This is a genomic window from Pseudomonas sp. PMCC200344 (genome assembly GCF_030053095.1).
In the GTDB taxonomy this organism is placed as follows: Bacteria; Pseudomonadota; Gammaproteobacteria; order Pseudomonadales; family Pseudomonadaceae; genus Aquipseudomonas; species Aquipseudomonas svalbardensis.
The window spans coordinates 4,131,726-4,244,139 of sequence record NZ_CP125618.1; the positions used below are offsets into that span (position 1 = coordinate 4,131,726).

General features: G+C 54.0%; 107 protein-coding genes and 8 pseudogenes (2 of these 115 only partly in view). 57 read left to right on the plus strand and 58 right to left on the minus strand.

The features are described from left to right. Positions 1-135, plus strand: the 3' portion of a protein-coding gene (locus QFW87_RS18880; protein WP_283188522.1) for a transcription elongation factor GreAB. The gene continues 348 nt to the left of window position 1, outside the view; the window shows 135 of its 483 coding nt (coding positions 349-483); its start codon lies off the left edge, out of view; the stop codon is at positions 133-135. 9 nt (positions 136-144) lie between these two features. Here QFW87_RS18880 and cysB read toward each other — a convergent pair whose 3' ends face one another. From cysB to QFW87_RS18905, 5 genes are all read right to left on the minus strand, one after another. Continuing rightward, a complete protein-coding gene (gene cysB, locus QFW87_RS18885) occupies positions 145-1,119 on the minus strand; it encodes an HTH-type transcriptional regulator CysB (RefSeq protein ID WP_109633635.1) in 975 nt (324 codons plus the stop codon). A 149-nt stretch (positions 1,120-1,268) separates the two neighbouring features. Continuing rightward, positions 1,269-1,772, minus strand: a complete 504-nt coding sequence (locus tag QFW87_RS18890) for a universal stress protein (RefSeq protein WP_283180929.1) — start codon at positions 1,770-1,772, stop codon at positions 1,269-1,271. A 94-nt stretch (positions 1,773-1,866) separates the two neighbouring features. Next, positions 1,867-2,772 carry a 5'-nucleotidase gene (locus QFW87_RS18895; RefSeq protein ID WP_095128924.1) on the minus strand — a complete coding sequence of 302 codons (906 nt, stop codon included), beginning with the start codon at positions 2,770-2,772 and terminating at the stop codon, positions 1,867-1,869. A gap of 25 nt (positions 2,773-2,797) precedes the next feature. Continuing rightward, complete coding sequence (locus QFW87_RS18900; RefSeq protein WP_283180930.1) at positions 2,798-3,754, minus strand: putative 2-dehydropantoate 2-reductase; 957 nt, start codon at positions 3,752-3,754, stop codon at positions 2,798-2,800. After that, the gene (locus QFW87_RS18905) at positions 3,751-4,137 is read right to left on the minus strand and encodes a thioredoxin family protein (protein ID WP_283180931.1); all 387 of its coding nucleotides are present in this window, start codon (positions 4,135-4,137) and stop codon (positions 3,751-3,753) included. The genes QFW87_RS18900 and QFW87_RS18905 overlap by 4 nt, the downstream gene beginning before the upstream one ends. Between QFW87_RS18905 and QFW87_RS18910 the strand changes: the two genes are divergently transcribed. Together QFW87_RS18910 and QFW87_RS18915 are read left to right on the plus strand one after the other, a co-directional pair. After that, positions 4,136-4,579, plus strand: coding sequence for a PilZ domain-containing protein (locus tag QFW87_RS18910; RefSeq protein ID WP_129436984.1), 444 nt, complete (start codon positions 4,136-4,138; stop codon positions 4,577-4,579). The two genes, QFW87_RS18905 and QFW87_RS18910, sit on opposite strands and share 2 nt — an antisense overlap. A gap of 182 nt (positions 4,580-4,761) precedes the next feature. Beyond that, a complete protein-coding gene (locus QFW87_RS18915) occupies positions 4,762-5,838 on the plus strand; it encodes a 3-deoxy-7-phosphoheptulonate synthase (RefSeq protein ID WP_054052004.1) in 1,077 nt (358 codons plus the stop codon). Positions 5,839-5,908: 70 nt separating this feature from the next. Here QFW87_RS18915 and QFW87_RS18920 read toward each other — a convergent pair whose 3' ends face one another. Continuing rightward, positions 5,909-6,196 carry a GNAT family N-acetyltransferase gene (locus tag QFW87_RS18920; protein ID WP_008057026.1) on the minus strand — a complete coding sequence of 96 codons (288 nt, stop codon included), beginning with the start codon at positions 6,194-6,196 and terminating at the stop codon, positions 5,909-5,911. 639 nt (positions 6,197-6,835) lie between these two features. On the opposite strand from QFW87_RS18920, the gene oprI reads away from it, so the two are divergent. Next, on the plus strand, positions 6,836-7,087 hold the full coding sequence (gene oprI, locus QFW87_RS18925) for an outer membrane lipoprotei OprI (protein WP_002553018.1): 252 nt from the start codon (positions 6,836-6,838) through the stop codon (positions 7,085-7,087). Positions 7,088-7,211: 124 nt separating this feature from the next. Here the strand turns inward: oprI and QFW87_RS18930 are convergent, their stop codons facing one another. The 3 genes from QFW87_RS18930 to QFW87_RS18940 all read right to left on the minus strand — a co-directional run bounded on the left by QFW87_RS18930 (position 7,212) and on the right by QFW87_RS18940 (position 9,240). Then, entirely contained in the window at positions 7,212-8,183 is a 972-nt protein-coding gene (locus QFW87_RS18930; protein ID WP_283180932.1) for a L,D-transpeptidase family protein, read from the minus strand. Positions 8,184-8,284: 101 nt separating this feature from the next. Beyond that, a complete protein-coding gene (locus QFW87_RS18935) occupies positions 8,285-8,578 on the minus strand; it encodes a hypothetical protein (protein WP_003226812.1) in 294 nt (97 codons plus the stop codon). A gap of 56 nt (positions 8,579-8,634) precedes the next feature. Further along, on the minus strand, positions 8,635-9,240 hold the full coding sequence (locus QFW87_RS18940) for an arylesterase (protein WP_283188523.1): 606 nt from the start codon (positions 9,238-9,240) through the stop codon (positions 8,635-8,637). A gap of 10 nt (positions 9,241-9,250) precedes the next feature. On the opposite strand from QFW87_RS18940, the gene QFW87_RS18945 reads away from it, so the two are divergent. The 3 genes and pseudogenes from QFW87_RS18945 to QFW87_RS18955 all read left to right on the plus strand — a co-directional run. Continuing rightward, complete coding sequence (locus tag QFW87_RS18945; protein ID WP_008148510.1) at positions 9,251-9,934, plus strand: ABC transporter ATP-binding protein; 684 nt, start codon at positions 9,251-9,253, stop codon at positions 9,932-9,934. Continuing rightward, positions 9,934-12,438, plus strand: coding sequence for an ABC transporter permease (locus QFW87_RS18950; protein WP_283188524.1), 2,505 nt, complete (start codon positions 9,934-9,936; stop codon positions 12,436-12,438). The genes QFW87_RS18945 and QFW87_RS18950 overlap by 1 nt, the downstream gene beginning before the upstream one ends. A 34-nt stretch (positions 12,439-12,472) precedes the next feature. Then, positions 12,473-12,643 (plus strand): annotated as a pseudogene (locus tag QFW87_RS18955) (transcription elongation factor GreB); the annotation flags it as partial. Positions 12,644-12,731: 88 nt separating this feature from the next. On the opposite strand, the gene greB reads toward QFW87_RS18955, so the two are convergent. After that, positions 12,732-13,205, minus strand: a complete 474-nt coding sequence (gene greB / locus QFW87_RS18960) for a transcription elongation factor GreB (protein ID WP_283188525.1) — start codon at positions 13,203-13,205, stop codon at positions 12,732-12,734. Between the two features lie 469 nt (positions 13,206-13,674). On the opposite strand from greB, the gene QFW87_RS18965 reads away from it, so the two are divergent. The 7 genes from QFW87_RS18965 to QFW87_RS18995 all read left to right on the plus strand — a co-directional run bounded on the left by QFW87_RS18965 (position 13,675) and on the right by QFW87_RS18995 (position 18,946). Beyond that, complete coding sequence (locus QFW87_RS18965; protein ID WP_283188526.1) at positions 13,675-14,277, plus strand: DUF262 domain-containing protein; 603 nt, start codon at positions 13,675-13,677, stop codon at positions 14,275-14,277. 412 nt (positions 14,278-14,689) lie between these two features. Continuing rightward, positions 14,690-15,391, plus strand: a complete 702-nt coding sequence (locus QFW87_RS18970; protein ID WP_283188527.1) for a hypothetical protein — start codon at positions 14,690-14,692, stop codon at positions 15,389-15,391. A gap of 90 nt (positions 15,392-15,481) precedes the next feature. Beyond that, the gene (locus QFW87_RS18975; protein WP_283188528.1) at positions 15,482-16,069 is read left to right on the plus strand and encodes a hypothetical protein; all 588 of its coding nucleotides are present in this window, start codon (positions 15,482-15,484) and stop codon (positions 16,067-16,069) included. A gap of 236 nt (positions 16,070-16,305) precedes the next feature. After that, on the plus strand, positions 16,306-16,776 hold the full coding sequence (locus QFW87_RS18980; protein ID WP_283188529.1) for a hypothetical protein: 471 nt from the start codon (positions 16,306-16,308) through the stop codon (positions 16,774-16,776). Positions 16,777-16,973: 197 nt separating this feature from the next. Next, positions 16,974-17,480: a hypothetical protein gene (locus tag QFW87_RS18985; protein WP_283188530.1), complete on the plus strand. Its 507-nt coding sequence runs from the start codon at positions 16,974-16,976 to the stop codon at positions 17,478-17,480. A gap of 97 nt (positions 17,481-17,577) precedes the next feature. Next, positions 17,578-18,267, plus strand: coding sequence for a hypothetical protein (locus QFW87_RS18990; protein WP_283188531.1), 690 nt, complete (start codon positions 17,578-17,580; stop codon positions 18,265-18,267). Between the two features lie 313 nt (positions 18,268-18,580). Further along, positions 18,581-18,946 carry an MbcA/ParS/Xre antitoxin family protein gene (locus tag QFW87_RS18995; RefSeq protein ID WP_283188532.1) on the plus strand — a complete coding sequence of 122 codons (366 nt, stop codon included), beginning with the start codon at positions 18,581-18,583 and terminating at the stop codon, positions 18,944-18,946. A gap of 1,190 nt (positions 18,947-20,136) precedes the next feature. Here the strand turns inward: QFW87_RS18995 and QFW87_RS19000 are convergent. Continuing rightward, complete coding sequence (locus QFW87_RS19000) at positions 20,137-22,725, minus strand: hypothetical protein (RefSeq protein WP_283188533.1); 2,589 nt, start codon at positions 22,723-22,725, stop codon at positions 20,137-20,139. Positions 22,726-22,918: 193 nt separating this feature from the next. Here QFW87_RS19000 and QFW87_RS19005 point away from each other — a divergent pair, with 193 nt between their 5' ends. The 3 genes from QFW87_RS19005 to QFW87_RS19015 all read left to right on the plus strand — a co-directional run bounded on the left by QFW87_RS19005 (position 22,919) and on the right by QFW87_RS19015 (position 26,724). Beyond that, entirely contained in the window at positions 22,919-23,350 is a 432-nt protein-coding gene (locus tag QFW87_RS19005; RefSeq protein ID WP_283188534.1) for a pyrophosphatase, read from the plus strand. 54 nt (positions 23,351-23,404) lie between these two features. After that, complete coding sequence (locus QFW87_RS19010) at positions 23,405-24,517, plus strand: hypothetical protein (RefSeq protein WP_283188535.1); 1,113 nt, start codon at positions 23,405-23,407, stop codon at positions 24,515-24,517. A 236-nt stretch (positions 24,518-24,753) separates the two neighbouring features. Further along, the gene (locus tag QFW87_RS19015) at positions 24,754-26,724 is read left to right on the plus strand and encodes a hypothetical protein (RefSeq protein ID WP_283188536.1); all 1,971 of its coding nucleotides are present in this window, start codon (positions 24,754-24,756) and stop codon (positions 26,722-26,724) included. 229 nt (positions 26,725-26,953) lie between these two features. Here QFW87_RS19015 and QFW87_RS19020 read toward each other — a convergent pair whose 3' ends face one another. Beyond that, the gene (locus QFW87_RS19020; protein ID WP_283188537.1) at positions 26,954-27,727 is read right to left on the minus strand and encodes a hypothetical protein; all 774 of its coding nucleotides are present in this window, start codon (positions 27,725-27,727) and stop codon (positions 26,954-26,956) included. A gap of 89 nt (positions 27,728-27,816) precedes the next feature. Between QFW87_RS19020 and QFW87_RS19025 the strand changes: the two genes are divergently transcribed. Next, on the plus strand, positions 27,817-28,767 hold the full coding sequence (locus QFW87_RS19025; RefSeq protein WP_283188538.1) for an IS481 family transposase: 951 nt from the start codon (positions 27,817-27,819) through the stop codon (positions 28,765-28,767). Here the strand turns inward: QFW87_RS19025 and QFW87_RS19030 are convergent. The 3 genes from QFW87_RS19030 to QFW87_RS19040 all read right to left on the minus strand — a co-directional run bounded on the left by QFW87_RS19030 (position 28,721) and on the right by QFW87_RS19040 (position 32,228). After that, positions 28,721-30,181 carry a DEAD/DEAH box helicase gene (locus tag QFW87_RS19030; RefSeq protein ID WP_283188539.1) on the minus strand — a complete coding sequence of 487 codons (1,461 nt, stop codon included), beginning with the start codon at positions 30,179-30,181 and terminating at the stop codon, positions 28,721-28,723. The genes QFW87_RS19025 and QFW87_RS19030 overlap by 47 nt on opposite strands. Next, a complete protein-coding gene (locus QFW87_RS19035; RefSeq protein ID WP_283188540.1) occupies positions 30,178-31,797 on the minus strand; it encodes a dsDNA nuclease domain-containing protein in 1,620 nt (539 codons plus the stop codon). The genes QFW87_RS19030 and QFW87_RS19035 overlap by 4 nt, the downstream gene beginning before the upstream one ends. A gap of 215 nt (positions 31,798-32,012) precedes the next feature. Further along, the gene (locus QFW87_RS19040) at positions 32,013-32,228 is read right to left on the minus strand and encodes a hypothetical protein (protein WP_283188541.1); all 216 of its coding nucleotides are present in this window, start codon (positions 32,226-32,228) and stop codon (positions 32,013-32,015) included. Positions 32,229-32,613: 385 nt separating this feature from the next. Here QFW87_RS19040 and QFW87_RS19045 point away from each other — a divergent pair, with 385 nt between their 5' ends. Both QFW87_RS19045 and QFW87_RS19050 read left to right on the plus strand, forming a co-directional pair. Beyond that, positions 32,614-32,895: a hypothetical protein gene (locus QFW87_RS19045; protein ID WP_283188542.1), complete on the plus strand. Its 282-nt coding sequence runs from the start codon at positions 32,614-32,616 to the stop codon at positions 32,893-32,895. Positions 32,896-32,960: 65 nt separating this feature from the next. Continuing rightward, on the plus strand, positions 32,961-33,203 hold the full coding sequence (locus QFW87_RS19050) for an AbrB/MazE/SpoVT family DNA-binding domain-containing protein (protein ID WP_283188543.1): 243 nt from the start codon (positions 32,961-32,963) through the stop codon (positions 33,201-33,203). Positions 33,204-33,782: 579 nt separating this feature from the next. On the opposite strand, the gene QFW87_RS19055 is transcribed toward QFW87_RS19050, so the two are convergent. Further along, complete coding sequence (locus QFW87_RS19055; RefSeq protein ID WP_283188544.1) at positions 33,783-36,239, minus strand: DUF2309 domain-containing protein; 2,457 nt, start codon at positions 36,237-36,239, stop codon at positions 33,783-33,785. Further along, the gene (locus tag QFW87_RS19060) at positions 36,236-37,771 is read right to left on the minus strand and encodes an NADH-quinone oxidoreductase subunit L (protein ID WP_283188545.1); all 1,536 of its coding nucleotides are present in this window, start codon (positions 37,769-37,771) and stop codon (positions 36,236-36,238) included. Before QFW87_RS19060 ends, QFW87_RS19055 begins: the two co-directional genes overlap by 4 nt. Before the next feature lie 104 nt (positions 37,772-37,875). On the opposite strand from QFW87_RS19060, the gene QFW87_RS19065 reads away from it, so the two are divergent. After that, positions 37,876-38,748, plus strand: a complete 873-nt coding sequence (locus QFW87_RS19065) for a LysR family transcriptional regulator (protein ID WP_221106514.1) — start codon at positions 37,876-37,878, stop codon at positions 38,746-38,748. A gap of 983 nt (positions 38,749-39,731) precedes the next feature. On the opposite strand, the gene QFW87_RS19070 is transcribed toward QFW87_RS19065, so the two are convergent. Together QFW87_RS19070 and QFW87_RS19075 are read right to left on the minus strand one after the other, a co-directional pair. Further along, the gene (locus QFW87_RS19070; protein WP_283188546.1) at positions 39,732-41,051 is read right to left on the minus strand and encodes an AarF/ABC1/UbiB kinase family protein; all 1,320 of its coding nucleotides are present in this window, start codon (positions 41,049-41,051) and stop codon (positions 39,732-39,734) included. Continuing rightward, on the minus strand, positions 41,048-41,512 hold the full coding sequence (locus QFW87_RS19075; RefSeq protein WP_283188547.1) for a DUF3429 domain-containing protein: 465 nt from the start codon (positions 41,510-41,512) through the stop codon (positions 41,048-41,050). The genes QFW87_RS19070 and QFW87_RS19075 overlap by 4 nt, the downstream gene beginning before the upstream one ends. Positions 41,513-42,610: 1,098 nt before the next feature. Between QFW87_RS19075 and QFW87_RS19080 the strand changes: the two genes are divergently transcribed. The 3 genes from QFW87_RS19080 to QFW87_RS19090 all read left to right on the plus strand — a co-directional run bounded on the left by QFW87_RS19080 (position 42,611) and on the right by QFW87_RS19090 (position 45,387). Next, entirely contained in the window at positions 42,611-42,820 is a 210-nt protein-coding gene (locus QFW87_RS19080) for a hypothetical protein (RefSeq protein WP_283188548.1), read from the plus strand. 89 nt (positions 42,821-42,909) lie between these two features. Next, a complete protein-coding gene (locus QFW87_RS19085) occupies positions 42,910-43,350 on the plus strand; it encodes a type II toxin-antitoxin system HicB family antitoxin (RefSeq protein ID WP_283188549.1) in 441 nt (146 codons plus the stop codon). A 909-nt stretch (positions 43,351-44,259) separates the two neighbouring features. Then, complete coding sequence (locus tag QFW87_RS19090; protein WP_283188550.1) at positions 44,260-45,387, plus strand: HAMP domain-containing sensor histidine kinase; 1,128 nt, start codon at positions 44,260-44,262, stop codon at positions 45,385-45,387. An 85-nt stretch (positions 45,388-45,472) separates the two neighbouring features. On the opposite strand, the pseudogene QFW87_RS19095 reads toward QFW87_RS19090, so the two are convergent. From QFW87_RS19095 to QFW87_RS19125, 6 genes and pseudogenes are all read right to left on the minus strand, one after another. Beyond that, positions 45,473-46,364, minus strand: a pseudogene (locus QFW87_RS19095) (IS3 family transposase); the annotation flags it as partial. Positions 46,365-46,773: 409 nt separating this feature from the next. Further along, entirely contained in the window at positions 46,774-47,124 is a 351-nt protein-coding gene (locus QFW87_RS19105; RefSeq protein ID WP_283188551.1) for a copper-binding protein, read from the minus strand. Next, the gene (locus QFW87_RS19110) at positions 47,121-50,279 is read right to left on the minus strand and encodes an efflux RND transporter permease subunit (protein ID WP_283188552.1); all 3,159 of its coding nucleotides are present in this window, start codon (positions 50,277-50,279) and stop codon (positions 47,121-47,123) included. The genes QFW87_RS19105 and QFW87_RS19110 overlap by 4 nt, the downstream gene beginning before the upstream one ends. Further along, a complete protein-coding gene (locus QFW87_RS19115; protein WP_283188553.1) occupies positions 50,276-51,760 on the minus strand; it encodes an efflux RND transporter periplasmic adaptor subunit in 1,485 nt (494 codons plus the stop codon). Before QFW87_RS19115 ends, QFW87_RS19110 begins: the two co-directional genes overlap by 4 nt. Then, the gene (locus QFW87_RS19120; protein ID WP_283188554.1) at positions 51,757-53,013 is read right to left on the minus strand and encodes a TolC family protein; all 1,257 of its coding nucleotides are present in this window, start codon (positions 53,011-53,013) and stop codon (positions 51,757-51,759) included. Before QFW87_RS19120 ends, QFW87_RS19115 begins: the two co-directional genes overlap by 4 nt. Positions 53,014-53,112: 99 nt before the next feature. After that, positions 53,113-53,454, minus strand: a complete 342-nt coding sequence (locus QFW87_RS19125) for a hypothetical protein (RefSeq protein ID WP_283188555.1) — start codon at positions 53,452-53,454, stop codon at positions 53,113-53,115. 416 nt (positions 53,455-53,870) lie between these two features. On the opposite strand from QFW87_RS19125, the gene QFW87_RS19130 reads away from it, so the two are divergent. Then, a complete protein-coding gene (locus tag QFW87_RS19130; protein ID WP_283188556.1) occupies positions 53,871-55,340 on the plus strand; it encodes a HAMP domain-containing sensor histidine kinase in 1,470 nt (489 codons plus the stop codon). On the opposite strand, the gene QFW87_RS19135 is transcribed toward QFW87_RS19130, so the two are convergent. From QFW87_RS19135 to QFW87_RS19155, 5 genes are all read right to left on the minus strand, one after another. Further along, on the minus strand, positions 55,337-55,678 hold the full coding sequence (locus tag QFW87_RS19135; RefSeq protein WP_283188557.1) for a DUF3703 domain-containing protein: 342 nt from the start codon (positions 55,676-55,678) through the stop codon (positions 55,337-55,339). The genes QFW87_RS19130 and QFW87_RS19135 overlap by 4 nt on opposite strands. Before the next feature lie 103 nt (positions 55,679-55,781). Further along, positions 55,782-56,918: a nickel/cobalt efflux protein RcnA gene (locus QFW87_RS19140; protein ID WP_283188558.1), complete on the minus strand. Its 1,137-nt coding sequence runs from the start codon at positions 56,916-56,918 to the stop codon at positions 55,782-55,784. A gap of 7 nt (positions 56,919-56,925) precedes the next feature. Beyond that, positions 56,926-57,225, minus strand: coding sequence for a metal-sensing transcriptional repressor (locus QFW87_RS19145; RefSeq protein ID WP_283188559.1), 300 nt, complete (start codon positions 57,223-57,225; stop codon positions 56,926-56,928). A 191-nt stretch (positions 57,226-57,416) separates the two neighbouring features. Further along, the gene (locus QFW87_RS19150; RefSeq protein ID WP_283188560.1) at positions 57,417-58,805 is read right to left on the minus strand and encodes a heavy metal sensor histidine kinase; all 1,389 of its coding nucleotides are present in this window, start codon (positions 58,803-58,805) and stop codon (positions 57,417-57,419) included. Next, positions 58,802-59,485: a heavy metal response regulator transcription factor gene (locus QFW87_RS19155; protein ID WP_283188561.1), complete on the minus strand. Its 684-nt coding sequence runs from the start codon at positions 59,483-59,485 to the stop codon at positions 58,802-58,804. The genes QFW87_RS19150 and QFW87_RS19155 overlap by 4 nt, the downstream gene beginning before the upstream one ends. A 284-nt stretch (positions 59,486-59,769) precedes the next feature. Between QFW87_RS19155 and QFW87_RS19160 the strand changes: the two genes are divergently transcribed. Further along, positions 59,770-60,216: a DUF411 domain-containing protein gene (locus tag QFW87_RS19160; protein WP_283188562.1), complete on the plus strand. Its 447-nt coding sequence runs from the start codon at positions 59,770-59,772 to the stop codon at positions 60,214-60,216. A gap of 51 nt (positions 60,217-60,267) precedes the next feature. Here QFW87_RS19160 and copD read toward each other — a convergent pair whose 3' ends face one another. The 5 genes from copD to QFW87_RS19185 form a co-directional block, all read right to left on the minus strand. Beyond that, complete coding sequence (gene copD, locus QFW87_RS19165) at positions 60,268-61,203, minus strand: copper homeostasis membrane protein CopD (RefSeq protein ID WP_172791736.1); 936 nt, start codon at positions 61,201-61,203, stop codon at positions 60,268-60,270. A gap of 2 nt (positions 61,204-61,205) precedes the next feature. After that, positions 61,206-61,592 carry a copper homeostasis periplasmic binding protein CopC gene (gene copC / locus QFW87_RS19170; RefSeq protein WP_033039136.1) on the minus strand — a complete coding sequence of 129 codons (387 nt, stop codon included), beginning with the start codon at positions 61,590-61,592 and terminating at the stop codon, positions 61,206-61,208. Between the two features lie 69 nt (positions 61,593-61,661). Continuing rightward, positions 61,662-62,534 (minus strand): copper resistance protein B, encoded by an 873-nt coding sequence (locus QFW87_RS19175; protein WP_283190936.1) that lies wholly within the window; start codon positions 62,532-62,534, stop codon positions 61,662-61,664. Between the two features lie 127 nt (positions 62,535-62,661). Then, the gene (locus QFW87_RS19180) at positions 62,662-64,527 is read right to left on the minus strand and encodes a copper resistance system multicopper oxidase (RefSeq protein ID WP_283188563.1); all 1,866 of its coding nucleotides are present in this window, start codon (positions 64,525-64,527) and stop codon (positions 62,662-62,664) included. Between the two features lie 150 nt (positions 64,528-64,677). Then, entirely contained in the window at positions 64,678-64,911 is a 234-nt protein-coding gene (locus tag QFW87_RS19185; RefSeq protein WP_283188564.1) for a co-regulatory protein PtrA N-terminal domain-containing protein, read from the minus strand. Between the two features lie 941 nt (positions 64,912-65,852). Here QFW87_RS19185 and QFW87_RS19190 point away from each other — a divergent pair. From QFW87_RS19190 to QFW87_RS19220, 7 genes and pseudogenes are all read left to right on the plus strand, one after another. Further along, complete coding sequence (locus tag QFW87_RS19190; RefSeq protein ID WP_283188565.1) at positions 65,853-67,307, plus strand: TrkH family potassium uptake protein; 1,455 nt, start codon at positions 65,853-65,855, stop codon at positions 67,305-67,307. A gap of 511 nt (positions 67,308-67,818) precedes the next feature. After that, the gene (locus QFW87_RS19195) at positions 67,819-68,214 is read left to right on the plus strand and encodes a hypothetical protein (protein WP_283188566.1); all 396 of its coding nucleotides are present in this window, start codon (positions 67,819-67,821) and stop codon (positions 68,212-68,214) included. 99 nt (positions 68,215-68,313) lie between these two features. Then, positions 68,314-68,715, plus strand: coding sequence for a hypothetical protein (locus tag QFW87_RS19200; protein ID WP_172791741.1), 402 nt, complete (start codon positions 68,314-68,316; stop codon positions 68,713-68,715). A 125-nt stretch (positions 68,716-68,840) separates the two neighbouring features. Beyond that, positions 68,841-69,092: a DUF2933 domain-containing protein gene (locus QFW87_RS19205; protein WP_172791742.1), complete on the plus strand. Its 252-nt coding sequence runs from the start codon at positions 68,841-68,843 to the stop codon at positions 69,090-69,092. A gap of 3 nt (positions 69,093-69,095) precedes the next feature. Next, on the plus strand, positions 69,096-71,453 hold the full coding sequence (locus tag QFW87_RS19210; RefSeq protein ID WP_283188567.1) for a heavy metal translocating P-type ATPase: 2,358 nt from the start codon (positions 69,096-69,098) through the stop codon (positions 71,451-71,453). A 114-nt stretch (positions 71,454-71,567) separates the two neighbouring features. Continuing rightward, positions 71,568-71,840 (plus strand): heavy-metal-associated domain-containing protein, encoded by a 273-nt coding sequence (locus QFW87_RS19215; protein ID WP_283188568.1) that lies wholly within the window; start codon positions 71,568-71,570, stop codon positions 71,838-71,840. Between the two features lie 154 nt (positions 71,841-71,994). After that, positions 71,995-72,150, plus strand: a pseudogene (locus QFW87_RS19220) (PAS domain-containing protein); the annotation flags it as partial. A 251-nt stretch (positions 72,151-72,401) separates the two neighbouring features. On the opposite strand, the pseudogene QFW87_RS19225 reads toward QFW87_RS19220, so the two are convergent. Further along, positions 72,402-72,543: pseudogene (locus QFW87_RS19225) on the minus strand (IS3 family transposase); the annotation flags it as partial. Positions 72,544-72,761: 218 nt separating this feature from the next. Here QFW87_RS19225 and QFW87_RS19230 point away from each other — a divergent pair. The 8 genes and pseudogenes from QFW87_RS19230 (at position 72,762) to QFW87_RS19265 (ending at position 79,635) form a co-directional block, all read left to right on the plus strand. Then, complete coding sequence (locus QFW87_RS19230; protein ID WP_283188569.1) at positions 72,762-74,402, plus strand: methyl-accepting chemotaxis protein; 1,641 nt, start codon at positions 72,762-72,764, stop codon at positions 74,400-74,402. Between the two features lie 67 nt (positions 74,403-74,469). After that, the gene (locus QFW87_RS19235) at positions 74,470-74,934 is read left to right on the plus strand and encodes a DUF393 domain-containing protein (RefSeq protein WP_283188570.1); all 465 of its coding nucleotides are present in this window, start codon (positions 74,470-74,472) and stop codon (positions 74,932-74,934) included. Between the two features lie 145 nt (positions 74,935-75,079). After that, entirely contained in the window at positions 75,080-75,640 is a 561-nt protein-coding gene (gene folE / locus QFW87_RS19240; protein ID WP_283188571.1) for a GTP cyclohydrolase I FolE, read from the plus strand. A 35-nt stretch (positions 75,641-75,675) separates the two neighbouring features. Beyond that, entirely contained in the window at positions 75,676-76,386 is a 711-nt protein-coding gene (locus QFW87_RS19245) for an SDR family NAD(P)-dependent oxidoreductase (protein ID WP_283188572.1), read from the plus strand. Between the two features lie 14 nt (positions 76,387-76,400). Beyond that, entirely contained in the window at positions 76,401-76,706 is a 306-nt protein-coding gene (locus QFW87_RS19250; RefSeq protein ID WP_283188573.1) for a DUF6482 family protein, read from the plus strand. Positions 76,707-76,730: 24 nt separating this feature from the next. Then, positions 76,731-78,269, plus strand: coding sequence for a cryptochrome/photolyase family protein (locus QFW87_RS19255; RefSeq protein WP_283188574.1), 1,539 nt, complete (start codon positions 76,731-76,733; stop codon positions 78,267-78,269). Continuing rightward, on the plus strand, positions 78,266-78,406 hold the full coding sequence (locus QFW87_RS19260; RefSeq protein WP_283188575.1) for a DUF2256 domain-containing protein: 141 nt from the start codon (positions 78,266-78,268) through the stop codon (positions 78,404-78,406). Before QFW87_RS19255 ends, QFW87_RS19260 begins: the two co-directional genes overlap by 4 nt. A gap of 765 nt (positions 78,407-79,171) precedes the next feature. After that, positions 79,172-79,635 (plus strand): annotated as a pseudogene (locus QFW87_RS19265) (hemerythrin domain-containing protein). Between the two features lie 104 nt (positions 79,636-79,739). On the opposite strand, the gene QFW87_RS19270 reads toward QFW87_RS19265, so the two are convergent. Continuing rightward, on the minus strand, positions 79,740-79,976 hold the full coding sequence (locus QFW87_RS19270) for a hypothetical protein (RefSeq protein WP_283188576.1): 237 nt from the start codon (positions 79,974-79,976) through the stop codon (positions 79,740-79,742). A gap of 444 nt (positions 79,977-80,420) precedes the next feature. Between QFW87_RS19270 and QFW87_RS19275 the strand changes: the two genes are divergently transcribed. Both QFW87_RS19275 and QFW87_RS19280 read left to right on the plus strand, forming a co-directional pair. Further along, entirely contained in the window at positions 80,421-80,993 is a 573-nt protein-coding gene (locus tag QFW87_RS19275) for a TetR/AcrR family transcriptional regulator (RefSeq protein ID WP_283188577.1), read from the plus strand. Then, positions 80,990-81,967 (plus strand): DMT family transporter, encoded by a 978-nt coding sequence (locus QFW87_RS19280; protein WP_283188578.1) that lies wholly within the window; start codon positions 80,990-80,992, stop codon positions 81,965-81,967. Before QFW87_RS19275 ends, QFW87_RS19280 begins: the two co-directional genes overlap by 4 nt. 217 nt (positions 81,968-82,184) lie before the next feature. Here the strand turns inward: QFW87_RS19280 and QFW87_RS19285 are convergent. The 3 genes and pseudogenes from QFW87_RS19285 to QFW87_RS19295 form a co-directional block, all read right to left on the minus strand. Further along, a pseudogene (locus QFW87_RS19285) lies at positions 82,185-82,674 on the minus strand (lactoylglutathione lyase family protein); the annotation flags it as partial. Further along, positions 82,668-82,836 (minus strand): annotated as a pseudogene (locus QFW87_RS19290) (IS630 family transposase); the annotation flags it as partial. The pseudogenes QFW87_RS19290 and QFW87_RS19285, both read right to left, overlap by 7 nt. A gap of 273 nt (positions 82,837-83,109) precedes the next feature. Beyond that, complete coding sequence (locus tag QFW87_RS19295) at positions 83,110-84,102, minus strand: TerC family protein (RefSeq protein WP_283188580.1); 993 nt, start codon at positions 84,100-84,102, stop codon at positions 83,110-83,112. A 562-nt stretch (positions 84,103-84,664) separates the two neighbouring features. Here QFW87_RS19295 and QFW87_RS19300 point away from each other — a divergent pair. After that, entirely contained in the window at positions 84,665-85,117 is a 453-nt protein-coding gene (locus QFW87_RS19300; RefSeq protein ID WP_283188581.1) for a PAS domain-containing protein, read from the plus strand. A gap of 449 nt (positions 85,118-85,566) precedes the next feature. On the opposite strand, the gene QFW87_RS19305 is transcribed toward QFW87_RS19300, so the two are convergent. Continuing rightward, positions 85,567-86,346 carry an SDR family NAD(P)-dependent oxidoreductase gene (locus QFW87_RS19305; RefSeq protein WP_283188582.1) on the minus strand — a complete coding sequence of 260 codons (780 nt, stop codon included), beginning with the start codon at positions 86,344-86,346 and terminating at the stop codon, positions 85,567-85,569. Positions 86,347-86,429: 83 nt separating this feature from the next. Here QFW87_RS19305 and QFW87_RS19310 point away from each other — a divergent pair. Beyond that, a pseudogene (locus QFW87_RS19310) lies at positions 86,430-86,702 on the plus strand (TspO/MBR family protein); the annotation flags it as partial. 170 nt (positions 86,703-86,872) lie between these two features. On the opposite strand, the gene QFW87_RS19315 reads toward QFW87_RS19310, so the two are convergent. The 5 genes from QFW87_RS19315 to QFW87_RS19335 form a co-directional block, all read right to left on the minus strand. Then, on the minus strand, positions 86,873-87,058 hold the full coding sequence (locus tag QFW87_RS19315) for a DUF3606 domain-containing protein (RefSeq protein WP_283188583.1): 186 nt from the start codon (positions 87,056-87,058) through the stop codon (positions 86,873-86,875). A gap of 178 nt (positions 87,059-87,236) precedes the next feature. Then, positions 87,237-88,637, minus strand: coding sequence for an ATP-binding protein (locus QFW87_RS19320; protein WP_283188584.1), 1,401 nt, complete (start codon positions 88,635-88,637; stop codon positions 87,237-87,239). Beyond that, on the minus strand, positions 88,613-89,278 hold the full coding sequence (locus tag QFW87_RS19325) for a response regulator (RefSeq protein WP_283188585.1): 666 nt from the start codon (positions 89,276-89,278) through the stop codon (positions 88,613-88,615). Before QFW87_RS19325 ends, QFW87_RS19320 begins: the two co-directional genes overlap by 25 nt. Before the next feature lie 109 nt (positions 89,279-89,387). Next, entirely contained in the window at positions 89,388-89,825 is a 438-nt protein-coding gene (locus QFW87_RS19330) for a hypothetical protein (RefSeq protein ID WP_283188586.1), read from the minus strand. A gap of 29 nt (positions 89,826-89,854) precedes the next feature. Further along, entirely contained in the window at positions 89,855-90,619 is a 765-nt protein-coding gene (locus QFW87_RS19335) for a hypothetical protein (RefSeq protein WP_283188587.1), read from the minus strand. A 669-nt stretch (positions 90,620-91,288) separates the two neighbouring features. Between QFW87_RS19335 and QFW87_RS19340 the strand changes: the two genes are divergently transcribed. Further along, positions 91,289-93,331: a bifunctional DedA family/phosphatase PAP2 family protein gene (locus QFW87_RS19340; protein WP_283188588.1), complete on the plus strand. Its 2,043-nt coding sequence runs from the start codon at positions 91,289-91,291 to the stop codon at positions 93,329-93,331. A 65-nt stretch (positions 93,332-93,396) separates the two neighbouring features. Here QFW87_RS19340 and QFW87_RS19345 read toward each other — a convergent pair whose 3' ends face one another. Together QFW87_RS19345 and QFW87_RS19350 are read right to left on the minus strand one after the other, a co-directional pair. Next, on the minus strand, positions 93,397-94,587 hold the full coding sequence (locus QFW87_RS19345) for an MFS transporter (RefSeq protein WP_283188589.1): 1,191 nt from the start codon (positions 94,585-94,587) through the stop codon (positions 93,397-93,399). 230 nt (positions 94,588-94,817) lie between these two features. Further along, positions 94,818-95,591 carry a ParA family protein gene (locus QFW87_RS19350; protein ID WP_283188590.1) on the minus strand — a complete coding sequence of 258 codons (774 nt, stop codon included), beginning with the start codon at positions 95,589-95,591 and terminating at the stop codon, positions 94,818-94,820. A gap of 266 nt (positions 95,592-95,857) precedes the next feature. Between QFW87_RS19350 and QFW87_RS19355 the strand changes: the two genes are divergently transcribed. Both QFW87_RS19355 and QFW87_RS19360 read left to right on the plus strand, forming a co-directional pair. Next, entirely contained in the window at positions 95,858-96,070 is a 213-nt protein-coding gene (locus QFW87_RS19355; RefSeq protein ID WP_283188591.1) for a hypothetical protein, read from the plus strand. A gap of 115 nt (positions 96,071-96,185) precedes the next feature. Further along, entirely contained in the window at positions 96,186-96,368 is a 183-nt protein-coding gene (locus QFW87_RS19360) for a hypothetical protein (protein ID WP_283188592.1), read from the plus strand. Between the two features lie 80 nt (positions 96,369-96,448). Here the strand turns inward: QFW87_RS19360 and QFW87_RS19365 are convergent, their stop codons facing one another. After that, a complete protein-coding gene (locus QFW87_RS19365) occupies positions 96,449-97,252 on the minus strand; it encodes a CHAD domain-containing protein (RefSeq protein WP_283188593.1) in 804 nt (267 codons plus the stop codon). A 360-nt stretch (positions 97,253-97,612) separates the two neighbouring features. Between QFW87_RS19365 and QFW87_RS19370 the strand changes: the two genes are divergently transcribed. Continuing rightward, positions 97,613-97,846: a hypothetical protein gene (locus QFW87_RS19370; protein WP_283188594.1), complete on the plus strand. Its 234-nt coding sequence runs from the start codon at positions 97,613-97,615 to the stop codon at positions 97,844-97,846. Between the two features lie 504 nt (positions 97,847-98,350). On the opposite strand, the gene QFW87_RS19375 is transcribed toward QFW87_RS19370, so the two are convergent. From QFW87_RS19375 to QFW87_RS19385, 3 genes are all read right to left on the minus strand, one after another. Beyond that, complete coding sequence (locus QFW87_RS19375) at positions 98,351-98,716, minus strand: histone-like nucleoid-structuring protein, MvaT/MvaU family (RefSeq protein ID WP_283188595.1); 366 nt, start codon at positions 98,714-98,716, stop codon at positions 98,351-98,353. A 112-nt stretch (positions 98,717-98,828) separates the two neighbouring features. Continuing rightward, positions 98,829-99,470, minus strand: a complete 642-nt coding sequence (locus QFW87_RS19380; RefSeq protein WP_283188596.1) for a DUF1109 domain-containing protein — start codon at positions 99,468-99,470, stop codon at positions 98,829-98,831. After that, positions 99,467-100,039: a sigma-70 family RNA polymerase sigma factor gene (locus tag QFW87_RS19385; protein WP_283188597.1), complete on the minus strand. Its 573-nt coding sequence runs from the start codon at positions 100,037-100,039 to the stop codon at positions 99,467-99,469. The genes QFW87_RS19380 and QFW87_RS19385 overlap by 4 nt, the downstream gene beginning before the upstream one ends. A gap of 262 nt (positions 100,040-100,301) precedes the next feature. Here QFW87_RS19385 and QFW87_RS19390 point away from each other — a divergent pair, with 262 nt between their 5' ends. The 5 genes from QFW87_RS19390 to QFW87_RS19410 all read left to right on the plus strand — a co-directional run bounded on the left by QFW87_RS19390 (position 100,302) and on the right by QFW87_RS19410 (position 103,643). Continuing rightward, positions 100,302-100,592, plus strand: a complete 291-nt coding sequence (locus QFW87_RS19390) for a DUF2282 domain-containing protein (protein ID WP_208668277.1) — start codon at positions 100,302-100,304, stop codon at positions 100,590-100,592. Positions 100,593-100,620: 28 nt separating this feature from the next. Next, a complete protein-coding gene (locus QFW87_RS19395) occupies positions 100,621-101,475 on the plus strand; it encodes a DUF692 domain-containing protein (RefSeq protein ID WP_283188598.1) in 855 nt (284 codons plus the stop codon). After that, positions 101,472-102,236 carry a DNA-binding domain-containing protein gene (locus tag QFW87_RS19400; protein ID WP_283188599.1) on the plus strand — a complete coding sequence of 255 codons (765 nt, stop codon included), beginning with the start codon at positions 101,472-101,474 and terminating at the stop codon, positions 102,234-102,236. The genes QFW87_RS19395 and QFW87_RS19400 overlap by 4 nt, the downstream gene beginning before the upstream one ends. Positions 102,237-102,271: 35 nt before the next feature. After that, entirely contained in the window at positions 102,272-102,745 is a 474-nt protein-coding gene (locus tag QFW87_RS19405; RefSeq protein WP_094468396.1) for a DoxX family protein, read from the plus strand. Positions 102,746-102,896: 151 nt separating this feature from the next. Next, on the plus strand, positions 102,897-103,643 hold the full coding sequence (locus tag QFW87_RS19410; RefSeq protein ID WP_283188600.1) for a YkgJ family cysteine cluster protein: 747 nt from the start codon (positions 102,897-102,899) through the stop codon (positions 103,641-103,643). Between the two features lie 57 nt (positions 103,644-103,700). Here the strand turns inward: QFW87_RS19410 and QFW87_RS19415 are convergent, their stop codons facing one another. From QFW87_RS19415 to QFW87_RS19430, 4 genes are all read right to left on the minus strand, one after another. Continuing rightward, complete coding sequence (locus tag QFW87_RS19415; protein ID WP_283188601.1) at positions 103,701-104,399, minus strand: glutathione S-transferase N-terminal domain-containing protein; 699 nt, start codon at positions 104,397-104,399, stop codon at positions 103,701-103,703. 12 nt (positions 104,400-104,411) lie between these two features. After that, positions 104,412-105,089, minus strand: a complete 678-nt coding sequence (locus QFW87_RS19420; RefSeq protein WP_283188602.1) for a glutathione S-transferase family protein — start codon at positions 105,087-105,089, stop codon at positions 104,412-104,414. Positions 105,090-105,110: 21 nt separating this feature from the next. Continuing rightward, the gene (locus QFW87_RS19425; RefSeq protein WP_166589622.1) at positions 105,111-105,722 is read right to left on the minus strand and encodes a TetR/AcrR family transcriptional regulator; all 612 of its coding nucleotides are present in this window, start codon (positions 105,720-105,722) and stop codon (positions 105,111-105,113) included. Between the two features lie 574 nt (positions 105,723-106,296). Further along, complete coding sequence (locus QFW87_RS19430) at positions 106,297-106,662, minus strand: histone-like nucleoid-structuring protein, MvaT/MvaU family (RefSeq protein WP_283188603.1); 366 nt, start codon at positions 106,660-106,662, stop codon at positions 106,297-106,299. A gap of 936 nt (positions 106,663-107,598) precedes the next feature. On the opposite strand from QFW87_RS19430, the gene QFW87_RS19435 reads away from it, so the two are divergent. From QFW87_RS19435 to QFW87_RS19445, 3 genes are all read left to right on the plus strand, one after another. After that, entirely contained in the window at positions 107,599-108,372 is a 774-nt protein-coding gene (locus QFW87_RS19435) for an EAL domain-containing protein (protein WP_283188604.1), read from the plus strand. 230 nt (positions 108,373-108,602) lie between these two features. Continuing rightward, positions 108,603-108,962 carry a PAS domain-containing protein gene (locus tag QFW87_RS19440; protein WP_283188605.1) on the plus strand — a complete coding sequence of 120 codons (360 nt, stop codon included), beginning with the start codon at positions 108,603-108,605 and terminating at the stop codon, positions 108,960-108,962. A gap of 2 nt (positions 108,963-108,964) precedes the next feature. Continuing rightward, complete coding sequence (locus QFW87_RS19445) at positions 108,965-110,257, plus strand: sensor domain-containing diguanylate cyclase (protein ID WP_283188606.1); 1,293 nt, start codon at positions 108,965-108,967, stop codon at positions 110,255-110,257. Positions 110,258-110,780: 523 nt separating this feature from the next. Here QFW87_RS19445 and QFW87_RS19455 read toward each other — a convergent pair. Both QFW87_RS19455 and umuC read right to left on the minus strand, forming a co-directional pair. Then, on the minus strand, positions 110,781-111,143 hold the full coding sequence (locus tag QFW87_RS19455; protein WP_283188607.1) for a VOC family protein: 363 nt from the start codon (positions 111,141-111,143) through the stop codon (positions 110,781-110,783). A gap of 205 nt (positions 111,144-111,348) precedes the next feature. Continuing rightward, a protein-coding gene (gene umuC, locus QFW87_RS19460) for a translesion error-prone DNA polymerase V subunit UmuC (RefSeq protein ID WP_283190937.1) crosses the window boundary here: on the minus strand, positions 111,349-112,414 show its 3' portion. It continues 215 nt past the right edge of the window; the window shows 1,066 of its 1,281 coding nt (coding positions 216-1,281); its start codon lies beyond the right edge, outside the window — the gene reads right to left on this strand; the stop codon is at positions 111,349-111,351.

Below are 112,414 nucleotides of genomic sequence, written 5' to 3' on the forward strand. Positions count from 1 at the left end.
GTGGGGCAATGGATTACCGTCATCACCCCTCGCTCACCGCTGGGCAAAAGCCTGCTGGGCAAGTTCGAAGGGGATGAGGTGGAGATTCTGGTGGCGGGTGCTCGGCAACAGTTTTCTGTTACCGAGGTGGTTTAACGCGAGAGATTAATGCACAGGCAGTTCGACGCCGTCGAACAGCTCTTCCAGCTCCTGCTTGTTGTGGCACTGGATGGCCTTGGCCATGACCTCGCGGGTCAGGTGCGGGGCGAACTTCTCGATGAAGTCGCACATGAAGCCACGCAGGAACGTACCGCGACGGAAACCGATTTTAGTAATGCTGGATTCGAACAAGTCGCTGGCATCAAGCATGACCAGGTCGCTGTCGAGTTTGGCATCGACCGCCATTTTCGCCACGATGCCCACGCCCAGCCCCAGGCGAACATAAGTCTTGATCACGTCGGCGTCGGCGGCGGTGAACACCACTTTCGGCGTCAGGCCGCGATGGCTGAACGCTTCGTCGAGTTTCGAACGGCCGGTGAAACCAAAGACGTACGTCACGATCGGGTATTCAGCCAGCGCTTCCAGGGACAGCTTCGACAGCTTGGTCAGCGGGTGGCCCTGAGGTACGACCACGCAGCGGTTCCAGCGATAGCACGGCATCATCACCAGATCACCGAACAGCTCCAGCGCTTCGGTGGCGATGGCGAAATCCACGGTGCCGTCAGCGGCCATTTCAGCGATCTGCATCGGCGAACCCTGGTGCATGTGCAGGGCAACGTCCGGGTATTGCTTGATAAAATTGCTGATCACCGGTGGCAACGCATAACGCGCCTGGGTGTGCGTGGTGGCGATCGACAGGGTACCTTTTTTCTCGTTGGAGAATTCCTGGGCGATCTGCTTGATGCTTTCAACCTTGCGCAGGATCTCGCCGGCGGTGGTGATAATTCGCTCGCCGGCCGGGGTGACGCGGGTCAGGTGCTTGCCGCTGCGAGCGAAAACCTCAACCCCCAATTCGTCTTCCAGCAAACGGATCTGCTTACTGATGCCCGGTTGCGACGTGTAAAGGCTTTGGGCTGTAGCGGAAACGTTGAGGTCGTGGTGCGCCACTTCCCAGATGTAGCGCAATTGTTGAAGCTTCATATGAATCCCTCAAAGCAGGTAGACGCCACGGGCATCAGCGACGGTATATAACTATATTAATGGCTTGAAGAATAAATCTAGAACTTTTTTATCAAACTGCCACTATTCGTCTTCTGGTGTCCTGCCTCGTGAATACGCGAGGCAGGACACTAACGATCCCCTTGGCGACGACGCTCCACCAGCGGCACCAGATAGACCGGCACCCGAGACAGTTGCAGCACCCGCGCTGCAGTCCGGCCCAAAGGTGTTTCCGCGCCAGCACCATGGCTATGACTACCTACGATCAACAAATCCACGGAGAGTTTCTGCGCCTGGTCGAGAATCACCTGTGACGGATCGCCTTGAAGCACCCGCACCGCTTGAATCCGCTCCAGATCCTGCGCCCCTTCATCCCCCAATTCTTCACGAAAGCTGTCGAGCACCCGCTGCTCGATATTGGCAATCACCGTATTCAGGCCCTGACTGTGAAACTCGTTCAACGCTTGCTCATCGAGGTAACTCTGAAGCACCGATTCGGCGAACAGCCCCATCGGCTCAACGGCGTGCACCACGTAGAGATCGGCATTGAATGTGCGCGCCAGCGCCAAGGCATGCTGCATTACCAAAGGTGCATACAGGCCGAGGTCAGTGGCGTACAACATAGAACGAATCATATGACCTCCTCGAGTGCCGACATGGCGGAGATTGATTCAGCTTAGCAGTGCCTTGGCGAGTACGACGTTTCGGGTAACGCGTTGAACCGTGGGCTTAAACCTTTTGCTCGTTGCTTATGCCGTGCGGCACGTGGCCGGTGGCGACCACCTCGCGGGCCAACTCGCAATGACCGGCCTGATCGTCGAAAAACACGTCGGCGGCAAAGGCTTCAAGAAACGCTGACTTGGTCAGGCCGCCGAGAAACAGCGACTCGTCCAGACGAATGTCCCATTCGCGCAAGGTACGGATCACTCGCTCATGGGCGGGCGCCGATCGCGCGGTCACCAGCGCGGTGCGGATCGGACAGGCGTCTTCCGGGAACTCGCGTTGCAACAGATTGAGGGCCGCGAGGAAGCCTTTGAACGGCCCACCGCGCAATGGCTCGCGGGCGGCTTCACGCTCGCTGGCCTGAAACGCTTCCAGACCACCGGATTGATAGACCCGCTCCGATTCGTCGGAAAACAGCACCGCGTCACCATCGAAGGCAATGCGCAATTCATCACTGGCCGCACGGCTGGCGCCGCCCGACAGAATGGTCGCCGCGGCGAACCCGGCATCCAGTGCACTGCGCACGTCTTCGGCATGCGTCGAGAGAAACAGGTCGCAGCCAAACGCCTTGAGGTACGGATAAGGACTGCGCCCGCCGACAAACGCCGCGCGGGAAATCGCCAGGCCATAGTGGTGGATCGAATTGAAAACCCGCAGGCCGGTGTCGGCACTGTTGCGCGACACCAGGATCACCTCGACCCGGGCGCGGCCAAGGTTGGTGTTCAAGTTGAGGAGTTTTTGTACCAACGGAAATGCATCACCGGGCTCGAGGATTTCGTCTTCGTGTTCGATCTGATATTGCCGATAGGCTTCGACGCCGCTCGACAGATAGACCTTGTGGCTTTCGCTCAGGTCGAACAGCGCACGCGAAGAAATCGCTAGCACCAGTTTGTCGTCGATAGTTTTTGCCATGCCCTTCCCCCTCAGGTTGATCGACTCAGGTATTACGTCGATCGATAAAACTCAAACTGCGATACAAGGCTTCGATTCGCGGCAACTCGCATCCTGCGGCCTTGGCTGCGGCCAGGGGCCGGGCGTAAATCGCATCCAGCTCAAGTGGTCGTTTGTGCAGAAAATCGTGGTACATGCTCGGCCAATAGTCCGGCATTTTCTCGGTCACCATGAACAGATGATCGGCATAACCGGCCGGTACGTCGTGACCGCAGGCGATTGCTCCCTGAACCACTTCAGCCATCAGAGCCTTGATCAGTTCCCGACTGTCGGCATCGGCCATCAACGGCGTGGTGCTTGCCCCGAGCAGAACCGACAGACCGTTGTAGGGGATATTCCAGACCAGTTTTTGCCAGCGCGCCTGATGCAGGTTCGCCATGGCCTGGGAATCGATGCCGGCGGCGCGGAACAGCCCGGCGCCTTCCTCGACAATCGCCATGCGCGCCTGCTCATCAGCTGCAGGGCCACTGTGATAGCCAACATTCACAGCGCCGAGCGCCTGATGGGTGATGACGCCTGGTCCTTCACGATGAACGCAGATATAGCAGAGCCCACCGAGCACGTGCAGCGAATCGGGGAGCAACGCTCGCAGACTGTCTTCAACGTCCAGGCCATTTTGCATCAGCAGTACTTTCGCATCGGGGGCGGCGGCTTGAATGATCGCTGGCGCCAGATCCGCGTTACTGGTGGTTTTCGCGCCCACGAGCAACCAGTCACAAGGCGGCATGTCTTCGGCACTCGAATAGACCTGAACCGGATTCAACGTCAGCGCGCCGTGCACCGCACTGTCGAGCTTCAACCCGCGCTCGGCCACCGCCGAAAACTCACTGCGCAACAGAAAATGCACATCGAAACCGACACGCGCCAGCATCAATCCGTAGAAACCGCCGATCGCGCCGGTTCCGATAATACCGATTGTCGGTTTGGTCACTGCCCCCATCATGGCAACTCCTCTGCAATTCGACTCAACGCCTGACCCACGGCAGCATTGAGCTCGGTGCCGGTCAGGCGCGATTTTAGTGCCCCGAAGAATTCACCGTCGCGCACCACAAACAGCGCCGGCAAATAAAAAACCTGATAACGCTCGACCACCCCGCCATTGTTCCCGGCATCGATCCAGCACAACCGATCGACGTCCAGGTCGAGTCGTGGCAATTGCTCACGGGCAAAACGGCAACTGGCGCAGCCGACGCTGGTGAAAATAACCAGCGACACACCGCTCATCGCCAGCAGCCGTTGGTCGGCGTCGAAATCAGTCAGTTCCAATTCGACCACTATACTGGGTGAAACAATGTCAGATGGCCGACACATGGAGTCCGTGTTCATGGGACGTTTTATTCCTCACCCTGACGATGTGCCCGTCGAATTAACGTTGCTCAAACCTGAGTGTATTTCACGGCAACAGCTGCACACTATCAGCCTCGGGGGCATGGCTTGCAATTATCACCGGGCGTGGCGCCACGGTACGGCGCTGGAAATTCGCATGCCGACCTTGAACCCCGACATGCGTTTTCTGGGCTATGTAGCCTGGTGCCTGCGACGCAAGCGCGGCTATCTGGTAGGCATTGCCTTCGTTGACGAACAGATGATGTTCAGTGCCCGAATGGGCGAGCAGGTGTGCCAGATCGAACGTTACTGCCGCCTGCATGACGCGCATGACGATCTGCAGGAAACTCAGGCCCTGGCCCTCGAATGGGTCCAGGAGCATGCCGACGAGTTCTCTCACGAGACGGTTCGCAGGGCATTTGCGCAGGTTGTGCTGGATTAGGAGGGGCATCCTCAATGGGTTTACCCGCGGAAACTAATTGAGAATGCCCGTTAAACCGGTGTCTGCCCATTGTCGAGCCACGGTGTAACGCGCTAAGGTTCTGCTCCCCGACGCGCTTAATTTGCTGTGCTCCGCCGCGCGGGTTCGCTGGCGGCCGGCACCCGTGACCTGACGAGTAAACGATGGCTGATTTACCGATCAACGACCTAAACGTCGCTTCCAACGAGACGCTGATCACTCCCGATCAGCTCAAGCGTGATATCCCTCTGAGCGACGCTGCCCTGCGCACCGTCACCAAGGGCCGCGAAGTCATTCGCAACATTCTTGATGGCACCGACCACCGCCTGTTTGTTGTCATCGGGCCTTGCTCGATCCACGACATCAAGGCGGCCCACGAATACGCCGAGCGCCTGAAGACGCTTGCGGCCGAAGTGTCCGATACCCTGTATCTGGTCATGCGCGTGTATTTCGAGAAGCCACGCACCACCGTCGGCTGGAAAGGTTTGATCAACGATCCGTACCTGGACGACTCCTTCAAGATTCAGGACGGTCTGCATATCGGTCGTCAATTGTTGCTGGACCTGGCCGAGATGGGCCTGCCGACCGCAACTGAAGCCCTAGACCCGATCTCCCCACAGTACTTGCAGGACCTGATCAGTTGGTCGGCCATTGGTGCGCGCACCACCGAATCCCAGACTCACCGTGAAATGGCCTCCGGCCTGTCCTCGGCCGTCGGCTTCAAGAACGGCACCGACGGCGGCTTGACGGTCGCGATCAACGCCCTGCAATCGGTTTCCAGCCCTCACCGCTTCCTGGGTATCAACCAGGAAGGTGGCGTGTCGATCGTCACCACCAAGGGCAATGCCTACGGTCACGTGGTACTGCGCGGCGGCAACGGCAAGCCGAACTACGATTCGGTCAGCGTCGCGCTCTGCGAGCAAGCCCTGAACAAAGCGAAGATCAAGCCGAACATCATGGTCGATTGCAGCCACGCCAACTCCAACAAGGACCCGGCCTTGCAACCGCTGGTGATGGAGAACGTCGCCAACCAGATCCTCGAAGGCAACCAGTCGATCATCGGCCTGATGGTCGAAAGTCACCTGAACTGGGGCTGCCAGGCGATCCCGAAAGACCTCGCCGACCTGCAATACGGCGTGTCGATCACCGATGCCTGCATCGACTGGTCCGCCACCGAAAACACCTTGCGCAGCATGCATGCCAAGCTCAAGGACGTGCTGCCGAAACGCGATCGCAGCTGATCGCTTTTCGCCGCACAAAAAAACGCCGGGCTTAACCCGGCGTTTTTTTATGTGTTCGATTCTTTAAAAGCTACTGGCTCAGCTTGGCCGCGTGCCGCTGGTGGCGCTCCATGTAGCGTTCCACGTAGGAACACGATGGAATGACGGTGTAACCCATTTCTTCAGCGTACTCCAACGCCTTCTCGGTCAGGGCTGCCGCAATGCCGCGACCACGTAGCGCGTTGGGCACAAAGGTGCGATAGATATCCAGGGTCTGTTTCCCCAGATCCATATAGGTCAGGTAGGCACGATGACCGTCCACATTGGTCTCGAACTGATGACCAGCCTGGTCATGGTGGATGGACAACGCCTCGCTCATCACTACTCCTCGCGGGTCTGGAATTCTGACCCCTACCTTACCGATGTTTTTCCGGCGAAGGAACATCTACGCCACCCCGTGCCTGAATGGACACCGAGAAGAGCTGCACCAATCTCGCGCAACCGAGCACGTATCAAATAGTAGGCACTATTGGCAGAAATGCTCAAGGTACGCTCGTCATCACGCTGGGGGCGGGGGTGCTGCTCCGGGTTACGCAGAGACGGCTCGACCAAGATCTCTGAAGGTCGACAGCCTGAACATTGCCGGATGTTGAGACTTAAGACGAGCGCCCTTTGTTAAAGTCACCTGAACATGGAGAAAGATATGAGAGGCGCCACGCAAAATCCGAACAAAAGTGTGGACGAATCCATCTAGACAGACTTTAGCCAAGACTCGGAAAAGAGCGGTGAGCGCGCGGAACTTTTCTTCGGCGGCTCGCTCAGCTCGGGCCTCCCAGCTGGATATTTTTTAAACAATGCAGTTAAAAGTTGCTCGAAAAAGAATCAACGCCTACAATTTTTTTGGCTTCTTGCTTTACGTCAGTTTACTTACGACAAGTAATGGGTAGTATGTACGCCGGCTATTTCCTCACTCTGAGGAGACAGCTAACTTAATAGAAAGTCCTTGAAGGGGAACACGATGAACAACGTTCTGAAATTCTCTGCTCTGGCTCTGGCCGCAGTTCTGGCTACCGGTTGCAGCAGCGTATCGAAAGAAACCGAAGCACGTCTGACCGCTACTGAAGACGCAGCAGCTCGCTCCCAGGCTCGTGCAGACGAAGCTTACCGTAAAGCTGATGAAGCTCTGGCTGCTGCTCAAAAAGCACAACAGACTGCTGACGAAGCTAACGAGCGTGCTCTGCGCATGCTGGACAAAGCTAGCCGCAAGTAATAATCTTTCGGGATTGTTATCAAGCCGACCCATTTTTTGGGTCGGCTTTTTTATTGCCCGCTATTTCGTACCGGCAATAAAAAACCCGCCGACGCGGTCAGCATCGGCGGGTTCCTTTCAAGCATTACTGCAACGGGTCGATCGGCGCACTCGTCACCATCGGCGCCGAGGAGTTCGGCACTCCGATTTCCACCGGCAGACCATCTTCGGCGGCAACCACGTCGCGGACCACATCCCAGTTCATGCGCAGGTTGTTGGTGATGTCCTCACGCTTGAGCATCGCGTTGATCACCGCGGTGTGTTTGTCGACCACAGAAGGGTTGCCCTTGTCGTCCAGCGGCGTGTGCGCTTCCAGATACACCTTACCGCCACTGACACCGAACTTGTACGGGTCGCTGATAATACGTACCGACGTGCCTACCGGCACCATGCCCGCCATCTCCAGCACGTTGTTGTTGAACATGCGGAAGCAACCATGACTGGTGCGCATGCCGATGCCGAACTTCTTGTTCGAACCGTGGATCAGGTAGCCCGGCGTGCCCAGCGTGAACTTGAACGGCCCCAGCGGGTTGTCCGGGCCGGCCGGCACCACGTTCGGCAATGGATCGCCATCGGCGGCGTGCTCGGCCTTGATCGACGCTGGAGGGGTCCAGGTCGGGTTCGGCGTCTTGGCGGTGATGCTGGTATGGGCAATCGGCGAGCCCCAGCCTTCACGGCCGATACCCAACGGGAAGGTGTACACCACGTTCCGGCCTTTCGGGAAGTAATAGAGGCGGTACTCGGCCAGGTTGATGACGATGCCTTCACGCGGGCCCGGCGGCAGGATGAAACGCGTCGGCAGCACCACTTCGGTGCCTGCGCCCGGCAGCCATGGATCGACGCCAGGGTTGGCCGCGACCATTTCCGAATAGCCCAGATCGTAGGTGGTGCCAAGGTCGGCGAAGGTATCTTCGTACTTGGCCTTGATCACCTGGACCTGACCGATGATGTCTTCACCGGGCGGTGGCAGGGGCAGCTCCAATGCTGCTACGGGACCCGCCACACAGAGGGCGGCGAGAGACAGGTAGCGGGTGACGGCAGGAAAGCGCGGCAACATCCGGAAAATCCTTCGCATGATCGACAAGGGTATAAAAACGGGATTGTACACCGGCGCCTGGAAAATCGGGGAGTTGACCGATAGCAAGCAACTATCGGGTTCTAAAGCTCGAAACGCAGTTCCGGCCAGATCGGCGATGTGCCGCGTTTTTGCGATTCCAGAATGGCCCGGCACAGCGAGCACAGGCGCTGATCCTGGAACACACGGCGATCGACGCTCGACCAGCGCGGTTGTGCTGGCAACAGGCTGCCGCACAAGGTCCGGTCCGCCGAGCCGCCCAACTCCAGTTGACGGGTCACCAGATGTACCCGCACTTCCTGGCAGGCGAACAGATCCAGCTGTTCGTCAGGCTCGATCAGTTGGTAGGCAAAAAGTGACCAGGCAGGACGCGGCATCAGGGGCTCCAAATCGGGGGCGCCACCTTAGCCGAAACACCGCCACTAGAAAAGCGTCAAAGCAGCGGTTTCAGTGTCGGCCAGACATTTTCCAGCAACTTGTCCTGAGCCCCGGCAGCCGGGTGCAGGCCGTCGGCTTGCATCAAGTCCGGATGACCGCCCACGCCGTCGAGAAAAAACGGTACCAGCGGGATCTTTTTCTCCTCGGCCAGTGTGCTGTAGACGTTCGCGAAGGCCTCGGTATAACGAACGCCGTAGTTGGGTGGCAATTGCATGCCGAGCAACAGCACCTTGGCGCCACTCGCGCGGGAGCTGTCGATCATTGCTGCAAGGTTTTGTTGCAATTGCGTTGGCAGCAATCCACGCAGCCCGTCGTTACCGCCCAACTCGAGGATCACCAGCTCAGGCTTATGCTCTGCAAGCAGCGCAGGCAGGCGCGCCTGGCCTCCGGCACTGGTGTCGCCGCTGATGGACGCATTGACCACCTTATCGTCGAAACCTTCGCGCTTGAGCCGTTGCTCGAGCAGGGAGACCCACCCCAACCGGGTATCCAGCCCGAAACCCGCGCTGATACTATCGCCAACGATCAGGACTGTACCCGCCGCTGCGTTCTGGGCCATGCACATCAAGGCCAGGCCAGCACTCAAAAACCACACACGCATCGGATTCTCCATGGGCGCAAGCATTCTCACCGCGAAGAACCTCAGCAAAGTGGTTCCCAGCGCGGAAGGTGAACTGACCATCCTGCACGAACTGAGCCTGAAACTGAACAAGGGCGACAGTCTGGCCATCGTCGGGGCCTCCGGTTCCGGCAAATCCACCCTTCTAGGCCTGCTCGCCGGTCTCGATCTGCCGAGCAGCGGTGAAGTCACGCTCGCCGGTCAAGCCCTGAGCAATCTCGATGAAGACCAACGGGCGCGCATCCGCGCCGAGCATGTGGGTTTTGTCTTTCAATCATTCCAGCTACTTGACAGCCTCAACGCCCTGGAAAACGTCATGCTGCCGCTGGAACTCGATGGGCGCAAGGACGCCCGTGAGCGCGCCACCGAACTGCTGCAACGCGTCGGGCTGGGTCAACGCCTGACCCATTCGCCCCGCCAGCTCTCCGGCGGAGAACAGCAGCGCGTGGCGATTGCCCGAGCCTTTGCCGCCGAGCCCGATGTGCTGTTTGCCGACGAACCCACCGGCAACCTCGACAGCCATACCGGCGAGCGCATCAGCGATCTGCTGTTCGAACTCAATCAGGAACGCGGTACGACCCTGGTGCTGGTAACCCACGATGAACGCCTGGCACATCGCTGCCGACGCCTGATCCGCCTCGACGCCGGCCTGCTCGTCCCGCCTCTGGAGGTTTAATGGCACGCCTGCCGCTGTTACGACTGTTCAGTCTTGCCATCCGCCAACTGCTGCGCGACGCCCGCGCCGGTGAGTTGCGCGTGTTGTTTTTTGCCTTGCTGGTGGCCGTGGCGGCGAGTACCGCCATCGGTTACTTCGGCGCCCGCCTGAACGGCGCCATGATGCTGCGCGCCACCGAGTTTCTCGGTGCCGACTTGCTGCTTGAAGGCAGCTCTCCCGCGCGACCCGAACAGATTAAAAGCGGCACGGAGCTGGGCCTCGAACACGCTCAAGTGGTGGAGTTTTCCAGCGTCATCGCCACTGACAATGGCATTCAATTGTCCAGCATCAAAGCTGCCGACGACGTCTACCCACTGCGCGGCGAACTGAAAAGTGCCCCGGCGCCCTTCGCCCCGGAAGAACCCGGTGGCGGACCAAAACCCGGTGAAGCCTGGGTCGAAGCGCGACTGCTGACCGCGCTGGATCTGAAGATCGGCGACAGCATCGACGTCGGCATGCAAACCCTCAAACTGGCGCGAGTGCTGACCTACGAACCGGACCGTGCCGGCAACTTCTATAGCCTCACGCCGCGGGTGCTGATAAACCTCAGCGACCTCGCCGCGACCGGCGTGGTGCAACCCGGCAGCCGGGTCAGTTACCGCGAACTCTGGCGCGGTAAAGCCGAGGCGCTGGAAACCTATCGTCAATTGATCAAACCCGGCCTGGCCGCCAACCAGCGTTTGCAGGATGCCCGCGATGGCAACCGACAGATCGGCGGCGCCTTGGGCAAGGCCGAGCGTTACTTGAACATGGCCAGTCTGGTGGCGGTTCTGTTGTCCGGTGTGGCAGTGGCGCTGTCGGCGACGCGATTCGCCACTCGCCGATTCGATGCCAGTGCATTGCTGCGTTGCCTCGGGCTGTCCCGACGGGAAACCATGGTGCTGTTCAGTTTGCAGCTGACGGTGCTCGGACTGCTCGCCAGTATCAGCGGCGCCCTTATCGGCTGGTTCGCGCAGCTGGGACTGTTCGCGCTGCTGCATGATTTATTGCCGACCGACGTTCCACCGGGCGGTCTGTTTCCAGCCATCGCCGGGATCGGCACCGGGCTGGTGGCGCTGGCCGGTTTTGCCTTGCCACCACTGGCGGCACTGGGCCGGGTTCCGCCATTGCGGGTATTGCGTCGGGACATGCTGCCGATTCCGTCCAGCACCTGGATGGTTTATGGCGCGGCATTAGGCGCCCTCGGGCTGATCATGTGGCGCTTGAGCCTGGACCTGATATTGACCTTCGCCCTGCTCGGTGGCGGTGTGATCGCGGCGTTGGTGCTTGGCGGCTTGCTGTTGCTGCTTCTGAAGAGCCTGCGCCGACTGCTGGCGCGCGCCTCTTTGCCATGGCGCCTCGGGCTGGGCCAATTGCTGCGTCATCCATTGGCGGCCGCGGGGCAATCCCTGGCCTTCGGTTTGATTCTGCTGTCCATGGCGCTGATCGCATTGCTGCGCGGCGAATTGCTGGACACCTGGCAGAACCAGCTACCGAAAAACGCACCCAACTATTTCGCGCTTAACATTCTGCCGGCGGACAAACAGGCGTTCATCGATCGCCTGATCAAACTGTCGGCGCAATCCGCGCCGCTGTACCCGGTGGTACCTGGACGGCTGATCAGCGTAAACGGCGAGCCGGTGCAGGAAATCGTCAGCAAGGATTCGGCCGGTGATCGAGCGATCCAGCGCGACCTGAGCCTGACCTGGGCGGCGGATTTGCCGACGGGCAACAAACTCACGGCGGGCAACTGGTGGGCCGAACAGACGCCGGAAGAAATTCCCGGCGTATCGGTGGAAGGCCAAGTCGCCGAAAGCCTGAAGCTCAAGCTCGGCGATCACATGGTGTTTACCGTGGGCGGTGTCAATCGCGAAGCAAAAGTCACCAGCCTGCGGGAGGTCAACTGGGACAACTTCCAGCCTAACTTCTTCATGATCTTCCAGCCCGGCACGCTGAAAGATCTGCCGGCGACCTACCTGACCAGTTTTTATCTGTCGGCCGGTCATGATCAGCAGATCGTGGATCTGTCCCGGGCGTTCCCGGCGGTGACCATCTTGCAAGTCGAAGCCTTGCTCGAACAGCTGCGCAGCATCCTCGCCCAAGTCACCCTGGCGGTGGAGTATGTGCTGTTGTTCGTGTTGGCGGCGGGGATGGCGGTGTTGTTTTCAGGCTTGCAGGCGACGCTCGATGAACGCATTCGCCAAGGCGCGTTGTTGCGAGCCCTGGGGGCCGAGCGGCAACTGTTGGTCAAGGCCCGGCGGATCGAGTTCGGTTTGCTTGGAGCGGTCAGCGGATTGTTGGCAGCGCTGGGTTCGGAACTGGTGAGTATGGTGCTCTACCGCTACGCCTTCGACCTGCCGTGGCATCCGCATCCGTGGTTGCTGGTACTGCCACTGATCGGCGCGGTGCTGATCGGGGGTGCTGGCGTGTTCGGCACACGTCGCGCTCTGAACGCCAGCCCCCTGACAGTCTTGCGCGAGGGTTGATAGACTCAAGCTCTCTCTACCACAAGAAGTTGCCATGAGCCGTTATCGCCCTCCCCGCACCGCTGGCACCGCGCTGATCACCCCCGAAGGTGAAGCGCGGATGCGGGCCGAGTTTCATGAGCTCTGGCATGTTCGGCGGCCGCAGGTGACACAGTCAGTCAGCGAGGCCGCGGCACAGGGCGATCGCTCGGAAAACGCCGAATACAAGCAAGAACCTCACCCCGCATACTAAAATCTCTGTAGTCCTTTAAAATCAAGGCTTCAGAAAAAGTATGCGTACTAATAATTTCATACTATTTTCCGTATGTCACGGAATTTATCCACCATAAAATTTCTCCGTTTGGGGTCTGCACCACGGCCTCATCACCTACCTCTTTCTTCAAAAGCGCACGTGCCATAGGTGAGTCGATGGAGATGTAATCGTTCCGACCGTAGATTTCATCGTAGCCGACGACCCTAAATTTCTTGAGTTCGCCTGCCTCGTTTTCCACCTCGACCCAAGCACCGAAAAACACTCGTCCCTCCTGTTCTGGAGAGTAGTGAACCACTCGGACATCTTCTAGCCGCTTGCGCAGATATCTGACCCTTCGATCGATTTCCCGCAGTAGCTTTTTATTGTACTGGTAGTCAGCGTTCTCGCTTCGATCACCCAGAGACGCAGCCCAGGTGACCTTTCTGGTGGTGTCTGGACGCTTCTCTCTCCAGAGGTAATCGAGTTCTTGCTTGAGAGCCTCGTGCCCCTCGACCGTGATGATGTTTGTGCTCAAGAACACTCCAAGACTTCAATTTTCAAAAGTTTTTGTATTTTGGCCGGGATTTGTCTGCCTGCAAAATTTGCAGGAACCCTTTCTGACAGTGCTGCCACAGGAATCGACACTGCCAGCAACCCAGTCCAATGCCACCACCATACTGATTTTCAGAGCAGGCGTAGACCAGAACCTCTCAAACTCGGGGCAGCAGCGCTCCCAAAATTCCGCGTCTGTAAAAAATCGTCGATCAGTCTCAAGGTTTCTCAGGAACGAACCGTTTGTCATCTATAGGTAGCCGATGAGCCTGGGGGTTGTCTGCGAAGTCGTTCGGGCGGGATGTATGCTCGCACTCGTAAATAGCTACTAGGTCGGCGCCAACGCTAGCCTCGTGACTTTTTGATCATTACGGGAGGGATTGATGGTGACGGCATCACATTCACTCGACCATTGCGACCAGCCCGAAGCACAACCCTTACTAAGGAAATCCATGTCCACCATTTTTCAGCGCTTCGACGATGACGAAACCTCAGACACCATCATTCAAATGCCTAAACAAATTTTGACCACTTCGACCCACCAGTACCCGATTGACGTGCTGGCCTGCCGCTTGGAAAAGTACCTCGTAGATCCGTCGTCTGCCCGCGAAAACTATCCTTGGGCTGCGCGGTTTGTGATGGGCATTCCCGTTGCCTCCTGGCAGAGGCACTTGGTTTGGAATGTGGGGCAGCAGTCTCGATTTATTTCTGCTGTTTGGTCAGGAGCAGATTTGGGGAGCTACTTGATCAACGAGTGGTGCGAATCCGCAGGTTCAGGGCAAGCCATGGCTGAGAACAGCGAAATCCTCCTAGATGGTCAGCAGCGTCTGCATAGCCTGGAAGAGTATTTTCTTGATCGCCTGGCTATCCCAGATGTTCAAGGTCTGCCGAGGGTGTGGTCTGAGATTGGAAATGGCGAACGTAAACGTTTCCTGTCGACGATCTTCGCTCAATCCCATGTGTCATCTGGCGACGAGCTGGCGTTGCGCAAAACGTATGATCTTTGCGCCATGGGCGTAATTTCTCGCACACACGATCAGCGCGCGTCTCGATAGTTTCGGATGTTGAATAGCTGGGGCATGCCCCTTAGGGCACGGCTGTCGTAAACCAAGCCCCGTCTATCGACGGGTCTTGGCCCTGCGGGCTTCCAACCTCATGCCTACGACCCTTCGGGTCTGCGCGCTCCGCTTACACGGCGGCCTGAATCACATTCAATCAAGGCGAGGCAAAAGCGGGCAGTACGCCTTTCAATACCGTTTTTCGCAGCCGAACCGACAGCTTTTAAATTCTTCGCGAACAAGGAAAAATATTCATACTTTTACGACCGAAAACCCTCAATGGGTATGCTCCGAGGATACCCAAGCCATTGAATTATATGACGTTAATTAGACCACTGGTCGTTTTCATCATTGACACCTGCTCTCCTGTCTACTTTGATCTCTACCTACACCTAGGAGGAAAGCTGACATGCCCTTTTCCGACATTTTCCACCCTGAATGCGATCCTGTAGAACCTCATGACGCGCCCAATCATGTGGTGTTTAGCTGCTTACAGTGGAAAACCCCAAGCCTGGAGGTGATGCCACAGGCAGCCAAGCAGTGCTTTGCAGTCATGTATGGCGATCCCTCGAATCCGTTGAATCCGTTGAATCCGTTGTATCCATATATAAGCGCGGCCCTGGAGCGTGCATACATCTTGGGAGCGATGTCGGCTGTGAAGCTCATCGCTGTACACGAAGGCTCTCTCTACCTTTTTCTGGACAGTGGAGTATCAAGCGCCACCTTCCAAGAAATCCAGTCACTGTGGATACAAGTCACGTGTATGAGCCACACTCGGCTGACAGTAGATTTTGCGAACTGTACCGAGGTCTACTCTGGACACTCCGACTACGTCTTTTGGCAGGATGCGAAAGAAATTCTGGAATCCTATAGCTTGGGGATTGAGCAATATAATCTGAAGGCTCTCGATGATTTTTCGGATGGAGATCTCATTAACAAAGCTCGGTGGCCTAATCTATCACAAGTGATTAATGCTGAGTCCGGAGCTATTCAGGCACCCCTTTTGAAAAAGCAAAATTTCGCGGACTGGCAGAATTTTTGCGAGTATCTTGGTATTAATCACTGCACTCACGCGTGCACTCTCGCGTACTGCCGGAAGCCTGACGCTTAGTATATTGACCTGAAAGGGCATGCCTCGTTAGCGGCACTGGCCTATTCCACATCCACTGTCAGTACCGTAGCTTTGCCAAAAGGTGCGTACATGATCTATTCCCGACTGCTTTATACAGAGCATGAGCAACCCCATGATGAACATGGTGAGGGTGCATACACTATTTTCAGCACTCAGCAGACAAGGGACGTTAATTCCATGCCTCTTAGTGCAGTTTCTTTGCAGAAGTTTGCTGTTCTATGGGAAGGTCGCCCCGACACTCGGGTAATCGACTTGATCGAAGAAGGCATCATCAAAGGAGTGCTAGCCCCTGTAAAGCTGTTACATGCTTCTGAGGGCACACTTTTCATCGCATACGACTCCATGCTGGACGACGGCCATTATGAAGAGTTTGTAAACGCTTGGGCGGATATCGCATCTGGTGCTTTATATGACAGCTGGACGGCAACGTTTATTGTTGATCTTGATGTAACCAATCGAGTCGAGAGCTGTAGGCTGTTTAGAAATTACGCTCCCGAAATCTTGGAGAACAATGTATTAGGCATTACGGACTTCACATCTGATATGTTTCTGTTTTGGGATGAGTGGGATCCTGAAAATATTTCCGGATCAGAGCCTCAAGAAGGATCTGAGGGTCGATACGATTTTGATTCATTTGATGATGACATTAAATTTTAGTGCCAGCAGTCGAATATCTTCTTGTACGCGCCTCTTCCAGAGGACGGCTGTCGTGAACCAAGCCTCGGCGCAGGCGCCGGTCATGGCCCTTCGGGCTTCCATCCTCGCGTCTGCGCGCTCCGCTTACTAGCAGCGCTCAAGCCGGTGCTGCCCACTTTTAGGAGTAAAAAGTGATTACGCAGAAGAGACCGCCCTCAATCCGTACCTGCTCCCGCTTCTTCCAGCCGGAGTACGACATGGTCAGCACGAAGAATGGTGAACTCAAGTACACCGTTTACGCTGCACCTCAACGCTTTAGTGAGCAGCTCGAAATGCAAGAACTAGGACTGCAGCGGTTCGCAATCCTTTGGGACAAAAACCCGCAGTACGAGATTTTTGAGTTAATCGATCGGGCGCTGGTAAGTGATCTTCTATCACCCGTTTCGATGCTTCATCTTTCCCCAGAAAAACTAACCATCATCGCTACTCTGCCGGAAGGTAAAAACGCTGATGTGATTTCTTTGACTTACGATCGCCGGTGGAAGGAGTATCCCTTGAAAACCCAATGGCAAAGCTGGGAGTTGCAGCGGCTAGGCCCAGATGACCTCCTGTCATTGGAGACAAATAGCGTACTTCGTCTCAATGGGCCACATATTTTGAGTACCGAAAAATTTGGAGTTTATGCTTATGAGGAGATGTATTTTGCCTTCGAGGATATTGAATTATAACGAAGTGAAAACTGACATTTCACTGCTTTGATGCGCTAACAAATTCCTAGCCTACTGAAGCAGAATTAGGTGCAAGACACTTAGAGCAACTCTATCACCGCAAACGAGGCCCGTCTTATGGAACATACGTTAAGTACGACAATATCTTGCAGCGTGAAAAATACGGCAGCCGACACCTCTAACGACCGGAGCTTGCGATGATCCTTCCCATTTTTCCCGCTGATCTTGAACGCCATAGAGGCATGACGAGAGCTGCTCGCTTCCTCATCAAAACCTGGCCTGGCTTAAAACCGATCATGCATACCCAAGCATTAGAACTGCTCGCTAAAGGTCTAGGCTACCGTAGCTATAGTCACGCCACTCAGCTTGCATCGTCCTGGACTGATGCCCGACCTGACATCGATATCAATTTGATCGAGTGGAGTCTCTCGCATGTACTGAGCGATGAGTTTCGAAAGCCCGGAAAACCTAGCGTCAGCATCAACCTAGGCAATCTCTTCGCCTACATTCAAACCATCCCCTTGCACCACCTGACGGTCTTCAAGCGCTTTCCTGAGCTATTGGAGCGGAGGCATTCATTCCAACTTCCTCCACACGACGCTCAATCACCATTCGGGAGGTATCAACATAGTGCAGTCATACCCTTGGCGGGCGACTGGCGGACTCACGACAACGATGACAGTGACGAGTCGGGCCAACGCTGATGAAACTCGAGTAACGGCTTCAACTACTGTAAGCCATGCGCGCCCTTAACAGAGCCATTGGCAGTGGGATACCAAACAGGGGAAAGGGAGTCTAATCATGAACAACAACTACGTTGACCAAGCCAAATGCCTTCTGTCTGAGATTGGCGTCCATCAGCCTTCGGCAGGTGTATGGGCATTCACGAATATTCAAACTGCCAACCAAGCCTACATCCATCACTCGCGAGAACCAGTAGCCCTTGCTGCCTACGCAGCGGTTAACGCCATGTTTGCTGCTGGCCGTTTTCCCGGTTGGGCGTTAGTCGACATGGTGGATAAAGTGCCCTGCATGGACGGTGCTGAGCTTACGGCGCTGTCGATGGTTTGCGGGGCTTCCATACCTACGCTCCCCAGTGCATCAGCGCGCGGGAATATCTTTGGGCAAGCAGTGTGGGACATCGTAGAGGCTTACTCGCTTGAGGCTTGTTTTGAACATGTCGCACGCGCCTATGGAAGCCCAGGCAGGCATTACAACTTACGGCCTCGCGGCTTCGATTGGGCTGGCGGAGAAGAGCCCATCCCCGAAGAATTGAAAGCAATGCGCAAAAGCTATCGCGCAATGTCGCCGCTGCAACAGATCATGGTTTTGACGGTCATGCACTTGTACTGCCAGGGCAAAGATAAGACATATCTGACTGGGGGGTGTCCAACCAAAATTCCTGCTGCCCAGGCAATGAACATCCTTCGCAGCAATGGGCCGGCGCTTTCGGCTTGGGGCCACATGGTTACTCATTATGCGGGCTGGTGAGAGGCCATGGTTTTGGGCGTGCCCCTGGTCGGGGACGGCTGTCGTGAACCAAGCCCTGGCGCGAAGCGCCGGTCTTGGCCCTACGGGCTTACATCCGCACGCCTGCGCGCTCCGCTTGCCTTCGCCCCCTCGCCTTCTGGGATCTGTAACGTAGTTTTGTGCCTTGTAACGTAAGCAGTGTTACAGCGCATAAAGTTACGTTACAGACCATTGATCGCATGGTTGTTGGAGCCGTTCACCGGTCAGAAGCGGCCCATACTGTTCAATTAAGATGGATTGCTAAACTAGGCCATCACAGATCATATGATGGAGCATGAAATCAGGCGAATCGAGCACTGCAAATGCTGTACTTGGCAAAGCTTTTATCCGGGCTGGCGAAGGGCTGTCGCTTGATGAAACTGAGCTATCAGCTGTCCTAAGCGAGCAGTTTTCCACTGTGCTGCGTCTACGCCACGGACATGAACTGCTTCAACCTGGCACTGAAGCGTGGGGCCGAGCCTTGCTTTTTGTTGAGTTGTATCAGTCATTGCTCGAGCTTGTAGGAACCGAGCTATATGCAAAGATCTGGCTAAGCAGCAAGAATCGTGGTCTGAGTGGTCGACCACGTGATCTCATCGCATGCCGAACGGGACTGGAGCAGGTCGTCCAATATCTGGCTGTTACTCGCTCACTCATTTAATAACTCCTGCACATCGCTGAAAATGCTGCCATGGAACACGAAATCAGGAGTGCTGCATGAAGTGGTTCGGTCGATTGATAGGACTTGTTTGTCGAGACAACAGATCTGGCCAAGAGCAAGCCAGAGATCGGGCGTTCATAGCTGCCCTCAACAATCTGCAATCTCTGCGTGTGACACCTGACGGCGGCATGTCGATTGATCCCAACGAGATTCGAGAGAAAGTGATAGCGAGTCGACAGTCACTTAAGCGATTCGTGCGATGACCATACAGCTCATTCAGTGTCCACGCAGCCGAGCCAAGGCTCGAAGGAGCGATAGCAGGACAGCCGTGGCACCGTGCTCAGCGTCCTTCATGTCCTCTATGCTCACGGCGACTGTCGGCTTGCTACCAAGCGTTGGTAAATATGGGCAAGGAGCCGCGCATCGAGCAAGGCATGATGCGGAAGTTCGGGAAGCGCAAAGTCACCGATTTTGTCGGCTTCAAAATGCCTGAACAAGCGGATCAGATTGGTAGGCCTGTTCGCCACATGGCTTGGCCATTTGTGATCCACATATGCTAGCTGGCAGAAAAAATCCCCAGTCCCAATCTGGAGCGTCCGAGCAGACCTCCATTGGTCTTCGATACTGCTGAGGAAAGCCCTCAGCGCAGCTTGGGCTTCCGCAAGCGACATTCCATGACGGGGTAGATCCAGCTGAGGCAGTACGTTTTGGATTACGAGGTCACTGCAGTCCGCAACGTTGTAGATAGGCTGCCAGGCCCTTGAAGGTTATCGCCCCTCCCCAACGCAAAAGGCGCAACTCGAACGCTATATCGACGGTGAGTTGGAGATCGAAGACATGCGCGAGCAGTTGCTCCGGCAACTGGCCCAGAAGACCTTCTCAGGGAATGCTTGAGGACATCCCCGCAAAGGACACAACATCAAGCTTTGAAAGCTCTTAGGCCGGCTCACAGGCGATAATACGGCTGACTTGCCGCTGCAGATCAGCTTCGCTGTAAGCCTCATCGGTGTTGCACCACATCGCACCTCGTCATCAGTCCTTCAGCTGTCGAAAGACCCACTCAAATAGCCTGCTGATAAATTCACGCGCCAAGGCCTGTGCCACGATTTGAGCCAGGACTTGTCCAGGAGCCCATGATCTACGTCTTGCCCTTGCATGCGGTCTGCGCGGACGGTTATTCCCAATACTCGTCAGCGGCCATGAAGGTATGGATCGTCTTCGACGCTGTAATTTTCGAGTGTTAGCAACTCGAACTGAATGCCATCCGCCTTCAGAGCAGTCTCAGCCGTTCGCATTTCCTCATCGAGCCGACTACCTTTTTCCATGACTGCCAAAATAGCCCGATCCGGCCTAAGTCGCTTCGCAAGGTGAACAAAGTCCTCAATGTGAGCGGCCCGCAGACTGCGCCAGGCCGACTTCACCTCACAGAGGATGGATTCACCATCAACGACAGCAAGCAGATCCGCTTCGACATCTGGATTTCTGGAGTCGGGCGAATAACCAAAGCAAGTAGGCCCAAGATATATAAACGACGAGCTCGCTCGATCACTCAAAGCCGACAGGAGCCAAACGAGTGACAAAACACTGCGAGAGCGAAGGCTTTCAATGAGGAACTCATTCGGTCGAAAATGCCAGGGTAACCCGACGGGCAACTCCGTTTCGGTTCTACAAACATCACACACGAGCGCAGGCGACAACGCCTGAAAATCAGTCCAATTACGGTGCTGACAGGTGTCGCAGCTCCAAGGGTATCCTTGAAAGAGCATCCGCCGCGTCCTCATTTCAGCGAGTCGATCATCGATCGCCCGCTGTTCCATTCCATCCCAATCTATATCGTCCTTTTCGATGTGCAATTTAGGGAACGGGTGCCCCGCCCAATAACGCTCTCTGTGTGCTTTCCAACAGGTTCGTAAGTAATCGAGTGAGACGTGCATTCGAGGGGCTTTGATTGACTGCGCGGCTTTCACGATCAGCGCGGCGAGGGTTTCACGTTCACTTTCCTGCTGAAGATCGAAAACCGGTCGTCCTTTCGCACGCTTTGCGAGCGCGTTCGCGGTGGCCTTAACGTCTGAGTCCGCGAGGTTGGGGGCTCCACCTAAACTAGCAAAAACATCCTGCAAGAACGGATGCAAGAGCAAGCTCTTAGCGCTTGCCAGACCTCCTGTCATTCCAAGAATGCCCGTTAGATGGGGACTCTCGTTTGAGGCTTTCATCCATGCTGTTTTCTTTAGTGGCCAAGGTGGATCGTCGGGGCCGGCATGCCTCGTCGCGGAATCGAGGCACATCGCGTTCCTGAAAGCCTGACCAATACTAGGAACGGTTATTGACTCGAGCTCTCGGTTGAAGCCAGCAAATATGGTCAGGTTGCCGTGCCTACTTGTGCGACACATAGGCGAAGGATTGTTCTGTGCGAATCCTTTGGTTATGAATTTCGCGACAAAGGCATCCGCCATGCGCCACCTCTTCGGCAGCATCCACACGTTGTCCTGAGCGAGTCTCGGTTTATCCTGATCATACTCAAAACTTAAATCGAGCGCCCAGAGGCCAAGCGCGAAAACCTGACCGGGTGGCGCATCCCTCAAATGCTCCGGCTCCTTTGCCGGCGGATAAGCAACCGGTGGCTTCCAGCGAAACGTATGCCGGTCTCCAAATCTAAATCCATCTGAGAACTGAGCCACCTCACGAGCTTGTTTTAGCGACTCTTCGCTCGGAATGACATGCCCACCGGCAATGACCGCAGCTGGCCCATGAGCGCTCCATGCTTTTGCTGCTCGGAGCAATTCAAGTACCTTATTAAGCTCATCAATAGTGTGTGACGCAGAGCGTACCCGAAGCTGCGATTGCCCTCCTCCGACGCCATGCACGTGATTGCGAGTGTTAAGCAGCTGAACGAGCTGGTAAAGCATGTCATCATCTTTCAGCTGATCGAGCGTCATACGGAAACAGCACAAGTCGTTATCGAGCCAAGACGGAATTAGCAGCCTCGCATTCCAGAACATTAGCCTGTCCTCGAATGAGTCACCGATCACTAAATTGAATCCATCACTCCATCGATAGTCGCGTACCTCAAGGCGTGTTGCGTACATCGACGACAGCATACTTATGCTCGTAACCCGCCCACCTACAAACTCAGCAAAGGCCACTTCCTCGGACGCGACACGGTCAAGGTCACGTGGTACTCCGAATTCACGTCTTTGAAAATAATCTTCCGAGACAATCGTCAGCAGACCAGCTGTTGACCTAGCATCGTTTGGATATATGCCCGTAGCCGCACTCGTGTGGTAGGTACCGAAGTTGTCTGTCAAAAATCGACTCGGCCTTTCCGTATGCCAACTGTCGATAATCTTGATTTTTGGCCCCGCTGCCAATGGACTGTGCCGAGCAAGACGAAATACGGTAGAGAGTGAGGAGAGAGCCGCAGGATACTGTGGCCGAAATCCCTGTAGATCTAGCCTCGGTTCGTTGCCCAAGCGGTGATGGATGTAGTCGCCTGGGACTAGGCGCTCATGAATTTGAAGAACTGCTTCTGCGGCCAAATCGACATAGGAATAAACAATGTCCGGATCAAAAGCCTCCAACCATTGCCAGTAACCAGCGATGATTTGACCATCTGCACACGGCACGATGAGACTGAATCGCCCACCCCATCGCGAATAGCAGTCAGCAAATATTCCATCCAGCATGAGTTCTGCATACTCGTTCGGCTCAACGAGAAAGGCTACCCGTAGTGGCCGGGATCTCACTCGTCCTGCTAGTTCCTCGCCAAGCTCATCTGACATTCCCGTCTCCTCGCATAGACTGCAATATGGCCCAGAGCGTAGTTCCACACGTCAGTCTCTGCGACCCGCTATCCCAAGCCATCTCAGGGGATTTTCGAATGCCGTGCCGGCACTAGCCGAAGGTTTGCTTTGCCTCTCAAAAAAAGCGTAGTGTCACCCGCAGCCGCGCAAACCTACCGAAGGAGAAATACGGATGGCGAAGACGTTCCGCGATCGAATTCAGTCTATGAATGAAATGTACAAGCTGCCGGTACACGATGTACCTCATCTATTTGAAGGTACTGACGAGCGCTTGTTGAAATTCAAAAAGACCCTGCTGGATGAAGTTCATGAGATTGATGAGATCGTTGGCAGTATCCAAGAAGGAGCTTCTGCTCTGGACGTACAGGTCGCGATAGCGGATCTGCTGGGCGACGTGATCGTCTATTGTCGCTCAGAGGCCATGAAATATGGGATACCTCTTGAAGAGGTTCTGGACGTCATCATGGACAGCAATGAGAGCAAGCTTGGTGCTGACGGAAAGCCCATTTACGACGAGAATGGAAAATTCCTGAAAGGCCCTGCGTATTGGAAGCCAGAACCTCGGATCAAAGAGCTTCTCGCAGGCTATGCACCTAAGAAATGATTTCTTCGTTGAGGTGATTCGTTGGCCACAATTCATGTAGGTAGATGCCGTAGCTTGGCTGACATCGAGCGCGCGATTTCTCAGATGTACAGCCAGCCGGAAGACGACAAATTTGTCTTCCCCCTAGATTTCTTCAAAGCCCGCCATAGCCCCATGTACGATGCATCGAGACTCCAGATGATCGTTACTTTGGCGCGGCAACGACTAAGGGGTGGGTATCTAGACGTTCATCAGAATGCGGCTCCAGACGACGCCATGGAGGCTATGTGCAGTTACTCACCTGGCATCGCGGGGGCGCGATTGACCCGAGGAATTCGGCTAGGTGAACAACTCTTTGATCGGCGGGATGTCCTCAAAGCGGCAGCAGCAAAAATGCAGGACACGGATGCAGGTATTTTCCGGGAAGTTATCCGAGGCCGAGCCTTGGATCTTATCTGCGTTGCCGCGTCGAAAGTGCAATATCTGCGACCGCTATTCACCGCTCCCAAGGTTGCGAAAGAGCACGAGGAAATGCGCAAGTCGATGTCTGAGTTAGTCACATATGTCAACCAGCAGAGCCGTGAGAGCGTTCCGGAATCACTCATCGATGCATTGGGTTCGTTCTCAAGCGAGCTTCTTCAGAACACTCAAGATCACGCGACTACCGATCACGAAGGTAACCCCTATCTAGCCCACGTTGAAGGTTTGATCCTGGGCTGGACGCGCTTGAGCGAAGAGCTTTTTTCCGAAGATTTTTCTGGCAATGACAAGCTGAAAGCGTACTGGACTGCAGAAGCTGGTGCGACTAATTCAGGGCTAACAAGCCTACGTGTTTTTGAGATCAGCTACTTCGACTCGGGGCCTGGTCTCGTCAGTCGCTACACCGGCAAATTAGTCAGCGATATGACGATTGAAGATGAAAAAAACGCACTACTTGAATGCTTGCAACACAATGTCTCCTCCAAGCAAGAAGACGCTGCAGGGGAGGGATTGCCGCTGGTTCTCAGCGAACTGAGCAAGATTGGGGGACTGATTAGGATCAGGTCAGGGCGTCTTTCTGTCTTCAACGTATTTACTCAAGGTGACACGCAGAGAGATCATTTCAATTTTGAGGACTGGACTCCCTCCCCTCTTGCTCCGGTACAGGGCGCTGTAGTGTCGATCCTCGTGCCATTGAGGGCAGAATAATGGAAAGATTTTACTCATGGCTCCACGTGAAGCATTGCCCAGTACAAGGCTCGATTGAGGTGTTAAGCATTTGCTATAACCGCTGCGACCTCAGCCCGAGCAACGTATATGCGGACGTTGACTCTGCGCTGAAAGGCGAACCAAACCTTCCCGACTGCGTTTACATTTTCGGAGACAGTAGCCAGCTTCGCGCATTCCAAGAGGCATGGGCGTCCGATAGCCCGCAACGCACTACCATGCTCAAGCGCGGAGAAAAGCAAAGGATAGATTTCGTTCGCCAGTACGTGTTTAACGAGTGGCAATACCCAGTTTTCATAAGCCACACGCTTGGAGCCACAAGAGAGACCTTCGAGTTTTCGGCCCCCTACTTACTGGAGCGGGGAGTCTTTTCGCTACTTGAGAAAAACAACGCCATTCACAGGGCTCCCTCTGGCCACATTTTCAAGCACCCATCAGGCACTAAAAATAGGGTTTTCATCCAGGCTAGAGATATCGCCAGTGGTGAGGCCGAACTATTCGTGATCGGTTACTGCATTGCCCAACGCTATGGCCAAAGGCTTCGCATCGCCAAAAAGATTTTCATAGACACCATGGGTATCTATACCTTTGTGAAAAACGCTTTGAATCTTTGTGGCGGAGACGCAGAGATACAGAGTTTTCACTCATACGACGAACTGGAAAAGCTGAACCCTCCGAGCATCCCGTACTTTTGTGTTGTTTCTGCCTCCACCTCAGGACGAATGGCAGCCAAGATGAAAGAGCGTTGGTTCTCAGAGGATTGCATCCTGACCTTGGTGGATGTCAAAAAACATGGCCGTGATGGAGATGTGTTGGTTTCGCTGAACGCCATGGGTCTAAGTCTGCCTGAGCTCAATGAGAAGGAAGGAACGCTGATAGAAATCATCGGCGAAAACTTTTCCTCCAAAGCTAAACCCCCCAGGGCCGTCGTGATAGGCGTGAAACACGCCCCAGAAACACTGGATACGATTCATGAGCATTTTGGGTTTAATATACCGCCGCTCAACTCTCGAATGGATGGCGGGCGCTCCAAGCTCATTCAGCTCGATCCTAGACCTGTGTTGGAAAATCCCGGCTTCAAGGAATGGCTTGATGATGAAATCAACTGGCGATTCCCGCTTGTAAGCAACATGGTGATTCATGCGAACGATGAAAGCTCGTTACGCTTGGCGCAAGAAATAGTCAAAAAACTCAGGGAAAAAATCGAGAGCGAAAAGACTATACAGCTTGTGGCGTCTGACGATCTGCTGACAACCGACTGTGCGAATGTCACAGGGGTTGTAGTGGTTTCAGCGGTATCGCGAGATGGAGGGGTGCTCAGGGAAATTAGTCGAGACCTACGTACTCGTGTCTTGAGCAATGTCCCTAGGCAATATGTGACACCGATTGGGATCCCTCAAAGCGCTGGCTCTTGGAAACAGCTTGAGATCTTTCTGACCCGAAACCCGACTGACCGTCTATACGGGTTTTCCAATTGGCTAAATATGCCGATTGGAGATGACACCGAGCAGAGTTTTTGGTCGCACCTGACGCTAATGGGCTCGCAGGCGCAAACTCTCACAGCAGACGAGCTGCATACAGGGACTAATCTTGATCCTAGCATCGTCACCCAGTCGGTAGACCTGGCAACAACGGAGATTGAGGCTGCTCGGCAAACCCTGCTGCGTTCGCCCAGAGGCGAGCCTTTGAAGCTATCGGAGGGCTTCCTCTTCTTCAAAAAAGACTCTGAAATTGCCGGCCGGTACGAGGAAGTGAGTCAGAGTGCTGTGTACCTCACATTATCGGCTGTGCTTCAGTATGCCCGGGAGCATGAGAACCCCAATTTACGACTCTGCCCAAATGGCTATGAGTCGGTAGTACTCGGCCCCGAATGCTTCCTACGATTCAACGACTCAATTCTCCAGGCGTGCTTGGTCAGGGCGAGCCTTCCTTCTGAACTGGACTACTCGGCTAGCCCAGAGCTGAGTAGGCTCATGCGGGAGTTTTTGTCGAAGGTGTTCATACGTTGTAATGAAGAATATGGCGATGCTGCCCTAGAGTTTGCCGCAGCTATTGCGATTGGCAGACTGCGGTTGGCGACAAAGGACATGAACGAACTACTGGAAGAAAGTTTTCAGAGAGCATCTAGAACGTCTGAGCCCTCAGCACTTCTGGGTATGTTGATCTTGGCAAAAAAACAGATCGGCTGATTTGTCCCAACCTCTCTCGAGCGTCACGCAATCGTTGCGCTCGAGAGAGGTCGGGCTATCTAAGACTCCCAACTCGCCTGCCGATTCTGCCGGTGAGTGAGATTACGGAGTTGCTGCCGAATAGGCAGGCACCCGCCTAAAGGCATGCTCGACGGTCGGTTACTCTGCAAGGGCAACGAGTCCGCATTTTCACTCATGCGCGCTTGCGATCCATAGTGCCGACTATCCATCAAGCGAAGTCCTGAGCGATCCCCAAAGCCCTTTTTACAAATGTCTGATCCACGTGGCTAATATCCTTCCATGCATCCACATTAGCTCGCAGATATTCGGCCAAGCCATCAACGCCCACCTCCAGCGGGAACTCCACCATTGACGCGATACGGTGCAACGTCTGTACAGGAATGCCAATTTCCTCCAACGCATTCACGCCTGGTGGTAGGTGAAGGTTCTCAAAGATCATTCTGAGATGGCCGTAGTCGACCTTGCCCCGAATGTTTTTCTTCGCTGCACGCAAGCGAACGACATCTTCCAGCAGTCCCAACACTTTCGGGATGGTGTATCCGAAGGTGTTGGTCACTAACTTTAGGTCGTTGTTTAGCATGGTTGAGAGGGTGGCTTCTTCACCCTGCTCGATCCGCTGCTTGGCATAGTCAATCTGGCTTTTCAGATAATCCGAATAGCTTCCCGCGTTCAGGTAACCGGCCAGCTTTGCAACGATCACCTCGGTGGTTCGAGTCTGCACTCCATTCCTAGTAAACGCCTTGGGCACAATCCGGGATAAGACTTTGGCAAAGGTCTTCAGGGACTCGGCGGATGGCAGCCAATGGAAGACGAGAGACTCGAACTCCTCTTCCCCTAGCATCTCAAGCAAGCTGTACAATTGTTCGAACTGCTCCAGTTTGAAGAAGGAATGCTTCTTCACCAGCTCAATGGAGAAATGATCTTGCGCAAATGCCTCTTCAAATCTCTCCTGAGAATACTCAGATAGATGATCAGGCTGCACGCTAGCTGTGATCTCTCTGTAGGTTGTTCACTCGGGGCTTTTCCGGGAAATTGGAGGTGCGAACCAAACCAAGCATCCGGAGGCCCCGAGTGAACACTCATAAAAATGCCCGATTAACCGTTTCCGGTCGAGCCCTTCTTGTTCAACGAATCCTTGAGGAAGGCCTAAGACCTGTTGAGGTAGCTCAGTCCCAAGGAGTCAGTGTTCGCACTGCCTACAAGTGGCTTAATCGCTATCGAGTTGAAGGCAAGGAAGGACTGCAGGATCGTTCGTCCCGCCCCAAGTTTTGTCCGCACACGCTTCCAGAGAAGTGCCAGGAACAAGTGCTTGAGCTACGTCGCCAGCGAAAAACCTATCGCCAGATCAGCCAGGACTTGAAGGTGGGACACAGCACTGTAGGCAGGTTATTGAGCCGTAACGGCCTCAACCGCTTGGCATACCTAGAACCGCCACCGCCGGTGATTCGCTACGAATACTCTCAGCCCGGAGGCCTGCTTCACCTGGACATCAAGAAGCTGGGGCGCTTTAACAAACCAGGTCATCGAGTGACGCGAGACCGCCTAAAGGGCCGCTCTTACCATGTCGGTTGGGAATACGCCCATGTTGCCATCGACGATAACAGTCGAGTGGCACACAGCGGCTTGTACCCAGACCAAAGTGGACGCAGCGCCAGCCTCGCACTGATTCGGGCCCTGCGCTACTACGCAAGCCTTGGCGTTTGCTTTGAGCGGGTGATGACCGATAACGGCCCTTGCTACAAGTCCGGACGCTTCAAGCGTCTATGCCAGCGGCTAGGGCTTAAACACATCTATACCAAACCTTACACGCCGCGCACGAACGGCAAGGCAGAGCGGTTTATCCAAACCGCTCTGCGCGAATGGGCCTATGCCAGAAGTTACGAAAGCTCAGATCAACGTGCGACCTACCTGACATCGTGGCTGCACGAGTACAACTGGCATCGCCCGCATGCCAGCCTGAGTTATTTGCCACCGATTAGCCGAATAGCATCCGTGAACAACGTGGTGGGTTTACACAGCTAGCCAGCATGTTGAGTGGTGTGTCCGAATCTTGGACACCCAAAGGTACATCTACCTCCTGGTTTAGATTGTCCTCGGGCACATCTTCGAGACAGAACACCTTACCTACGAAGTGGACGCCCATACGGCCCGCGCGCCCCTTGATATTGCCGTGGGTGAATTTGTCGATGCCACGAGTACCATCACGGTTGTCATAGATAACAACGTTCTTCGCGACTGTGTTCACGCCCTCAATGATGGTCGAGGTACACAGCAAGAATCGAATGTCACCGGCATTGAATCGATCTGCCGTGTATTGCTGAAGCGCTCTGGGTAAACCGCCGAAGTGCAGGCCAATTCCGTGCTTGAGCGCATAGGTGTAGTCCCACTCCGGATCGAATTCTTCGGCGACCCAATCGATGTGCGCACTTTTGAATGCCTGACCGTACCCTAATCGGATGAGCTCACGGGCCACTCTCCCGGCGACTCCAGAGGACTTGCAGTAGATAATCGTGGCCCCCTTGCAATGCGGTGCGATCTTGGCCAGCGCCGCAAGCTTACCGTCATCATCGTTTGCATCCACGCCAAACGTCTGTACATCCACTGCGACCGTGTTGAAATCGGCTGAGATGAACGTGTGTTCGTAGCCAAGCTCAGTCAGACCGCGAATGCTGTTTACGAAGGGGCCGGTGAGGTAGAACTGCCTAGACACTTTCAAGAGCCTGCTCAGAGCGATATTGAGCTCAATAACTCGTTCATCGTTGTAGTCAGTTTCACCGTTTTTGAGCTGACGAAAAGCCAGCTTGTAGAATTCGTCGATTACAAACAGGTCGATGCCTTGGATATCAGCCCGTTCGTTAACCCGCTCTTGGGTCAGGACGTACACGACCCAATCAGAGCGGCACTCTTGTGAGCTGTGATGGATGATTTGGTATTCAGCACCGAACCGATCTTGAAGACGCCGACGTGTCTCGTCGGCCAGAGCAACCGTAGGTACCACCAAGACCACACGCTTGAAGCGGCCAAGCCCAAGCAGGGAATCGACGATCGCACTCTTGCCCATACTGGTTGGGGCACTGAGAACGACGTTGCGGCCCGCCTTAAGCAGATCAAAGATGTGGAACTGCATGGAATGGAATACGAAATCTTCGGAAAACGGCGTCCGATAGAGATCGAGCACTACTCGATCGCCGGGTGTCAACGCTGAGAACTCTTTTTTGAGGTAAGGAAATAATCCAGCTTTCCTGACCATGTTGCGCAGAATGCCGACATGGTCTGTGAATTTCTCGCGGGCATCCAGTGCCCGGATAGTCAGGTCGCGCCCCTGAGGGGTCGACACCGGATTAGACAGGAGGAAATTGATCGCAGCCAAGTAACGGAATGCAGAAAATCCCTCGCTGCCCAAGCTAAGCTTCGCTGCATCGTAAATGTCAGTCATACGGCCTCCCTGACCTTTTCCTCAACCATCTTGGTTAACTTTTCTAAGCTCGGTGTCGGATAGATAAAAACATCGATCGTGAGCCCCGCGAACGGCGAGTCATGTTGTAGGTCATCCGCAAACGCCTCGAAGAGCGCGGCCGTTTCCTGCTCTAGATGATCCTCGTGGTCAGATGTCTCAGGGTCAGTGAGCAGGGACGAGTCGTATCCTACGAACAGCACAAACCTGAACCGATCCAGGTATTTGTCGAAGGGGTTGCTCTCATCCAATATGACATCGATGTCATGCCGTAACAGGTAGTCATCATCCTTAATGTCGAGGATTTTGCCCCTGGCGTTGTTGAAACACTCTGAGATCTCGTCGTATAGCTGGTCTCGGATCTCCGGTAGCCGCGTCTTGATATTGGCCGCTGAGACCAACTCACTGAATCCGACCCAAAGTTGATCACCCTCTGGATCACGACGGACGATATGCACGTTCTCAAGAATTTTTTCTTCATCGTCCCCGTCTAGATAAAGCAGGCAAGGGATGGGCTGGCTCTCATGCACTTGGCGTATCGTGGCATGGAGAAGCACTCGACCTAGAAAAGAGCGAACGTCTGTTAAAGACGCGAACACAGTTGTTTTTAAACGCTGCCCTTGCTCAACGAGAGACAGCTTGTGGATGTCTGCCAGCTCCTTAGGACGAAGAAAAACTTCATCAAGCCATTTGCACACATTGTCGACGATGTGCGTATAGCGGTAGCGTCTAAGGCTGTACTGCTGATGGAGCACACGACCGTTTCTCTTGGCACACGGTGACGCGAGAGGACTTCGAAATGGAACGAGTATGTGCGGCAATTCGCGTTTGACGTAAACCTTGCGACCAGCGCGCTTCTGATCGTCATCAACCAGTTTTTTGAACCAGGTCATCAAATCCGCCCGAAGGTATGACTTTTCATCCACGGAGTTGATCCTGCGGGACAACGCCCCCTTGCGCGTGACCGTGTCCAAAATCCCTCGCCAGATGTCCTCTGCACACGACTCTGTACTGAGCCCTACCCCGTGGAGATCCTGTGCAGCTAGGCGTATGTTCCTTACCCCGAGCAACTCAATCTCCCGCATAGTACGGAAGACCTCCCAGCAAGCTGCATCAACCCACGTCTCAACGTCCACGCCACTTGGAGCGCAATAGTCTGAGGTTTTCGAGTTCAGGTAGTCTATCAAGTCCTCGCGGCCCGGCTTCCCCGTCCGATCGTTGCGATTGATCAGCAAATATTCAAGGGTCACATTGACTGGGTGTTCCGTGACGATGCGAAATTTTCTCGGAACGGTAAGGCTAGGCTCACTCTGCATGGATTTGTGAAGAATGGAGCTAAAGGGGATTTTTTTTGTTTTTCCGGTGCTCGTAGTGAGCACGACCAGATCGGATTTTGCCCAATGCGTTTTAGAGGTGGTTTTCACCTGTACGAATTCGACGAAGTCATCGCAGACGACATCGATGTCGTCCGTAACTTCACACCGGACACGCTGGATAGACTTGTCACGCAACATCTGTGTGACGTAAAAAGCGGCAACACAATCTTGGAAGATGAAGCCGTGCTTGGCGGCTACTCCGCCAGCGTCATTAGGTTCCATCTCGACTTCCATGGCATAGATGGATTGGAATCTATGGCAATCGCAGCGCCCCGTCCATACGATTAGTGGCGTTTAGCCAACTATCGCGATATTGACCTTATCCAATCAGCAATCGGACTCTCAGCGCAAAAGTCCTGGTAGAGCAATTGTCATGCCTAACCTGCGCCCTATGACTCGTTGGCCCGAAGGATCGAACAGATCTCCTGCGAAACCGATCACGCGAGCTTAATGGCTCCGCATTGGAGATTGTCACGTGCCATACGCAAATCATGGGCATCCTGGTTAAGCCGGTGAATCAGCTTCAGCAACCGTTGACGAAGCACCTCGTCCTGGAGCTGCTCAGCAGCACGCATCACATCAAGTGCCGCAGCCTCATTGTTGGTGGCGACGGAGTCGAGCAGTTTGCGCATGCTTCTTGATGGCCGATTCATCTCCAACCCTCCTAGATTTCGGTGGGCGAATCATATAGCCGGAATGTTTCGTCAGTGTTTCAGTTGTACGAACAGGTTTTAATTACCGGCTCGGGCTGAGGCTAGCTGGAGGGTGCCCCATGAGGTGTCAATTTCCCTATACGCTCATGATGCTGTACACGTCGTTGAACTGCGACGCAATCGGCGCGCGGCACAACCCTCAGTCTATCGTGGGCCGACTTGGCAAACCGAGGCCGGCACCGACAAAGACTGAGGCATGCGTCCTGTTTTTGCTATTTTCAAACTTTATAAAGTCATTTACCGCAGGCGGTTACAGTTAGGGCTTGGACTCCCGTCTTTCACCATCCAATGAGCCAATCACTGACCGCCAACCAGGAGTAACAAATTGCTGACCCGTCCCGACAAAGACGCGCTACGTGCGTTGCTGGAATCGCAAGTCCAAGAAAAGCTGAAGCACGACCCAGACGCGTTAACGACTTATGCAGCAAAGCCTGAACCAGAGCGCAAACCGTACACCAGCAAACCCACGGTTCAGGACAAGGCTTTTCACAAAGAGCTCGAGCAAATGCGTGCAGATGCTGAAGCTGGAATGGTAAATACGCCTAAACGCGAGCCTCTAGACACGGGGAATCCTAGCCTTAAGCTTGATGATTATCCAGATCTGTAAAACCTGCCGCCGTGAGGCCACAGGTATTGAACAGCTTGCAGAATCAGAATCGATGGAGACCACACGTGAGAAATCCACCTACGAAAATCATCATCGAAGAATGGGATGGTGACGGTGCGATTCGAATTCCCGATGAGGCGCTGCAGGAGCTTGAACTCGATGTTGGCGACGCGGTGTATCTGATAGAAGAATTTGTCGGCAACACGCGCTGCCTTGTCCTATCAAAAAAGCCTCAAATCGCGGATCGAATAGACGAGCTCACTGAAGCCTGGGATAGCGCACGGCTTGGTAACGCCCCGGAGAAATGAGGCAGCTGCAATGCGTCGAGGTGGGCCAAGTGTGGAGTGACTCGACCAAGGTATGTGAAGACTTGGGGTCGAGCCGGGCTTAAGCCCGAAGAAGCGATAGCCGTAGTAGCTTTATCTCCAAAGCCTAACAAGTCGCCTAAGCATTGATGGTCAGCCAGCTAAGTGGCTTTCGTCTAAAAACCTTTGCAGCGGATCTAATTGCTAAATTGCATCTCAGCCGAAACCAGTGCGGCCTGCACCGCAACCTGCTCGTAGACCTGCCCCTGAATATGGCTCTTCCTGTCCTTGTTCTTCAGGCAGTGTATGCATTGGCCCGAGAGGTGGCAGGTACTGCATCACATCAGGCGGGAACAAGCGCTAAGGGGTTTGAACCATCAGCGTTGGTCGAGCCTAGTTTGTAACCTTTCAAACGCTCAACTGCCGAAGAAATACGACGTGCTGGACGAATAGCCACGACATTTTCGGAAAGGCGTTACCTACCTATGAGTGCCTAGGTAAAGCCATTTAGCATAGTAGGTAACGCAAGGTAAAAATAAGCTAATCATCTCTGTGCAAAGGCTGCAGCTACATTGCCTGACTTTATATAAAATCCTGCTCCAAAAGTTGCCAGCCCTCGGCAGTACGCCGCTCCATCATATCAGTGCATGCACTGTCAGTACGCAGTAGGTAGAGCCATCCGTGCAACACAAGATTTCTAACCACTGCATGCTCAGACAGAACTTTATCGATCATTTTCTGGGGCGCCTCGATTACTACACTCAGACGCAATGGACGATGTATCCAACGCTCGCCGTCATGCAATGATTGCCTTGCCAGACCGACACGCAGATCGCCGCCATTGCCTTCAAACACTCCAATGCATCCACCTACGACGTTGTGCAGAACCTTGTTGCCGCTTCCGAAGCGCAGATTGTCGGTGGTGGAGGTCAGGTACTGCATGTTGATCCAGTGCGCAACCACCATGGGGGCCGTCATGATCAGCTCCAGCACCTGCCCCCCTTCATCTTGTCGCCAGTCGTAATCGTGCAGGAATGACCGCCCCTGCAAATTCAGTCCCCTCGTTCGTGATCGTGGGGCAGCAATAAAGGCAGCATTGCCTGCTAATCCCCATTCAGGACGGGTCTGCGCCCAGTCGACTGCGCGTCTGCGAAGGGCTGCTAGTAGCTTAGCCGGATGCCCGCACAGGTGTGCTAATCCCAAACGCGCGGCGCGCTCGCGTCGGGCAAGTACGCTGGCATCATCGAGGGCCTGGCGCAACGTCAGCCAAGTTGGTCTCAATGTATCCGGAAGCGACTCGCTCTCAAAAACCTGAATTTCGTCTGTAGTGGTGTTGTGCAGCCCTGCCAGCACTCGGCAAGCCACAGGCATGTCGATACCCTGTTCGCGGAGAGCGCTGCGCACTCCTGCATCGTTGAGCATGTCCGCCACCAGTCTGGCGTTGATCCCGCCGCTTTGGCCACAGCACGCACCACAATCTAGCCCGGCTGCCTGAGGGTTATTGGCACTCTGGCTACCGTGTCCAAGCAGCAGGATTATAGGCGGGAAGTCGCGAGTCAGGCTCATTGCACGCAAGATGCTCGCAGCAAATTTGGCGCGCTGTCCTAGAGGAAGCTCCGGTAGCGTTGGCTTCAGCTGTTGCCACTCATGCGGTCGCAAAGCACTATGATCAGGCGCGGATGGGCGGGACAGCAATCCACAGGCGCGCCCAAGCAGCGCGCCCGCGTAGCCTAATCCCAGCGTTTCAATCAAAGTAAATGTTGATGCAGGCAAACGCTGGAACAGCTGCCAACGACCGGCGCGTTCCAAACGCATTTTGCGCTTGCTGGCCAAGGCGCGGTCACAGACGGCATCGCCGCTGCTGTCAGTGACCGTTAGTTGCGCAGCAAGCAATCCGGGTAGTTGTGGACGCGAGGCATTTGTACCTAGGGGCATATAGGCAATAGGCATGCCGAAAAAACCGGCGAATCCACCGGTCTGCACTTGCGGGCAAGCCTGTTCTAGTGCTCTTCTCACCACCTCGGATCGCACGTCTATACAGAAGTAAACGCGCGCAAGCGCGGTGCTATCGGTCACGGAGGCTGCGGGTTTTCGCATCATACTCTGCAGCTGCTCCTGCCAAGCCAGTTCTTCTGCCCGTTGCCAAAGCTGTAGTGCCTGCCAAGCTGCGGTCGGAGCCTTTTTTCGCCCTACCTGCCAAGACTTGCGCCAGTCACTCCAGCAACTCTCGGCATCGCGCCTGCGGTCGTCCACCAACCACTCCCAAGCTGCACGAATTGCCAGCAGTTCAAGCAGAATCGGATCATCGCTACCTTGTAGGCGTGCTTGCCAGCGCCGGTAGGCGCACCAAGAAGCCCAGCCGAGGCTACGCAGCAACAGGCAATCGAACCACTCCTCCAACTCATCCTTAGCAATGCCCAAATGTTGCACCGCTACCGCAATGGCATCCTCCGGGTGCTGTGGTAGTTCACCAATCCGTTTACCTAGCGATCGGCAAGCGCTAAGTACACTTAAGCCGCGATCTTGCAACATTGACTCACGCCAAGCCTGATAGAGCCCCGCCTGTTTAGTCGCACACCAATCGGCCTGATCCTCATCGAACCAAGAGGCGCAGCACTGGCTAATCTGATGAGTTATCAGTGCGGGCCAACCTGCTGACGTAATGTCTGTGTTTGCCATATCCTCTAATAGCGGCATACCTTGGAAACTATCAAGCGGCTCATCCAGGAACTGTAGTAGTTGCGTCGGCGTCCAGTTAAGAGAAGCTTCGGACAGGGACAAGTAGAGGTGGCGCTCGGCTATACGTTTTTCTTGCCAAGCGAGGCGATAGTCCGCAGGAGATAGGGTCATGCGGCTCCCTGCGCGTCGCCAGAGCTCCTCGGTCACCTTTGCCCAGGGTTGATCGCGGCGCTCCCAGAGCGGACTAACCGCGATCATGCGATCCAACGGCCAAGCTGGGGCTATACGTTCGCAAGCCTGCAAGGCGATGTCGTGGAGAGCATCTATATCAATGGGTGCAGAGTGTTCAAGCACGGTCATAGGCTGTCTCCGTTCGCATGTATGGGCCGCTGCTGACTGCGTACTGGCCAAAGGCGGAAAGTCAGGCGGGTAAAGTGTTCATCTAGAAAGAATCCGGCGAAAGCCAAGGGATATAGTCGCCGCGCCAGCGCTCCTTGGGGCCTTGCCAAAATCAATGCTTGAATCAAGTAGAGGAGGAGGAACATCAGTATCGCTATCAATGCCAGATACTGTTGGAGGGCACTTGGGGAAGGGCTCGCACCAAGTACATTTCCGGCGGATACATGCCACACCAGGTAAATTCCGAGCAACAGTGTGAGCGTGCCCAAATTGTGCAGAATGCCGCTCAGGCGGATACACCACGGAGCCAGGCCGATAGCGAGGACAGCAAGTGCCATTAGGGGGATCTCATGTGTCGGTAGCAGTTGGCTCCACACTAAATGCAGCAAACCCACCCATAATGCCGCAATGGACAGTGCCAGAAGTATCTGCGAGAGCGCCGCTGGCGGGCGCCGCTCATACAGTGCCATACGCCTTACCTGCGCGACCGTTTCACCGGCGCTGAGGAAGGCATAAGCCTTATAAAGCGAGTGAGCTATAAGGTGCACAAACGCCAACTCGTATAAGCCCAGACCGCACTCCAACAGCATGAAACCCATTTGTGCACAGGTTGACCAAGCCAAACGAACCTTAATGCTGATACGGGTCATCATCACGAGACTTGCAAGCAAAGCCGTCAGCCCACCTATTACCACCAGTAACGTCTGAGCCACCGGTGCGGCATTCAGTAAGGGTGCGAAACGCAGCAGCACAAAGCCCCCAAGATTTACAAGACCCGCATGTAACAAAGCCGAGACTGGTGTCGGTGCCTCCATCACCTGTATTAGCCAGCCGTGTACAGGCAGTTGTGCAGATTTGAGAATAACTGTCAGAATCAGCAGCACTACCGCCAACTGTAGATCCCAGCTCAGAGAACCGCTTAGCTGCAGGTGCGCTGCGACATGTTGGAGGATAATCGCGATGTTACTGTCGTCGGCTGCCTGCACCAGCAATACAGTAGCTATGAGTAAGCAGATGTCCGCCAGACGGCTGGCAAGAAACTTTTTATGGGCCACCACTTGGGCCATTGGGCGGTCATGATAGAAGGTGAGCAGCAAGTGCAGGCTTAGGCTGGAGATGATCCAAGCACCGACGAGCACATAAAGATCATCGCATGTGACCACCAATGCTACTGCAGCCAAGGTGCTGAGCAGCGACATTAGGTATCGGCGCTGCCCTTGTTCACCTTCCAGGTAGCGCCATGAGAAATCGATGATGACCAGTGCCAGTAGGCTTATCAGTGTGGCCATGGCCAAGCCCAGACGGTCGTTTTCACGCCCGTCCAGCGCTGCTTGCAACAAAGCTGTTAACACCAGCGCAAAGCCCGCATATCCGGCCAATCGTGCTGACCACCAGAGACGACCGACCGTCGCCTTACCGAGTGCCACTGGTAACAGAGCTAGCGCGTAGATCCAGGGCAGCATGGTACTCAGTTGGGGGAGCAAGAATGGCATCAAAGAAACTCGCAAGGGTGATCGGCAGATTTAGTCTTATCCAGTTGCTTTTTTATTAAAAATAGATTGAATGGAACGTATCGATATAGAAAAAAGAACGAATCATGCGTCGACTGAACTTTCATCATCTCCATTACTTCTGGGCCGTTGCCAAAGAAGGCAACTTGACCCGAGCAGCTCAATCACTGCATGTCGCCCAGTCGGCACTGTCGACACAGATTCGCGCCTTAGAAGATCAGCTCGGCTATGCACTATTCATCCGCTCAGGTCGCAGCCTTCTGCTCACTGAAGCAGGTCGCTTGGTTCTGGATTACGCCGAAAGTATTTTTGCGCTAGGCAACGAGCTACAGATGACACTGCAGGGGGGCCAACAGGCCAATCAGCAGCTACGCATCGGCGCCGTTGCTACCCTTTCCCGAAATTTTCAAGAGAACCTACTGCGTCCATTTCTCGGCCGCAACGATGTTCACATCACCCTGGAGTCGGGCAGTTTGGGAGAGCTGTTGGAGCGGCTGGTGTTACACAAGCTTGATGTAGTCCTCACCAACACACCGGTAAGCTCGGATGCGCATCGCTCCTGGCGTTGCCAACTATTGGATCGCCAATCTGTTTGCCTGGTTGGCCCGCCCCGGGACGGGCAGCCGCCTTTTGACTTGCGCCGTGACCTTCAGCATGTCCGCCTGATTTTGCCCGGCCGCAGCAGCGACATTCGCAGTCAATTTGAGTTGTACTGCGATAGCCACGAAGTACGCGCGACCATCTTTGCAGAGGTGGACGACATGGCCATGCTGCGCCTGCTTGCTCGCGACTCCGGCGACGTAGCACTACTGCCAGCGGTAGTAGTGCAGGATGAACTGCGGACTGGTGCTCTACAGTTATATTTGGAAATTCCGGAGATTGTTGAACAATTTTTCGCCGTCACCCAGCAGCGGCATTTCAGTTTAAGTATCCTCAACGAGTTGTTAAAAGATAATTAAGTTTGAAAGAAACGCTATGCGTGGTGAGTTTAGAGTATTGACGTACTCATGATTCAATTCAGCATTCGCAGCTTAGCAGGCTTGAATTTCTTGAATTTTGTTTGCGAACTATTAAGTTCAGCTAGTACAAAGCCCAACACGATGAAGTCTCGCTCAACGCTTCCGGCTCACACAATTTAGCGTTGCCAACCCCAACGAATTTCAGACTTAAGCTTAGAAGCAATTTTAATCGCGCCAACTAAATTTTCGGAATAGTAACTTATCCAGAATCACAGTTAATCCGCAGCAGGCATCCATATTACAGGTAGTCTTTGTCCGGATAACGAGAGACAATTGCTCATCATGCTGCTTGTATGAATAAATACAGCTCAGTGTAGTTCATCTCGTCTGATCGACAAGGTAGTGAGCGTATTTGAAGAAGTTTTTTGTCGATCAAATATAGGTATTTAGACACCTAAAATTTTCCGGATTATATATTTGTGCGCACTCTTCCATGGCTTCAGCCAAGCATCGTCCTCCAGTTTTCGTAAGCAATACAGGTTAGAAGGCTTCGGCCTTCCGAGTCCTGCCGACTGAAAAAAATCACCTCATCACTGTAGTGAATCACCAATTCAACACTGGTATTCTCGCTGCCACGTTCGCCAATCATTAAGGGATGGAGGCGAAAATAGAAGCCCCGAAGACGCGAAACTTCGGGGCTTTGCATTTTTGCATCAAGGCCACTGTAATTGGCTACGGCGAATATGACCGCACGACTCGCAGAGTTAGCGCCCCTAAAGGAACTCACGGAAACATGGGATAGCGACCAGATTGGTAACGCCCAGGAGAAATGAGACAGCGCGCTATGCGCTTCCTTGACACACACGGAAGGCCGCCAGCAGTCAGTCATGGCGCGAGAGCTGCCTCGATCAAGCGGGCGTTATGTAAGGGCCTGATTAAGCGGTAGCGGTGACCAAGGCGACCATTTATCGTCAATAAAGCGCTCAAATCACATAAGGCTCGAACAGCCTTCGGACATTCACCCGCGCCTTCAGCTTCGCGGCCAACAGGTACAAACCTCCCACCTTGCGATGCAGAAACAGTACATCCACAGGTGGCGTGTGCCAGAAGTCGCGGTCGGCACCTAGTTCCCAACCGGTATCACGCAGGCGTACGGCCAGGTCAGACGTCGCAAAGTCATAGGCACCTTGATGCCTCAGTGGCTCGCAGGCCTGGGTAATGAGATCAGTGAGCACCGCTCGGTGTTTGGGCAGCGTTTCAGGCTGAAAGTAGCCGACGTCCAGCGCGGCATTGGTGATGGCGGCATGGTCTTCATGCAGGCCTGCAATCAGCAAGCGGCGATAAGCCTCGGTAGTGTTGCGGTCATAAAGTCGCGTGGCGCCGAAGTCCAACAACACCATCCGGCCGGTGCCTTGCTGATAACGGTAATTGGCAAAGTTAGGGTCGGTCTGCACGCACTGGAACTCGAACACCTCGCGCAGAAACAGGCCGAATAGCAACATGATGATCCGGTCGCGCTCTGCTTGGGGCGCGTGCTCTAGTGACTCCACCGCTACCCCGTCAACGAAGGACATCACCAAAATATTCGGCGTGCTGAACTGGGCATACGAACGAGGAACCAGAAAGTCAGGACTGTCCGCCAACAGTTGATCAAAGCGCTGTAAGTGCTCGGTTTCTTTCATGTAGTCCGCCTCATCCTGTAGCTGACGCTTGGCCTCTTGGAGCAATGGGCCGATGTCCATGCCCTTAGGCAGCATCCCGGACATGCGCAGCAAGGTAGCAACGTTATCCACATCGCTCGAAATACTCTCGCGCACGCCAGGGTATTGCACCTTGATCGCCAGGCGTTGGCCGCCCTTATCTTTCGCAGCATGAACCTGGCCGATGGACGCTGCCGCCAATGGCGTGAAGGAAAACCGTTCGAAGCGCCCTTCCCATCCCTTGCCCCAGCTTTCGTTGAGGACTGCCACCAACTGGCTCATGGGCATAGGATGAGCGTCGCAACGAAGACGAGAAAGGATTTCGCTGAACTCGCGCGGCAACAAATCACCTGCATCCATCGATAACAACTGCCCAACCTTCATGGCGGCGCCACGCAGTTGCGACAGTTGCTCGACCACCCGATGCACATTACCCGAGGTCAACAGCAGTTCGCTGAGCGCCGGACGTTTGCCCTGAACCCACTGCCGAGCGCCTTCGGCTAGCATGCCGCCCGCGACGCCCGATGCCAAACTGCCAAAACGCATCAACCGCGATAAGCGGCTGCCAGGCACGGGCAACGAGCCGGGCACACGAGGCTTCATGAATGAAGCGCCTCAACGATCGCGGCAAGCAGCAAGCAGACGCTCGCCACGAGGGTAAGCCGTAATCGCATCGGCAGGTACCAGGCGGGCAAGCTCGTAACCCGCAACAGCTGCCTGTCCTGCCGGAGGTGGACAACAAAGCCGATGACCAACAGCAAGCAACTCAATGGCATTGTCAGTAACGTGGCAACCCAAGCAATAAGCGCAGGAATGACACTCCAGATGAACCGGTCTCTGCCCTGCTCGGCGGTCATGTCTTGCACGGTCATGGCGAAGCCCCAGTGTAAGGCGCCGACGAAGCTCAGGATGACTGCGCCATAGTTAACAAGCGCAATCGCAAACAACGGCCGATAGTCGAGAGAGAACGGGATCAGCAGCGCCAGAGAAATAAACGGCAACAGTCCGCCATAACCCAGCAGGCTGACGTGCTTCGGCAGAGAGGTTGAAGGCAACGCGTTCATTTGTATTCCTCGCAGTGAGCGACACTCAAAACTGTAGGCCCAAAAGCCCCGCTTGGGCGAGATATTGATGGCGATCCGAAGCTGGGTCAGCGTACTGAGTCGCTTTGTAGAATTAGGTCATTGCCCATTCCTTTTCGGGCAAGAAGGCGACGGCAGCAATCGAAGCACCGGCCTGGGCACACTCTTGAATGAATTGGGCTTTGAAAGACTTGGAATAGGAACGGCGTGTTCAGGCTGCATGAAATACACGCTTAAAAGGCTAGAACTGGTGCCCACTTAAATTTAAGTGCACACCATGTCTTGGCTTTGCGGGGCTGGGTAGATAACTTGGCCGGAAGCCTACAAAGAAGGCACGCACGACGGTACGGAAAACAACCATGCACGCAAGATTCAGAGTGATTGAGACAACCTCGCTGGACGATGGAAGCAAGCGATACAGGGTTGTCGACCTTTTAGAGGGAGGTTCAGTTAGCAAGCATCGCGTGCTGAAAGTCAGGACGGAGGCAGACGCTGTTTGTTTGCTCCTGAATACTGAGCATCCGCGTCAAAGCGGCGTAGGTCGTGCTTCCGCGAGTTCCTGATCCACTCGTTTCGGAAACCGGGCGCCTAATGACTATGCGGGACTGAATGCCTATGGCGCAGTTACGGATTCCCGATCCGAAAGGACGCTTTGAAGCCGCTCCAGGTTGAGCCGCTGACATTCACTCTCGGCTTCTTCTCGGGTCTGATAGGTAGTCCTCAGCCGAAGCTTCTCCTCATTGGCATAGAGGTTGAAGCCTATAGGTGCAGTCTGACAGTAGAAGCGCAATCCGTTACGCATTGATCCCGTTTCCGTTGGGATTGCAGGGACAACAACAAATCTCGAAATCATCTTCACGCCCTCTCCAAGCACCTCCCTACTATTAGCGGCTATGAGCCACCATCGCAAGCGACCGCAGTCAGTTTCCGATGAGAAGCACGACCGGACATGAGTCGATTGGAAGCAGCGTAAAAAAGGCTCGGGATCTGCCATACCCCGCACCTCTATTTGCTGGAAAGGCCATCTATTCCTAAAGAGTCTCCTGCTGCTACGCTGACCTCTTCCACGGAGGAATCGCGATGCCAAATTCAGACCTGCTGCCTTCCCTGCTATACAAGATCAATGAAAACCAGTTGGCACTCGAAGCCGCGATCATGGAGCTGACGCTTTGCGTCGAGCAGCGCGGATCGGCGGAGGTTGCCGGCAACGTTCGAGGAGCGCTGGACACCATTAGCAAGAACGAAGATTTCATCAATATGACTCTCGCGGTGCTCATGGCACCGGAGTGATCTACCCCATGATCCGTATGCCTACCTGAAGGAGGTCTACCGACGCAGCGCGCGAGTGAAAATACCGCGACGACCTCCGAGGAGTGACCATGCACGACTATGCAATCCGCTTCGAGGAAGACAGTGCTCCAGGACTTGCCATGTTCTGCCGCGACCTTCCAGAGCTGAACAGCTATGGCGATGATCGGAAGAGCGCAGTCAGCGAAGCCCTGGACGCGATCGGGACAACCCTATCCATTTACGTCGATCAGCGACGAGTCATACCAGTAGCATCTGCGCCGGAGGCTGGTGAGCATGTAGTCCGCTTGCCAGCGGTAACTGTGGCGAAAATCGCGCTATGGAACGCCATGATGCAGCGAGATATGCGCAACGCCGACTTGTGCCGGTTGCTCGGAGTACACCAGGCACAGGGTGATCGTCTAGTGGACTTTTTACACACATCAAAAATTGAACAATTAGAAGCGGCATTGGAAGCTTTTGACTTGCGTCTCTCGGTAACCGTGCAGCCGTGTGTTGAGCGCATGAGATAGCCGAGGCATCAATAAAGGCAGCATAAATTCGGGTGGTTTCTATGAGGCACTGGATCAACGCCTATGTCCTGCGCAATAGCTTCCGCTCTACCAACTCGCGGCTACGCAGCACACGGACGTGTCAGGTTTTATGCCTTATCTGAACGAGTGACGACCTAAGTGATCAGGACTTTTCAATTTGTAGCACGATCGCTACATGGGTGCCGGTTGAGTTCGATGGTGTGAAGTGTCTTAGGTGTCCCCTTCACCACGCACAGCCCAACCGTCATCTCGCTTTACAACATGCTGGTTTTTGCCTTTACCATGGTAGGAGAGTTGGGCTCCGAAGCATATCTTGTGTAGCGTTGTTTCACCGACCCCAAAAAAACCAGTGAAACCGCTAAAATCGCTCGAAATAAGCTGTACAAAAACCTAAGATTGTACAAAAGCTGTCGAGATTGTGATCATCATGACTCCTTCAGAACGACTTATCACTTGGCACGGAAAGTGGTGTATTTCACAGAAGGTGGTCACTTGCAGGTCATGTAACGCGACGCAGCCCGAGCTGGATAGAGGGAGCGATTTCCCCCACAATCCCGAGTGTCCGACAGCACTTGTTAGGTCGCGGCCCTGGGACGAACTTGATGAAATCCGACCTGCCTCCTCTCCTCTCCCCTCCACAACTGACTGATACGCGCTACCAAAAGCTTTTGGACAGTCCCCGACGGCTAATGCTTCGTTCAGCGCCGCAGAACTCTTAGGAGGATTTGGCGCACCCGCAAAGGGCCCGAAAAGCTTTGACTCTGCGTTGGGTCTGAACAGGCTCGATGTGAGCTGTATATGGCAAGTGACAAATTAGAGCTCTAATTCAGCTCTCACTGTTCACTCCGGCTTCGACCTCGACTACGACTCCATAACCAGGATTACGGCATGCGCCTGTCTGCCTTCATCATCAAAAACCTCGAACCGATTCTGCAAGCGTGGGAAGACTTCGCAAGAACCATTGAGATACCCGGCGAAGCACTGGACTCCAAGGCTCTACGGGATCACGCCGAACAGTTGCTGCGTGCAATAGCGGTAGACCTTTGCACATACCAGTCTGCGCAAGAGCAAATCACCAAAGCTCAGGGTAATGCCTCGATGGAGGAGTTAGAAACCGCAGCCGAAACCCATGCGGTAACGCGCTTAATGGCGGGTTTCACGCTAGATCAAATGGTATCTGAGTATCGTGCTCTGAGGACGAGTGTTCTCAGTCAATGGCTGGGGCAGATGAAGGCAGGAACAGTTCTGGAAGTGGACGATATGATCCGCTTTAATGAGGCCATAGACCAAGCGCTCGCGGAATCTATTGCGAGCTACTCGCGTGCAGTAGAGGCCTCACGCAACGTTTTTCTGGGCATCCTTGGCCATGACTTGCGCACGCCGCTAGGAGCTATTTTGCTGGGTGCCGATGTGCTGCGGCGATCGGTTGATCTGGATACACGTAAGAGTAAAATTGCACTGGGAATATACACGAGCGTCAAACGAGCCAGCCAGATCGTTGGCGACCTGCTGGATCTAACACGATGCCAAATGGGCCCCGGGATTCCCGTCAAAAAGGAAGACATCGACCTCACGCCACTCTGCACACGCATAGTTGAAGAGATTCGCACTGCTCACCCAAACGCAGATATCACTTTCAAAAGCGGAGAATCGGCGCGCGGCGAATTCGATGGCGCCCGCATGGAGCAAGTATTTTCCAATCTGCTCAGTAATGCCGTGCAGCATGGCGATTTACAGTTTCCTATTAAGGTTTCACTGGAGGTAAAAGACGGCAGCATCGTTTTCGTCGTCCATAATTTTGGGGAGCCGATCCCGGAGGATATTTTGCCCTTCATCTTCAACCCCATGGGGCGCTTCTCCCAGCATACATCTCTCGATCTAGGCTCTAGCACTGGCCTTGGCTTAGGTCTGTACATCGCTTCCGAAATCGTGGCAGCGCACTCGGGGGCGATAGACGTGACCTCCGACAGAGAGCACGGAACCACATTCCTCGTAAAAGTGCCTGTAACAAAATAGTAAGGCCAGCCGCCGTCACTCTTGCGCCGGACGGGGATGTTACTGTAGTGGTCTAATGGTGCACAGGCTGGGTGGGCGGTTGTTCACCGAAGCGCTTTTCGACCGCCTCCACCATCAGATCGCGGATATCGTCACCGCTGTAGCCCGTTGGGCTGGCCACCCAGCCGATGGCTTCGCGGTCGCAGCAATCCAGGGCGAAGGTCACGCTCAGCTTGGAGCCGTCTTCGCAGCGAAACTCAAAGCCGTCTGAGCACCAGCGTGTGTTGCTGGTTTCTAAGGCCATGCGACCTTCGTGACGTCGCGCCACACCGGGTTGTTTGACCCGTCGCTCAAGCAGCAACTGGTGATCGCGCATGACGCGATAGACCCGCTTTACATTGATCGGCGCCTGGCTCTGCGTTTCACGTCGACGACGCAGCAGCCCCAGACACGGCGGTAGCCATAACTGGGCAACTCACTGACCTCTGCTCGAATCTCTGCGACCAAAGCGGCATCGCCCAGCACTCGACGCCGCCTGCCGGAAAGAGCGGCAGGCTTGAGTCGAACCGTTAACTGCGAGCGCGCTACACCGAGACTTTCACTGATCAGCTTCACTGGTCGTCCCCCGGCAACAAGGGTGAGTGCGCAATCCATTTTCGCGAGCGCGCGATCTCAACAGCTTCCTGGAGGATCTCGACCTGCATGGTTTTCTTGCCGAGCATCCGCTGCAATTCACGAATCTGCTTGAGTGCATCGGCCAACTCAGAGGCAGGCACCACGCTCTCACCAGCACTGACAGCCGAGAGACTGCCGCTCTGATAGAGCTTGCGCCACTGAAAAAGTTGGTTGGCATTAACACCGTTCTGCCGAGTCAGCACCGAGACGCTTTGTCCTGGTTGCAGGCTCTCACGAACCATCGCCAGCTTTTGCTCTGGGCTCCTGCGGCGACGCCGCTCCTGGCCGAGCAGTTCTACATTCTTATCGTTTCTATTAGTCATAAACACAGTCGTTTGCCTATCCCTTATGCTAAGGGGGAAACGGTGTCCTGTCTTTCAGGGGGCTCGTCCACTAGCAAACAGCTCACCCGCCACCTTTAGGCTTTTGCTAATGACCGAGAACCTGTCGTCACAGACTCATCACCGAGCAATTAACAACTAAGGATGCATAGTACCCGCAGACAACCAGTGAGCTTATTCAGACCAAGAACCGTAAAGCTTGTAGAGCGGCAAGGTGGCCCGGATAGAACCAATAGCCCCATTGCCGCACAGGCCAGACCTTGAAGGTGAAGGCATGACGCAGAAGCCAGAGTCCGATCAAGGGAGACTCGAACGCTGCGCTCAAAGCCAACAATGAATAGATTTCCAACCGGCACGACAGAGCGCGCCGGTAATTCTCGTCGTTACAGTCTTATTTTTTAATGGAAACAATTGCGGCTTTACCACCCTCGAGCCTAAAGGAAAACGATACACGGTCTCCGACTATCAGCCCTGCCAGCTGTTTCTCCGTTACGGAAAAAGCCATTGTCATTGGCGGCCACTGTAAGTCTGGAACAGCTCCGTGGGAGATGGTCACCGTATGCTTCGTAGTATCTATAGCCTTGATCGTTCCCTCGGCATTGGCAACTTGAGCCTGTTTTGTTTCCTGCTCCATCTGCATGGCCTCCATACCGTCCATTTTCATGCCCGGCATGTCCTCTGCCAGGGCAGAAAGAGACAGCGTAATTACGGTGCTAGCAACTGCAATCATGGCCAATTTCATATGACTTTTCCTTGAGAGTTGATGGGTTCAACTATGAGGTGCCGGCGACGCATCAGGCGATAGGCTGCCGGAATGACAAACAGGGAAAGCAAGGGTGCCGTGATCATGCCGCCGACCATAGGCGCGGCGATGCGGCTCATCACTTCGCTACCAGTACCGCTGCCCAACAATATGGGTAAAAGGCCGGCAATGATCACGGCAACGGTCATGGCCTTGGGTCGAACGCGCTGCACAGCGCCTTCGCGAATGGCCGCAACCAGCCCACGCTCAGTGTTGTCGCCGAGGTCTTCACGTTCGGCCCAGGCGTTCTTCAGGTAGAGCAGCATGATCACGCCAAATTCGGCAGAAACACCGGCCAGTGCGATAAAGCCGACCCCGGTTGCGACTGACAGGTTGAACCCCAAGAGATAGAGGAACCATGCCCCGCCAGCCAGTGCGAATGGCAACGTGGCCATGATCAACAACGCCTCATCGAAGCGGGCAAAAGTCAGGTAGAGCAGCACGAAGATGATCAACAGCGTGGCAGGCACCACCAGTTTGAGACGTGCGTTAGCCCGCTCCAGAAATTCGAACTGCCCTGAGTAACTCAGGCTCATGCCAGGCTGCAACTTGACCTGCTCATTGACGACCCTGCGTAGATCGGCAACCACCGATGCAATGTCCCGACCACGCACATCGATATAAACCCAGCCTGAAGGCCGTGCGTTCTCGCTCTTGAGCATTGGCGGGCCGTCCGTGACAGTGACCTTCGCTACCGTACCGAGGGTGATCTGGCTACCTAGCGGAGTGTAAATTGGCAACTGCTCCAAAGCGCCTAGCGAGTCACGCCACTCACGTGGGTATCGCACGTTAATCGGAAAGCGTGCGAGGCCTTCAATGGTCTCCCCGACGTTTTCGCCGCCGATAGCGCCGGCAACGATGGACTGCACATCGGCGATATTTAGTCCGTAGCGGGCGGCGGCCTTGCGGTCGATATCTACGTCGATATAGCGGCCACCGGTCAGTCGCTCGGCCAGAGCCGAACTGACACCGGGCACACCCTTGGCCACCCGCTCGACCGCCTGAGTAGCGGCATCGATCTCCGTCAGGTTGGTGCCGGCAACTTTCACGCCGATAGGACTCTTGATCCCAGTGGCCAGCATGTCGATGCGGTTTCGAATCGGTGGTATCCAGATATTGGTTAACCCAGGAACTCGTACCACTCGATCCAGTTCTTCCACCAACTTTTCCTGGGTCATGCCAGGGCGCCATTGCTGATGAGGTTTGAATTGAATCGTGGTTTCGAACATTTCCAGCGGTGCCGGATCGGTAGCGGTTTCGGCGCGACCTGCTTTACCAAAGACGTGTTCGACCTCTGGAACAGTCTTAATCAGGCGGTCGGTTTGTTGCAGCAATTGCGCCGCTTTCTGCGCCGACAATCCAGGCAGGGCTGAAGGCATATAGAGCAGATCGCCCTCGTCCAAAGGGGGGAGAAACTCGCCACCCAAGCGCGACATTGGCCATAGCGCACTGACAAAAACCAATAGCGCCACCAGCAGCGTGATCTTTGGTCGACGCAAGACTGCGTCCAGGGCTGGCTGATAGATCCGAATCAACCACCGGTTCAACGGATTCTGATGTTCACTGGGAATTCGTCCTCGAATCCAGTAGCCCATCAGTACAGGCACCAAGGTTACTGACAATCCCGCCGCTGCTGCCATGGCGTAGGTCTTGGTGAAAGCCAAAGGGCCGAACAACCGTCCTTCCTGAGCTTCCAGCGTGAACACCGGAATGAACGACAGGGTGATGATCAACAAACAGAAGAACAGCGCCGGGCCTACCTCTGCCGCCGCTTCGGTCATTACATGCCAATGACGTTCACCCTTCAGTTCTTCCCCCGGATTGGCCGCGTGCCAGGCCTCGATCTTCTTATGGGCGTTCTCGATCATCACCACGGCGGCATCGACCATGGCGCCGATGGCAATAGCAATCCCACCCAACGACATGATGTTGGCGTTTATCCCTTGGTAACGCATGACGGTGAAGGCAATCAACACACCAACAGGCAGGGAGATGATCGCCACCAGCGATGAGCGCAAGTGCCAGAGAAAGATCCCGCAGACCAACGCGACGACGATGAACTCTTCGATTAGCTTGTGGCTGAGGTTTTCCACGGCACGGTCGATCAGCTTGCTTCGGTCATAGGTGGTGACGATTTCCACCCCGACCGGCAAACTTTTTTTCAGTTCGTCGAGTTTCGTCTTGACCGCCGCAATGGTCTCGCGAGCATTCTTGCCACTACGCAAAATTACCACGCCGCCGACGGTCTCGCCTTCGCCGTCGAGTTCAGTAATGCCACGCCGCATTTCCGGCCCCAACTGGATCGTGGCGACATCGCCAAGACTCACCGGTACACCTCCAGCACCGAGCTTCAACGGGATAGCACGAAAGTCATTGAGCGTTTTTAGGTAGCCTGAGGCCCGCACAATGAACTCGGTCTCAGCCATCTCCAGCACGGCACCACCGGTTTCCTGATTGGCCTTGCCGATAGCCTCGGTTACCTCAGCTTGAGTGATGCCGAGGCTGGCCAGTTTGAGCGGATCAAGCTGCACCTGGTACTGCTTGACCATGCCTCCCACGGTGGCCACTTCCGCAACGTTTGGCAGGGTCTTGAGTTCGAACTTTAGGAACCAGTCCTGAAGTGCGCGAAGCTGTGCCAGATCGTGTCCGCCACTGCGATCCACCAGTGCGTACTGATAGATCCAACCCACTCCCGTCGCATCCGGCCCCAACGCTGGCTTTGCGCTGGCTGGCAACCGACTTTGTATCTGACTTAGATACTCCAACACCCGTGAGCGGGCCCAGTACAGGTCAGTACCGTCCTCGAACAGCACGTAGACGAAGCTGTCACCGAAGAAGGAATAACCGCGCACCGTCTTTGCGCCTGGCACCGAGAGCATGGTGGTCGCCAACGGATAGGTCACCTGGTTTTCGACAATCTGCGGCGCCTGGCCTGCGTAAGGTGTACGGATGATCACCTGCACATCGGAGAGATCCGGCAGCGCATCAATGGGCGTGCTCTGCACCGACCAAACGCCCCACGCCGTGACAAAAAGTGTCGCCAGTAGCACCAGGAATCGGTTGGCCACCGACCAACGAATGAGGGCAGCAATCATGGCTGGCTCCCCGATTTATCTAGGCGTTCAACACGCAAGCCATCGTCAGTCTGGCTCACCGCGACCCGAACCTTGTCGCCCGTTTTAAGGCCCTGCATCAGAGCCGGGTTGGCGAGTGGGAAGGTCATCGTCATGCCAGGCATGCCCAGCGTCTTGAAGGGGCCATGGGCGAGCGTGACTTCTTTGTCGTTGATCTCAACGATCTGCCCACCCGCCTCATGAAAACTGGAGGTTGCTGCGCTGGGCAGTGACTCTTCCTCCGAGCTTGCAACGATTCCCTTAAGACTGGCCTCCGAGTCGAGCAGGAACTGGCCAGACGTAACTACCTTCTGGCCTTCTTCCAGACCTTTCACTATCGCCGTCTTGCCATCGCTTTCCTGCCCGAGGTGCACTTCCACTGGACGGTAGCGGCCTGCATCTTCGGCAAGCATCACCAAGGCACGTCGACCAGTGCGAATGACGGCCTCGCTCGGCACCCACAACACACTTTGCCCGGTCGCGCGATTCAGGCGTACCTGCGCCGTCAAACCCGGTATGAGGCGCCCGTCGGGATTGGGTAGTTCCACACGCACGCGAAGAGTGCGGCTGTCCGGGTTGGTCTCGGGTAAAATCGCACTGACCTTGCCACTGAGCATTGTCCCAGGGAAGGCTGGCAGACGCGCTTCGACCGCCTGCGCCACGGTGATCGATCCGGCATCCGATTCTGGAACGGCCACGGCGAGCCAGACACTGCTCAAGCCATTGACGCGCGCCAGAGTATCTCCAGTCGCCACGGTCATCCCCGCACGTACATTCAACTCTTGCAGCACACCACCAATAGGGCTGGTGAGGGTCAGGTACGGCTGAACCTTACCGCCACGCTCTACTTGAGTAATCAGTGCTGCCGGCATCCCTGTGAGCCGCAGTCGCTGGCGAGCCGCAGCCAACAGGTCAGCATCCCCGCTGCGCTTCAGGGCAAGAAACTCTGTCTGGGCAGCCGCCCATTCCGGCACCAGGATATCCGCCAACGCCGCGTTGGCTTTGAGCACATCACCGGGAGCGTGGGCATATACCCGCTCCACAAAGCCAGTGGTGCGAGCCTGAATCACAGCGACATCACGTTCGTTGAATCCCAAGACTCCCGTCACATCGAGGCTGGAGTCAAAGATTCCACGGGTGACTGTTGCAAAACGCAGACCGAGATTCTGGGTCAGACTCGGATCGATACTTACGGTCGCACGATCCCCTGCGCCACCGGCGTACTGAGGAACCAGTTGCATGTCCATGAAGGGGGATTTACCCGGCTTATCGAACTTTTGCTGCGGGTACATGGGGTCATACCAATACAGTGCTTTGCGTTCGCCCTGTGAATTGAGACTCTGCTCCTGTGTGGTATTTGGTAGTCCACTCATGCGCTGATGTGCCAACCAAAAACCACCGGCAACACCCAATGCCAGCGAGATGCCTACCAGCAATGCCCCGTTCCCTTTTTTAAGGATCATTGGCTGGACTCCCCATAAGCAAAATACAACCGCGCACTGGTCAGCGCTCGCTGCTCTTCCACGTCGATCTGTTTGAGGCGGGCCTCGATGAGTTCACGACGGGCGGCAACAACGGCGTTCAAATCGCCTTTTCCCGAGCGATAACTGGCCATGCTGAGTTCGACCTTTTCCTTAGCCAGCGGCAACAGGCTTTCCTGGTTACGGCGTACCGCACGATTCAGGCGCTCATAGTCAGCCAGTTCGTTTTCCAGTTGCTGGGTATGCTCGCGTGACAGGGCTTCGCGCTCGGCCTCAAGCTGACTGAGTTCCGCCTGTTTGGCTGCGATTTTGGGGTTTTGTCGAGAGTCAGGAAACAGCGGTAGATCCCAGGAAAATTGCACGCTGACCATATCGCCGAACTCACGGCCACGGCGCTGGTAATCCAGTTCCCAGCTCCAGTCTGACTGCTTCTCCGACACAGCTTCACGAACCTTGGCTTGCGCTTCGCGGGTCATCGGTGCAAACGCTGCCAACTCGGGATGGTGTTGCAGTTTATGAGAGTAACTTGAGGGGTCGACGGGCCATTCAGGCAAGCTGCCCACAGGCTTGTCGTTGGCGGCGGAGCCAATCCAGCGTTTGAGGGCCGCTCGAGCCTGTGCTCTCTGGAGAATCAGATCGTCCTGCTGCTCCGCCAGTTGAGCTGCTTCCTGCTTGGGTGTCACCGCATCGGCGGGCTGAGCGCGGCCCCCGGCGATTTGGGCTCGGACGGCATCGGTCAATAATCGGTTTTCTTTGTAGAAGTCCTGGAACAGCGCATCTTTACGCTCAACCGCATAGCTACTGATCCAGGCCAATGCCGTGGACTGGCGTACCTTCAGACGTTCGACTCTACGCTCCGCAGCAGCGCGATCAACAGCAGCATCGGCCACCTCGATGCGCGCTTTGCGCTTGTCGCTATTGGGCATCTCCTGCCTGACCCCGACCATTTGCATGGTCATGAAGTCCTGGTCGATGCTCCAGCGATCCGGGCCGCCAATGGGGTAGTTCTGCACACCCACCAATAACTTGGGATCAGGTAATTCACCAGCGGGGATGGCTGCACTGCTGGCAGCCTGAATTTTCGCGTCTTGTGCGTTCAGCGACGGCGCATTGTTTTCGGCCAGCCGCAACGCTTCATCGAGTGTCAATGCGGCAGCGAAGCTCGGCAATGCCAGTACGCTTGCCGCCAGACCGGCCACGAGAGACCAACCTGTGCAATTGCACTTGGAGTTCATGTTTACGATTCCTGTGATCATCCACTGCACGCGTCAAAAGACATGCGCACAGCTAGTCCATCCCGCTAATGCGGAATGCGGCTCAATGTGGGACAGGAATCAAACGCGAGGCGGTCGCCAAACCCCGGACGAGGTCTTTACAGGTAAGGAATCGCTTAAGAATGAAAGCACTACAGGGCTGAATACGGTTACAGGAGGCTTGAAGATCGAGACTTGCAGCATGCCGCCTGTCTTGCATTCCTGGCCCGGCTTACAAGGTTTGCCGTGCTCGGAAGGGCTTTTCATATCGTTGCAGCAGTCCATCCCCATGTCGTCCAGCATCGCCATGCCCATCGTTTTCATAGGGCAGGGCTCTGTGGGTGCCTGAACGCCCGCCATCCCACTGAGGGGAAGCGCCAGGCTAATCATGAAGATGATGCAAAGCCGCAGATAGCGTTTCATGGGCTGGAGTGTAGTCGCTGCAAATGGCTCTTACAATTGGTCATGTATCAACAGCGCCCGGTCGTCAAGGTGTGATGTAGGCAATCACACCTGACATCAATTAAGACAGAATTACGTGTCAAAAATAGATATTTAACCCATCGCTTTAATCATAAAAAATCCCGGCCCTGCGCGCCCCAATCAAAGGGGGTTTTTCCCCGGAGTTGGCTGTATTTCCCCAATGCTCGTGTCTGACCGTCGAAACGGTCGCGGATTTAATTTTGCTGTTTCAACGCAGCGCAATTCAGATACGGGCTGCGCGCACCATCATTGCTTGGTAGCGAACATTTGGCATAGAGAATGCTGGATGTCACCTAGGCTTCATTGAGAAATTCAAATTGAAGGTGTAGTTAGGAAATTCTCTATAGGACGCTATCATGCCTGCAATATCAGTATTGATTAGGCGCCTACATCGGGTAGCAGATGACTCAGTTGCTTCGACCAGACAACCGAATCTCCTGCGCTGGTTTTCGATCATCAGCTTCATCCTGATCAGCGCGATAGCTTTTGGGCTGGGTTCAGTATCGACTCGCTTCCTGGTCATCGAAAGCCTGGAGCGCGACGCGCTGCTGTCAGCGCAATTTATTCAGACCATCGCTGTGGGTGAAATCCGTCACCACGGGTTGTCTGGGATGCGGATGGGTGACGTTTTGGCAGCCACCCCATATGGAATGCTGTCGGAAGAAATGGCGCTGAATCGCCACCGTGCCCGCTCCGAGTTCCTCGACCACCTTTCACACCTCCCGGATTCACTCCTAATTAGCATCTACTCGCCACTTCGGACGGTGATGTGGTCAACCAATCCGCAACTGATTGGACAGAAAATTCTCAACGACGAGGCACTTGAAGCGGCATTCAGCTCGAAAGACAGGGTTTCCACCAAGTACAGTAATGCTGGTGAACGCCGCCCCGAACAGCAATTTTTGCTCGCTCCCAAAATGTTCTTTATCGAGAGCTACATCCCGTTGGTCGACGATCTGGGGAATACACTGGCTGTGGTTGAGATTTACAAAGAACCAGCCGATCTGATTGAACGACTCAACCGGGGACACTGGATCATCTGGCTGTCCACCGCGCTGGGCGGTCTGCTGCTTTATTTTGGGCTGTATTGGATCGTTCGACGGGCATCGATTCAGTTGGCCTCACAGGAGGCGCAACTCGTCGCCAATAAGACTTACGTGGGCTTGGTCGAGATGTCCACAGCAGTCGCCCACAGTCTGCGCAACCCCTTAGCCTGTATCCGCTCCAGCGCAGAACTAGCGAGCGAAACGGAGGGCCAACCCGCCAAGAAGAACATCGACGATATTGTCAGCCAAGTGGATCGGATGTCGCAGTGGGTGCATGAACTGTTGCTGTGCTTGCGACCGATTCGTGGAGAGGCGGAACTGGTGGAGCCGATGAATGTGGTACAGGCCACGTTGGCCGGCTACAGCGCGCAACTGGCTCAATCAAGAATCCAGGTCGAGTTCAACAATGAGCCGACACCCCGGATCATCAGCAATCCACTTTTGCTTTCTCAAATTCTCAATAGCGTCATTGCCAATGCAATAGAGGCGATGCCGGGAGGCGGGAAGCTAACCATCCAGGCGAACGTGGATGACACCCATCAGTGGCTGCATCTCATCATTGGTGACACTGGGGATGGAACGTCACGACAACAGGAAATGATGGCTTTCAAGACCTTCTACACCACCAAGCAAGGCAAGCTCGGTATAGGGCTGATCATGGTGAAGCAGATCATGGAAAATTTTGGTGGAGAAGCCAGTTTGACCCACCACGAAGACCAGGGAACATCCGTGCACCTGAGTTTCAGGGTTGTGGAAAGAAGAGCCAGTGGGGTGCGCTAGTCTTCGCGCAACAGTTCCTCTAGATCGGCAGAAAGCGGCATGGCGGAAAAAGCACTGACGCGCGCTCTTCCCCTGTTGCCGACAGGCACCCAGATCCTGGAAAACAACAATGCGGCAATGATCCGAGGAAGCTGACCTGCAACCTCCCGCCAATCCTTGGTAAGTAAACCAAGGTTCAACATAAGCCAATGAGATTTCCCGTGAGCCAGCGGCATACGCTGGGTAAGGATGTGCGCACGCTCAATCCAGCTGTAAGCAGCCTGAAAGTCATGGGCCCTCATAGCAAGCCCAGCCTCATGGAACGCCTCGGTTATGGCGTTACGCAAAACCTCTTTCATGTCGACCTCCAACGCTACTTCTTCAGCAATCGAAGCCCGTTAAGCACCACCAGCAAGCTGACTCCCACATCGGCAGAGACAGCCAACTGTCGCGCTTTGTCCACTATACGTTTAGGCCTATCCAGCCATGGAAGCCAACGTAGAGGCCAACAGCGATAATCAGCACGCTGGATAGGTAGGGCGCACGTCGAGCAACGGTGCCCAGCCATGGCCAGCGGTTGGAAGCCTGCTTGGCACCGATGGCTGCCGCCGCACCGACAGATACCAACGTGAGCGCCAAACCAATGCTGAAGCACAGGACGAGAACACCACCTAAGGCGACTTCTTTGACCTGAAGACAGAGCAGCAGGACAGTGATAGCAGCCGGACAAGGAATCAAGCCGCCAGTCAAACCGAACATGACGATCTGGCCCGTGGTGACCTCGCGGTTGGTGAAGCGTTTACGGATATCGTTGGCATGCGCACGTTCGTGCGCATCCTGATAGCCGTCAATCGACAGCTCCAGACCATCCAGTTCGGAATGTGCATGCCCGTGAGCATGCTCCTGGTAGTCCAGATCATAATCATGGGAGTGGCCCGCATGCCCAAGACTCAGGCGAGCACTGAACTCATGAGGTTCCGGGATATCTACTGTCGATTCCAAGACGCCTTCGCGCTCGACGAAAGAGAACGATTGAGTGCTGCCGTCTGGACGGGTAGTCCTTAGGCGGACATCTGAGGCGGGCCACGCGTGTCCGGTCAGTGTCTTCAGACGCCAGTGCGGTGGCATGCCTTCCTCAAAGATCGACAATTCGACACGGCCATGGCCGGTATCGATTCGGTGGGTTTCATCATGATGGCCATGGTTATGCTCACCGTGGTGGTGATCATCACCTTGCTCGAACTTGAACATCTGCTCACCACGCCAAGTACGCCACAGCATCCAGAGCGCGATCACGATGATCAGTGCGGATGACGCGAGCTGGAAGTACGGCTCAGTGGTTTGCGCGTCCAGGCCTTTGCCCAAGTACATGCCACCGATGGCGACTAACCAGACCACAGCGGTGTGCGACAGCGTCGCGGCTAGTCCCAACAAAACAGCCTGTTTGACCGAGCCACGGATGGCCACGATAAAGGCCGCCATCATGGTTTTTGAATGGCCCGGTTCTAGGCCATGCAAGGAACCGAGCAAAATAGCGCTCGGAAAATACAGCCAGGCGTGAGCCCCGCCCTGTTGCAGCAGTTCAGCGAAATTGGGCATTTCAGACCTAGAGGTACTTGGTGATTTGTTTGAACGCTTCCAGCGGTGCGCGCTCGCCATTACCCAACGCCGAAACGGTGTCCTCAAGGCAGTGATCGATGTGATCCTGAATGAGCGTGCGCTTTGCTTGGCACACCGCTTTTTCAACGGCATGCAGCTGCTGAGCAATATCCACGCACTCACGACCTTCTTCGATCATGGTGATGATGCCGCGTAAATGGCCATCCGCCCGCTTGAGACGCTTGATGATCGCGTCGTGACTTTGGTGGGTGTGGGGATGGCTATGTTCGTGTTTTTGCTCACTCATGGCTTGAGCCTCGGGCCTCAATGAATTACGCCGGCATCCTATCCCCCCTAGGGGGATGGGTCAAACGTATCAAAACCCTATAAGACGAGTTGAAACCCGAACGCCATGTTCAGCAGAACACTCACAATGACGGTGGTACTCGCGCTTGTTCTCGCCATGTTTGTGGACTGGGCCGGGCGATCTCTTTGCTTTCACTCGTGGTCAGCAGGCCACGCGGGTAGGCTGATCATAAAGGTCGTATAACCTTCTCTGGAGACACATCCAACGGTGGCGTCATGGGCGTCAACCAGTGATTTGACGATTGCCAGCCCTAACCCCGCATGGTTCGTAGCGCTCTCTCTCCGTGCGGGATCGACTCGGTAAAAACGGTCGAACAGCCGGGGCAGATGCTCTGCCGCTATCCCCTCGCCGGGGTTTTCTACTGACAAGGTAACCATCCTGCCAAGCGGCTCAATTTTCACGGAGATTATAGAGTCAGGCGGGGTATACCTGAGCGCATTGGACAGCAAATTCGAGATCATCCTATCCAGCATTGTCCCGTCACCATTCACCGCGCCGTGCCCGACCACCTGTAGCTTTACCCCTGTGTCGTCTGCCAGAAGCTGGTAATACTCGAACAATTTCTCGACGACCGAACGCAATTCGATTTTCTCTTTGGCAGGTAGAACCAGACCGTTGTCTGACTTTGCTAAGAAAAGCATGCCATCAATAATGCTGGAGAGTCGGTTCAGATCTTCCAGGTTGGAATAGAGATTCTCTTCATAATCCTCTGGTGCACGTTTCTTTGTGAGGATGACTTCGGTATGTGTGCGCAGATTGCTGATAGGAGTACGTAGCTCATGCGCAATATCGGCTGAAAAGTTAGACAACCGAGCAAAAGATTCTTCAAGGCGAGCCAACATAGCGTTGAACGAAGTGACGAGGAGCTCTAGCTCGCGAGGCACAGAGTCCATGGGAATCCGCTCTTTCAGCGATCCGGCTGACATTGAGGCCGCGACTTGCGTCACTTGTGCGACCGGCTTCAGCCCGCTGCGCGCCACCAGCCACCCTAAACCTGCGCTGACCAAGGCGCTAATCGCCAGCCCGATCACCAACCACCAGCGCAGAGTTTCAACGAAATACATATGGTTTGTGATGTCAAGACTCAGCCACGCGGTCAGTGGCTCAGCTTCATTGGCTAAATGAACTTGGGCTTTCATGCCTCGGTACATATGGCTTCCAGCTGTCCACTCCCACATATCTTTCCCTGGGTCACCAGAGGAAGAAGAAGGATGTCCCACTGCATTTGAAGTCGCGAAGAACGTCTTCCCTTCCATCGTGATAATTGACGCTGAGAGTTCCTGGTGAGCACCAAGGAGAGCTTGTAGTTGCAACACAACTTCTGAGGGGGCTGCGGAGCCAGCTTCGCCATCCATTATTTGCCGAATGGATTCAAGCTTTTCCGTCATCGCTTGACGGTCGAGGGCCTTAAAGTGATGTTGGCTGAATCCGTCAAAAGTAAAGCCTGCTACTACCAACACGGCCACAACGGCACAGACAAACATCATGCTTAAACGGAGGGTAAGAGATGCGCGCTTCATTCTGTATCCGGAGCATCTAGCATATACCCCATTCCCCTCGTGGTCTGAATCAGCTTGGTGTCGAAATCATCATCGATTTTGGCCCGGAGGCGACGAATGGCGACTTCGATCACGTTGGTATCACTATCGAAGTTCATGTCCCAAACCTGCGATGCGATCAGTGATTTCGGCAAGACTTCTCCCCGACGGCGCATCAGCAGCTCTAGCAGCGAAAATTCCTTGGCGGTAAGGTCAATGCGTCGACCTGAGCGCGAAGCCCGACGCTTCAGAAGATCGACCTCCAGATCCCCGATTTTAATAGATGTCTGGTTGGGTACGGCGGCACCACGGCGAAGCAAGCTTCTGACGCGAGCAAGCAACTCGGAAAATGCGAAGGGTTTGACTAGATAATCGTCCGCACCTAACTCCAAGCCTTTGACCCGGTCATCAACTCCGTCCCTGGCCGTCAGAAACAGCACAGGGACTAAACTTCCGCCTGCGCGGACATTTCGGATGACTTCCCAGCCATCAATGCCCGGCATCATTACGTCCAGAATTAAGAGATCGTAGGTCTCGCTCAGCGCCTGGTGCAACGCCTCTGTTCCTGTCACAACCCGGTCGACACTGAAGCCAGCTTCCAAGAGGCCTTGCTGTAGGTACATTCCGATTTTGGGTTCGTCTTCTGCAACCAAGAGTTTCATGCTTGGGCTCCGGTTTTGCGGTGTTCTAGTGTGCTACCAATCTGACGGCTGTGCGGAAGCTTACGCAAATGTAATTGCCCCAACAGCAAACAGAAAGCACGCAGTCACGACAGGCTCGGGGGCAATTGAGCGGCGGCAGCGAAGATGCGGCTTACAAAAATGTAATCGGCAACCTGACTTTTTGCGCTTAACCTACTTTTCTGACGGTGCGGAAGCGCTACTCGTGGCGCACGGCCAAGGGCATGCAGAGCAACCGCGCAATGACACGTGACGAGGTGCATAGAATGTTCAAACGAAAGCTATCGCTTGCTGTGGGATTGATGATTTGTGGGGTTGTGCAGGCCGCTGAGCCACTCACAATTGACGTACATCGTGACGCGAACTGCGGGTGCTGCAAGGAGTGGGTCAAGCACCTTGAATTGAATGGATTCAAGGTAGTCGACCACGTGGAAAGTGATATGAGCGCTATCAAGCAGAACCTGGGCGTGCCACAGGGACTCGCTTCATGCCATACGGCTGTAATCGACGGCAAATTCGTGGAGGGTCATGTCCCAGCCGATGAAATCAAGAAGCTGAATGGTCGTTCAGACCTCGCAGGAATTGCAGTGCCAGGCATGCCCGCAGGTTCTCCTGGCATGGACTACGGCCAGAATCATCAACCTTACCAAGTCCTGGGGCTCACCAAGGCAGGTGCGAAAGAAGTGGTCGCTGACTACCCCATCAACCGATAGTCGTTGCTCAGATCTGAGCGCACTTGGGGCCGCTCGGATCTAGCTCCTGAATCACCCTTGAGCCATCTCGATTGAGGGGCTCAATGTTCCTAGCCAAGCCACCAAGCAAACGATGACGACAGCACAGGTCGATTCGATCACCACACTTTTTCTCAAAGCAGTTGCTGCTAGAGAAAAATCACCGGCCACCACAGACCGCTCTAGTGAAGGGCTCAGGTAGAAACGATTGAGGGTAGCTAGCCCGATCATGCCCACGAAAAGTATGATCTTCACGAGTAGGAGAGCGCCATAGGTGCTGGTTACGACTTCGATTACTGTCGGCCCGACAATGAAGAGATAATTAGCGACGCCAGTAACTATGATCGTACCAACAATGAATGCGCCCGCTGTTTCGAATCCCTTGAGCGCTCGCGATAGCACTCGTACCAGTTGCTCCGAATTAGCCCCCCTAATACTCAACATCAGACCAAACGCCGCGAGAGCTCCGATCCAGCCGCCAGCGGCAAGTAGGTGCAGAATATCAGCGGCAAAGTGCCAGAATCGCAGGGCGCCTTCATCCATCGCCCCGTGACCTGTCCATGGGAGTGTCGCTAATGCAATGCTCCCAGCCAAGGTAGCAACCCAGAGACTGCCCGTTGGCCATCGCTTGCTCTGGCTTCCAACAAAAATCACCACTGCTAGCGAGATCATGCGCGTCACCCAGCTGTAGCCGATCTCTGTCTCGTACAGCATCATTTCCAGGTGAGTTCGCAGTTCCGCCCAGTCGGATGCGCCGCTCATATTTTTTGTCATAACTGCGAAAGCTGCTAGGGACAAAAGCATACCTATAGCGGCGGTGCCAGGCAGTAGCGACCCAAAATGTAGCACAGTTCCCGATACCCGCTCTTTTCCCCGAAGGCTGTACAGCCCAAAGACAGCGAGACCGAACAGGAGCATCAGATCCAGGTAAAGGGCGAGGCGCAGTACCACATTCAAAGGGTCGCTCATGGTTATTTCACTTTGAAAGTGACGCTGCCGGTAATCGGATGGGTATCGGAGGAAACCGCTCGCCATTCCACTTTGTAGGTGCCAGCTGTGAGAGGAGAGGCCGGGGTCAAGACCATGGTTTTAGGGTCGTTACTGCCGGCCACGCTGGCTTTCACACCCATAGGAGAGTGCGACGACATGCCAGGCATTTCGGTCATGATCAACTTGGCTCCGGAAAACTGGGTAACCAGGTTTTCAGAAAAGTGCAGCTCAATCTTTGCTGGGGCTGGGCCGTTCGCGCCTTCAGCTGGAGTTGAAGAGACTAGCTTCGGGTGAGCCTGGGCAACTGCACTGAGCAGAAGGCTGGATGAAAGAGCGACGGCCACAACACAGGATTTAAATACAGACATGCAAGGCTCCTCACAGCGCGTAGCTGTTGTAATGAGGTTATATAATTATTTGGTGCCGCTAACTGTGGTTTAGAACCACACCCGGACGCCGAGCACCAGACGTGCTTCATTATTGTCTTCGCCTTCCTCGCTGGCATAGTCAGCGGTCTTTCCATAAGCCCGATTCCAAGTCACGCCTACATAAGGTGCGAACTCAGGACGGATTTCGTATCGGAGCCGCAAACCGACTTCACTCTCAGACAACCCTGAACCGACTCCACGTTTGGGATCGTTTTTGCCATAGAAATTGAATTCTGCCGTTGGTTGCAAAATCAGCTTATTGGTTAGGAGAATGTCGTAGTCCCCTTCCAGCCGCGCTGCGGTCTGGCCACCTTCACCCAGGTAAGCAGTAGCCTGGGCCTCGAAATTGTAGAGCGCCAAGCCCTGGATACCGAAAGCCGCCCACGTTTGAGGGTCGCCTGGTTTGAAGTCTTGACGAACCCCGCCGACTAGATCCCACCAAGGGCTGAAGGAGTGTCCCCATAAAGCTTGAACCTCAGCTTCTTCAGTCTTCCCATTGGTGCGCTCGCCTTCGGAACGCAACCATAGACGATCAACATCTCCCCCTATCCAACCTTGGGCTTCCCAGTTCAGTGCGCTTCCATCATCAGCATCCTGCCATTCCAATTTCTCAAATATAAAAAAAGAGTTGAGGGCTGTGTCATGAACTTGGTGACCACCAGGGGACTTATAGACTGCAGCTCTGTCAGCATCAGTTAAGGGCGGTATCGGAGTCCGACTTTGGGTCTGTGGTTGGGGCTTGGCGGGCTGCATACCCTCCATTTTGCTGTGATCCATACCCTGCATCTGGCTGTGATCCATGCCCTGCATCTGGCTATGATCCATGCCCTGCATTTTGCCGTGATCCATGCCGTTCATCTGGCTGTGATCCATAGTCTGCATCTGCCCGTCTTCGGTGCCCTGGCCTGGTTCAGCGGCTGCCGGCAAGACAAAACCAGCGGTCAGAGCGACCGTAAACACAGCTGAGTGCATGCGAGTCCCGCAAAGAAATTTGCTCATAGTCGACTCCTTATTCCTCTACACGCACTTCGCGGAACATCCCCATTTCCATGTGGTATAGGAGATGGCAATGATAGGCCCAGCGTCCCAGCGCATCGGCTGTTACTCGGTAGCTGCGCTTTGATCCAGGCGGCATATCAATGGTGTGTTTGCGGACAAGGAATTGGCCATTCTCGTCTTCAAGGTCGCTCCACATGCCATGCAAGTGGATGGGATGAGTCATCATGGTGTCGTTGACGAGAACGATCCGGACTCGCTCGCCGTATTTCAGTTTTAAAGGCTCGGCGTCCGAAAACTTCACGCCGTTGAAAGACCAGGAAAATTTCTCCATATGCCCGGTCAAGTGCAGTTCGATAGTTCGACTTGGCTCACGGCCATCTGGATCCTCAAACGTGCTCTTTAGATCGGAATACGTCAGCACCTTTCGACCATTCTCGCGAAGGCCCATACCAGGATCATCAAGCTTTGGCGACGTCGACATTGCCTGCATGTCGACGAGAGGATTGTTGGATTCTGTGGCTGGGTGCGACTGCATTTCTCCCATACCACTCATGCCGCCCATAGACATTTTGCTGTGATCCATCCCAGCCATGCTGTCCATGCCGGACATGTCTTGCGTAGCGCCATGGTTCATACCTTCCATCGCACCGCCGTCCATGCCTGACATGCCCTCCATTGAGCTGTCCCCCATACCGGCCATCTTGCTGTGATCCATTCCAGCCATATCGCCCATACCAGCCATCGCGCCATGATCCATACCGGCCATACCCATGTCGGCCATGGTGACGAGAGGACGTGGGTCTAGCTCAGGTACTGGAGCGGCCAAGCCAGACCGGACGGCCAAGGTGCCTCTTGCGTACCCCGACCGATCCATCGACTGCGCAAACAGTGTGTAGGCGTCCTGAGTTGGTTCGACGATCACATCGAAAGTCTCGGCAGTGGCGATCCTGAACTCGTCCACGCTTACGGGCTTAACATACTGGCCATCGGCAGCCACCACAGTCATCTTCAAACCCGGAATACGGACATCAAAGTAGCTCATGGCTGAACCATTGATGAACCTCAACCTAAGCTTTTCACCAGGTTTGAAGGTGCCCGTCCAGTTGGAGTTCGGCGCGTGGCCGTTCATCAAGTAGGTGTATGTCGCGCCACTGACGTCTGCAATGTCAGTGGGATTCATCTTCATTTCGGCCCACATCTTGCGGTCAGCGACGGTGGCTGACCAACCTTTGTCAGCTACGTCATGGATGAAATCACTGACTGTGCGCTTGTGGGTGTTGTAGTAATCAGACTGCTTCTTCAGTGTTTTCATCAGCGAAGCCGGATCTTCATCCGTCCAGTCGGTAAGCATCACCACGTATTCACGGTCATACTCAAATGGCTCGGGCTCTTTCGCGTCGATTACCAGTGGGCCGTACACACCTACTTGTTCTTGGAAGCCGGAGTGACTGTGATACCAGTACGTTCCGTTTTGCTTGACCTTGAATTGATAGACATACGTGCCGTTAGGCTCGATCCCATGGAAGCTAAGGCCCGGCACACCGTCCATATTCGCGGGGAGGATAATCCCGTGCCAGTGGATTGATGTCATATCCTTGAGGCGGTTCTTGACCCGCAAGGTCACGGTATCGCCCTCACGCCAGCGCAGCTGAGGCCCCGGAATCCCATCATTGATTGTCATGGCAGTCCGGGCATTCCCAGTGATATTTACCGGTGTCTCTCCAATAAAGAGGTCGAACTCTGTACCTGACAGGACATTAGTCTCGCCCAAGCTACGGGCCGCCCAAATAGGGGTATGCCAGAGGCCTAAGCCACCGAGAATCCCGCCTGCGGTGAGACCTTTCACAAAGGTGCGCCGAGAAGTTTTGGAATGCATACCGATTCATGTCCCGTCAGTCGGATGTCAGGTGCACGCACGTTGGCGTGTTCCCGAGGGTTCACGCTTTGGATAGCTAGTGCGCTTGATACATTGGAAGATGCCATAAGCCAGCAAACGGGGTGATTACATTTCCGTAAGCTGGGCGTCTCAGCATTGATGCTTCTGCTCTTCAGCCGTGGGCTTTTCCTGTGCAATATCCTCTTGCACTTGCACTTGCACTTGCACTTGCGCTTGCGCTTGTGGGACGGGTTTGGTGGTGGCCATTGCCGTCTCGCGAGCTCGTTCCATGCGCTCAACCGCACGGTCGCCGCCAGCTTCGGCAAAGGCCAGGGACGATATAGCCAAACTGAGTGTAAGAATCACAACATTGGTTGCTTTCATAGTGCATCTCCTTCAAGGAATTGACTCTCGATGAAACCAGAGAGTTTGAGCGTCAGCTCGATGAGGATGATGAGGGGACGCACCTGTCAGCACGCTTAGCTGGTGATTACACTTTTGACAGCAGCCTCACGGAGAAACAGGTGGGCACAGCTTCACCTGTTGTTGGTAACGCGGACTCACTACTCGATCTGCACGACGGCCAAAATTAATGCGCCGGCAGGGACACCTTCCGAACTCCAGCCTGTTTCCGCGTTGTTTTAAGCTGACGCGATCACCCTTACCGCCAGGATTGTCGTGCGCCAACGAGGCTCTTACCCCAAACCGTTTAAGGGCCAAGTCGTGCAGGAAAGCCTGCAACCTAGTGCGACCGTCTCGAGCGCTGCCACCAATATCTCAGACGAAAAATCCTTTGCTGGAGGGCCGTTCCCCAAACGTCTTGATGAGGGTTAATCACCAGACAATGAAAGGGCAGTGCACCACAAGCTGCTAGTGAAGAACGACAAAGAGGGGTCAACATTTGAAAAGTCGTATTCGTCCGGCCAAGTCATCTACCAACCCTGCAACGCTTGGATATGGTGTGCACTTAATTATGTGGGCATCAGTTCTAGCCGTCTAAGCGGGTATTTCATGCAGCCACAACGCCGCTCCTACTCCAAATCCTTCGAGGCCTAGGTGATTCAAGAGTGTGCCCAGTCTGGCGCTTCGATTGCCAGCATCGCCCTCAGCCATAGCTTCAGCGCAAACCTCGTCCATAAATGAATTCGGGTGCGAGCGCAGGAAAGCATGGCGTTGCAACCTGCATTCATTCCATACCCATGCAGTTGGCTGGAGTAAATTCGCGATGTCGATATTAGCCAGTAAAATTGTGGATTTTTTCGTAAACTCTAGAGAACATGCGGCTTGTCCAATTGTATAGCGCGACCTCATCACAGGCTTTTTTCATGTCCTTGGCGGCAATTCGGCTTATCGGTTTCATCTTAGGTATTTTCCTGATCACGCTAGCCGTAAGCATGGCAATTCCCATAATTACGCTCGTGGTCTATGAACGAAGCGATGAAATCTCTGCCTTTCTATGGGCGAGCTTAATAACATTCATCTGTGGATTGATGCTTATGGTGCGGGGGCGCCCAGAAACGTCCCAGCTTCGCCCCAGAGACATGTACCTTCTGACAACGGCCAGCTGGGTTGTAGTTTGCGCCTTCGCGGCTCTACCTATGGTGTTCATCCATCACATCAGTTACACCGACGCTTTCTTCGAAACGATGTCTGGTATCACAACCACTGGATCGACTGTCATCACGGGTTTGGATACCGCTTCTCCGGGGTTGTTGATCTGGCGCTCAATGCTCCATTGGCTAGGTGGTATCGGCTTCATCGGTATGGCCGTGGCAATCCTCCCGCTGTTGCGAGTCGGTGGCATGCGCCTTTTCCAGACCGAATCCTCAGACTGGTCGGAAAAAGTAACACCACGCTCCCATGTCGCAGCCACGTACATTCTCTGGCTTTACCTTGGACTGACAGGGATATCAGCCTGGGCTCTTTGGCTAGCGGGTATGACGCCGTTTGAGGCCATCAACCATTCAATGTCGCTGATTTCGACCGGGGGGTACTCCACCTCGGACGCATCTCTGGCTCATTGGCCCCAACCTGCTATCCATTGGGTAGCGGTCGTGGTCATGATTTTGGGAAGCCTGCCATTTACCCTTTATGTCGCAACCTTGCGTGGACATAGGAAGGCGCTTTTGAAGGATCAACAAGTACGTGGCTTTATCAGTTTTCTCGTCATTACCTGGCTGGTCGTTGGGACATGGCTTTGTTTTAACAGCGACTACAGCTGGTGGGATTCCTTTCGGATCGTTGCAGTCAATGTGACCTCGGTAGTGACAACTACAGGAGTTGCTCTAGGCGATTACACTCTGTGGGGCAGTTTTGCAGTCCTGTTTTTTTTCTACCTGACCTTTGTCGGCGGGTGTTCAGGCTCCACTGCTGGCGGGCTTAAGATTTTTCGTTTTCAGGTTGCAGGAGCCTTGCTCATGAGCAGTCTAAAGCAGCTTATTCATCCTCGTGCGGTGATTCAAAAAAAGTACAACGGTCATCCTATAGACGAGGAGATCGTGCGTTCGCTTTTGACCTTTTGCTTTTTCTTCACCGTCACTATTGCAGCAATCGCCTTAGGGCTTGCTCTCATCGGCCTTGATTGGACGACGGCTTTGAGCGGAGCAGCAACTTCTGTGTGTAACGTCGGGCCAGGACTGGGAACGATCATCGGGCCAGCAGGTAATTTCTCGTCACTACCAGATGCTGCGAAATGGCTTTTGACCATTGGGATGCTATTGGGGCGCTTGGAAATCCTTACCGTACTTGTTCTTTTGACCCCGGTGTTTTGGAGATATTGACCCTAGGATTCTCCGAGTAACTTGCCATGCGGCGGCGGCAAGTTGAAATTTCCTCGGCGCGCAGCGCTATTTGCTCAAAGGCGACTGGTGCGTCGTGTATTGAGGGCGTTTTCGCCCGGCCTCCCGCGTTAAACGCGCTCTCGGTAAAGCGGTAGCCACTTACGGATCACGTTGGCATTAATACCGTGACTGATGGCACCGCTGGAGATGGGTGCGCCGGGTTGCAGGCATTCCTAGACAACCTGGGCTTTGAACGACTTGGGATAAGAGCTTCGTAGGCGCATTTAAGGGTTATCGCGTCCGCTTAAAAATAGGCGGACACCATCGCCCTTAATTTCGAAGTTCGGTAGGCGTTTGCCGTTCGCTTACGAAAAGTCGACGGGCGTCATAAAATTTGACCGCACCACAGAACCGACAGCCGACTGCATAAATTGATGTAGATCAACCGTGGCACTTCAATGTGGCGTATGTTGAAAAATCAAAATCCGCTAATCAGTACCGGAGATTCTCCATGTTCTGGTTTCGCCACTGTCAACCAACGTTCATACGCCTCGCCATCGTGCTGTGGGTGTTAGCGTTTGGTCTGGCAGCGACCCAGGGATGTCTGGCACAGCCCAGCCACAATCCGGCTACAACTCATGTCTCGCTGATCACCGCGCAAGATCACGATAGCCACGACGCCCATGCCCTCGGTTGCCTTCAGCACTGCGCCGATGCGTCAATAGCTGTAAGTCCTTCGCTCCATCTTCATATATTTGACCTGTTCAGTTGGACGTTTCTGCTCCTTATCCCAGCGTTGCTGATTTTGTATCCCGCCAATCCCTCCGCTTTTGCCTTTCTTGCATTACGGCGCCCTGTACCGGCCAGACCGCCTGCCCGCCTGATTTTCGTCCGTTTCAACGATTAATCCGACCTTCTGCGCGCCGATCTTCGGCGCACTGTCTGACTGCGCCAGCCTGGCGCGGCTTGGTATTACCTGAGTTGTCCTGACCCTTTGGAGATTGCCATGCATGCCACATTGAAATTTATCCTCGCCACCCTGCTCGTGAGCAGCCCACTTATCGCCTCGGCAGTCGATGAGCATCACCCGGAGGGGCAGACCGCGCCCACCAAGACAAGCGAAGCAGCTACGCCGATGCAAAACAATGTCATGACCGAGCAAATGCAAAAAATGCAGGCTGCACACGACAAGGCAGCCGCCGCCAAGACCCCTGCCGAGCGACACGCCGCCATGCAGGAGAACATGAAGACGATGAAGGACAGCATGGCCATGATGCATAAGAACTGTCATGGCAAGGGCATGGGCATGGACGGCAACAAAGACGGCATGGAGATGGGAATGATGAACATGATGATGAAAATGATGGATCAGCAAACGAGCATGATGAACATGCCGATGAGCAAGTGACGCGCACAAGCCTGTAGGCAATGCAGCGACGGTTTTACTTTAGCCAATATGCCAACGGTAAAACTGCCGCCCGTTGCACCTTTACGACGTATCACTAAACAGCACTCCCTTAGGAGTACAGAACCATGATGAATTCGCCACATTCCGCTAACACCTCTCCAACATTTTGGAGGAGTAAACCCGGCATAGCGCTGGGTATGCTGCTGGTGATCGTGCTGTTCTATCTGGCAAGAGAACACTACGGCCATATGCTGGGTTTACTGCCTTATATGATTTTGCTGTTGTGCCCGCTGATGCATTTTTTCGGGCACCACCACGGTGGTCACAGTCATCACGGCGAAACCTCAGTCTCAACCAAGGATGCGAACAGGAGTTAGCTCATGCACACCCCTGAGGTTCGTCAAGCGCACGGCCCAATACAGAACTTTGAACCCCAACCCACCGGCTCCCATGACCCGGTATGTGGCATGACCGTCAGTAACGACAGCCAGTTCAGCACGGAATATGAGGGGCAAAACTACCGGTTCTGCAGCCAGAAATGCCAAACGACCTTCAGGGCAGCGCCCGAGCGTTATCGAATATCTCAACTGAAAATCGAACAAATCCCTCAGACAACAGTAGAACCGTTAACGGGTGCCGCTGAATACACATGTCCCATGCATCCGGAGATTCGCCAGATCGGCCCCGGCGTCTGCCCTAAGTGCGGCATGACCTTAGAGCCGGTGATTCCCGAATTGGAGGAAGAAGAGAACTTAGAACTCAAGGACTTCACCCGGCGCTTCTGGTGGACATTGCCACTGACAGTGATCGTCACCGTGCTGGCTATGGGTGGCCATGCCCTGGTGCTGTTCCATGGCACCACGCAAAATTGGGTCGAGCTGGGATTGGCTACACCCGTCGTGCTGTGGGCTGGCTGGCCGTTTTATGTGCGCGGTGTGCGTTCGGTGATTCAGCGAAGTCCGAACATGTGGACGCTAATCGGCCTCGGCACGGCGGCGGCCTTCCTTTACAGCGTCGTGGCCACCCTGACCCCCGATGTATTCCCCAGCAACTTCATGATGGAGGGTCGCATCGGTGTGTACTTCGAAGCGGCGGCTGTGATCATCTCACTGACCCTTCTCGGCCAGATGCTTGAACTCAAGGCTCGCTCGCAAACCTCGGCTGCCATCAAGTCGCTGCTTGGACTGGCACCCAAAACTGCCCGACGGATCAATGCCGATGGCACCGAAGAAGACATCCCTCTGACACACGTACACAGCGGCGACACGTTACGTGTGCGACCGGGCGAAAAAGTGCCTGTCGACGGTCAGGTGTTGCAAGGCGAAAGCGCTGTTGATGAGTCGATGCTCACCGGCGAACCGATACCGATCATGAAGAGGGCCGGCGACGCGCTGATTGGCGCCACTCTCAACATCCACGGCAGTCTGGTGATGCAGGCGCAGAAGATAGGGTCGGCGACCCTGCTCGCACAGATTGTGCAGATGGTTGTGCAGGCACAACGCTCAAAAGCGCCGATGCAACGGCTGGCAGATGTGATTGCCAGTTACTTCGTGATTGTGGTGATTGCTATCGCCGCACTGACTCTACTCGGCTGGGGGCTGTGGGGGCCCGAGCCAAGTTGGGTGTTCGGACTGATCAACGCTGTTGCGGTCATGATCATCGCCTGTCCCTGTGCCCTTGGCCTAGCGACACCGATGTCAGTCATGGTTGCCACCGGCAAGGCTGCTGGCAGCGGCGTATTGTTTCGCGATGCCGCCGCTATCGAAAACCTGCGCAAGATAGACATCTTGATAGTCGACAAAACTGGCACCCTCACTGAAGGACGACCAGCGTTCCATAGCGTCGAGGCCGTACCCGGATTTACTCAGGATGAAGTGTTGCGCCTGGCCGCAAGTCTCGATCAGGGCAGTGAGCATCCATTGGCCCACGCCATCGTCGAGCAGGCTCGTGCCGCAGGGCTAAAACTGGTGACACCTGAAACCTTCGAGTCAGCCTCAGGTATCGGAGTTAGCGGTCAGGTGGAGGGTCGCCGCCTGATGCTAGGCAATACCGCGTTGATGCAGGAGGCGGGCGTTTCCACCGAGAGCTTGCAAGTACATGCCGAGAAGCTACGCGGCGACGGTACGAGCATCATGTACCTGGCAGTCGATGGCGCCCTGGCGGGTTTGCTGGCTGTTGCCGACCCCATCAAACCCACCACGAAGCTGGCCGTCGAGCGTCTGCAGGCGGATGGCGTCAAGGTCATCATGGCCACTGGCGACGGCCTTACGACTGCTCGCTCGGTAGCTCGCCAGTTGGGCATCGAGGAGGTTCACGGCGAGGTCAAACCGCAAGATAAAGAACGTCTGGTGGCATCTCTGCAACAAGCCGGACACCGGGTGGCGATGGCCGGCGACGGCATTAATGATGCCCCCGCACTGGCTCGCGCTGATGTAGGTATCGCCATGGGCACTGGCACTGACGTGGCGATGAACAGCGCTCAGGTCACCCTGGTCAAGGGGGATCTGCTCGGTATCCTGCGTGCTCGCAGCCTGTCAGTCGCAACGGTGAGAAATATGCACCAGAACCTGACCTTCGCCTTCCTTTACAACGCCATGGGCATCCCACTGGCTGCCGGCTTGTTCTATCCACTTACCGGTCACCTTCTGTCACCGCTCATTGCCGCACTGGCCATGAGCGTGAGCTCGGCGTCGGTGGTATTCAACGCCTTGCGTCTGCGCCAGGCTTCCACTGATTGAGTGAAAACGACCGCTTGACCTTGCCATGGCAGCAAGGTTGAGGATAAGCCAACGCTGCAGAAAAGCCTCATGCGTCAGTCTTTCCATGATCAACTTTGTTGTGAGGAGTCACCAATGAAAACTGTTGAACTGCAAGTCCAAGGCATGAGCTGTGGTTCATGTGTCAAACATGTCACCGAAGCGCTGCGCCCAGTTGAAGGCGTGAGTGACGTAGCAGTGGATTTACAAGCCGGAGGGGTGAAGGTCAGCGGCGATTCGGACAGCCAAGCGCTGCTTGCGGCCCTGGAGAACACGGGCTATCCAGCACAGCTGGCGACAGTGGAAAGCGTAGCGAGTAAGAAAACCTCGGGCTGTGGCGGGAACGGCGGCGGTTGCTGCTGCCGGTAAGCGTTATTTTTTTAAACTGGAGAACTCGCAGGTACGGGCTTTCGCCCAGTCCAAAAGGGAAAAATCATGAAAAAAACAGGTCGTGATTTTCTCGAAAGCGTTCAGAAGCCCAAAGTTATCCCAGAATGATGTGACATTCACTGGGTCTCTGAAAATGATCAATGCAGAATTGCTGCAACTGGTGGTTGAAGCATCCAACGATGGAATCGTGGTAGCAGAGCAGGAAGGCGTCGAGAATATACTGATCTACGCCAACCCCGTATTCCAGCGCCTAACGGGCTACAGTATTGACGATGACATCCTGTACCAGTTTGCCTATCCCTTATCGTAAGGGGGAAACGGTGTCCTGTCTTTCATGGGGCTCATTCATGATCCCGTTTCCGTTGGAATTGCAGGGACAACAACAAATCTCAAAATCATCTTCACGCCTCTCCAAGCACCTCTTCACTATTAGCGGCTATGAGCCACTATCGCAAGCGACCGCAGTCAGTTTCCGATGAGAAGCACGACCGGACATGAGTCGATTGGATGCATCGTAAAAAAGGTTGACCGTCGCTTTTATGCATACGAGCCCGGGTTCTCGCTGACCAATCCCAGTTCCCTCATCGGGCAACGTAGCTTTTTACTAGCCGATCCGCTCGCCATCTTGGTGCAACACCGAAACCAGACTGCGACTGCCAGCAGCGCTTCGACTTTCCGAGAAGCGAAAAAACCTATACAAAATAAAATTCGTGTATAGCTTTTATGTAATGTATGTCACTCTGCTATCAGCCAGCTATCACCAGTTGCTCGCGCTCGTCACTCGCCAGGCTGTCGTCACTTTCAAATGGGCGGTAGAGGCACACAAGCAGCCCTTGACATGGATAGCAAAATGGAACCACCAAGTCCTGCCCTTACAGGGTCTATCTAAGAGCTCAGCCCATGAAAAACTCAATCTCACTAGCCTCGCGCATAGGCCTTGGTTTCGCCGTAATTGTGTCGCTGCTCATACTAATCACCGCCGTGGGCATCCAACGTGTGGGCTTTATCGACTCCACCCTAGAACACGTAAGCGAAAATGCGGCCAAGATCCAACGCTATGCTATTAACTTTCGCGGAAGCGTACACAACCGAGCCATCGCTATTCGGGACGCAGTGTTGGTGGATAGTGATCAAGACTTAGCCGTCCACCTCAATGAAGTTATCAATCTAGAACAGGCCTACTCCGATTCAGCCATACCAATGGATCAGCTATTCGCAACTGTAGGGGTAACATCGCAGGAGCAACAGCTGTTGCTGGCGATTAAAGACATAGAAAAGCAAACGCTAGCTTCCACTAAGTCGGTAATTGCTTTGCGTCGCACCGGAGATATTTCAGGTGCACAGGCTTTGCTGCTGCGCCAAACCTCCGGTGAATACAGTGAGTGGTTGAAACGCGTGAATGCACTGATTGACTACGAAGAAGCCTCGATCAAAAGCCAACTCAGTGCGGTACAAGCCACCGCTAGTGAGTTTCGAGGACTGATGCTCATGGCCACCGGGATAGCGCTGCTGCTAAGCATCATCCTGGCGATCTCAATTATTCGCTTCGTCAAGTCAACGCTGGGTGCTGAGCCGACTCAGGTTGCACAGGCTATCCAGCGGTTGGCGGCAGGTGACTTGCAACAAATCATTGTTACCGATTATCCGAACAGCGTGATGGGCGTCCTGAAAACTGCCCTAAGCCGTTTGGCTGATACCATTAGTGACGTACGCATTGCGGCCCAAGAGGTCAACAATTCATCTAGGCAACTATTGACCACATCGTCCACCAATAACAATCAAATCAGCCTGCAGACGCGCGAAGCCGAGCAGGTGGCAACTGCAATTACGCAAATGGCGGCAACGGTCAATGAAGTTTCAGGTTATGCATCTCAAGCAGCGGACGCAACGCGTCTAGCCGATGCTGAAGTTGTAAGCGGCAATCGCGTCGTTGCGGACACTACTCTCGCTATCGAACAATTAGCGAACACACTGGTTGAAACCACCAATACGGTAGAGCAGGTGTCCAAGCGTAGCGAAGAAATTGAAATAGTGATCGAGGTAATCAATTCAATTGCTTCGCAAACTAACCTGTTGGCGCTGAACGCAGCCATCGAAGCGGCCCGAGCAGGTGAGCATGGCCGAGGGTTTGCAGTTGTGGCCGATGAAGTGCGCTCTCTAGCTAATCGCACTCAGGAGTCGACGCGGGAAATTCGAGAAATGATAGGCACACTGCAGAGCGGTACTGAAACGGCTGCACATACCATGCGTAATAGTTGCGAACTGGTAAGCCACACCGTTGCGCAAACCCGCAACGCCCAGACGGCGCTAGCTAAAATTAGCCAGCAAGTCGGCGCCATAAACCACATGAATGCCCAAATCGCCAGCGCATCTATCCAGCAAAGCGTCGTGGCCGAAGACGTTGCGCAAAATATCACGCGCATCCATAGCTCAACGGTGCAGTCGGCAACTGGCTCTCGTGAAGTTGCAACGGCCAGCCAGGAATTAGCGCAGCTTGCTGATCGTCTTACCCAGAAGGTCGCATTTTTCAGCGTGGCTTAGGGCGGGCCCATTGTCAGTCCTTTTCTTTCAGCATATCTTGTGCAAAACCTATACAAGGTGGTTAGAAATGTACAATAAAAAGGATTGGCCACTGACGCTGTACTTTGACGGTCAATGTCCGCTGTGTGCGCGCGAAATCAAGATCCTGAATCGACACGCCGCAGAGAGTCGACTGCTATTTATTGACATCAGCAGCGGTGCGTTCGACGCCAAGGCACTCGGGTTCACGTTCGAGCAAATGCAGTCCTCGCTGCACGCCCGTTTCGCCGATGGCCGCTGGGTAACCGGTCTGGACGCCACCTTGTGGAGTTGGCGAGCCGCCGGCTTGGGGTTTTGGGCTGCGCCATTGACATGGCGTGCCATCCGACCGCTGCTTGCTTTAGGTTATCGCCTCTTCTGCCGCTTACGCCCCCATTTGGCGTGGCTTCCTCACCCTGATGGCCGCCGTCGCTGTGTCGATGACCGTTGCGCGGTGCCGGAGTCAAAACCCGCACCAGACAAGCGGCCCACTTTGAAAACAAAGCAAACCTAGAAAACTTCGCTTTGCCATTGAGCCGACGAAGAACCTGAGCCACAGATGATCTGGCGAATTCCTTGTTATCTGGTGCGCAGCAGGCACTCCCCTACTGCCAAGGATTGCCGCCACATTAAGCGCAGCATGGCTGCGAGGAATCAAAATGACCCCATCATTAGCCGAGCACTACCGCCAAATTCTCGTATGCGTAGGCGAGAACCCTGAGCGCGAAGGACTGCTGGACACCCCCAAGCGCGCAGCCAAAGCGATGCAGTACCTGTGCAACGGCTACACGATGAGTCTGGAGGAAGTCATCAACGGCGCACTGTTCGAATCGCTAAACGACGAAATGGTCATCGTGCGCGATATCGAACTGTATTCATTGTGTGAGCATCACCTGCTGCCCTTCATCGGCAAGGCTCATGTCGCGTACATCCCCACAGGGAGGGTGCTGGGCCTGTCCAAGGTCGCACGAGTGGTCGATATGTTTGCCCACCGCTTACAGATTCAGGAAAACCTCACCAAACAAATTGCCGACGCCCTTCAGCACATGACCGATGCCGCCGGTGTGGCTGTGGTTATTGAGGCAAAGCACATGTGCATGATGATGCGGGGCGTGGAAAAGCAAAACTCGGTGATGACCACATCGGTGATGCTGGGCGCCTTTCGCGATTCGTCCGCTACGCGTCACGAGTTCCTGCAACTGATTGGGCGACGCAGTTAAGGCCCAAAATCCGAACAAGGTGTGGGAGAGGCGAAATGAAAAGTTCCTTTGAGATGAACTCACTCGGCTACGGTTACCGTGCCTTGGTGATAGGCGCCAGTGGAGCGCTCGGCGCGGCGTTTTGTGAGTTGCTCAACGAAGATCCAAGATGCTCGGTTGTTCGTGAGCTGGGGCGCAATAGTGCTCCAGGATTGGATCTGGAAAAGCCCGACAGTATCGCCAGCGCAGCCGCCGAATTAGCCGAAGAAGCCCCGTATCAGTTGATTTTGCATGCTGCCGGTCTGCTTCATCGCGAAGACATCAAGCCTGAAAAAAGTTACAGCTCTATTGAAGCGGATGCGCTTCAGGCGATATTCCAAGTCAACGCGCTCGGGCCTGCGCTGGTTTTGCGTCACTTTCTACCCTTGCTTGACCCTCGCGGCGCAATGGCGGTGCTCTCCGCCAAGGTCGGCAGTATTGGCGATAACCGTCTGGGCGGCTGGTATGCCTATCGCGCCTCCAAGGCAGCGTTGAACATGTTGATTAAAACGGCTGCGATCGAACTAGCACGAACACGCCCTCAGACCCGCTTGCTGAGTCTTCATCCAGGTACGGTAATTTCGGGCCTGTCCCAGCCCTTTAAAGGCGCTTCTGCCGCCAGGCCTGCAAGCCTCGCTGCCCGCGAATTGTTATCACTGATTGACCGCTTGGCGCCTGCCGACAGCGGCAATTTCTTTGCTTATAACGGAGAACGCCTACCGTGGTAGGCAGGGAGTGAACCTTGAATCTGCAAGCGTTGACCGAACGGGCCGCGAATGGCGAAGTACGAGAGTTGGAACTGCTGTCTCTGGAAGGCGGTTTTTATCTGGCGCGAGTCGGGCTGGATCAAGGCCAGTTCACACTGCTGGACGACGAAGCAAAGCCTATGCGCCTTCGCTCCATCAATCACCTGCGTGAGTTGTTGCAGTTTGTCCCGCCATTCCCCTGCGTGCTTGTGCAGCAGTGCGTCCATGACGAGATGTGCGGTTCACGTGAAGAGCCCATTGGGTCGTTGCGCGTTCCTTTCTCGCTGACTGCGCCTTGGTGAGTCACCTTCCGTGGACTCTGTCGAATGAATAAAACTCACCGACTACGCCTGGTCTTGGGCGACCAGTTGTCTTTTGACCTGGCCTCATTGAAGGGGCTGGACAGCGAGCGCGATACGGTTTTACTGGTCGAAGTGATGGAGGAAGCCAGTCATGTGCCCTATCACCCGCAAAAAATCGCACTGATCTTCAGTGCGATGCGTCATTTTGCTGAGGCGTTGCAGCAGCGTGGCATCCGCGTGCAATACGTCACGCTCGATGATCCGCAAAATAGCGGATCGGTACCGGAAGAGTTACGGCGCTGGCAATCACTGCTGCAACCGGATGAGCTGCACCTGACAGAATGCGGTGACTGGCGCCTGGAGCAGTCGCTGAAAGATTGTGGCTTGGCGATCGAGTGGCATACCGATACCCGTTTTCTCTGCACCCGACTCGAGTTTGCGTCCTGGGCCGAAGGCAAAAAGCAGCTGCGCATGGAGTTCTTCTACCGTGAGATGCGACGCAAGAGTGGCCTGTTGCTCAACGGCGACGGCAGTCCAGTCGGCGGCGCTTGGAACTTTGATGCCGAAAACCGAAAGGCACTTCCCAAAGGCATGAGAGCCCCCTCGCCCATGCGCTTTTCGGCAGATGCGATAACCCAGGACGTGCTGTCGCTGGTCGAAAAAAACTTCTCCAGCCACTACGGCGCACTCGACACCTTTGACTACCCGGTAACCCACGCCGATGCCCAAGCGTTGTGGGACTACTTCCTCGACTGGGGTCTGGCAGCCTTCGGCGACTACCAAGATGCGATGGCCAGTGATGAACCCTTCCTGTTCCATGCGCGGATCAGCGCCGCGCTGAATATTGGCCTGTTGGATCTGCGTCAATTGTGCAGCGACGTCGAGGCAGCGTATTGGGCGCACAACATTCCATTAAACGCCGCCGAAGGCTTTATCCGTCAACTCATCGGCTGGCGTGAATATGTACGGGGCGTCTACTGGCTGAAAATGCCCGACTACGCCGGCGGCAATCTGTTTGGTAACAGCAGGCTGCTTCCAGAGTTCTATTGGACAGGCGACACCAAGATGAACTGCATGGGCCAGGCGATCGGCCAAAGTTTGAAACATGCCTATGCCCACCACATCCAGCGGCTGATGGTGACCGGCAACTTTGCGCTGCTGGCCGGCATCGCGCCGAGCCAGATTTGCGACTGGTACCTGGCGATCTACATGGACGCGTTCGACTGGGTCGAACTGCCCAACACACTGGGCATGGTGATGCATGCCGATGGCGGCTACCTAGGCTCAAAGCCTTACTGCGCCAGTGGCCAATATATAAAGCGCATGTCGGATTACTGCCGTAACTGCGCGTACAAAGTCAGTGAAAGCACGACCGACGACGCCTGCCCTTTCAATTCGCTTTACTGGCATTTCCTGATGCGTCACGGCGACCTATTGCGCAGCAATCAGCGCATGGGCATGGTCTATAAGAACCTCGATCGGATGACTGAACCCAAACGTCAGGCGCTATGGGAACGGGGCCAGAAACTGCTCGCCAAACTCGATGCGGGGGAGTTGTTTTGAAAAAGAATGAACTGCCCGTAAAGGCGTGTGAACTATGCGGATTGCCTTTCGCCTGGCGCAAGAAATGGGCGCACTGCTGGGCTGAGGTGCGCTACTGCTCGGAGCGTTGCCAACGGCGCAGGAGCATTGAATGGTGAGAATGTGAAGCAGATAAGAGTACGTCTCGTGCTGGGACTCAAAGCACCCGAGGATCTACGCCTTTATCGCAACGCTTAGCGCTGGATAGTCATAAGGCATTGGTAAATGCCTATTGAGAAGGCATAGCTTGCCACTTTAAAAAACGACTTTAGTCGCTACAGATTCTGCCGCTCGCACTCAAGATCAGCATCAACTCGAGTCTGGTAGGTGGTCTTCAGTAGCAGCTTCTCCACATTGTCATAGAAATTAAAAGATCTGGTCGTGGTCTCGCGGTAGAAACGCGTTCCGTTTCGCATGGATCCCATTTCCGTTGGAATTGCAGGGACAACAAATCTCGAAATCATCTTGACGCCCTCTCCAAGCACCTCCTTACTATTAGCGGCTATAAGCTATCATCGCACGCGAGCGCAGTCAGTTTCCGATGAGAAGCACGACCGGACATGAGTCGATTGGAAGCTTCGTAAAAAAGGCACGGGATCTACCTTGTGGGCGGCACTGCTCTCTCCCTCCGTATTCGCTGGTGACTCCGAAAGATCAAAATGGCAAATATCATTATTCATTTCATATTTAATTTTTTCAAAGGGCGGCAAATTTTCAGGGGTGAGAGCTCTGCGCTCGCCTATACTGATAATGTTAAATCATGCTGGTGAGTTCGGTTAACAAGGTATTGATAAATATAGAGGGTTAAAAATTTGTTTGCCTTGGAGGTCGCGGGTTAAGAAATATTTCGCTGTGATGTTTTGGTGTCGTTAAGAGGTTTTGATATGAACGTCTTGTTGAAAGAACTTCAGGCATATCATCATGAGGTGGCTATAAAAATCACTCAGATCAAAGAGTTGCTGAGGAAGATGAGGCATGAATCCGAATCCGATGGTGCTGATGACTGCAAGCTGTTGTTCAAGATGCTGGATGCCATGCATGGTGATGCAGAACGACACCACCATGAAAATGAAGAACTTATTCGGCTGGCTTTGCTAGGGACTGAGGCACCGATCCACCAACGGGTCAAGGATTCGAGCGAGATCATCAAGCATTTGGGCGCATTGCTGGACAGCTGAAGATGTTGGAGGACACAACTCAGGAAACGAGAGTAATTGCTGACACTATCGATGACTTTATCAAAAAATATTTCGATCATATGGACTCGGAGGAAAATATTTTCTTTCCGCTGGCAGATAAGTGGCTGTCAGACGAGCAGTGGCAGGAAATAAAGCGTCAGTGGCATTAATTGGGTCTTACCGTAGACCTTAAAATTCTAGCTACTACTTAGTCCGCGATCTAACAAGCTCGGTTTGCTTTACTTGATTTGGTAATCGGAATATTGCAATGCGCTCATTTAAGCCTCTTCACTTTTTCTCCGGTGAGAAAAATTATAAACTCGGAATCGCTGATTTGACTGACCGGCCCAAAATCTATCGCGCGCAAATATGATGATCCGTTAACCCACTTTGACTCATCGCCAATCATGGAGTCTCGTGACGACTGGCTCGTTGATTCAACAATAGTGTATTGCCGTCCAGACTTACCTATTGCTTCGAAGCGATCGGTTTCTTGAAGACGACTAGCCATTTCATAGAACTCCATTTCGGTTGGAAGCCGTTAAACGATAGCATCGTGGTACTAAATTGCCAGAAAACGTGCTTGTTCCAGCTTCGGTAATTTATCCGGTGTGATAGGCAAGCCCCCAAACGTCGCTGCAAGCGTAATCGGCTTCAAAGATGATGTTATTGGCGCTTTGCCGACCTCTACAACTAGCCCCAGAAATGCACATCCTTACCCGTGGATCGATTCCCCTCACATACCAGAGGCAAGAGCGTATGCGTTAACCACTTGGGTACAGGGGGCATTTAGCTAGCGTAATGAACGTCCTGGCTGGCCAAATCCTGCGATTTACTGCTGCTTTTGCATGCTGCGGCCTGTGTCGTAGCGGCCATGATTCAAGTCGTATTTGGATGCACCCCAATCTTACCGGTCAGTATAGTCAGCTCCGTCCCTATGCCGGAGTGCCTTAAATTGGACAATACCCGTGAGCGCTTGATTGACTCAGCGCTGAAGCTGTTTCTGTCACAAGGTATATACATGACTGGTGTCATGGCCATCGCCGCGATGGCGGGTGTTACCAAGATGACGCTCTACAGCCATTTCCCCTCCAAGGATGCGCTGATAGTGGCTTGCCTTGAGGAGCGTGACCGACGCTGGCGTGAAGAGGTAGCGCGCACCCAGGCAGGACACCCTGACCCGGTCAGTGGCATGCTCGCGTTCTTCGATTTGTATCAACGCTTTCTTTTGAAAGATAGCGGGCGCGGTTGCCTGTTCGTCAACAGTGCGGCTGAATTCCCGCAGTTTAGCCATCCTGTGCATTTGGCAGTGAGCAGGCATAAGCAAGGGATACGCGAAAATCTTACTGCATTGGCCATGAGCGCCGGTGTAAGCGACCCTGGCGTAGTTGCTGAGGGGCTGTTTATCTTGCTGGAGGGCAGTTTTGTCAGCGGCGCCATGGGCCAGGAAGTTCGGGTATTCGACACTGCCCGGCACGTAGCTCATTGCTGGATCCGGAAGCAGGGCCAGCAGGAGCAGAGCGTATGACCCTAGGCTTATTAGCGGCCATTGCCGCCACGTTTTCATGGTCGCTGCTCTACATTTTTCCGGGGTTGGTCGGCGATTACAGCCTTTTTGATCTGGCTGTTGTTAGCTATGCCTTTGCCGGTTTAGGTAGCCTGCTAGTGCTGTTTGTTTACCGTAGCGAAGTGCGGCAATTGCGGTTGAGCGATTGGGCCTGCGCCGCGCTACTCGGCTTTTTAGGATACATCGGCTACTTCTTCCTGATCACCACTGCGGTCTTGGCAGCTGGGCCGGTGATCCCTCCGGTGATGATGGGGTCAGTACCGATCGTGCTCGCGATTGCCGGCAACATGCGAAGCTCCAGCGTGCCCTGGCGCGCCATTGCCGGGCCACTGTTGCTCGCAGCATTGGGCATAAGTTTGGTCAATCTGAGCGTGTTTGATCTTAGCCGTGCGACTTCAGTGCTCCCTACAGCTTCGATACTGCTTGGGCTGCTCGCATCGTTAATGGCAATTGGATTTTGGACTGGTTTTGGGTTGTTAAATGAAAGTGCTTTGGCTCAGCGCCCAAGCATGTCCCCCATGTTGTGGTCAGCCATGCTGATCTTCATGTGCAGCGTCGAGATGCTGGCCTTCATCCCCGTTGGTCTGCACTTAAACCTGTCCCACTTCGCTAGCCATCCGAGCGGGTTAGCAGGTACTCAGGCGCTAATAGTCTGTGGGTTGATTCAGGGGTTAGGGGCCACCCTTGCAGGTGCCTGGGCGTGGTCAATCGCAACTCGGCGTCTACCTCTGGCTCTAAGCGGGCAATTGATCGCCAGCGGAACCATTTATGCAACTACGATGGGCCTGCTCATCAACCAACGCTGGCCCTCTCCTATGGAGGCGCTTGGAACAGGGTTGCTATTCGTAGGCGTGGTGTGGGCAATTCACGCCTTTTATCGCAGGCAAACACGCCTCGAGACGCGTGGTGGGATAACTGACCTTGGCCAAAACTAATTCGACTGCGCCGGAATGGGCATTTGAGGTGTCCACTTTGGATTGATTTGGCATCATTGCCCTGAGTGCCGGAGTCGGGAAGGTGTGTTTGGCCGACGGTTACGACGTAAGCGAGCGGCAATCACACCTCTTTGATAGGTGACCAGTTGTGCGGCAGCAATTCAGCGAGAGGGACAGGACATGATGCTGAGGCTCTCTGAACCTAGGCAGCTAGCCGTTACTTGTAAGCCCCTGCCGAATAAATCAGCTCGTAGCTGTGGCTATAGATTTCCAGGATGTTGCCAAAGGGGTCTTCCAATATAGACCATGCGGTATGGCCTCTCGCTAGGAAAATACTCGCGTACGGGCATGCGCTGCTTGCCACCAGCGGCAATTACCTTGGCGGCCAGTCCTTCGACGTCTGGATCTTGGACGCAGAAGTGGAAGATACCGGTCTTCCAGTACTCGAAGTTGTTCTGCGGCTTTTCGGCATTGCGAAACTCAAAGATCTCTACGTAGATCCGATCACCTGCGGACAGGTGCGCAATACGGAACGAACCCCAGCCGGCACCAAATACATCGGTACACATGACTCCGATAGCTGAGTCGTCCTCAGTAATCGTGGTCGGCGGCATGATCAGATACCACCCCATGACTTCAGTGTAGAACTTCACGGCGGCGTCTAAATCTGTGACGGATAGGCCGAGATGAGAAAAGCTAAGCGGGTAGCCGCCTTTAGGTCAGCGACGCTGGTGAAGGAGGCCCGGTGCAACGTCTTTCCAGCTGCGCAAATGGCCTTCCAAGGCGTTCAGCCAAGACCCGCTGGTCGTTGTGAAGTGCAATTCGAAACGCGGATGCTTTTCAAGCCACTGCGTGACTGCAGCAGTCTGCCGCTCATTGATTGAACTGCTGTACTTCGTGCACCTGACAGTTGAATTGTTGCATGGCTCCATAGACTACTACGCGGGCTAAAGCCTGCAAAGCTTGTTCAGTCTACTCGGCCAATTTCTGCGCCATTTACTCTGCTGACTAACAACCGGCCACGCCTAGCAGTACTAGCCCCTTTGTTATCATTTGCAGCGTCTTGTTCATCACTCTCCCCATTTCTCAGAGTTGCCAATTCGCTAGGAGGCGGCCGACTGGCGGCCACCGCCGTTGGGGATTCACAGCTGCGAGCCAGCAGATGCCTGGTCGCGGGTTTTCCACAGCGACAGCAGCACACCGCCAAGCAGCAGCCCCAGGGTCACGCTCAGAGAAATGACCGCCGGAATTTTGCCGATGATGCCGACCAGGAAGATTTTGCCACCGATAAACACCAGCACCAGTGCCAGCGCGTACTTGAGGTAGGCGAAACGGTGAATCATCGCCGCCAAGGCGAAATACAACGCACGCAGGCCAAGGATGGCGAAGATGTTCGAGGTGTAGACGATGAAGGGGTCTTGGGTGATGGCGAAGATCGCCGGCACGCTGTCCACGGCGAACACCAGGTCGGCACACTCGATCAGCACCAAGGCTAAGAACAACGGCGTCGCCCAGACCACGGACTTGCCGCTGGCATCCGCCTGAAGGACAAAGAAGCGCCCTTCATGCAGTTGCTCGGTTACCCGCATGTGTTTGCGCAAGAACTTCACCAGCAGGTTTTCGCTAAGGTTCGGATGGGCATCGACCTTGCTGAACAGCATCTTCACCCCAGTCAACAGCAGGAAGACTCCGAACACATACAGAATCCAGCTGAACTCGGCGATCAGCGCCGCCCCCAGGCCAATCATGATCGCGCGCAGCACGATTACACCGAGAATGCCCCAGAACAGCACCTCGTGCTGATACCTACGCGGGATAGAGAGGAAGCTGAAGATCATCGCCATCAGGAACACGTTGTCCATCGACAACGATTTCTCGATCAGAAAACCGGTGTAGAAATCCATCCCGGCGTCACCGCCCTTGACCTGCCAGACCCAGAGGCCGAACAGCAAACCAGCCGTGATATAGCCAGCAGACAGCAGCAGACTTTCACTAACGCCGATTTCTCGATGCTCACGGTGAAGAACTCCGAGGTCGAAGACTAACAGGCCTATCACGATGCTTATAAAGACTAGCCACAACCAAGTGGCGGTGCCGAGGAACTCGGCCAGAAAGAACGGTTCTAGGGCAGTCATGAGCCCCTCCTCTAATTGTCGAAGTTATACAAACTGCAACTCCGACATGGCAGCGGGTAGCTGTCAGAGGGGCCCGGCTTTGCGACATCAAATCTAGAGAGACGCGTGAGGTTTCTCAATCACGCAAGGGTTGCAAGGTATTTCAAGCTGGTAGGCCGCATCGGAAATCGGAATACCGATATGCAGAAATGATATCTGCGTCCAAATAATTTTTAACAAAACCTGACAGGCTCCCCGGGTTTTTGTTGCCGAACTTAGCGATTAAATGAGCCTGAATATCCTCGACGCAAGATCGGTGGTGAGTCGCTTCTCCTGTGATGATAGTGACGAAGCTCGGATGAGCTGAGAACCCAAAACTTTTCAACTAAATCGGCCAAAAAAATTCAACGCTCCTGCATATCAGATAAAGGAGCCTTGAGTCGACAGCAATGCGTTTACGCGGGCCTGGGGCTTCGCCCAGCGCATGAGGAATGCAATAAAAAGCAGGGCCATAATTTTCTAGAACATGCCCAGACGCGATAAGTTGATCTAGAATGGAATGTCACTCACTAGGGCACTGAAAATGATCGACGCAGAACTGCTGAAACTGGTAGTTGAAGCATCCAACGATGGCATCGTGGTAGCAGAGCAGGAAGGCGACGAAAACATCCTGATCTATGCCAACCCTGCCTTTCAGCGCCTGACGGGGTACAGCGTTGACGACATCCTGTACCAGGACTGCCGTTTTCTGCAGGGTGATGACCGTAACCAAGCTGGTTTGACAGTAATCCGCGAGGCGATAAGGAATCTGCTCCCCTGCCGCCAAGTCATTCGCAACTATCGCAAGGACGGCAGCGCCTTCTGGAACGAACTGTCGATCACCCCAGTGTTCAACGACACAGATCAACTCACCTACTTCATCGGTGTCCAGAAGGACGTCAGCGTCGAAGTTGAGGCCAGGGAGCGAGTGCGGGAACTGGAAACTGAAGTCGCACAGCTGAAGACCCAACTAGCTCAATTGCAATCGAAAGCCTAGATGGATCCGCACTTGATGGGTTAACGATCCATTAACTACTCGTAAAAACGTTCCTGTTTCTGAACCAGGTACTGGTGAACTCTCAAGTAACGCACCCAACCACTCCCCTCGCAATCATCCACCATAATTTGTGCACTGCCGTAATCGTAATCAGATGGCGCACAAGGTCATGGCCCATTCCAGCTATCCGGCGAGATGCCAATGGCCCGGTTTTTCGCCGAGTTTGGTGTATGCCGATGCCCTACGTCATCGAAAGACAAACGTGGTGCTTAAGGATGGCTGGGATGCACGGATGTTCTGGTATAGAAGCTCCTGAAAGTAATCGCTCAACCTGAGTCACTATTTCAACGCTGGCGGAGCTAACATCCGGCTAAGGCTAGCAAGTATCTGCGCGTTTGATTTCTTCACTAAATAGTAGGCTCACTACAAGACAGCAGTCCAAGCTAGCGTCAGGGCGCCTTGTTTTCGACCAGACAATTACCGCCATCCACCACCAGCACTTCACCGGTGATATAGCTGGCTTCCGGAGACGCCAAAAACGCCACTGCAGCGGCAACCTCTTCTGGACGACCGGCACGGCCCATCGGAGTGTAGGAACCGGCGCGGCTTTCTTCCTCGGTCAATGCCCCCGTATCAATCCAGCCTGGTGCAACGCTATTGACGGTGATGCCCCGTTTACCGACTTCCAGCGCCAGGGCCATATTCATCCCCAGCATCGCTGCTTTTGCCGCACTGTAAGCCGACTCACCTGGATTGCTTCCGCGTGTACCGGACGTCGAACTGATGTGGACGATGCGTCCGTAACCGCGCGTCTTCATCCCAAGCAACACCGCACGAGTCAGCAAAAAAGCGCTGGTCAGGTTGCGCGCCAGAGATAGATTCCAGGTCGCCAAATCCATGTCCGCCACTTCGACGAAGAGCTCCGGGCTGCCGACCATAGCCATACCGGCGTTATTGACCAAAATATCGATATGGCCGAACTGCTCATGAGCCCAATCGGTCAGCGCTTTGACTTGCAATTCGTCAGTCAGGTCGGCTGCCATCGCCCGAGCGTCTATACCCTCAGCCTGCAACTCGGCGACACGTTGCTGGATCCGCGCACTGCTGGCAGTGATCAAGACTCGCACGCCTTCGCGGCCCAAGCGTCGGGCGATCGCCAGACCAATACCACTTTCACTGCCCGCACCGCTGACCAGAGCGACTTGACCTTGCCATATTGGAATCGCCATTTTTTATCTCTTTGTAATCACAAATTTAATGCACGATAGCAAAAAAGCCGATGAATGCCGGTGATTCGGGAATTTGTGATCAGGCTAGGTACCGGTTGATATTGGTACTTGGAAGTCAGGGGGGGCGGGCTTTACGAGCGGCGCAGATTGCCCTTAATACGCTATGGACACTGGTATCTTTAGGCGCTCACCACATTTTCGCCGGCATGGTGATCTTGAAGCTACTCTGGGTTGTGGCCGCTGCGATGGTGGTGATGGCATCGCAGCTTGACGTTATCACTGGCTTGATCCTGTTTCCTTACCTTGTGTGGCTTTATATCGCAGCGGCGTTTAATCTTTCTATCTTACGCAATAACTGCTGGCGCTCAATCCCGATGGGCTACTCAAAACCCGCGTATGTGGAGAAGCTTAATGACAAGAAACGAGCTGATCGACATCTACCAGGGCTGCAGCGGCGGCGTTCTTAACCACAAAGATTAGGGAGACTCGGGCACTTCGTCCGCGATGACGTTAGGGGCTAGTTTGCTCAAGCGTGTGGTGCGCTGTCGAGATGTCGCGTGACTGCGGTTAGTGAATCACCTGCCTCTCTGACGGCTGATCTGATTTCATCCGTTGAAACCCCAAATTTTTCAGCCCAATACTTGAGTTCAGTGATGTCCTCGACGTTGATTCGAATCGCGTCGGTGCCGAGTATTGGCTTTCGCTGTTCCATGAAAAGCTCCGGGGCATGCCTAATCTGCAGAATGAAGAGTAGTCCGTTCAGGCAGGTCGCGTTGGCTTTTGTGAAAAATTCGTGAATTGCGCAGACAGCCACACCATCTATATCGAAACTTCGGCTCAAGCTATGGCCTACGCGATCTGATAATTGAAAGACCGAGATCGGCCCGCAGCTAGGGGTTAGGAAACTCGGGGCGGTCTATGACCGGGCCGGCTGCTTCAGCCTTACCTCTTTTTAGCCAGACCGAAACACATAATCCGTTCTTGTTCATCTCATCCGCAAAACTCATACGTATGTGCGCCCCCAGACGATCAGCAATCGCCTTGACTATAGATAAACCCAGCCCAGAGCCTGATTCATCGGTTCCCAAGCTGCGGTAAAACGGATCGAACACCAGCAACTGTTCTTCTGCGCTGATACCTGGGCCCGAGTCCTTTACTTCAAGGATCACAGTCTCAAATTCCAACTCGACAGCCAAGTCAACTCGTCCACCAACAGGGGTATAGCGGATGGCGTTGTCCACCAGATTCCTGACCAGGATGAAGAGATCCATTTCGTTTCCAACGACCTGTACGTCTTCAAAGTTTTCAACACCGATATCGATGTGCCGGCGCTCTGCAAGAGGCAGTAAGTCCTCTAGAGCCCGTCGATAAACTTTTAGGACTGAAACTGATGTCGGTTTTCGATCCGAGCTCGATTGTGCTGCAGCCAAGGCCAGCATTTGATCGATCAATTTTCTGCTGCGTTCAATTCCTAGAGACAGTGGCAAGAAACGCTCATAGGCCGCAGTCGACATTTCTATGGCCGACAGTCGCTCGGCTTGCAGTGACAAGGCCGTCATCGGGGAGCGCAGTTCGTGGGCGGCGTCAGCAATGAAGCGACGCTGGGCTTCCATGGACTGCGAGACGCGCGTCAACATTCGATTGATCGCCACGACGAAAGGCCGGATCTCGGTTGGTAGGTGGTTTTCGTCGATAGGATGTAGCGCCTGCTCGTCGCGCCGATCTATTTCTTCCGAGAGGGTTGCTATGGGACGGAAAAGTTTGCGCACCAGATCGCTCACCACCAACAACAGCACCGGAAACAGAATGAGAAACGGCAACAGACTACGCCAAGCGCTCTTTCGCGCCTCTTTCTCACGCACGTCAGCTTCTTGGGCGACAACGATGCGTTCGCCACCGACCGTTGTCCTCACCAGCACGCGAAAATTCTCACCTGCGACGCTCAAGGTCGACAAGCCATCGGCCAGTGTTGTCGGGAAGGGCAACGGTGTTGTTGCGTCGTCATTGCCGGTCGCTTTAATGCTGTCGGACAAGTATTGCACGCTAACCCTGGACTCTTCGTCGTCGCCAACAACCTGCTCAACCACAGGATAGTGCAAGGTCATCTTTTGCCGATCAAACAGGATGGCCACTTGACGCAAGGTCTCGTCCTGCATCTCGTGCGACTCGTTGATCGTAGAAGCAAACGCGAAAATACCTGCCAGTACCGCCACGATCAGGATGGCAAGCGACAGCGTTACGGACAACCGCAACTGTACCGAGTCGTTCAAGCGTTTTTTAAAACCATCCATCCCATTCCCCGGACATTCTTGATGACGTGGTTCCCCAGTTTTCTTCGTAGCGCATGAATCAGAAACTCCACGGCATTGCTTTCCACTTCATTGCCCCAGCCGTAAATACGGTCTTCCAGCTCACTGCGCGACAGAATGGCTCCAGGTCGGATTAATAGGGCCTGTAGCAGGGCAAACTCGCGGCTCGAGAGCTGAATATCGGGGGTCTCCGCAGTAGCCGCTTGTTTGGATACCAAATCCAGTGACACCACACCATTGTCTAGCACTGACTGGGCACTGCCGCCTTTTCGGCGTAATACGGCGCGCATGCGTGCCAATAACTCCGCCATGGCAAAGGGTTTGAGCAATAAGTCGTCCGCGCCGGCGTCGAGGCCGCGCAGGCGATCATCCAGTCCATCCCTTGCGGTGATGATCAGTAACGGCACCGGGTTGTTGCGTCCACGAATACCATCGAGCACATCAAGACCGTCTTTGCCGGGCAAGCTGAGATCCAGCAACACCATGTCATAGGCTTGGGTTTCCAGTGCTGCAAGGGCGGTGAGTCCGTTTTTCACCCAGTCGGCGGCGTAGCTAGCGTCATTGAGCGCGCCTTGAATGGCATCACCAATCATCGGGTCATCTTCGACCAGCAATATCCGCATTTATCGCTCCGCAAAAAAAAGGCGCGTCGATCATTACCACCGCGCCTGCATTGAAGCATTTGGGTCGGGACTTGTCCGCTTCCGGATCAACGCAATGTACAGCTGCGGGTCATTGCTTGCCTTTCATCGAATCGAAAGCTTTCAGCAGATCATCCATTGCCGCTTTGCAATCGCTCTGCTTTGGAGTGCTGTTGCGTAATGCGTCCAGTGCCCGGTCGATGGCTTTGTCCAGCACATGCCAATCACTGGCGGCACGAGGTTTGATGCCAGCTTCGGCAGAGTCCCACGAAGTTTCCAGTTCTTTGATACGGGCTTTCGCTCCAGGCAGGTCATTTTTATCGACGAGCGCTGCGACATCAGCGGCGATGGTGCGAAACTCCGAAAGATCACCTAGTTTCGAGCCGAACTGGGCGGGCGCGCTTATCGAGGTGGTCGGAGTGCCAGAGCCGGGTTTATCGGCAGGCTTCGAGCAGCCAGCGGCGGCGCTGAGCAAAATGATCGATGAGGCAATAGCAACGTGGCGGATGACATTCTGAAATGTACGCATAACGACTCCTTGATGGGCATTTTGACAGGTTATTGGTTGACAGCTTTACGGTTGCCAACGCTGATCTGCGCGACCAAGACCAAAAGAACAATCACGCACAGAAATATGGCACTCGTCCAAGCGGCTCCCATGCCGAGGCCACCATAAGTTTTAGCTTGAGTCAGCAAATCACCGAGAGAGGCGCCAAATGGACGGGTCAGGATGTAGGCGATCCAAAAGGTAAGCACCACGTTGCCTCCCACGCGCCATGCCATCAAAGTCGCAGCGATAAGCGCACCGAAAATTACAACGCCAAGAGTGAAACCCAGGCCTAGGGCTTCGGTGGCCAGGTCGCCCGCTGCTGTGCCGAGAGCAAAGGTACAAAGCACGGTGGCCCAGTAGAAGAGCTCCCTTCGCGGGGTGACGATTTCGCGGATCGATAGGTTGTGTTCTATCCGGTACCAGACTAGAAAGTTGATTGTCAGCAGAACGGCAAAAACTGCCGTGCTGGTGTACAGGCTGACGTCGAGTATGTCGGTCATGATGTCTGTGATCTGTGTCCCAACGATGCTCACCAGCACCACGGTTAACCAGTAGATCCAAGGTGAATAGGCCTTGGTACGCAGTTGAAAACACAACGCGAGCGCTAACAAAACGGCCATTCCGATGCTCGTCCAACCAGCGCCCAAACCGGCATCCACGGCCAGAAAGTCCGCTCCGGTTTCACCTACCGTCGTCGACAGAATCTTGATAACCCAGAATGACAGCGTCACCTCGGGCACCTTGTTGAGCCATCCGACTTTTTCGAGATTCATGTGCTGGTCGCCTCTCCTAATCTTCGCTGAATTTGCGTAGGAAAGAAGATACGTAGCGAAACTTAGCTGAGACTGAGGGGTGGTTATGCGATTGGCCGCATCCCTGGATTACCTGAGCATTGATGCATCGGGTAGGCGAAATCGCCGGACGGATGCTTAACAGCACGCTGTACTGAGCACTCAAAAAAACGACCTTTGTAACCCGGCAACTGTAAGCGATTCAGGTTAGGGGAAATGGGTCTTTAAAGGCGATAATGTCACCACCGCAGCCGATGCATCGGCTGACATTTTCGGAGCACTTAACGGCCATGAAGCAGAGAGTTCTGAGGCTACCCCGCTTCATTCATTCACTTCATGGACTCAGCTTACTTAATGGTGCTCGCAAAGCAGCAAAGCTCGAAGAGCTGAATGCACGTTATGAGGGGACGCATATCGAGAAGCTGCTAGAGCGGCTTTTCGACTAATCTATCTGGCTTGGAACTCCCATCAGAATGAACTCGCCCTACATGATGAGTGCCTTGCCGGCGCCTGCATCGAGCGATGAAGCGGACATCTGAAAATGCTTCCCAGGCATCTCGCTCTGTTCGACCATGGTTGCCACTCAGAAACCTAATCACTCTGTCTCTCATGGTTCTTGCTCATAACCGACATCGTATAGGTTGCCCGCGAATGATGACGTCCCTGGTCTCATCGATCATCGAGTTCCTGACAGCACATCCGCATGTCGCCTATCTGGCGGTGTTTGTTCTGGCACTTTCCGAGTCAATCCCGATCATCGGGGCCGTCGTTCCAGGCACTGCCGTGATCCTCTCGCTAAGTGCCTTGGTGCCGAGTGGCGTGTTATTGCTCTGGCCGTTGCTGGTCGCCGCCATATTAGGTGCCATCGCGGGTGATGGTCTTTCGTTCTGGCTCGGGCATCGATACCACCGCGAAATTCTTGGTTTCTGGCCTTTGAACCGCCACCCTGAACTGATCCAAAGCAGCGAAGCCTTTTTCGAGCGTCACGGCGCCAAGAGTGTATTTCTCGCGCGCTTCGTGCCGGGCGTCCGCGCCTTCATCCCACTCCTCGCTGGCATGCTGGGAATGGCGGTAAGCCGGTTCTATGCCGTCAATGTTGTCTCGGCGTTCGCTTGGGCTTCGTCGCATATCATGTCAGGTGTTCTCGTAGGCGCGACGTTCAGCATTCTCGGAGCGGCTGCGAAACCGCTTGCGATTCTGCTGGTCGTTCTACTTGTGGCGGGCTGGGCGCTCCTGCATATCGTGCGTTGGACGTTGCGACGCGGCATCTCTTACTTCATCGACGCACTGGGGTGGCTGCGGCACTGGGCCGGCACCCACGACACCTGGTTGAGCCGCAGTCTCACCCATTTACTCAATCCTTCGCAGCCTGAAGTACGGACTCTCGCATTGTCGGGTGTGCTTCTCGTCGGTGCAGCCTGGCTCTTCTTTGGCATCCTCGAAGATGTCGTCACCGGCGACCCATTGCTGCTCGCAGACAGCTCGATATACCACGCGCTTCAGGATCTTCGTACAGCACCAAGCGATGCGGTGATGATCGCTATTACAGAACTCGGCGACACCAAGGTTGTGGCGGCGGTCACGATCGTTGTCCTGCTGTGGCTGATATGGAAACGCGCCTGGCGTACAGCTACCTATTGGCTGGTTGCGATTGCCGGCGCTTCGGCGCTCAACACCGTCATCAAAGTAGCGTTGCATCGAGTTCGCCCCGGTGAACTTCTCTACTCAGGGTGGAGCGCGTTCTCCTTCCCTAGCGGGCATAGCACGGTCAATGTCGTGCTCTACGGTTTCCTCACTTTTCTCATCGCGCGTGAGATCCATGCGGCATGGCGCCTTGCGGTCGTTCTCGGCGCAGCAACCCTGATATTTCTGATTGCATTCTCGCGCCTCTACCTCGGTGCGCATTGGTTTTCCGACGTACTCGGGGGGCTGGCATTCGGAGCGGCGTGGCTGGCCCTGCTCGGCCAGTCCTTTCTGAGGCGCCAAGCCGGACGCATTGAACCAATGGGCCTATTCACCGCCGGATGTTCAGCACTGATTCTTGTCGGAGGACTCAATATCTATCGTAGCCATGCGACCGACAGTGACCGATATGCCGTCAACGAAAGAACTCCGTCCATGGCCACCACCGATTGGTGGGAGGCGGGTTGGCAGCAACTGCCGGTACGGCGTATTGATCTGATGGGCGAGACGAATGAGCCGCTGACGTTCCAGTGGGCCGGTGATCTGAAAGACTTGCAAGATGTCCTGCAGAAAAATGAGTGGCGTGACTCAGCGGACTGGACGCTATTGAATACCTTGAATTGGCTTTCTGTCCAAACCGACCCGGCATTTCTTCCAGTTATTCCATTTTTCGCCGGTGGTCGCCTCCCCAGTCTGACGTTTGTTCGACCGAGTGGTGCAGACGCACTTACCCGCTCACGCCTCGTGCTTCGAGTGTGGGTCGTCGATATCGAGCTCACGAACGGGCGTACTTCACCGCTGTGGATGGGATCAGTTGTGGAGGAGCGTTTCTATCATCCCCTATCCCTCGTCACGTTGACGTCGACACAGCCTGGTATGAATGCGCCACGGAGCAAGCTAGCTGCCGTTTTTGACGATGGACGGCTCCTACCTCGAACCCTTAGGACGGCAGATGGGGATTGGGATGGCAAAGTCCTGTTAGCTCACCATGCTGAGCCTACTTACTACTGACACACGCTGTTCAACAAGTGAGCTGCTCAATCAGATCGAAATTCTTCAGCTCTTTGCCTAATGAATTATTGTTTCTTAAGTAACAGTAAGAGCAGAGCTGTTGCGGCAAGAAATGCCCCCATGAGGAACGTGCTGTCTGATCCAATGCTTTGCCATAGCCAGCCCGCAAGAACGCTTGCGATCAGCATGCATACACCGCTAACTAGATTGAAAATGCCGAAGGCGGTGCCCTTGAGTTTTCCAGGCGCTTTATCGGCTACCAGCGAGGCAAGAATGCCTTGGCTGAATCCCATATGAAGCCCCCACAACGCAACGCCCAGCATCATCGTGATGACAGAACTGGACTGAGCAAGCACCAGATCCGATAAGACGAGTAATCCCATACCCACACAGAGCAGTTTCGTGCGACTGATACGATCAGATAGCCAACCGGCAGGGTAAGCGGACAACGTATAGAAAAGTGCCATTACTACCATCACCAGCGGAATCCAGGTAACTGACAAGCCTAACTGTTGCGCCCGTAATACCAGAAACGCTTCACTGAACCGGGCAAGCGTAAACACCCCGCCCACGACAACAACCCACCAATACCCATCAGATAAGTCGTGAAGGACTCTCCAATGAATTGGAGATCGAAATGTGTGTTCTCGGGAGTCGTGTATGGGCTCTTTTACTCCGGTGACAATGAGAGCCACCGCTACAGCTGCAGGAATCACTGCAACCCACAGTACAAGCTGTATATCTGCGAACCACAACATCAGCAAGATGGCCAGAGCGGGGCCAAGAACGGCCCCTACGGTATCCATCGATTGGCGCAACCCAAAGCAGGCCCCACGGATCTCTGGCGGCGAAATATCTGCGACGAGGGCATCTCGCGGCGCGCCACGAATGCCTTTGCCGATTCGATCCAGGAAGCGTGCTGTGAAGACCACTTCAACTGAGTGGGCCAGAGGAAAAAGCGGCTTGGTCAGGGCAGCCAAACCATACCCAAGCAACAGAAGCCCTTTGCGCCGACCAATAAAGTCGCTGATGGCGCCAGAGAATATCTTGACGAGCATGGCGGTCGACTCGGCGATCCCCTCGATTACCCCAACAGTCAATGCACTCGCACCTAATGTGGTGACCAAAAACACGGGAAGTAAGCTGTGTACCAACTCAGACGATAGATCCATAAACAGGCTGACAAAGCCCAACGCCCAGATCGTGCGCGGAATAGGAAGAGGCTCAGCTTTGGTACTTGAACATCCGCTACTCATATTTTCATCCTGTAATCATCGGCACCGAGAGGAGACTGAGGACGCTATTTAGCAGTGCATGTAGACTAACCAAACGCCCGCCAGGATTGCTTCCGAAATCAGGAAGATGAACACCGCTCCCCACGTTGCACACTGGGCGATTCAAGATCCCACGCAAGCATTCTAGGCTTTCCACTGCATCATTAACTTGATGTAGCGTAGTGACCACGACAGGCAGTAGGTAGCCCTGTTCAGGCAAGGCTTTCAAGTAAGTTGAACAACTCCACGTATTGCCGGGTGAGCTTGTGTTGCGGTTCCAGGTAGATCAGCGGCCTGCTTGCCTGATGGGACTCACGCATCTTCACCGAACTCATCAGATACGCTGGCAGCACCGGCATCTTCTCGGCAATCAATTCATCGAGCAGTCGTTGCGGCAGTGCGTTGCGAGCTTGGTACTGGTTAACAACGATGCCTTCAACTTCCAGCCTCTCGTTGTGATCGCTTTTGATCTCCTCGATCTCTCTCAGCACACCGTAAATCGCCTGGCGAGAAAAGCTGTCGCAGTCGAAAGGGATCAAACAGCGGTCAGCGGCAATCAGCGCCGAAACGCTGTAATAATTCAGGCCCGGCGGAGTATCCATGTAGATCCGCTCATAATCTTCATCAAGCCGGTCGAGCAGCTTGCTGAGCTTCTGAATTTTATAGCGTGTCTCGAGCTTGGGTTGCAGATCACTCAGCTCCGACGAGGCGGCGATTAAGTGCAGATTGGTGAAGGGCGTTTCATGGATATGTGCTTGAGCCTTCTTCGAGGCCGGGCCGGGGAACAGCGTCTGCTTGAAGAAATCAGCGATCCCCAGGGGGACATTCTCTCCGCTGAGACCAGTCAAATAGTGGGTAGCATTTGCTTGGGCATCCAAATCTATCAGCAATGTGCGATACCCCTCGAAGGCACTGATGGCCGCGAGGTTACAAGCGATACTGGATTTGCCGACGCCACCTTTTTGATTGAATACAACGCGTCTCATGAAATGTCCAAAAATTTGACGTATGTGGACATGTCTCTTCCTGTGAGTTTACCGGCCAGCCTGATCAGGCCTTTGATTCCTCTAGCTAGCTTATCGTATCTGGAGCAATTGATTGCCCTGGCCATCGCGTAGCGGTGCCTCGGGCAGCGCAACATGATATTGGGAGGATTACTGTCGGTTGTACAACCTAGCTGAATGGCCTTGATACTCCGGCAAGCTCGGTTTGACACTGCTAGGCTTTAATTTCGCCCTGAGGAAATGTCGCCATGTCATCCCTTCCCCAACTGCCGGACATACTCGAAACCCTCCACGAAAACCAACTCGCGCTTGCCGACGCTATTGAATCGATAGCAATGTGGATAGATCAAAGGGGATCTACTGGCGTTTCCAGCAACGCCCTTGGCGCAATTGCCACGCTCGACTTGAATGCCGAATCCGTCAGAAAGGGCGTTGAGGCACTGAGAAAAGCCATCAGATGAATCCTACCACCCAATTCTCTGGATCACTTGAGAGTCGATACTTAGGCGTCGAAAGGGTACGAGCTTTTTTCAGGCTCGTCATTGACCTGTGCTACCCCATGAAAGGATTCTAGTGATGCTGATCAAAATCGAAGAAGCAGACACTCCCGAAGGTTGGCTAGTGTGGATGGATGCATGGTGCGTCAAATTTCGCAGCTATGCCGAAGCCGAAGCCTTCGTCAAAAGGCTGGAAGGTCGTATAAACGCGTCCCACCCTTTGCCTATCAGCATAAACAGACCAATGGTTGAGCTGTCTTAAGTGCCCCGGCTTCGATGGACAAAAACCAATCATCGCCTTGTAACTTCTTGGGCGTAACACTCAGGCCATTCAACGCGCGCTCATTCCTCTGCTGCCATTTTAGGCGGCTTTTTTTTGCCCGAAGATTTTGGAAGCCGCGTTGCCAAGTCTTTCAACTGGATCTCGGCTGTTTCGAGTGCAGTAGCTGCGCAGCGTTGCCAGACCTTTTCCAGTGGGAGTAGGTCAGATTCGATCAGCGCCTTTTGGCACCACTGATAATGGTCATGCCAAGAGCCCAATGCTGATTGCAGCTCCTTTAGTGATCTGGCTGCGTCCCTCGACAAGGGAGATAACTTGGGGAACGCTTCGGTCAGATAACGGGTTCGTTTGACCAGTATTCTCAATTCATGCCGATCAAATTGAACGTCATCTACGGCAGCATGTAATCGATCAATCTGTTTTCGCAGCGTTTTTTCAATTTGAGGCTGAATATGCTTCAACTCACCATTGACCTCAGCCAAACGAAAGTTCGACGGCCAATTATCCAGTTGAATCAATAGGTTTTTGATGGGCGAGCCGTTAACAATTTCGTCGTAGCTTGAGCCTAATCGAGACGCTCTAGATTGTGCCTGCCTCGGAAAATCTCTCTCTTCAAGCTCTTGAATCATCACCTCCAGGTCGCGGGCCGGTGTCGTCTGCCTCCCGACCTCTGCCGCAGCATTGTTCAAAGCGATAACTTCATCCATTGACCGGAATGGCTTCAACAAACTCCTGATACGCCTGACGGCTATCCTCAGATCGTGCAACGCTTCGCTATCGGTACGGGACTCCAAACGAGCGTACGCGTGATATACAGCGACCTGAAGGGTCAATATCTCGGCCACGAACTTGTCTACAAATGACATTCAGTGAGATCCCATTGAGAGGTTGTGCGATGAGGTTAGCAGAGGCCAGGAGCCCTACCAGCCCCTGCACACGGATCAAAAAGTGCTTTCCGGTTCGATTGCATCTCTTCAAAATCAACGCTCTACTCCCGAATACAATACGTCCAGGGCTCGCTGCGCTGCCTACAAGGGAGGCCGCCTACTACAACGCGTGTTCACCGCAGCCTACAATCAGGTTTCAGCTTTAAGTCAGTGGGTGATCTGGCTCTTTCGCTCCGAGCCCTGATCAATTTCAAGATCACCTGATCTCAAATGGAATCTTGACATTAACACACCCAAGGATTAGCTATGGATGCATAGCTAGACGTGGTTCGCGCTCAAATGCAAGAGGCAGAGCCGGTATTGAAGCAGCTCGATGTGGAGCTGGAGACTATCAGCTTTGATCCCTTTATCCCTTCAAGCGTCGACGCGGCCATTGAGAGGGTTACTGTAGTCATAGATACGCTTCTGGTGGGTTTTAAAGCCAATCCGATACTCGGCCCGTTGGCCAACCAATTGAAATCTCAATATCTCGACGCGATTCAACACCAGGTTGCTGCAGCTCAAGGAGGATGAAATGACGGAGCCCAGCGTTGTCGGAAGGCCAGCTTGGCTTTCGAAAATTGCCTTTAATCTGACATCGCCCGCCCGTCTTATTTCTGTCACACAACCCCCGTAGCTTTCCCTCGCCAACACGCTAGAGGGTGATTTTTATGAACGCAGAGTGCCGGGTAAAAATTCGACGTTTAGCTGCAAACGTAGACTCACGAAAGAGAATAATCGGCGCGCTCTGGAGAAGCCAAATGTTGGAGGTGCAAACGGCGGAGTACAGAATCGCGCTTTTGCAACGATATCCTGTTGGACTTATAGACGATGCTGAAATTGAAGTAGTGCTGGCAAGCTGGCCCCGTCATCGTACCAACCTGCCCCCACAAACCTATTCAGCAACAGCGACTTGATTACGTCCCTGCGCTTTTGCTCGATACAGTGCTCTATCAGCATTGTTCATCAAGCTGTGCGGGCCTTCATCCCCGCTAAGCGGGTAGCACAAAGGGCCCTTTGTTTGTACTCAATCCAAGATCACTTGGTCAGCCAGGACTCGACCGTGGCGGAGCCGTACTGCGCTTTCCACTCTTTCAGCGTCTTGTAATTGCCACCTTTGGTTTCGACGATTTCACCGGTGTGAGGGTTTTTGTAGACCTTCACCTGACGAGGCTTGCGAGCGCCAGATTTTGCCTCGACTACAGGGGCACGACGACTAGCTTGCGGATCGAGCAGATTGATCACGTCCTTCAAGCTGTAGCTGTACTCGCCCAACAACGCGCGCAGTTTGGTCTCAAATTCAATTTCTTTCTTCAGGCCGTCATCGCCTTTCAGGGCTTCGAGAGCTTGAAGTTGCTCAGCAAGGTGTTTTTCAAGCTGGCGGAATTCTGCGAGTTTGGACATGGTAAATCTCATATGTGATTTGTATGTACGAAAAAAGCGCTCGGCTAACAAATCTTTTGCGCTTGGAGCGAAAATCCATGAAGAGCCACCGAGGCATTATCAACCATTATTGCTACCAGCGAAGCCATCGCGGCCCTAGTAATGCGCCTAAGGCAGTCGGAACTAACATACCCAGCAAATACCAGGCCCCCCAAAATGGAGCCTCCATTTCAGGGCAATGCAGGCAATAGGCAATCGTAGCCATCGCACTCGCCAATAATCCACCACAGGCACCCGTCAGTGACAGTCGCGTCGGGGCCATCCCGCGTAGGGCCCAGAAAACAGCAATAAACCCAGGAATCGAGAGCAAGGTGATGTTCATCGCGCATACCCGCCAAGTCTTACCCAGAATGATCGCGACGCGCGTATCGGGAACTGCAGTCATGAGGACATAGAGGGTACCGGCCCACACCGCTGCCACCGCTGCACCGATCACGAGGCTCCCGGTGCCCGGAGTTACTCCAGGTCTTGCCAGTCGCGTCACCACGCTCAGAGCGCCGATCATCAGACTCAGCGGGAAGGCGATCTTCGCCCAGAAGATAGGGGTTGTTGCAACTGTGGCCAGGTCTGGGCGGACACCCAATATGATCGTCACCAGCAAGGTGGCAACTACAAGCCCTGCCAGCACCGCAACACTGAAGCGTTTGGCAAGCGCATGCCGGTCTACCGGGGTGATCCCGGAGGCGAGCATGCCAATAAAATCATCAGTTTTCATAGTGCACCTCTAATCTTCAGTGCCAGCGCTTTAAGCCCGCGATGGACGCCGATCTTAACGGCTGACTCCGACAATCCTGTCATTTGCGCAGTTTCTGTGACGGACAATCCCTCAAGCTTCACGTGCATGATCGGCAGACGCTGACGCTCAGGTAATTGCTCAAGTAACTTGCCCAGGTCGCGACTGGCCTGCGCCGGTTCAAGGTGAGGCTCGGCAAACAGTTCCGCCGCATCGTCGAGGGTGTCGTTGAAGACCTCATGGCGCGACCGTCCTCGGAAAAAATCTGTGAGTTTGTAGCGGGTGATGGCAAAAACCCACGCCGTCAGGGGTTGATCCGTCTGATACGTATGGCGACCGTTATGCACGGCCAGCAGCACCTCTTGCAGCAAGTCCTCGATTTCACTGGGCTGGCGTCGCAGCCGGGCGCGCAAAAAGCCGCGTACATGACCACTTAACACCGACAGGAACGAGCGATAAGCCCGCTCGTCGCCCTCAAGGCCTGCGAGGAACAGAGCCTGAAGCTGCATCTCTCGGCTGCGCAACGCGTCGTTACATGTAGTTCGTTCCATCGTCCGCCCTGGTTACACGAGGAGTAAAAATTTTTTTGTACCTATTCAACGCCAGCCCTGACGACAGGCAACGGATGATGCTTGCGCTCAAGGACGTAAGGCAACAATCAACCTTGTTTGCGGCTTATGAAAAGGTTTTGAAAAATATTTTGTGGTGGCTGTAACCGGAAAGGAGAAGCCAGCGAACTACTTATCGGATCGCAAGTACAGAGCATCCTGCACTGATACGACGACCCATCCCCATGATCCCGGAGTAACAGCCATGAACAATCTGAAACTTGCCGCCCTCGCCGTTGCCTTTTCTTCCTTCGCCGCTGGCGCCATTGCCGCAGAGACCCCAACCGCAGCCGGTTCCATGGATAAAGCAGGTGCCATGGAAAAATGTTACGGCGTTGCCATGGCTGGTCACAACGATTGCAAAGCCGGCGCCGGCACCACCTGTGCAGGCACTGCCAAAATGGACTACCAGCCTAACGCCTGGAAAAACGTTCCAGCGGGTACTTGCACCAGCATCAAGACGCCAAAAGGCACCGGCACCCTCACACCTATGTAATACCGTCACCATGGGGCACACGCCAATCATGAATAAGCCATTCCAGATCGGGGCCGGACTCGGTCTCAAACCGAACCATTATGAGGACGCCCTCGAGTGTACCGTCGAGGGTCTCTGGTTCGAAGTTCATCCGGAAAACTACATGGTTGGCGGTGGCCCCCGTTTGGCATGGCTGGAAGCCATTGGTGAGCGACACCCACTGTCGTTGCATGGTGTATCGCTATCACTGGCCGCCGATTGCCCGCCGGACGAAGAGCATTTGAAACGTCTGAAAATGCTCGCGGATCGCGTTCAACCGGCCTTAATCTCCGAGCATCTGGCGTGGTCAACCTGGCGCGGAAAGTACCATCCTGACCTACTGCCCTTTCCCCGTACCGGAGAAGCCTTGCAGCGCATCGCAGGCAATATTCAACGCACACAAGATATCCTCGGACGTCGCATTGCGATCGAAAATCCGACCCACTATTTGCACTTCGATGGACATGACTACAGCGAGCTCGACTTTCTCACCGAGCTGAGTCGGCGAACGGGCTGCGGTTTGCTGCTGGATGTGAATAACGTGCACATCAGCGCCCATAACCTGGGGTTCGATGCGGCTACCTATCTGGATGCGTTTCCGGCGAAAGCGATCATGGAGATTCATCTAGCAGGATTCGCCGAAGATCCTGGCAACTCCACGTTACTGATTGATACCCACGATGCCCCTATCGCCGAGGACGTCTGGTCTTTGTATCGACGTCTGATCGAGAGGATCGGCCTGCGCCCTACACTGATTGAACGTGATGATCATATCCCTGACTTCGACGTTTTACTGGCCGAACGCAACCGGGCACAGACCGTGTTGAACCTTGGGCAAAACCAGCGATTGCAGGTGGCGATATGAAACCATCCCTTGCGAGTTTTCAGGATGCATTCGTGGATGCGTTGTATGGCAGCGAATCATCCCTCATGGACTCACTTACCACTCAACCCGGTTTTACGGTGTATCGCAATACAGTACTCAAGGGTTCGACTGATGCGCTGCTCGCCAACTTTCCAACTGTTGAGCGCCTGGTGGGCACTGACTGGCTCAGAAGTGCGGTCGCGATATACGCACGCCTTTCGCCGCCAACGGATGCCCGGTTGCTGCACTACGGCACCGACTTCCCCCGCTTTCTCGACGAATTTGAGCCTGCGCGAGAAATGCCTTACTTAGGCGGTGTCGCCCGGCTGGATTTGCTCTGGACACACGTTCATTGCGCCATTGATGAACCGGGTCTGGAGCTGAGCGACTTGTCGCAGTTTACCGAGACAGAACTTGGCAATTTGTGGCTGAAACCAAGGGCCGCAGCCGGTTGGCTCTGGTTACCTGACTGCCCGGCCTACACGATATGGCGTGTCAATCGCGAACAACTGGAAATGCCAGAGGAACTCGAATGGCAAGGCGAAGGCGCGCTGCTGACACGTAAAGCCGGTCGCGTGCATTGGCAACCCGCCAGTGCTGCTGATTGTGCCTTTCTCGACGTCTGTACAGCGCACCTGCCCCTCGATCTCGCGGCAGATAAAGCCATTGAAGCCGAACCAGACCTGAATCTGGAGAATCTCATTATCCGCCTGGTGAGTGCCGATGCATTCGTTTCTATGGACTTGGGTCTTTCCTCCTGAAAAACCGGTTACTGACATCATTAAAGGAGCACGACATGGACACTCTCCAAACCCGCTCACCCGCCGCTGACCACTCCCTGCGCGGACTCTGGAATCTCGTCGCGAACCGGCTGAGCACACTCATCGGCGATTCGTTTTTGGTTCTGGTGGCGCGCATTGCTATTGCCGCCATTTTCTTCATGTCCGGACGCACCAAAGTCTCGGACTTTATGACAATCACTCCGAGCACATACGAGCTTTTCCGTACGGAGTACGCATTGCCGTTGATCTCTCCAGAACTGGCGGCGCACCTCTCGACGTACAGCGAGCATCTGTTTCCTGTGCTTCTGGTGCTGGGTCTGTTTACCCGTCTATCAGCATTGGCATTGCTGGGCATGACCTTTGTAATCGAAGTGTTTGTGTACCCCGATGCCTGGCCAACTCACCTCTCTTGGGCAGGCCTACTGCTGCTCATAGTTGCGCGCGGGGCTGGATCACTTTCACTTGATCGGCGGCTGGGCATCCGATGAAACCTTCACCATTGAGCATGGTTGCAGAAAGCAACCTTGTTCATGGTTTTCGGCAACCCGTGTACCGCTAAACGCTTCGTTCTCCGTGCTCCGCAAATCACGCCAGTGCAACGCCCGCCTTCCGTAGGGCTGCAACTTCCAGGTAATTCACATGCAAAGTAATGCCGTCCGATTTTCCTGTGTAGGCTGCGGAATTTGCTGCAAAGGCAGACTGATACCGTTGACGTTAGCTGAGGCACAACAGTGGCTGACTCGGGGGGATGAAGTCGCAGTGATTGTCGAAGCCTTCGATGAATCGAACTGGCCTCGTTCATCAGAGGAATTCGCCCACGCCAAAGGTCGGTCGGTAAGCGTTCGTTGTGGCGATGCACGGATAAACGTCATCGCCGTATTTGCTGGCAAAGCCCTCGAGCAATGTCCCAACCTCAGAGCGGATAATCTGTGCGGTATCTACGACGAGCGCCCGTTGGTTTGTCGAATTTATCCAATGGAAATCAACCCATTTATCCCGTTACGCCAAGACAACAAGGTGTGCCCGCCAGAAGCGTGGGAGAGCAACGATATTCTATGTACCGATGGACGAGCCAATCCAGCGCTAGAAGCGCTCATCCATCAGTCTCGACTGGCAGACAACTCCGACGCCACAAGCAAAGTCGCCATTTGTGCGCATCTGGGATTAAATGTGGCGAGCTGGAAAGACAATGCGCTGGCCGTTTATTTTCCGCCTCGGACAAATTTGCTAGAGGCGATAGACAGCGCCATAGGTAACTCAGAGGATCATCCAGATTATGAGTGGCTAGTACGGGTCGATGATCCATCACTCAATGAACGATTGGCCATGGCGAATCTAGCAATGGCTGCCAAAGATTCCACCGATTACATCTTCCATACTTTATGAACTGCCTTCACAGACTGACCATAAATGTATGATGGATTGATCTTCACCAACGATCGCTTATCGAACCGTGCTCGCGTCCTGATTGAATAGCAGCTTGCGTGTTTCCTCGTCGACGACCGGAGCGGTGTTGATTCGTTCCGCCATCGCATATGCACGCTTTGTCGCAGGTCGATCACCTACTCGCTCAAACCAGCGAGCCAAATGAGGGAAGTCGGCAAGCTCTTGCTGCTGCCGGACGTGGGGCACAATCCATGGATAACTGGCCATGTCGGCAATGCTGTAGTCGCCAGCGATGTAGTCACGGCCATCCGCCAAGTGTTTATTCAACACGCCATACAATCGAGCGGTTTCCTTGACGTAGCGCTCCTGCGCATAGGGAATTGGCACCGGAGCGTATTGTACGAAGTGATGATTCTGCCCCGCCATCGGCCCCAACCCACCCATTTGCCAGAACAACCACTGCAAGGTTTCGTTGCGCCCTCGTAGATCGCCAGGAATGAACTGATGAGTTTTATCTGCCAGGTACAACAAAATGGCGCCCGACTCGAAGACTGACAACGGCTGACCACCGTCCAGTGGCACATGATCGACAATGGCTGGAATACGATTATTGGGAGCAATTTTTAAAAATGAAGGCGTGAATTGCTCCCCTTTCCCAATGTTCACCGGCACGATGCGATAAGGCAGGCCCGACTCTTCAAGGAACATGGAAATTTTGTGCCCGTTAGGGGTAGTCCAGTAATGCAGGTCGATCATGATCTTGCACCTCTACTGAATAATCTGAGGGAACATCGCTTTACGGGCGTCAGCATCCATTTCGGTCTTGTAACTGTGCTGGGTCTTCAGTGCTTCAGCTCGCTGGGCTGCCGGTCGCGCATTGATTTCATCAAGGAGCCGTTTGACGTTTGGAAGTTTCCCCCAAACTTCGTCACCCAGGATGAAAGGTACTGCTCGCGCCCAGCCCCACACCGCCATATCCACCAGCGTGTACTCATTTCCTAACATGTAAGGCATGTTTGCCAGGCGGTCGTTGATGATCGTCCAGTGACGCCAGGCTTCGAAGGTGTAACGGGTAACGGCGTAATCTTTGGGGTCGGGGGCGAAGTGTTTGAAATGCACTGCCTGACCAGAGTACGGGCCGATGCCAGTCGCGACGAACATGAGCCAAGAATACATTTCTCCACGGGCTTTCAGATTGTCAGCAGGTAGGAATTTTCCGCTCTTTTCCGCCAGGTAAAGCAGTATGGCGTTGCTGTCGAACACTACGGTGTCGCCGTCAACCAAAGCCGGTGTCTTGGCGTTTGGGTTGATCTTGAGAAACGCCGGATCGTGCTGCTCTCCTTTGCGGGTATCGACAGGGATGAGTTCGTACGCAAGACCTGCTTCCTCGAGGAAAAGCGCAACTTTTGCGGGGTTGGGTGACGGGTGATAGTAGAACTTGATCATGTTGACTCCGTGTAGTGGCGGTCAGTGAATGTCGCAAAGTGCCAGGGGCGGAAGCCCAAGACTTTTGAGTGCAATACCAATAGCGTCTGTGACACACGCAGGATCAGGATTAATTCGCGCCAACACTCGAACGCCTAGCAATACGCTAAGGAGGAGATTGGCGCCCTCCGTTGCATCGACTTCTCCAGCAACGTCGCGTTGCGTGGTGAAGGCAACCAGCCGGCCTTCAAAAAAACTTCGAATTGTCTGGAGCTCATCTACCACTGCCTGACGCAAGTCTGCGTCATCTGCTCTCGCCTCGATGGCCGAATTCACCAGCAGGCATCCGCGATGAAGGGGATCGTTCAGCGTGCGATCTACCAGTTCTGCAAAAAACCTGGTAATGGCCATTCCAGAATGAGGCAAGCCTTCAAGACGCTGAATTCGCTCACGCACGCTGCATTCCAGATAGTGATCAAGGGAACGACGATAAAGACTGCGTTTATCGCCAAAGGCGTTGTACAGGCTTGGCTGGTTTAGGCCTGTTGCCTTGACCAGATCTCGGGTGGAAGTGCCCTCATATCCATGCGTCCAGAATGCTTCGACTGCGGCGCTTAGAACCATTGACTCATCGAATGTACGAGGGCGGGCCATTGACTGAATAATCTCTGCAGGTTTGTAACAGACCATAACACGTGTTTTGTATCGATCGACACAAAACGAATTTTCGATTCCGTATTTTTCGGGTTTGCGCTGTAACCAAGGGGTTGAGCCCTACCCCGCAAGCATCAGGGCTTCCGTTGCGAGGCTACTGGTTGACGGATTCGGGTTTCAATCTAGTAACTCAAGGAAGGCTCGCTCCAAAAGCGAGACCAGATGGAGTTCAAATAGGTTGCAACCACTACAAGCAGGATAAGTGTGATTGGTAGCTTGAAGCACCATCGGCCAGCGATATCGGGAATAAGAGAGGTAACACCGACAGGCCCCGAAGCCATCCTATAGATACTCGAACACGATTTTGCCGCGCTTCCAGAGCTATAACGTTTTGCGTCCACTCAAAATACGCGGACACCATCGCCTTAATGCGGGGGTTCGGAAGGTGTGTTCCCGGAACGCTTACTGAAATGAGCGCTCATGCAACTCATGACGACTCACTTCTATAACGCGATGGAAAGGCCGCCCAACAAAAAGGGCCCTCGAAGGGCCCTCTCTTGTACTCAAACCAAACTCACTTGGTCAGCCAGGACTCAACGGTCGCGGAGCCGTGCTCAGCTTTCCATTCCTTAAGCGTTTTGTGGTTGCCGCCTTTGGTTTCGACGACTTCGCCGGTATGAGGGTTTTTGTAGATCTTCACTTGGCGTGGCTTACGCGTGCCGCCTTTGGACTCGGCTACTGGAGCACGACGACGAGCCTGAGGATCCAGCAAGTTGATCACGTTCGACAGGCTGTAACCGTATTCAGCGAGCAAAGCGCGCAGCTTCGTTTCAAATTCGATTTCTTTCTTGAGGCCAGCATCACCTTTGAGAGCTTCGAGCGCTTGAAGTTGTTCGGCGAGGTGTTTTTCGAGCTGGCGAAATTCTGCGAGTTTGGACATGGGAAGTCTCTCCGTGATTGTTGACCTAACGTTACACCAAAAACTCCGATGCGCATGAAGATGGGACGAGAAAGTTTTGAAGAATCGAAAATAAGGAGTTGGGTTGCGATAGTGTAGCGCTGAATAGTTTTTGGAACGGATCTGCGGGCCAAGGTGTCGTTTATATTAGGTACCTTAACTCACTGGTGTCGAAATCTAATTCAGATATTGGAGGTAAAATCATGAACAATATTATCTACATCGTCGGAGCAGTTGTGATCGCACTCGTTATTCTGTCGTTTGTCGGCATTGTATAGACTTAGCTGCTGAGTACCTCAGTGGCTCATTATCTGAGCTACCTGGGAATCCCCTTGGTGGCGCGGTTGCCCACCGCTGTTGGAATTTACCAGGCGTCCCTGACATTTACGAAACAACTGCTGAGGCTCCTTATTTGTGGTCAACGGCCAGCAGTGGCGATGCACCAACCCATCACTGAGTGAGGATGCGCGGCAGCGATTGGTCTACGACCTGCTGACAGCTCGTCGTGCAGTAAATCAGCGAAGGTTGCTAGTATTTGGTTCTCAACACCTGGGCGCACCATGATCACCTCGCCCGCTTGGCAAATGAATATCCATCGCCCCTCCCTTTGTGTTGCCTGAGCTCATCCGAATGACAATCCCTCGTTCCCCCCATTTACGCCTTCAGGATATTTGCGAGATCGGACAACGTAAGGAAGCATACAAATTGCGTGCCAACACCCTCCGAAAACCATCGTCTTATACTTTTGGCTAAAAAACACATATTTACCGCGCTGCAAAAAATAATCAGCAATAGACTGCTACACTCCGATTCTCCAGTGGAAAGTTAAGTAAGGCACTCAGAGTGATTTCACTATTCACTCCAACGTTCAGGATTAACTAAATAATATAAATAACATCCTACTTTTTGGAGTGCGACGTGACCATTTTCCCGAGCTCATTGACTTCGCCCAGTGGTTGCCAAGGATGCAAAAGCTCCTTAGAACTGGATTTAGATTTCACCTTCGCTTATCAGCCGATCGTGGACGTACGTGATCAGTCAATTTTTGCACATGAAGCATTAGTTCGGGGCCTCAACGGTGAAGGCGCGCTGTCTGTGCTAGAGAAAGTCAACGATCAGAATCGCTATCAATTCGATCAATTGTGCCGCGTTCGGGCTATTTCCACTGCAGCGCAGCTCGGCATGACCCAACATCTATCGATTAACTTTCTACCCAAAGCTGTGTACCGTCCAGAACTGTGCATTCGAAGCACACTCGAAGCTGCACGAATTAATAATTTCCCGCTCGACCGGCTGATTTTCGAGACGGTTGAAAGCGAATATGTTGATAACAATCACCACCTAACCAATATATTATCAAAATACCGGGAGTTTGGATTCAAAACGGCAATTGATGACTTTGGCGCGGGTTATTCAGGGTTGAACCTATTAGCAGATTTTCAGCCGGATTTGATTAAGCTGGATCTTGCGTTAGTGCGCAATATTCATCTTGATTCCGCTCGCCAGGCTATCGTGCGTGGCATTGTTATAATGTGCGCCGATCTAGATGTTAAAATCATTGCTGAAGGTATAGAAAATTCGGAAGAGCGAGATTTTCTTACCGACTGCGGAATTTTTCTAATGCAAGGTTTTTGGTTCGCCAAACCTGCATTCCAAGCAATGGCTCCCATCGATCCAAGCGCTTGGATATAAGTACAAACCCTACAGAATCTTATCGCCCATATTTAATTTTTGACTAAGAGAACAGCCGCGACATCACCGCCATTATTCACTTGGCCGATCAAACTTAGAATAACAATTTGCAATTAGTTCTTGTCATATATTGGTTGCAGAAAGGGTGGGCACCCTGCATCAAAAGTTGACTGAAGATAGTCCGGCAGAAAGTGCTCAAATTGATATCGAACCTAGCGAGAGAATAGAAAATGAATCTTACGTTCGAAGAAGCATCTATACAATCATTATTGGACGCGCCTGATCAACTGGATACTCTAAACTTCGGCATAATTGGTTTTGACGACGCTTCAGAAGTGACGACTTACAATGCTTTTGAAGCTACAAGTGCGGGCTTGCGGCAGGCACGTGTTTTAGGTAAGAATTTATTTTTGGAAATTGCGCCTTGCCTGAATAACGCCATGGTCGCTCAAAGGTTTGAGAAGGAACCTGAGTTAGACGTGATCATTTCTTACGTTCTGGCGCTTAGAATGCGGCCAATCCCCGTCAGATTAAGACTCCTTAAAAAAATCAATAATAACACCCGCTTCCTACTGGTTGAATGGGCATAAAAATGAGTGGCATCGAGCAGGATAATGACTCAATCGAGTCAGAGTACGAAGCGTTACTTTCATTCATGTATCTATCACCCGTAGGACTGGTAAGAACCAACCCCAGCGGAAAAATTGATATGCTTAATCCTATGGCAACACAATTGTTGATGCCATTGGTTAAGACTATTGGCCTTGAGAATCTGTTTGAAACACTTGCTTCCGTTGCGCCTGAATTACGTAACCTGGTTACAAGTTTTAAAGAGTCATGCGGATCAATATGTGTAAACCATAGAATCCACGTGACGTCCGCAGCCGACGGAGGTGTTGTACTGGCATGTACTATTGTGAAGGTCAACGACGATGTTTTGATAACAGTTCTGACTGATATCTCTTGCCAAGTTGCGACTGAAAGGAGGCTAAGGCAGACCGACTCATGGCTTGACGCAATCTATACTGTTGTTAACGATTTCGCAGTCCTCGGTTTGACTAAGCAGGGAGAGATTAATAGCTGGAGTCCCTCAGCAGAGCGTTTGACGGGATACTCGGAATCTGAGGCTATAGGTGAGACGTTGCGCCACTTCTGTAATCTTTCCGCCATGGATGTGCACGTTTTAGGTGAACATTTGGCATTCGCACGTGAGGAAGGTTGGCATTCACGAGACTATTATTGCCAACACAAATCGGGGCACAATTTTTTTGCTCAGGCAATGATCGCCGTTTTGCGTGAAGAGGATGATGAGTTCTCTGGATATACTGTGGTGTTTCGAGATATTACCGAGCGCAAGGTGTCGAGCGAGAATCTGGCTGACTTGCTAACTAAAGACCACCTCACAGGTGCAATTAACCGCGCTCATTTTTTCAACCTTGCAGAGAAAGCGTTTGCTCGAGCAAATCGATACAGACAGTCAATATCGATACTCATGTTAGATGCTGACCACTTCAAGCTAGTGAATGATAGCTGGGGGCATCCTATCGGCGATGAAGTTCTCAAGTCTATTGTTAAAGTTGCCGAAGGAATTCTCCGACCCGCAGATACTATAGCCAGATTTGGCGGAGAAGAGTTTGTAGTTATGCTGCCAAATACCAATAGCCTTGAGTCATCTATTATTGCAGAACGGCTCAGGAGTGCCATTGAAGCATCTAGCGTAGATGTTAAGGGGCTGGAAATAAAAATTACAGTTAGTATTGGCTATACTTCGATGAATGAATCGCGATCCACCCTGAAGCAATTATTGAGCTCCGCAGATAGCGCGCTCTACCTGGCAAAGGCCAAGGGTAGAAACTGCATAGTTGATATTGATTCAGCTCCCTAAATACGAGTATCTGACTTTAGTAGGATTCAGGAATGTATTAGCGAGCCGAAATTCTGGAGTTAAATTCAACTGGTCTCTGGATGAGGTACAAAATCTTGGTGGAGTTTCAGAGATGAATCAAATGACTCCTTGCGTCGCTAACTTGTAGTCAACAGGCCACTGTGGCGTTGCAGCAAACCATTACTGCGTGAGGGTGCACGAATGTGATTGCTCAACGACCTGATGGCATCGTCGCGCGGTAAAGGCATCAAAAGCCTCTGGGGACTCTGACCAGTTGTCTGCAGCAAGGGCAAAGATTCAGAAGACCACGGTGAAGCTAGGAGAACGCGGGCCTGTTTGGTGGGACGGTGGCAGCCCTGATTTCTATAGATACCAGGCTGCCAATAGACCGTATGCAGAGTGGTATATGTCCCTGAACACGGGCCCTCTTCTGGACGCGTCCGTGGCAGAGGAGAAGTGAAACGATTCCTCTTAGCTCATCTCTGAGCGCTTCTTATCCTTTAAAGAAGACGGCGATCTTGTTTCAGACTGGATCGCGAAGGTAAGCGACATAAAAGTCGGCGGTGTAAGCCTCTCGGACACCAGGCTTACCTTCATCCGTCCCGCCGCTAGCAATGCCTGCAGCATGCACTTCATCTACCTTCGCTCTGGATTCGGCCCGCAGCGCCGGCATCATCCCATTCCCCACCGTAGCGCGTTCGCCATTGAAGGGCCGAGCAATATGAATGCTTCCAGGCCCATTGGATTTGTCCACTGTCTCGGGAAGCGAGAAACAGTATTGTCCCTCGGATCGATCTTTCTCATAGCCAAGTGGCGATAGAACAGCATCGTAAAAACGTGCAGATGCCTCTACATCGTTGGCGCCTATGAACAGATAGCTGAGCATGGATTCCTCCCCCATAGGTCACTAATGAATCAATGGGAATCTCATTTCCCCAGCACCACTGTGACATCGAGAAGAGCGCCAAATCCAATTTTTATGCACCGAGGCAGAGAAAATTATGGCGCAGCAATAATTATTACTGAGCCATAATTTCCAATAATTCAGATTTAAATCTTCAACATGATGCCGTGACAAAGAAATGAACCTGTCACCTTGAGTAGACAATCCACAGCTGATCAACCCGCGTCGTAAAGCTCTGACTCATCATCTCCCGACGCATCCCCCAATCAGGATTGGTTGGCACACTCGCCAAGCGCAGTGTTCCCCTACCCCACCGTTCATTGATGGAATCCAGCACGCCCATGACTTTCTCTGTAGCGACCGGCTGTGAAATCGAAAAAAGGTCATCGGTGTACTCCCCTTTCTGGCAAAGGTTGAGCAGGAGCACCTCTGCTTTGCTGTACTTGAACCCTGGCCGGAACACTCGATCAACAGCCTCCACCGCCGCCTTCGTCATCAAGCGAACGTCGTCCGTTGGGTACGGCAATTCCACCAACACACCATTGGCGTACTTCGCTTCCTCGGGATTGAACATGCCGGTGCGAATGCTGACCCTGATCTTCTTGCATAGGGACTGCTGAGCCCGGAGCTTCTCCGTGGCTCGCATCATGTATGTGGCGACCGCCTCTTTGATCGGCGCAATTTCGGTAAGGCGCTTACCAAACATGCGAGAACAGCAGATCTCCTGTTTCGGCGGATCTGGCTCGTCGAGCTCCAGGCACGGCGTACCGGCCAACTCACGGGCCGTCTTCTCGATTACCACGCTGAATTTTTTACGAAGCATCCAAGCATCAGCCTTGGAGAGATCCCAGGCGGACTTGATGCCCATGCCTTCTAGGTGAAGAGTCATCTTGCGTCCGACACCCCATACATCTGACACCGAGCATTTCTTCAGTACCCAATCCCGCTTGACCTGATCACGAAGATCGACGACACCTCCGCTCTGAGCCTGCCATTTCTTTGCCGCGTGATTGGCCAGCTTACTGAGGGTTTTCGTGCCGGCGATACCCACTCCGACTGGAATACCGGTGCTTCGATAAACTTGGGCGCGGATACGTCTTCCCAACGCCTCGAGATCTCCTGGTACACCGGTTAAATCCGCGAAGGCTTCATCGATGCTATAGACCTCAACGGCAGGCACCATAGACTCGATGACGCTCATCACGCGCTCACTCATGTCGCCGTAAAGCGCATAGTTCGACGAGAACGCGACA

What these genes read in the sequence shown, in the direction of transcription:
- QFW87_RS19335 (WP_283188587.1), bottom strand. Translation starts at nt 90,619, where the DNA reads ATGAATCTCGAAAAAGTCGGATGGCTCAACAAGGTGCCCGAGGTGACG.
- QFW87_RS19400 (WP_283188599.1), top strand. Translation starts at nt 101,472, where the DNA reads ATGAAACCATCCCTTGCGAGTTTTCAGGATGCATTCGTGGATGCGTTG.
- QFW87_RS19140 (WP_283188558.1), bottom strand. Translation starts at nt 56,918, where the DNA reads ATGCCCAATTTCGCTGAACTGCTGCAACAGGGCGGGGCTCACGCCTGG.
- QFW87_RS18935 (WP_003226812.1), bottom strand. Translation starts at nt 8,578, where the DNA reads ATGCCGCGTCCTGCCTGGTCACTTTTTGCCTACCAACTGATCGAGCCT.
- QFW87_RS19040 (WP_283188541.1), bottom strand. Translation starts at nt 32,228, where the DNA reads ATGAATCGGCCATCAAGAAGCATGCGCAAACTGCTCGACTCCGTCGCC.
- QFW87_RS18905 (WP_283180931.1), bottom strand. Translation starts at nt 4,137, where the DNA reads ATGAACACGGACTCCATGTGTCGGCCATCTGACATTGTTTCACCCAGT.
- QFW87_RS19380 (WP_283188596.1), bottom strand. Translation starts at nt 99,470, where the DNA reads ATGAAAACTGATGATTTTATTGGCATGCTCGCCTCCGGGATCACCCCG.
- QFW87_RS19085 (WP_283188549.1), top strand. Translation starts at nt 42,910, where the DNA reads ATGCACGACTATGCAATCCGCTTCGAGGAAGACAGTGCTCCAGGACTT.
- QFW87_RS18910 (WP_129436984.1), top strand. Translation starts at nt 4,136, where the DNA reads ATGGGACGTTTTATTCCTCACCCTGACGATGTGCCCGTCGAATTAACG.
- QFW87_RS19105 (WP_283188551.1), bottom strand. Translation starts at nt 47,124, where the DNA reads ATGAAATTGGCCATGATTGCAGTTGCTAGCACCGTAATTACGCTGTCT.
- QFW87_RS19185 (WP_283188564.1), bottom strand. Translation starts at nt 64,911, where the DNA reads ATGAAAGCAACCAATGTTGTGATTCTTACACTCAGTTTGGCTATATCG.
- QFW87_RS19030 (WP_283188539.1), bottom strand. Translation starts at nt 30,181, where the DNA reads ATGACTGACATTTACGATGCAGCGAAGCTTAGCTTGGGCAGCGAGGGA.
- QFW87_RS19370 (WP_283188594.1), top strand. Translation starts at nt 97,613, where the DNA reads ATGCAAGAGGCAGAGCCGGTATTGAAGCAGCTCGATGTGGAGCTGGAG.
- QFW87_RS19410 (WP_283188600.1), top strand. Translation starts at nt 102,897, where the DNA reads ATGCAAAGTAATGCCGTCCGATTTTCCTGTGTAGGCTGCGGAATTTGC.
- QFW87_RS19415 (WP_283188601.1), bottom strand. Translation starts at nt 104,399, where the DNA reads ATGATCGACCTGCATTACTGGACTACCCCTAACGGGCACAAAATTTCC.
- QFW87_RS19235 (WP_283188570.1), top strand. Translation starts at nt 74,470, where the DNA reads ATGTACAATAAAAAGGATTGGCCACTGACGCTGTACTTTGACGGTCAA.
- QFW87_RS19130 (WP_283188556.1), top strand. Translation starts at nt 53,871, where the DNA reads ATGCCTGCAATATCAGTATTGATTAGGCGCCTACATCGGGTAGCAGAT.
- QFW87_RS19425 (WP_166589622.1), bottom strand. Translation starts at nt 105,722, where the DNA reads ATGGCCCGCCCTCGTACATTCGATGAGTCAATGGTTCTAAGCGCCGCA.
- QFW87_RS19180 (WP_283188563.1), bottom strand. Translation starts at nt 64,527, where the DNA reads ATGCATTCCAAAACTTCTCGGCGCACCTTTGTGAAAGGTCTCACCGCA.
- QFW87_RS18965 (WP_283188526.1), top strand. Translation starts at nt 13,675, where the DNA reads ATGTCCACCATTTTTCAGCGCTTCGACGATGACGAAACCTCAGACACC.
- QFW87_RS19160 (WP_283188562.1), top strand. Translation starts at nt 59,770, where the DNA reads ATGTTCAAACGAAAGCTATCGCTTGCTGTGGGATTGATGATTTGTGGG.
- QFW87_RS19300 (WP_283188581.1), top strand. Translation starts at nt 84,665, where the DNA reads ATGATCGACGCAGAACTGCTGAAACTGGTAGTTGAAGCATCCAACGAT.
- QFW87_RS18995 (WP_283188532.1), top strand. Translation starts at nt 18,581, where the DNA reads ATGAAATCAGGCGAATCGAGCACTGCAAATGCTGTACTTGGCAAAGCT.
- QFW87_RS19190 (WP_283188565.1), top strand. Translation starts at nt 65,853, where the DNA reads ATGTCCTTGGCGGCAATTCGGCTTATCGGTTTCATCTTAGGTATTTTC.
- QFW87_RS19055 (WP_283188544.1), bottom strand. Translation starts at nt 36,239, where the DNA reads ATGACCGTGCTTGAACACTCTGCACCCATTGATATAGATGCTCTCCAC.
- QFW87_RS19015 (WP_283188536.1), top strand. Translation starts at nt 24,754, where the DNA reads ATGCTCAAGCGCGGAGAAAAGCAAAGGATAGATTTCGTTCGCCAGTAC.
- QFW87_RS19395 (WP_283188598.1), top strand. Translation starts at nt 100,621, where the DNA reads ATGAATAAGCCATTCCAGATCGGGGCCGGACTCGGTCTCAAACCGAAC.
- QFW87_RS19075 (WP_283188547.1), bottom strand. Translation starts at nt 41,512, where the DNA reads ATGAACGCGTTGCCTTCAACCTCTCTGCCGAAGCACGTCAGCCTGCTG.
- QFW87_RS19350 (WP_283188590.1), bottom strand. Translation starts at nt 95,591, where the DNA reads ATGAGACGCGTTGTATTCAATCAAAAAGGTGGCGTCGGCAAATCCAGT.
- QFW87_RS19065 (WP_221106514.1), top strand. Translation starts at nt 37,876, where the DNA reads ATGCGTCGACTGAACTTTCATCATCTCCATTACTTCTGGGCCGTTGCC.
- QFW87_RS19200 (WP_172791741.1), top strand. Translation starts at nt 68,314, where the DNA reads ATGCATGCCACATTGAAATTTATCCTCGCCACCCTGCTCGTGAGCAGC.
- QFW87_RS18945 (WP_008148510.1), top strand. Translation starts at nt 9,251, where the DNA reads ATGGGCGCAAGCATTCTCACCGCGAAGAACCTCAGCAAAGTGGTTCCC.
- QFW87_RS19120 (WP_283188554.1), bottom strand. Translation starts at nt 53,013, where the DNA reads ATGAACTCCAAGTGCAATTGCACAGGTTGGTCTCTCGTGGCCGGTCTG.
- QFW87_RS19390 (WP_208668277.1), top strand. Translation starts at nt 100,302, where the DNA reads ATGAACAATCTGAAACTTGCCGCCCTCGCCGTTGCCTTTTCTTCCTTC.
- QFW87_RS19440 (WP_283188605.1), top strand. Translation starts at nt 108,603, where the DNA reads ATGAATCTTACGTTCGAAGAAGCATCTATACAATCATTATTGGACGCG.
- copC (WP_033039136.1), bottom strand. Translation starts at nt 61,592, where the DNA reads ATGTCTGTATTTAAATCCTGTGTTGTGGCCGTCGCTCTTTCATCCAGC.
- QFW87_RS19455 (WP_283188607.1), bottom strand. Translation starts at nt 111,143, where the DNA reads ATGCTCAGCTATCTGTTCATAGGCGCCAACGATGTAGAGGCATCTGCA.
- QFW87_RS18915 (WP_054052004.1), top strand. Translation starts at nt 4,762, where the DNA reads ATGGCTGATTTACCGATCAACGACCTAAACGTCGCTTCCAACGAGACG.
- QFW87_RS19330 (WP_283188586.1), bottom strand. Translation starts at nt 89,825, where the DNA reads ATGCGTACATTTCAGAATGTCATCCGCCACGTTGCTATTGCCTCATCG.
- QFW87_RS18980 (WP_283188529.1), top strand. Translation starts at nt 16,306, where the DNA reads ATGGTCAGCACGAAGAATGGTGAACTCAAGTACACCGTTTACGCTGCA.
- QFW87_RS19245 (WP_283188572.1), top strand. Translation starts at nt 75,676, where the DNA reads ATGAAAAGTTCCTTTGAGATGAACTCACTCGGCTACGGTTACCGTGCC.
- QFW87_RS19080 (WP_283188548.1), top strand. Translation starts at nt 42,611, where the DNA reads ATGCCAAATTCAGACCTGCTGCCTTCCCTGCTATACAAGATCAATGAA.
- QFW87_RS19210 (WP_283188567.1), top strand. Translation starts at nt 69,096, where the DNA reads ATGCACACCCCTGAGGTTCGTCAAGCGCACGGCCCAATACAGAACTTT.
- QFW87_RS19215 (WP_283188568.1), top strand. Translation starts at nt 71,568, where the DNA reads ATGAAAACTGTTGAACTGCAAGTCCAAGGCATGAGCTGTGGTTCATGT.
- folE (WP_283188571.1), top strand. Translation starts at nt 75,080, where the DNA reads ATGACCCCATCATTAGCCGAGCACTACCGCCAAATTCTCGTATGCGTA.
- QFW87_RS19155 (WP_283188561.1), bottom strand. Translation starts at nt 59,485, where the DNA reads ATGAAACTCTTGGTTGCAGAAGACGAACCCAAAATCGGAATGTACCTA.
- QFW87_RS18975 (WP_283188528.1), top strand. Translation starts at nt 15,482, where the DNA reads ATGATCTATTCCCGACTGCTTTATACAGAGCATGAGCAACCCCATGAT.
- QFW87_RS19325 (WP_283188585.1), bottom strand. Translation starts at nt 89,278, where the DNA reads ATGCGGATATTGCTGGTCGAAGATGACCCGATGATTGGTGATGCCATT.
- QFW87_RS19070 (WP_283188546.1), bottom strand. Translation starts at nt 41,051, where the DNA reads ATGAAGCCTCGTGTGCCCGGCTCGTTGCCCGTGCCTGGCAGCCGCTTA.
- QFW87_RS18890 (WP_283180929.1), bottom strand. Translation starts at nt 1,772, where the DNA reads ATGATTCGTTCTATGTTGTACGCCACTGACCTCGGCCTGTATGCACCT.
- QFW87_RS19135 (WP_283188557.1), bottom strand. Translation starts at nt 55,678, where the DNA reads ATGAAAGAGGTTTTGCGTAACGCCATAACCGAGGCGTTCCATGAGGCT.
- QFW87_RS19430 (WP_283188603.1), bottom strand. Translation starts at nt 106,662, where the DNA reads ATGTCCAAACTCGCAGAATTTCGCCAGCTCGAAAAACACCTCGCCGAA.
- QFW87_RS18920 (WP_008057026.1), bottom strand. Translation starts at nt 6,196, where the DNA reads ATGAGCGAGGCGTTGTCCATCCACCATGACCAGGCTGGTCATCAGTTC.
- QFW87_RS19445 (WP_283188606.1), top strand. Translation starts at nt 108,965, where the DNA reads ATGAGTGGCATCGAGCAGGATAATGACTCAATCGAGTCAGAGTACGAA.
- QFW87_RS18990 (WP_283188531.1), top strand. Translation starts at nt 17,578, where the DNA reads ATGAACAACAACTACGTTGACCAAGCCAAATGCCTTCTGTCTGAGATT.
- QFW87_RS19375 (WP_283188595.1), bottom strand. Translation starts at nt 98,716, where the DNA reads ATGTCCAAACTCGCAGAATTCCGCCAGCTTGAAAAACACCTTGCTGAG.
- QFW87_RS19145 (WP_283188559.1), bottom strand. Translation starts at nt 57,225, where the DNA reads ATGAGTGAGCAAAAACACGAACATAGCCATCCCCACACCCACCAAAGT.
- QFW87_RS19420 (WP_283188602.1), bottom strand. Translation starts at nt 105,089, where the DNA reads ATGATCAAGTTCTACTATCACCCGTCACCCAACCCCGCAAAAGTTGCG.
- QFW87_RS19230 (WP_283188569.1), top strand. Translation starts at nt 72,762, where the DNA reads ATGAAAAACTCAATCTCACTAGCCTCGCGCATAGGCCTTGGTTTCGCC.
- QFW87_RS19060 (WP_283188545.1), bottom strand. Translation starts at nt 37,771, where the DNA reads ATGCCATTCTTGCTCCCCCAACTGAGTACCATGCTGCCCTGGATCTAC.
- QFW87_RS19000 (WP_283188533.1), bottom strand. Translation starts at nt 22,725, where the DNA reads ATGTCAGATGAGCTTGGCGAGGAACTAGCAGGACGAGTGAGATCCCGG.
- QFW87_RS19315 (WP_283188583.1), bottom strand. Translation starts at nt 87,058, where the DNA reads ATGGAACAGCGAAAGCCAATACTCGGCACCGACGCGATTCGAATCAAC.
- copD (WP_172791736.1), bottom strand. Translation starts at nt 61,203, where the DNA reads ATGAGCGACCCTTTGAATGTGGTACTGCGCCTCGCCCTTTACCTGGAT.
- QFW87_RS19125 (WP_283188555.1), bottom strand. Translation starts at nt 53,454, where the DNA reads ATGAAACGCTATCTGCGGCTTTGCATCATCTTCATGATTAGCCTGGCG.
- QFW87_RS19340 (WP_283188588.1), top strand. Translation starts at nt 91,289, where the DNA reads ATGATGACGTCCCTGGTCTCATCGATCATCGAGTTCCTGACAGCACAT.
- QFW87_RS18895 (WP_095128924.1), bottom strand. Translation starts at nt 2,772, where the DNA reads ATGGCAAAAACTATCGACGACAAACTGGTGCTAGCGATTTCTTCGCGT.
- QFW87_RS19255 (WP_283188574.1), top strand. Translation starts at nt 76,731, where the DNA reads ATGAATAAAACTCACCGACTACGCCTGGTCTTGGGCGACCAGTTGTCT.
- QFW87_RS18900 (WP_283180930.1), bottom strand. Translation starts at nt 3,754, where the DNA reads ATGATGGGGGCAGTGACCAAACCGACAATCGGTATTATCGGAACCGGC.
- QFW87_RS19115 (WP_283188553.1), bottom strand. Translation starts at nt 51,760, where the DNA reads ATGATCCTTAAAAAAGGGAACGGGGCATTGCTGGTAGGCATCTCGCTG.
- QFW87_RS19405 (WP_094468396.1), top strand. Translation starts at nt 102,272, where the DNA reads ATGGACACTCTCCAAACCCGCTCACCCGCCGCTGACCACTCCCTGCGC.
- QFW87_RS19385 (WP_283188597.1), bottom strand. Translation starts at nt 100,039, where the DNA reads ATGGAACGAACTACATGTAACGACGCGTTGCGCAGCCGAGAGATGCAG.
- QFW87_RS19175 (WP_283190936.1), bottom strand. Translation starts at nt 62,534, where the DNA reads ATGCAGACTATGGATCACAGCCAGATGAACGGCATGGATCACGGCAAA.
- QFW87_RS19205 (WP_172791742.1), top strand. Translation starts at nt 68,841, where the DNA reads ATGATGAATTCGCCACATTCCGCTAACACCTCTCCAACATTTTGGAGG.
- QFW87_RS18985 (WP_283188530.1), top strand. Translation starts at nt 16,974, where the DNA reads ATGATCCTTCCCATTTTTCCCGCTGATCTTGAACGCCATAGAGGCATG.
- QFW87_RS19090 (WP_283188550.1), top strand. Translation starts at nt 44,260, where the DNA reads ATGCGCCTGTCTGCCTTCATCATCAAAAACCTCGAACCGATTCTGCAA.
- QFW87_RS19360 (WP_283188592.1), top strand. Translation starts at nt 96,186, where the DNA reads ATGCTGATCAAAATCGAAGAAGCAGACACTCCCGAAGGTTGGCTAGTG.
- QFW87_RS19295 (WP_283188580.1), bottom strand. Translation starts at nt 84,102, where the DNA reads ATGACTGCCCTAGAACCGTTCTTTCTGGCCGAGTTCCTCGGCACCGCC.
- QFW87_RS19305 (WP_283188582.1), bottom strand. Translation starts at nt 86,346, where the DNA reads ATGGCGATTCCAATATGGCAAGGTCAAGTCGCTCTGGTCAGCGGTGCG.
- QFW87_RS19280 (WP_283188578.1), top strand. Translation starts at nt 80,990, where the DNA reads ATGACCCTAGGCTTATTAGCGGCCATTGCCGCCACGTTTTCATGGTCG.
- QFW87_RS19035 (WP_283188540.1), bottom strand. Translation starts at nt 31,797, where the DNA reads ATGGAACCTAATGACGCTGGCGGAGTAGCCGCCAAGCACGGCTTCATC.
- QFW87_RS18970 (WP_283188527.1), top strand. Translation starts at nt 14,690, where the DNA reads ATGCCCTTTTCCGACATTTTCCACCCTGAATGCGATCCTGTAGAACCT.
- oprI (WP_002553018.1), top strand. Translation starts at nt 6,836, where the DNA reads ATGAACAACGTTCTGAAATTCTCTGCTCTGGCTCTGGCCGCAGTTCTG.
- QFW87_RS19005 (WP_283188534.1), top strand. Translation starts at nt 22,919, where the DNA reads ATGGCGAAGACGTTCCGCGATCGAATTCAGTCTATGAATGAAATGTAC.
- cysB (WP_109633635.1), bottom strand. Translation starts at nt 1,119, where the DNA reads ATGAAGCTTCAACAATTGCGCTACATCTGGGAAGTGGCGCACCACGAC.
- QFW87_RS19320 (WP_283188584.1), bottom strand. Translation starts at nt 88,637, where the DNA reads ATGGATGGTTTTAAAAAACGCTTGAACGACTCGGTACAGTTGCGGTTG.
- QFW87_RS19195 (WP_283188566.1), top strand. Translation starts at nt 67,819, where the DNA reads ATGTTCTGGTTTCGCCACTGTCAACCAACGTTCATACGCCTCGCCATC.
- QFW87_RS18930 (WP_283180932.1), bottom strand. Translation starts at nt 8,183, where the DNA reads ATGTTGCCGCGCTTTCCTGCCGTCACCCGCTACCTGTCTCTCGCCGCC.
- QFW87_RS19345 (WP_283188589.1), bottom strand. Translation starts at nt 94,587, where the DNA reads ATGAGTAGCGGATGTTCAAGTACCAAAGCTGAGCCTCTTCCTATTCCG.
- QFW87_RS19365 (WP_283188593.1), bottom strand. Translation starts at nt 97,252, where the DNA reads ATGTCATTTGTAGACAAGTTCGTGGCCGAGATATTGACCCTTCAGGTC.
- QFW87_RS18940 (WP_283188523.1), bottom strand. Translation starts at nt 9,240, where the DNA reads ATGCGTGTGTGGTTTTTGAGTGCTGGCCTGGCCTTGATGTGCATGGCC.
- QFW87_RS19270 (WP_283188576.1), bottom strand. Translation starts at nt 79,976, where the DNA reads ATGGCTAGTCGTCTTCAAGAAACCGATCGCTTCGAAGCAATAGGTAAG.
- QFW87_RS19110 (WP_283188552.1), bottom strand. Translation starts at nt 50,279, where the DNA reads ATGATTGCTGCCCTCATTCGTTGGTCGGTGGCCAACCGATTCCTGGTG.
- QFW87_RS19355 (WP_283188591.1), top strand. Translation starts at nt 95,858, where the DNA reads ATGTCATCCCTTCCCCAACTGCCGGACATACTCGAAACCCTCCACGAA.
- QFW87_RS18950 (WP_283188524.1), top strand. Translation starts at nt 9,934, where the DNA reads ATGGCACGCCTGCCGCTGTTACGACTGTTCAGTCTTGCCATCCGCCAA.
- QFW87_RS19150 (WP_283188560.1), bottom strand. Translation starts at nt 58,805, where the DNA reads ATGAAGCGCGCATCTCTTACCCTCCGTTTAAGCATGATGTTTGTCTGT.